Source organism: Fulvimarina uroteuthidis, from assembly GCF_034321785.1.
Classification (GTDB): domain Bacteria; phylum Pseudomonadota; class Alphaproteobacteria; order Rhizobiales; family Rhizobiaceae; genus Fulvimarina; species Fulvimarina uroteuthidis.
The window spans coordinates 907,588-1,022,157 of sequence record NZ_JAXLPB010000001.1; the positions used below are offsets into that span (position 1 = coordinate 907,588).

Here is a 114,570-nt window from a genome sequence, read left to right on the forward strand (position 1 = left end):
AATCATGAAGAACATGTCGAGAAGCGGCTGCAGGCGGTAGAGAATCGCGATTTCAGCGGCAGCGCCGCCCGGTGCCCAGTAGAGAAAATGATAGGTCATCACGAGCAGGGCTGCGAGCAGCCGCCAGCAATCGAAGATTCTGAAATACATTGGGACAGGCCCCCGCTTGAATCGTGAACAAGAGCAAAGAGAGCACAAGCACGGATTGATCCACGCCCCATCAAGCAACACGGCCCCGACCTTGCAAGCAGATCCTTGAAACGGCGTTAATTCGGCGCCGCACGCAACCGGGGGCCTTTCGCCGCGCCGGGCCCGCCTGTCGCCATCGGTTCCCATGCAACGCCCGCCTGTCGCCGGTCACCGGTCGCCGGCACGAAAAACGCGCCCGCGCGAACCAGGAAAGGTCCGTACGGGCGCGTCTGATCGATCGGGAGAATGGAGCGGATCGGGTATGGAGGGGCCCGAACGCGAGGCAGGCGCCGGATCCAGCCCCGCGATCAGCCCGGATATTCGGGAAGGCTGCTGATTTCGTTCTTCGTCAGGGCCGTGCGCAGGCGCCCCATGTCGAGCGAGAGCTGGTTCAGCATCAGGATGATGCGCTTTTCCCCGAGCCCGAGGAAGCCGCCCGCCTCCACCACGATCGCCTGGGGCTGGCCGTTCTGGTCACCGAGCACGTCGTCGACCTCGCCGATCACCTCGTCGTCGGCACCGATCACCGTCAGCTCCTCGACCTGGTCGACCATCAGGTTGAGCGGCGGCACGGGCGCGTCATCCCGATCGATGGGGACGAGAACCATCGCGTTGGCCCCGGCCGGCGGCTGTCCCGCCGGGGATTCGGGCGTTTCCGGCGGCGTTGCGGGCGCGGCGTCCGCGGCGGGGGGTGCCGGTGGTGGTGGTGTCGCCGGATCCTGCGCCAGGGCGGTCGTTGCGAAGAATGCGAAGGCTGCGGTGGTGGCGAAGCGGTTCATGGCGGGTCCCGTTGATCGATCTGTCAATCGTCATCAACGGCACGGAAGCGGTTTCGCTCCATCCGCCGTGCCGAAAAGCACCGCATCCGCGCCCTCAGCGGCCGAAAACCGACAGGATCGCCTCGCGAACGATCCGGATGCGGTTCGCGGTGCGGTTGGATTTCGTCAGCGATCGCGCGACCGATGCGACGGCGTCCTCCATTCCCGGCTTCAGGCCGAGAACGATGGTGCCGATCTCCGTCCGGTCCCGCCAGAAACGGTTCATCACGAAATGGTCGGGCACCGCGCAGCTATCGGCCCTGCGGATCGTGGGATCGGCCAGAAGGGCGCGCGTCGCCTCGGCCATGATCAGCTGGCCGGGAGCCGCCTTGGCGTATCGCTCTTCATAGGCGGTCTTCCAGGCATAGGCATCGCCACCGTCGACGAGCAGGACGATGCTGGCGATCGCCTCGCCGTCGAGGCGAAGCGTGAAGATCCGCGCCCGATCCTTCTCGGCCAGCGCGTTCAGGGCCTCGCGCGCGAAGGCGGCGCGATACCTGTCGCTCGTCAGCGCGCTGCGCGCATGGCCCTTCCAGCCGGATGCCTCGAGGATCAGGAAATCCTCCAGAGCCAGGCGAAAGGCGTTCGGCTCGCGGGCGATCTCGAGGCTGACCGCACCGAAGCTCGCAAGCCAGCGCCGGCCGCGCCGAAGTTCCCGCCGTCGCTTGCCGGACAGGCCGTCGAACAAGGAAAGCGAAGGGGGCCCGGCCTTGCGCAGGGCGGCGCGGGAATAGCGGTTGACGATCCGGATCGGCAGGCCGAGCTCCCGGGCGCATCGTTCGACGGCCTGGATCATGCCGCCATCGATCCGCACCTGGGGAATGATAAGCGTTTCGGGAAGATCGAGCGACCTGGCTTCGAGGGTGTGCACGAGGCTCTTCAGCGTGCCGACGGGATCGTCGCCATCCAGCGGAAGCGAGCCGAGGGGGCCGAAAGGATGGCTCCAGACACGCATGACCGACCGCTTTCGAAGGCCGCCCAGCCTCTCGAGCGAATAGGGCAGCAGCAACCGCAACCGGCTGCGGTCCTCGCGCTCGTCGCGCATCACCAGCAGGCGCACGCGCCGGTCCTCGAGGCGCGGCATGGCGGGCACGAGAAATCGCGGGTCGTAGAAGACGTTGCGCTCGATCGAACGCTCGGAGAGATGGATCAGCTCGTCGATGAGGCCGTAGGCATCCCGCGGCTCGTAGATCGAGAGAAGACGGTCCGGATAGGCAGGTCCCGCATCGACCTCGACGAGCGGTACCGGCCGCATCCTGGTCGGGCGTTCCGTGACACGCTCGACGGCGTGGTCTTCGATCGCGACCAAAGTGGCGGACATGGGCTTACGACCTTCGATCATGGTTGCGAGGCGGCGCGCCGGACGCGCGATCGCATCGAAACTGACATGAAGAATTTAAGATTTCCCATGCCCGGACCGCTTGGCGTAAGCCCTGCCACGTCAGCCGGTGAACCCGTCCTCCTCGAGAAAGGCCTGTTCCTCCGGCGAGGTCTCACGACCGAGGATCGCATTGCGGTGGGGAAAACGGCCGAACCTTGCGATGATATCCCGGTGATGCCGTGCGAACTTCACGTTCTCCTCGGTGCCGATGCGCTCCATCCAGGCGATGCAGGCGTCCTGGTCGGCGAGATCTTCCGAATGCATCAGCGGGACGGCCAGAAACTGGTTGATATCCTCGGAAACGGTTTCGTGATCCCCGCGCTCGAGCGCCATCTCGGCGATCGCCTTGGCCTTCTCGTCGGTCGCATAGACCTTCGGCGTGCCGCGGAACATGTTGCGCGGAAACTGATCGAGCAGGATGACGAGAGCAAGCGCGCCCGTCGGCTCGTCCATCCAGTCGTCGAGACCACCGGTCGCGGCCCGCTCGTAAAGGTCGAGGAACCGTGTGCGGATGGTCTCGTCGAACGCATCATCCTTGGCGAACCATTTCTCCAGGCCCGCACTCCACCAGAACTCGACGATCGTTTCCGGCAAAACCGCATACTCACTCATGGAAAGGCTCTCTCTGTTTGTCTCGCGCGACGGCCGCTCCTGATATAGATGGGGTACGGGACCTGGAAAAGACGATGGGACGGAAAGCAGGGCGATGCGTGACCTCGATCTGAGGGGGCTGAAATGCCCGCTGCCGACGCTGAAGGCCCGCAAGGCCTTGAACGGGGCGGCGCCGGGCACGCGCATCCGCGTCGTCGCCGACGACCCGATGGCCGCGATCGATCTTCCGCATTTTCTGGGCGGCTCGCCCCATCGTCTCGTCGACAGCGGACGGGAGGCGGACGGGACCGAGCTCTGGTTCGTGGTCGAGGCCGGCGCGGCGCCGTCGGATCGGATCGACCGGGACGGCCCGTCTAGCTGAAGCGCATGCCCGGCACGGCGAGCGGATTGTCCTCGATCGCCGTCCGGTCGGGCGCGTCCACGCCGGGCTTTCCCGTGAAGGCGGCGAAGAGGTCGCGCACGCGCGCCTCGTTCAGATTCTCGCCGATGATGACGAGGCGGGACTTTCGGCTCGCACCCGCGCGCCAGGTCGGAAGGCGCGCCGGCGGGTGCAGATAGCCGCGCACGCCATGCAGCACGAGCGGGCGTTCGCCCTGTTCGACCGTGTGGACGATGCCCTTCATGCGCAAAACGTTGCCACCCTCGAAGCGAGCGAGCATTTCCAGGAACGCGAAGATCGCTTGCTCGCCGATCGGCTGCTCGTGAACGAGGGCCATGGAGCGGACCGCACCATGACGATGGGGCGCATGGTCGTGAGCGTGAGTGTCAGTGTGAGCGTGAGCGTGAGAGTGAGCGTCACCATGCCCGGAATGGCCGGCATGGCGCCCATGGTCGCGCCCGTGCCGTTCGCCGAGCCATTCGGCCGGGTCGCCCAGCGTCCCGTCGATCTTCGACAGGCCGCAGTCGAGAATGCGCGGCGCGAGCGGCGCGGCCTTGCTCGCATCGATCAGGGCCGCGCCCTCGTTGACCGCCCGAACCGCATCGCGGAGCATATCGAAATCGGCCGGGGCCAGATCGCTCTTGGTCAGAACGATCCGGTCGGCGACACCCAGTTGCCGCACCGCCTCGACATGGTTTTCGAGGTTTGCCGCCCCGTTCAACGCGTCGATCACGCAGATGATCGCGTCGAGCGCATAGGCCTGGCTCAACACCGGATGGGTCATGATGGCGGCCAGGATCGGGGTGGGATCGGCGAGCCCCGTCGTCTCGACGATGACGCGGGCGAGCGGTCGGCCATCGCCGGACCTGCGGTCGATCAAACGCTCCAGCGTCTCCACGAGTTCGCCGCGCACCGAGCAGCAGAGACACCCGTCGGAAAGCTCGATCAGCCCGTCGCTGACCTCGGCTTCGACGAGAAGCTGGTCGATCCCGACCTCGCCGAACTCGTTGACGACGACGGCCGTGTCGACCACCGTGCGTTCGGACAGGAGCCGATTGAGGATCGTCGTCTTGCCGGCGCCGAGAAATCCGGTGAGGAGCGTCAGGCGGATCGGCGGGGGCGGCGCGGTGCGCATGGGGTCGAGTGCTTGCATGGCGAAGAAATGGTGCCGTGCGGGCGCGTGGGCAAGCAAGCATGTCCTTGCCATGATGCGGCGCCTCGTCGACGCGGGTCGTTTCAGACCTTCGGTCCGTCGACGCCGCTTTCGGCGTCAGCGCGGAGCGGCGGTCGGAACCGGCTTGTCCGGTGCCGGCGTGCCGTCGCTGCGGGCAGGCGATGCCGCAACCGCCGTTTCGACGGCTTCGCCCGTCTCGCCCGGCTCGGCCCTGTCGCCGGCCTCGACTTCGTTCCCCGGCTCGTCGACGCTCTCGCGCAAGACGGCCGCCGCGAGAAGATTCTGGGCATCCTGCGGCTGGACGGGACGGGGGCTCGGCAGCGGGATACCGTAATTCTCGATCAGGGCGATATCGGCGGGGAAGTTCTTGCCGGCGGCGGCGCCTCCGAGCGTCACCTTCACGCTCCGGGGCGCGCGGCCCATCTCCTTCAGAAGCGAAGAGCCGTAGACGACGCTCTTGTCGCGGCGATCCTCTACACGGTCGTTGGCGCGCGCCGTGCGCCCTTCCCCGGAGCAGATATAGCCGCTGACGTCGAGCGTTTTCGCCTCGTCACCGACGATCTCCAGATCACGCACGGTCTCGTAATCGGCCTTCGGATCGGCCTTCGGATCGGCCTTCGGATCGGCCTTGAAGCCGGCATCGAGAAGCTCGGCGGTCAATGTCTCGCGCTCGATCGTGCCGTTCGCGCCGAGGACCACGGCGACGAGCGTCCGCTCGCCGCGGGTCGCTGCGGAAACGAGATTGAACCCGCCCGCGCAGATATAGCCGGTCTTCATGCCCTCGGCGCCCTCGAAGCGGCCCAGCAGCTTGTTGCCGTTCTGCATGAGCCTGCCGTTGAAGACGATCGCCTCGGTGCCGAACCAGTCCTTGTATTCGGGAAATTCCTTGCGGATGGTGGTCCCGAGGATCGCCAGGTCCTTGGCGCTGGAATGCTGGCCGGGACCGGGAAGACCATGGGCGTTGATGAACCGGGTGTCTCGCATGCCGATGAGGCCCGCCGTGCGGTTCATCATGGCGACGAAGGTTTCGTTGGACCCGTTCCCCAGCGTCTGGCCGATGGCGGTGGCGACGTCGTTGGCCGATTTCACCAGAATCGCGCGGACCGCGTGATCCAGTCGCATGATGGACCCGGGCGGGATGCCGAGCTTGGAAGGCGCCTCGCCGGCGGCTTGCCGCGTCATGACGACCGGCGTGTCCCAGCCCATCGACCCGACCTTGACCGCCTTCATCGCCAGATAGGCGGTCATCAGCTTGGTGGTCGAGGCCGGATAGCGGCGCTCGGTCGCATTCGCCTGGGACAGGACCTTGCCGGTTTCCAGATCGACGACGATGGAGGCGAGCGCGTTCTTGTTGCCGTCGGGGGTCTTCGTGGAGACGTCCTGCGGGTCGGACGCGGATTCTTCGGCCCCCGTCTCCTCCCCTTCGGAATCGGCCTGCGCGAGAGCCGGCATGGACAAGGCCAGGCTGACGACGAGGGCGGACAGGATCGATCCGCAGTGACGCTTCAACTCCGCAAACAGCTTCATGTCGTTCACCTGGAAACCCCGTCGTCGATCATTCCGTCATGGCGCCGCAAGGGCCCCCATGGGGGGCACCCATGGGCACAGCTATCCGCGCGCGTCCTCGAGAACGGAAGGCAATAATTAAATCCTGTGACGCAAGAATGGCACATATGGGAAGACATTGCGAAATCGTTCACCTATTCGGGTTCGCACATCCTTAATTCGTCCACCAAACCATTCGAGTTCCCATGCCCGTCAACAATCGCATCGCAGACAGCGCCGAGGAACATTCCGGATGGCGCCGCCACCTCCACCGCCATCCCGAGCTTCTCTACGAGGTGCACGACACGGCGGCGTTCGTTGCGGACAAGCTGAGGGCCTTCGGCTGCGACCTCGTGGAGACGGGCATCGGGCGCACGGGGGTCGTCGCGCTGATCCACGGACGCGCCGGCGAAGGCGGGCCGATGATCGGACTGCGCGCCGACATGGACGCGCTGCCGATCGTCGAGGAGACGGGGGCCGAGCACCGCTCCACCCGGCCCGGCCTGATGCATGCCTGCGGCCATGACGGACACATGACCATGTTGCTGGCGGCCGCGCGCAGCCTCTGCGAGACGCGAGCCTTCGACGGCTCGGTCGCACTCATCTTCCAGCCCGCCGAAGAAGGCGGGGGCGGCGGCAAGGCGATGATCGAGGATGGCCTGTTCGACCGGTTTCCGGTCGCGCGCGTCTACGGCATGCACAATCTCCCCGGCCTGCCGGTCGGCCATTTCGCCATGTGCCCCGGCCCGATCATGGCGGCCGTCGATCTCTTCAGGATAACCGTGCGCGGCAAGGGCGGGCACGCGGCGCTGCCGCATGCCACGACCGACCCGATCGTGGCGGGAAGCGCCATCGTGCAAGGGCTTCAATCGATCGTCTCGCGCAATCTCGACCCGCTGCAGCGCATGGTCGTTTCGGTAACGGAGTTCCATGCCGGCTACGCCCACAACGTCATTCCCGACGAGGCGGTCCTGTCCGGCACGGTGCGCTGCCTGAGCCCGGCCTTGCGCGGCTTCGCCGAGGACCGCATCCGGACGCTTTCGGACGCGATCGCGGCCGGGTTCGGCGCGAGCGTCGAGATCGCCTGGCACAAGGGCTATCCGCCGACCGTGAACGATGCGGCCGAAGCCGCGTTCTGCGCGGATGTGGCAAGCGAGGTCTCGGGCGCGGAAAGGGTCGACCGGGCCGCCCAACCGCTGATGGCGGGCGAGGATTTCGCCTATATGCTTGAGGACGTCCCCGGCGCCTACGTCTTCGTCGGCAATGGCGACAGCGCCTCGCTCCACAATGCGCGCTATGACTTTTCCGACGAGGCGATCGCGTTCGGGGCGAGCTACTGGGTGCGCTTGTGCGAGACGGCCTTCGCAAGACTGTGATCGCAAGGCGCGTCTGGCGTGTCGAAACACCGGATGTCGGCCCCCGCTTTGGGCGTTAGCCCATGAACTGGCCGCCGTTCACCTCGATGATCTGGCCGGTGATATAGCCCGACAGGCGCGGCGTACCGAGGAACAGATAGGCCGGCGCGCAGTCCTCGGCCTGCCCGAGGCGCTGCAACGGAATGGATGCGGCGGTCTTGTCGAGCTTTTCCCGCGAGGAATAGCGACGGTGGAAATCCGTCATGATCGTTCCCGGCGACACGGCGTTGACGCGGATGAGATCGGGGGCGAGTTCCCGGGCGAGCGCCCGTGTCCAGGTGGAGATGAACGCCTTGGAGGCCGAATAGAGCGAGGATCCCGGCGAGCCGCCGACGGTGGCGGAGATCGAGGAGGTGTTGACGATCGATGCGCCCCGCGCCGCCTTCAGCGCCGGCAGGAGCGCCGTCGTCAGTTCCACCACCGAACGCACGTTGAGATCGACGATCCGGTCGAACTCGGCGCGGGTGACGCTGTGCGCCGGAAACCGGCCTTCCATCGTACCGGCATTGTTGACGAGACCATGGACGGGGCCGTCCGCCGCGCGAGCGATCCGCCCGGCGAGTTCCTCGCCGGCGCCGGGCTTCGCCAGATCCGCGGTGAAGAGCGACAGGCGGCTTCGCTCGTCCGCAGAAAGCCGTGTCAGAAGGTCGGTCTCGGCATGGGCGAGATCCCGCCCCGCATGGGCCACGATGCGGGCGCCGCAGGCAAGATATGCGGCTGTGACCGCCGCGCCGATCCCGCGCCCCGCCCCGGTGACGACGATGGTTTCGCCCGCAAAGAGCGTTTCGCTGAACGGGTTGGCCATGCCGTGGTCCTTCAGGTCAGTCGCGACTGGATCGGTCGTTGCGAGAGCTTGCGCGCGTGCCGGTCCCTGAGGGCGGCGAACGGTGCCTCGATCGCAAGGAGGAGCCAGGAGAGGATGATCAGACCGCCGCCCGCCGGCGCCGCGCCCTCGAACAGCCGCTCGCCCCAGGCGATGCGGGCGGCCAGATCACCGGCGAAGAGCACGACGCCCACGATCATCAGGAGTGCGGTGATTGCGAGGATGCGCGGACTGCGCTCCACCATGATCGAAAGGGCGAGAAGCGTCGGACCGTGGGTCAGGAGAATGGCCGCGGCAGGTGCCGCCAGCGCCTGATCGGCGGTGCCGTGGGAGGCGTAAGCCGCAAATCCGACACCGGACGCGCCGATGACGGACGCCGCGAACTGGATCGATGAACGCACGCCTTGCCTCACTTCTTCCCCAGATCGCTCCAGCGCTGCCTTGCCCCGCGCCTGTCGCGGCGCCAGGCCGGTTCGTCGGCCTTGCCCCGGAAGAACTCTTCCTGCGGTCGCCCGGCAGCCACCTCCTTGCCCGCCGACGGCTCGACCTCGGGCATTTCGTCGAGGACCGAACCCGGCCACAATTTGTATCCGACCGCGTAGGATGCCTTGCCGAGAAGATGGGCCGCGATCGGCGTGGTCAGGAGGAAGAAGACGATCGCGGCCAGCGCCCGCAGGGTTTCCGGCGTCGAGGACGAGTTGAAGGCAAGCGCCAAAAGCAGGAATCCGCTGCCCACCGCACCGGCCTTCGAGGCCGAGTGCATGCGGGTGTAAAGGTCCGGAAGGCGGATGATGCCGACGGCGGCCAGTGCGATGAAGAGCGATCCGCCGAGAATGAGGACGCCCTCGATGATGTAGAAGATCGCGGTCATGCCCCTTTCCTCCTGTCGGACCGGGCATGGGGGTCGCGGAACGGCAGGTCCTGGACCTGATCCGTATCACCGCTCTGTCCGCGTGCCAGGATGAAGCGCGAAAACGCCACGGTTGCCAGGAACCCGACGAGACCGAGCGCGATCGCGATGTCCACGTAGAGCGTGAAGCCGGTGTCGATGCCGATGAGCGCGATAAAGCCGATCGATACGCTGGTCAGCATGTCGAGCGCCAGCACCCGGTCCGGCAGGGTCGGCCCCAGGATGATGCGCACGGTCGTCAGGAAGAACGCGATCCCGAGCAGGATGAGGCCGAAATTGATCGCATAGTCGAAGAAGAGCTTGGCATAGTCCTCGATCGTCATCGGAAGGCCTCCAGGATCATACGTTCGAACCCTGTGGCGATGTCCCGGCGGTTGGCCTCCGGGTCTGAGCAGTCGAGCGCGTGGACGTAAAGGGTCGATCGATCCTCCGAGACGTCGACCGACAGCGTGCCCGGCGTCAGGGTAATCATGTTGGCGAGGAGCGCGATCTCGAAATCGCGGTCGGCCCTCAGATGATAGGCGAAGATGCCGGGCTTGATGTTCATGTTCGGCTTGAGGACGAGGATCGCGACCCGCCATGCCGACAGAAGCAGCTCCTTCAGGAAGAAGAGCACCAGCTTGGTGATTGACCAGCCGCGCTGCATGTAGCCCGCACCGCCGACCTGCTCGCGGATCAGGTAGAGCGCGCATGCGCCGAGCACGAAGCCGAACACGAGATTGAGAAGCGTGAAGCTGCCGCTGACGACGACCCAGACGAGCGCCAGGACCAGATTGATGAGGTAAAGCGTCATTCCAGGCCTCCGAAGACGGAAGAGATGTAGCTGCCCGGATCGATCACGCCCTGTGCGGCGAGATCGGTCAGATCGAGAAGCCACTGGGGCCAGACGCCGGCGGCGATGACGACGAGGATCAATGCCAGGAGCGGCACCGCAGACCAGGCCTTGTCGGGCCCGGCCGCCGTGAAGCGCTCGTAGATGATCTCCTGGCGGTCCGTGCGGCCGAAAGCGGGGGCGCTCGCCGCCGGAAGCGAGCGCCAGAAGCCGAGTGCGAAGACCCGTGCGCTCGCGATCGTCAGGAGGAAGCCCGAGAACAGAACCGTCGCGGCAAGCCATGGCATGTCGGCGGCGATCGAGGCCCGCACCAGGGCGACCTTCGGCCAGAACCCCGAAAAGGGCGGCAGGCCGGACACGGCGAAGAGAAGAATCAGCATCATCGCGGCAAACAGCGGATGGTTGCGCCACAACCCGCCCATCTCGTGCAGCGAGGAGGTGCCGGCCAGATGGGCCGCGACGCCGGCAGCCAGATAAAGGCCCGTCATCACGATGATCGAATGGAGCGCGTAGAAGATGGCGCCCGACAGGCCGACCGACAGGGCGCTGCCCGCGATCTCTCCGCCGGGGAGCGGCACCGGCATGGCGAGGGCGACGAAGATGGTGCCGATGCCGGCGATGACGACATAGTTGAGAAGACGGCGCAAATCCGTCTGGGCGAGCGCCCCGAGGCCGCCGACGAGCATGGTCAGCCCCGCGATCCAGGCGAAGACGAGGCTGAGATCCGCGCGCTCGGGCGGGAAGATCATGAGATTGATGCGGATGGCGGCGTAGACACCGACCTTGGTGAGAAGACCGGCGAACAGCGCGGACACCACGAAACGCGGCGTATGGTAGGAGGCGGGCAGCCAGGCGTTCAACGGGAAGGCCGCCGCCTTCATGGCGAAGGACACCAGATAGATCGAGGCCAGCGTGAACAGGGCGGCCGTGTCCTCCATCGCCGCCGCCTTGCGGGCGATGTCGGCCATGTTGAGCGTGCCGAAGATGCCGTAGAGATAGCCTGTTCCGATGAGGAAGAAGGTGGTGCCGACGAGATTGAGGAAGCAGTACTTCGTCGCGCCGTCGAGCTGCTCGCGTTCGGAGCCGAGGATCAGGAGGCCGAACGAGGCGATCAGGAACACCTCGAACCACACGTAGAGATTGAAGACGTCGCCCGTGACGAATGCGCCGGAGACGCCCGCCATCATGATGAAGAGAAGCGGGAAGAAGCCGTACCGGCGCTCCACCCTGGAAACGCTCGCCACCGAATAGATGCCGCAGCACAAGGCGACGAAGCCGGATGCGACGAGGAACAGGGCGCCCATCAGGTCGGCGGTGAAGGCGATGCCGAAGGGCGGAATCCAGCCGCCCATCATCATCGTGACGGTGCCGCCCGTCGCGACCCGGTAGAGCACGGCGAGATCGGCGAGGAAGAGAAGCGCCAGGCCGGACAGCGCGACGAGCGGATGCCAGGCGACGCTTTTGCGGATCATCAAAAGGCCCGCGCCGAAGACGAAGCAGATGACGACCGGCAGCACGACGGAATAGTCGAGCGCCGTGATCGGCACCTGGGTCATGGCCTGCTCTTTGAGAGCTTCGAGGGAGGTATCGGCCGCCATGTCGGTCAGTATCCGAGGGGCGGCAGCCCCTCGTCCTCGGGTTCGGCAACGCGCATTTCGTCGGTGTCATCCGTGTTGAGATCCTGGAACGCCCGGTAGGACAGGACCAGAAGGAAGGCGAAGAACGAGAAGGAGATCACGATCGCGGTGAGGATCAGGGCCTGCGGCAGCGGGTTGGACAATTGCTCGAGCGGCACCGATTGCCCCTCCGGGATGACCGGCGGCACGATCGACCCGATCCGTCCGTTGGTGAAGATCAGGAGATTGACCGAATTGCCCAGAAGCACGACGCCCAGGAGCATGCGGATGATGTGCTTCGACAAGATGAGGTAGATGGTCACCGCGAACAGTGCGGCGACCACGAAGCTGAGCGCGATGACCATCAGTCGCTCTCCCTTTCTTCGAGGGCAAGGGCGATCGTCGAGATGGCGCCGACGACGACGAGATAGACCCCGATATCGAAGAACAGCGGCGACGACAGGGCGACTTCCGTGCCCATGAAGGTGGGGAACGCCCAGAGACCGGTGAGGAATTCGGCGCCCACGAAGATCGAGGCGAGGCCGGAGAGAACGGCCAGCATCAGGCCCGCCGCCGCGATCGCCAACGGGTGGAAATGCATCGCCCGACGCACCGGCGCGACGCCGCAGGCAATGCCGTAGATCGCGAAGGCGGAGGCGGCGATGAGGCCGCCGATGAACCCGCCGCCCGGCTCGTTATGGCCGCGCAGGAGAACGAAGATCGAGAACAGCACCATCAGGCTCGTCAGATAGGGCGCCGTGAAGCGGAAGATGATCGTTCTCATGGTGCCCTCTCCAGCGGATCGACCGATTGTCTTCCGTGCCGCCCGACACGGATGCGGATGAGCGCGAGGACCGCGAGGCCCGTCGTCATCACGACGCCGATCTCGCCCATCGTGTCGATGCCGCGGAAGTCGACGAGGATGACGTTCACGATGTTCCGGCCGTGGGCGATCGCATAGCTGTAGCGTTCGAAGAAGTCCGACAAGGTGCGGTCGAACGGCGCCTGGACGACGGCGAGGAGGAACAGGCCGAACCCGATACCGGCAAGGACGGCGATCGTCGCATCGGGCAGCTTCTGGGCGAGCGGCCGGTGATCGGAGGGCTGCAGCTTCAGCCGGGTCATGACGAGGGCGAGAATGACGACCGAGAGCGTCTCCACCATGAACTGCGTGAAGGCGAGATCGGGCGCGCCCTGCAGCATGAAGATGAAGGCGACGGCATAGCCCTGGACGCCCAGCGCGACGATCGCCTGGAGCCGGTTCTTGGCGAGCACGACGGCGGCGATACCGAAGACGATGAGGCCGAGGATGATCCACTCATAGACCTCGAGCGCCGGGATTGTCGGCACCTGCGGAAAACCGCCCGACCACCACATGGAACCCCAGAGCGCGACGACCATGACGATCATGACCGTGGTCATGTAATAGTCGAGACGGCCGTTCTGGATGATCCGGGTAACGCCGGAGGCCAGCTTGATGAGCCCGCGCATCGCCTGATCGAAGCCGACATCCGGACCCCAGCCGATCGCGGCCAGGAGCGAGGCGAGGCCCTGGCGCAGCCGCGTCGAGGCGAGATAGATGATCACGCCGAGCACCAGCGTCGCACAGGACAGGGCGAAGGCGAGGTTGAGATGCGGGATCCAGCCTATGTCGATCTCCACCGCCTCGCCATAGGCCGCCGATGCCATCGGGGACGAGAAGAGCGCGTGATAGACGCCGTAATAGAGCGCGCCGACGAGCGACATGACGCCGAGGACCAGCGGCCCGAACCAGACCCGGAACCCGCTCTCGTGCGGATGGTCGATATGGGCGGGCTTGGTTCCGACGAACGGCTGCAGTGCCACGATGAAGGCGGCGGCGAACATCAGCGCGTTGCCGACGATGGCCGCGGCGAGGATGGCGAGATGGTAGGCGTCGGCATATTCGAGCGCGTGATAGATCTCTTCCTTCGCGAGGAAGCCGATGAACGGGGTGACGCCGCCCATGGAGAGCGCGCACAGCATCGCCGCGACGAAGGTCAGCGGCATGTGCCGGGCAAGACCGCCGAGCCGGTGGATCTCGCGGGTGTGGGCGCTGTGGTCGACCGAGCCGGCGACCATGAAGAGCCCGCCCTTGAAGAAGGAATGCGCGATGAGATAGAGCACCGCGCCGATGATCGCGGTCTTCGAGGACACGCCGATCAGCATGACGAGGAGGCCGAGCGAGGCGACCGTCGTATAGGCGAGCGTGATCTTGATGTCGCTCGCACGCACCGCGAGCAAGGCCCCGACGACGAGGGTGACGGCGCCGAAGGCCGGCAGAATGGTCATCCAGGCGGTGGTGTCGCCGAGCGCGGGGTGCATGCGCAGAAGCAGATACACGCCGGCCTTCACCATCGTGGCCGAGTGCAGGTAGGCCGACACCGGGGTCGGCGCCTCCATCGCGTTGGGCAGCCAGACATGGAACGGCATCTGCGCCGATTTCGTGAAGGCGCCGGCCAGAACGAGAAGCAGGATCGGCAGATAATAGGGGCTGTCGCGCAGGGTGTCGCCGGCCGCGAGGATCTCGCTCAGCGAGGTCAGGCCGGTCAGCTCGCGAATGGCGAGGAAGCCTGCGAGCAGCGCAAGACCGCCGCCGCCGGTGATGACCAGCGCCTGCACCGCGCCGCGCCGCGCCCGCTCGCGCGTATGGTCGAAGCCGATCAAAAGGAACGAGGTGATCGAGGTCAGCTCCCAGTAGACGAACAGGGTGACGAGATCGTCGGCGACGACGAGACCGAGCATCGAGCCCATGAACATCAGCATGAACGCGTAGAACCGGCCCTGGTCCTTGTGGCCCTTCATGTAGCCGCCGGCATAAAGGATGATCAGCGTGCCGATGCCGGTCACGAGAAGGGCGAAGACCAGCGACAGCCCGTCGAGCCGGAACGAGAACGCGACGTCGAACGAGGGTATCCATTCGAAGCCGAACCGATGGACCGTGCCCTCCGCGACCTCGCCGACGCCGGCGAAGAAGATCAGGAACGCACCCAGCGGCGCCAGCGCCAGGAGCCAGGTCGAATGGGATTTGAGGACGGAGGTCAGGAGAGGCGCGATCGCGGCAGCCAGAAACGGCAGGATCAGGGCCACATAGCCGAACTCGGTAACGAAACCGGTCAATTCGTCCATCAGCGCCTCGTCTCCCCGAATTGGCCATGGCGCCGGGTGTGATCCAAACGCCTCATAGGGTTCTTCATAGAAACCGTATCCGCCCCCGGCAAGGCATTGCAGCGCAAAAACTCCCCTCGCGCCCGGCCCGAGGCGCGGATTTCGGCCATCGGTTCGCGAAACGGGAAATTCTCGCCGATTTTGCGCGGCGGGGCCGATGACGCTATCTTGCCGACCGAAAAGACCGGCGGCGCATGGCCGTGCCGGGTTGCAGAACTCTGATCAGTGTGAGTGCGTCTGATGTCCGTCGATCGTCCCCGTCCCCCCTCGCCCGAACACAGACCCACCAGCGACACCCGCCATGGTATTGAACGGTCTGACGAATATGCCTGGTTGCGGGCTTCCAACTGGCAGGATGTCTTCAAGGATACGAGCGTCCTCGATCCCGAGATCCGCGCCCATCTGGAAGCCGAAAACGCCTATGCCGAAACGGTGATGGGCGACACGAAGGCGCTTCGCGAGACCTTGATCGCCGAGATGCGGGCGCGAATCAGGGAGGACGATTCGTCGGTGCCTTCGCCCGACGGCGACTATTCCTACGGCGTGGCCTACGAGACCGGTGCCGAATATCCGAAATTCGTGCGCTACCCCCGCGATCCGTCCGGCCACGCGCCGCTCGTCCTGCTCGACGGTCCGAAGGAAGCGGCGGACCGCTCCTATTTCTCGCTCGGCGGCATCAGCCACTCGCCGGACCACGAGAAGATCGCCTGGTCCTTCGACGACAAGGGTTCCGAATATTATCGTCTCGCCGTGCGGGACGCGGGCAGCCAGGACGACGACGACACCGTGATCGAGGACACGAGCGGCTCGGCGACCTGGGCGGCGCATTCGCGCGGCTTCTTCTATACGCGCCTCGATTCCAACCATCGGCCGAGCAAGGTGTTCTACCATTCGCTCGGCGAGGCGGCCGAGAACGACCAGCTGATCTACGAGGAGACCGACACCGGCTTCTTCATGGGGGTCGGCACAAGCCAGTCCGGGCGGCTGGTGCTGATCGACATCCACGATCACGAGACGTCCGAATGCTGGATGATCCCCGCGTCGAACCCTGCGGCCGAGCCACGCCTCATCGCCGAGCGCGAAACCGGCGTCGAGTACGATGTCGACGAGGGCGAGGACTGCCTCTACATCCGCACCAATGCGGACGGCGCGCGCGACTTCAAGATCGTCACGACGCCGATGGCGACGCCGGAGCGTTCGGCCTGGAAGGACGTCGTTCCGCACGAGGAAGGCCGGCTGATCCTCAGCCACATCGCGCTCAAGCACCATCTCGTCTGGCTGGAGCGGCGCGACGGCCTGCCGCGCATCGTCGTCAAGCACCTGAACGGCAACGGCATCGTCGGCGACGGCGAAGAGCATTCGATCGCCTTCACGGAAGAAGCCTACTCCCTGGGACTCGTCGGAACCTACGAGTACGACACGACCGTCATCCGGTTCTCCTATTCCTCGATGACGACGCCGGGCCAGACCTTCGACTACGATGTGGACACCCGCGAGCGCACGCTCCTGAAGACCCAGGAAGTTCCCTCCGGCCACGATCCGGACGACTATGTGTCGCGCCGCGTCTTCGCGCCCGCGAAGGACGGCGAACTCGTTCCCATCTCGCTGTTTCACCACAGGACGACGCCGATCGACGGAACCGCGCCTTGCCTGCTCTACGGCTACGGCTCCTACGGCATGTCGATCCCGGCTTCGTTCAACACCAACTGCCTGTCGCTCGTCGATCGCGGCTTCGTCTACGCCATCGCCCACATCCGCGGCGGCAAGGACAAGGGCTTTGCCTGGTACGAGGCCGGCCGTCGGCGCAACAAGGCGAACACCTTCACGGACTTCATCGCCTCGGCCGACTATCTGTGCGCCGCGAACTTCACGAGCAAGGGGCGGATCATCGCCCATGGCGGCTCGGCCGGCGGCATGCTGATGGGGGCCGTCGCCAACATGGCGCCCGCAACCTTCGGCGCGATCATCGCCGTGGTGCCCTTTGTCGACGTCCTCAACACCATGCTCGACGACACGCTGCCGCTCACCCCGCCCGAATGGCCCGAATGGGGCAATCCGATCCTGTCGGGCGAGGATTATCAGGTGATCGCCTCCTACAGCCCCTACGACAACGTGAAGAGCCAGGACTATCCGCCGATCCTGGCGCTCGCCGGCCTCACCGATCCGCGCGTGACCTATTGGGAGCCGGCCAAATGGGTGGCGCGCCTGCGGGCGCGAAAGACCGACGACAATCCCGTGATCCTGCGCACGAACCTCGATTCCGGCCATGGCGGGGCCTCGGGACGCTTCTCGAAGCTCGAAGAGGTCGCCTACATCTACGCCTTCGCGTTGAAGGTGGCGGGAAAGGCGGACTGAGGCGCCACCGCGATCGCGCGGCCCGTTCGTTCAGGGCGTTCGGCGTCAGCCGAACTTGCGGGCCGCGTCGAGACCGAGGCCGAGGCCGACGGAGCCGAACGCGTCCGACTGGGCCGCGCGGGCGTGCGGAAAGCGGGCAAGGGCGGCCGCGCGCACGGCCGGCACCTGCGCGCCGCCGCCCGTGAGGATCACGGTCTCGATCGCATCCGCGGCAACGCCTGCGGCACGCAGGGCCTCGCCGACGGCGCCGTCGATCTTCGTGACGAGGTCGCGCGTCGCGGTCTCGAAGGCCGAGCGCGTCGCCGGTGCCTGGAAGGCGAGACCGGGCTCCGTCAACGTCACCTGCGTCTCCGCCGCATCCGTCAGCGCGATCTTCGCCGTCTCGACGGCGCTGGCGAGCCGGTGGCCGGAGCGATGCTCCAGAAGATGGGCGTAGCGCACGAGCTTGCGCGGCTCGGCCGCTTCCTTCTCGAGCGCCGCGATGTCGCGCTTCACCTGCGCCGTATAGAGCGTGTTGATGCGGTGCCAGGTCGCCATGTCGTTGAAATACCACACCGGAATACGCCGCTTGCCGTCCGCCGTCTGCGATCCGAGCCCGAAATGCGGCATGACCTCGGCGATCGAGAGCAGCCGGTCGAAATCCGTGCCGCCGACATGAACGCCGGTCGAGCTCAGAATATCGGACAGGCGATCGGCGGCGCGCGCGCGCTCGGGCGACAGGCGCACGACGGTGAAATCGGAGGTGCCGCCGCCGATGTCGACGACGAGCGCCAGCTCTTCCGACGCGATCCCGCTCTCGTAGTAAAGCGCCGCGGCGACCGGCTCGAACTGGAACTCGATGTCGGAAAAGCCCTGCGCGCGGGCCGCTTCCTCCAGCTGGTCCTGGGCAGCCCGATCGGCCGCATCGTCTTCGTCGACGAACCGCACCGGGCGCCCCATCACGACCTGATCGAGAGAGATCGCCCCTTCGCCCGCCAGGGCGGCGCGCTTCGCCTCGGCTTCGAGCTTGTGCCTCATATGCTCGAGGAAGCGCCCGATGATGTCGACGAAGGAGAGCCGCTCGCGGCGCACCGGGGTCGTCTCCTCCATGAGGGACGAGCCGAGGATCGATTTCAGCGCCCGCATGAAGCGGCCTTCCGCACCATCGGTATATTCGAAGATCGCCTCGCGTCCGAAATAGGTCCGGCCGTCTTCCATGCTGAAGAACAAGGCCGAGGGCAGCGTCGGCGCGCCGCCCTCCAGCGCAAGCAGCCTCGGGCCGGCATTCGTGCCGGCCGCGCCGGCAAGGCCGAGAGTCGAATTCGTCGTTCCGAAATCGAGGCCGGGATAAAGTCGGGTCATGGCAGGGGCTCAATGGCGCGAAATCGATCGGTCCCTCGCCCTGCGCGCGGCACGGATCGGTCCGACGGATCTGATGTCCTTGGGAGAACGGGGACGAGAGCCCCGGAAGCGAGCGCCGTGTCTAGCCGAAGGGGACGGCGATGAGAACCCCGTTTCGGTGCATGGAAGCCAACGCGCCGTTGCGCTTGACGGCGCGGGTGGCTATCAGCCCACGATTGCGGACAGACCCGATCCCCTTTCAGACAGGCCCTTTCCTCATGCAACTCCTCGATGGCAATACGCAGATCCCCGCCGGCAAGATCGCGGCGATCGCGACGGTTCTCGAACGGCGGATGGACGCGCCCCTCCCCGAAGCCGGAATCGACGCGCGGGCCGGCTGGACGATCCGGCGGGTCGAAGCGCCGCGCCTCGACGATTATCTCGATCTCTACCGGCGTATCGGCGCCTCGCACCTGTGGTACGGACGGCTGACCCAGACGGAGGCGGAGGTCGCGGCCTATCTCGCGGCCGAAACGACGGCGATCTTCACGCTCGAGGTCGACGGCGCGGCCGAAGGCATCATGGACCTCGACTTTTCGGCGCCCGGCGTCTGCGAGCTCGTCTATTTCGGCGTGACACCGGGCCTGACCGGCTCGGGCGCCGCCCGGTTCATGATGGCCCACGTGCTGTCGTTCGTGGGACAGAGCGGAACGGACAAGCTCTGGCTCCACACCAACACGATCGATCACCCGCGCGCGATGGCGTTCTATCGTCGCTCCGGCTTCGTGCCGGTCAGCCAGCATCTGGAACTGGCCGACGATCCGCGCCGCACCGGGCTCTATCCGCGCGAGAGCGCGCCGCAGGTGCCGCTGTTCGCGACCTCGCGGCCGGATCGGGACCGCGATTGAGACCGCCCTGCCCTTGCGCATGAGCCGAAATCGGCGTCATGCATCTCCCGCAAGGCGAACGGAGACGATCGATGAGCCGACTGGCAGACGTGCGGACTGACGAACGGGCCGCGCTCGATCCCCGCCGCTGGATTACCCTTTCGGTGCTTCTGCTCGCCGGCTTCATGAACCTTGTCGACGTCACCATCGTCAACGTGGCGATTCCGAGCCTCATCGACGATCTGTCCGCCTCGAGTTCGCAGATCGAATGGGTGGTCGCCGCCTATATCCTCGCCTTCGCCCTGGGCCTGCTTCCCTTCGGGCGGCTCGGCGACGTGGTCGGGCGCAAGCGCATGTTCCTCCTCGGCGTATCGGGCTTCACGGTCGGATCGGCACTGTGCGGCCTTGCGCCCACCACCGGATTTCTCATCGCGGCCCGGCTGATGCAGGGCACGTGCGGGGCGATGATGATGCCGCAGGTGCTCGCCCTCGTTCAGGTGACGTTCCCGCGCGAGGAACGCGGCTTCGCCTTCTCTCTGTTCGGCGTCACGGCGGGGATGGCGGCGGTCACCGGGCCGCTGCTCGGCGGCGTTCTCATCGGCGCCGATCTCTACGGCCTCGTCTGGCGGCCGATCTTCCTGATCAACATCCCCGTGGGCATCTTCGCGCTGGTCATGGGGTGGCGGCTGATCCCGGCGACGAAGCGCAGCGCCTACCAGCCGATCGACGTCGTCGGCGTCGCGCTTGCGGCGCTCACCGTCTTCGCCATCGTCTTTCCGCTGGTGGAGGGACGCGAGTTCGGCTGGCCGCTCTGGTGCTTCGGGATGATGGCGGCGAGCCTGCCCCTCGCCGTTTCGTTCGTCAGCTGGGAAGCGCGCCGCGCGCGGCGGCACGAGACGCAGCTCGTGCCGGTCGGACTGCTCGCGAACCGGCATTTTCTGCTCGGCCTGTCCATGACAGCGACCCTGTTTGCCGGCATTCCCGGCTTCTTTTTCGTCATCGCGCTGTTTCTGCAGGTCGGCTTCGGCTTCACCGCGCTTCAGTCCGGCCTGACGACGGTGCCGTTCTCCGTCGGCGTCTTCGTCGCCTCGCTGGTCTCGGGCCGCTTCGGATCTTCCCATGCCAAGGCCCGGCTCGTCGCCGGGCCGCTGATCCTCGCCGCCGGCATGGCGTTCCTGCTCTTCGTCGCCTCGGGGGCGACGACCGCGATCGATCATTGGGTGTTCACGGGACCGCTGGTGATCGCCGGACTCGGCATGGGCATTACGGTCGCGCCGCTGTTCGCCACCATCCTGACCGTCGTGAAGGATCAGGATGCGGGATCGGGATCGGGTGCGCTGCAGACCTTCCAGCAGATCGGCGGCGCGCTCGGCGTTGCGGTGCTCGGGCAGATTTTCTTCGGCGCGCTCGCCGGCGGCACGACGCCTGACGACTACAGGGCGAGCTTCATGGCGACGCTCTACCTGCAGGTGGCGCTGTTCCTGCTTCTCGCCGTTCTCGCCTCGCGCCTGCCCGCGGACGATGCGCGGCTGAACTGACACGAGCCCCTGTGAACGAAAAAGGGCCCCGCCGGCAACGCCGGCAGGGCCCTCGAGAACGGCGCGATCGTCGAGACGACGGTTAGGCGGTCGCCTTGGCGTACATCTCCTCGACATACTCCCAGTTGATCAAATTATCGACGAAGGCCGACAGATATTTCGGGCGCGCGTTGCGGTAGTCGATATAGTAGGAATGCTCCCACACGTCGACGCCGAGGATCGGCGTCGCGCCGTGCACCAGCGGGTTCTCGCCGTTCGGCGTCTTCATGATCTCGAGCTTGCCGTTCTTGACCGCGACCCAGGCCCAGCCCGAACCGAACTGGCCGGCGCCCGCGGCCTCGAAATCGGCCTTGAACTTGTCGTAGCCGCCCAGATCGCTCTGGAACGCCTTTTCGAGCGAGCCCGGCAGGCTCTTGCCGCCGCCGTTCGGCTTCATCCAGTTCCAGAAGTGGACATGGTTGTAGTGCTGAGCCGCATTGTTGAAGAGCGGCTGGTTGGTCCCGTGCGAGGCCTTGACGACCTCCTCAACCGACTTGTCCGCCATGCCGGCGTCTTCGGCCAGCTCGTTGCCCTTCGTCACGTAGGCATTGTGATGCTTGTCGTGATGAAATTCGAGCGTTTCCTTGGACATGTAGGGTCCGAGCGCATCGTAGGCATAGGGAAGGTCTGGAAGCGTAAACGCCATGGGTCTCTCCATCATTTCGTTCGGTCGTCGGGATCGGCGGCCGAAAGCAGAACGTGGCCGCGAACCGTTGCTGTCAAATTTAGAGGGGCAGGCGCCGAATTCCACCGGGCGCCTGCGTGAAATCCCCATGACAATCCGGCGCCGTCGCGCGTCGCCTCAATGCGCCTCGCCCTTCGCATAGGACCAATAGAGATCCCGCGCCCGGCGATAGAAGCTGCCAGGCTGGAACGAGACGGTCTCGAAGCGCGTGATCGGGACGACCTTGGAATGGTTGCCGGTCGAAAACAGCTCGTCGGCCTCCAGGAAATCCTTCGGCCGAAGCGATCTCTCGATCACCTCGACGCCGTCGGCGCGCAGGCGCTCGATCACCCGGGCGCGGGTGATGCCGGACAGGAAGCAGCCATTGGCGATCGGCGTCATCACGACGCCGTCCTTGGCGAGGAACACGTTGGACGTGGCGGTCTCGGCGACATTGCCGAGCATGTCGCACATCAGCGCATTGTCGAACCCGCGCGCGCGGGCCTCGGTGATGGCGCGGCCGGAATTGGGGTAAAGGCAGCCGGCCTTGGCGTCGGTCATCGCGACCTCCGGGGTAGGACGGCGAAACGGCGACAAGGCGAGCGTGAAGCCGGTCGGCTCCAGCATCGGGGATTCGAAGAGGTAGAGGCTGAAGACCGTGGACCCTTCGTCGGGCGGCACGCCCATGAAGCCGCCCTGTTCCGCCCAGTACATCGGCTTGATGTAGATCGCGGTCTGTCCATCGAACCCCGCAATGCCCTCGTGCGCGAGTGCTTCGATCGCATCCGGCGTCATGGTCGGCGCCAGTCCCATCGCCTCGGCCGAACGGTTCACCCGCTGGCAGTGCAGGTCGAGATCGGGCGACAGGCCGTCGAACCATCGGGCTCCGTCGAACACCGAACTGCCGAGCCAGAGCCCGTGCGTGGCGGGGCTGACGCAGGCGAACGCCCCCTCGTGCCAGGCCCCGTCGAACCAGGTGCGCGAGCGTCGCGCCGGCTGCGTGTCTTGCTGTTGAGCCATCGTGGTCGCTTCAGCCTCTCTGCGTGGGATTGCGTTTCGGTTTGGTTAACGCGGCGCAGCCGCCGTTAGACAGGGGCCCCGCAGCCAAAGACAATGATCGTTCGTCATCAACTCGGCGTGACATCGGCGCGCCGCACGGGAACTGTCTGTATCAATCGGGGCTTATGCCACGAAAGAACAGGTGTAAGTGCCAAAAGAGCACGACATCGGCAAGGCTGGAGATTACCCATCATGACTTCGCACCCCTCGCGACGTGCCTTTCTCACGGGCCTCGGCCTGACCGCGGGCGCGGCGCTCGCCGGCTGCGCACCGTCCGGACCGCGCGCCCGGATTATCGGCATGTCCGCCTTCGACGGCCAGGGCGGCGCATCGGTCTACGACAGCAACCCGGCTTCGTCCTACGGCGCGCCGAGCGCGCGCTACCGCGAGATGTACGATGCGATGTTCGACGAGGGCTATCGCATTCCCGCGATCAATCTGTCCCGGGTCGACCCGATCTACTATCGCCGCGAGGTGGCCGACCCGACGGGCGAGGCCCCCGGGACGGTCGTCGTCGACACCGCCAACAAGTTCGCCTACGTGGTCCAGCCCGGTGGCCGCGCCATGCGCTACGGCGTGGGCGTTGGACGGGCCGGCATGGAATGGTCGGGCCGTGCCAAGATCCAGTGGAAGAAGAAGTGGCCGACCTGGACGCCGCCCGCCGAGATGATCGCCCGCAAGCCCGAGCTCGCCGAATATTCCGCCGCGAACGGCGGCATGGAGCCGGGCATCGGCAATCCGCTCGGCGCACGGGCGCTGTACCTGTTCCAGAACGGCAAGGACACGCTCTACCGCCTGCACGGCTCGCCCGAATACTGGACGATCGGCACCAACGATTCGTCGGGCTGCATCCGCTTCATGAACCAGGACATCATCGATCTCTACGACCGCGTGCCGTCGGGCTCGCAGGTTCTGGTGCGTCAGGGCGGAATCGTCTGATCGAGGCGGGCTCGGCGGTTCGGGGCCCTTTCGAACATCAGGTCGTTTCACGGACGGGTCGCGCCATGCGGCCCGTTTCTCGTTCCGCGCCCTTTCCGCGCAGCCGGCCCCGCTTCGGGCGCGCCGCCGGAACGGGGCGGGCGCTTTCCCGTTTGACCTGTCAAGGCACGACGCGCGGTGAGCGGCGTCTTCTTTCTTCGAAACCGAAAGGTACGAGCGATGCAGCATGATGTTCTGGGCTTCGACGAACTTGGCGAGACCGAGCTGAAGGAGGTCGAGGTCGGCGAGATCAAGCTGCTTCTGGCCAGGGACGGCGACCGGGTGTTTGCGACCGGCGCGAAATGCACCCACAAGGGCGCGCCGTTGAAGAACGGCACCCGGGTCGGCAACAGGGTCGTTTGCCCCTGGCACCACGCCGTGTTCGATCTGGAGACCGGCGATCACGCCGAGCCTCCTGGACAGGGTTGCCTGGCGCGCTTCGCCGTCTCCGTCGAGAACGGACGGATCCTGGTGGAGGTCCCGGACAAGGCAGGGATGACGAGGCCGGAGGTTCCGGCCGACGCGCGCAAGACCGGCGGCGAGCGCGTGTTCGCCATCGTCGGCACGGGCGCTGCGGGCCTTGCCTGCGCCCAGGAACTCGTGCGCCAGGGGTTCGACGGCCGGATCGTGATGATCGGCCCGGAAAACACGCCCCCCTACGACCGGACCGATCTTTCCAAGGCTTATCTCAAGGGGTCGTCGAGCCCGGAGAAGGTGGTGCTTGCAAGCGTCGACGAACTTCAGGCACTGAAGATCGAACGGATCGTGGCGAACGTCACGCGGATCGATGCCGGGGATCGCCGTCTCGTTCTCGAGGGAAGGGGCGCGCCGACCGAACTCACCTATGATGCGTGTTTCGCAGCGCCGGGCAGCGGCGTGGCCAAACTCCCCCTCGACAATGCCGACATGCCAAACGTCTTCTCGCTGCGCAGCCTCGCGGATGCGGAGGCGCTGGAAAGCGCGGCCGATGTCGAGACCGAGATCGTCGTCGTCGGCTCCGGCTTCATCGGCATGGAGGCGGCCGCGGCGCTGGCCGGCAAGGGCCGGACGATCACGGTCGTCACGCCGCAGACCTTGCCGTTCGCCTCCAAATGGGGTGATGCCGTCGCGCGGCAGATCGCCGGGCAGCACAGGGCCAAGGGCGTGACGCTGAAGCTCGGCGCGAAGGTTACGGCGATCAAGGCCCTCGACGGCATGGCGACGGGCGTTTCCACCGACGACGGGGAGACGATCGACGCCGGCATGATCATCCTGGCGATCGGGGCGAAACCGAACCTCGACGCGTTCGGCGAACTTGCGAAAGACGGCAAGGTCGCGGTCGACGCCACCTTGAAGGCGGCGGACGATCTGTGGGTCGGTGGCGACGTGGCGAGCTTCCCGCTCTACAAGCGCGGCTATTCCACCCGGATCGAGCACTGGCGCGTCGCCGAACAGCATGGCCGGCACGCCGCGCGCGCGATGCTCGGCGACGATCGCCCGTTTTCCGGGGTCCCGTTCTTCTGGTCGGCGCAATACGGCCCGATCCATTATGTCGGCCACGCGGAAAGCTATGACGACATCCATATCGAAGGCGACGTCGCCGAGGGCAGCTACACCGCGTACTATATCAAGGACGAAAAGGTGATCGCGGCGATCGGACGGGGCGACGACGACGTGACCGCCGATCTGCATGGCGTGATGCTGTCCGATCCCTGCCCGAGCGTGACATCGCTGAAGGCCGTGGAATGGAAACCGAAGGCGCTGATCGGCTGACCGGCCAACCGGCACATTCTGGAAACGGAAACGACAGGGCGCGCGATCGATCCTCGACGCGGGCCCTGTTTCGGTTCGAACCTCCGGTTCTAGCGAAGACGACCGCGCCGATCGTCGAGATCCGTCAGCCGGGATTCCAGATTCTGCTCGCGCACCATGCCCGGTATGAGGAACAGATCGATGATCTGGCCGATGAAGAGGAAGCCGAACGTCAGGAGCCAGATCAGCCCCGAGATCGGACGCCCGTTATAGAAGCGGTGAATGCCGCAGACGCCGAAGAAGCACGACCCCCACAAGAGGTAGGAGACGAGTTGCGACTTGCGTTCGGGGACCGGTCGATCGATCGCCATCAACGAACCCGATCGTTCTCGTAGCCGGATATGCGCCGCGCCATGTTCTGCTCGCGCACCATGCCGGGAATGAGGAACAGGTCGATGAGCTGGCCGATGCCGAGAAGGCCTCCGGTCAGGAGCCAGAGCAGCCCCGTCCACGGCCGCCCGAGATAGAAGCGGTGCAGCCCGCACACGATGAACAGGCAGCAGAACCACAGGAGGTACGAGGTGGCCTGAGACTTTTCGTTCATCTGGTTCGCTCCATCAGGGTGAGGCCCGCACGCGATTGCCGCCGGCTCGCTCGGAATGTGGTGCGGCACGGCCGCCAGTCAAAGAGCCACGGCGTCAGTTTTCAGGCCTTTTCCGTGGGAAGGGGCACGAGAGCCGCCTTCAGCGGCCTTTCTTGAAGCTTCCGAGAATGCCGCGGACGATCGCCGTCGTCACCGTCGAGGCGACCGTGCGCCCGACCTGCTTCATGATCGTCTCCGTCACCGTCTGGCGCTGATATCCGGAGGAGGAGCGGGCGCGCCCGCGCGGCGCGGGACGGCGCGGCGCGGACGGCTCCCCGTCGTCGTAATCCTGCCTGTCGTCGCGCCCGCCCCAGCCGAGATCGGGCAATTGGAAGCCGGTGCGCGTGCGCTCCGGCGCCTCGTTCGACGCCGCCTCTTCCGCCCGGCGGCGGGCAGCGTCGGCACGCTTCTCGTTTTCGTCGCGGCGCCGCCTCTCCGCCGCCGCCTCCTCGCGCGCCCTCGCCTCCGCCTCGGCCTTCAGATCGGCTTCGGCGCGGCCGATCAGCATTTCGTAGGCCGATTCACGATCGACCGGAACATCGTAGCGACCCGCGACATGGCTCCTGGCGACGAGATCGGCGCGCTGTTCGTCGGAGATCGGCCCCAGACTGGCGGCGGGCGGGCGCATGAGGGTGCGCTCGACCATGGAGGGAACGCCCCTCGCCCCGAGGGTCGAGACCAGCGCTTCGCCGACGCCCAGATTGGTGATCGCCTCGAAGGCGTCGAATTCCGGGTTCGCACGGAAGGTGTCGGCGGCGGTCTTCACCGCCTTCTGCTCGCGCGGGGTATAGGCCCTGAGCGCATGCTGGATCCGGTTGCCGAGCTGGGCGAGCACGCTGTCGGGCACGTCGAGCGGGTTCTGGGTGACGAAATAGATGCCGACGCCCTTGGAGCGGATCAGCTTGACCAGTTGCTCGACGCGCTCGAGCAGGATCCGGGGCGCGCCGTCGAACAGGAGATGGGCCTCGTCGAAGAAGAAGACGAGCCTGGGCTTTTCCGGATCGCCCACCTCGGGCAGCTCCTCGAACAGTTCCGACAGGAGCCAGAGGAGGAACGTCGCGTAGAGCCTCGGGCTCATCATCAGCCTGTCGGCGGCCAGGACATTGACGATTCCGCGACCGTCCCGGTCATGCGCCATGAGATCGGCGATCTTCAGCGCCGGCTCGCCGAAGAACCGATCCGCGCCCTGCTGCTCCAGAACCAGAAGCGAGCGCTGGATCGCGCCCACCGAGGCCTTGGCGACATTGCCGTACAAGGCGGACACCTCGGAGGCGTTCTCGGCCAGATGGGCGAGCATCGCCTGAAGGTCCTTCAGGTCGAGAAGCAGCAATCCCTCGTCGTCGGCGATCTTGAAGGCGATGTTGAGAACGCCTTCCTGAGCGTCCGACAGCTCCATGAGCCGGGCCAGAAGCAGCGGCCCCATCTCGGACACCGTGGTGCGGACCGGATGGCCCTTCTCGCCGAAGATGTCCCACAGGGCGACGGGGTAATAGTCGCGATAATAGGGATCGAGACCGATCTCGCCCGCTCGCCTGGTGAGGAAATCCTTCTCCTCCCCGCGCACCGCGATGCCGGACAGGTCGCCCTTGATATCGGCGCAGAACACCGGCACGCCGGCTTCGGAAAAACCCTCGGCGAGTACCTGCAGCGTCACGGTCTTGCCGGTTCCGGTGGCGCCGGTGACGAGGCCGTGCCGGTTGGCGAGCTTCAGGTCGAGATATTCGCCCTTCTTGTTGGCACCGGACGGGTCCCGGCTTGTCCCGAGAAAGATCTTTCCGTGTTCGAGCATGGTCGGCCTCCCGGGTTCGTCGGACCCGTTCGGTGTAGCCCCAAGCCGCCCTGGCGAACAAGCGCCCGGCCGCTTCCTGCGCGATCCATCGGAACGGGCCGGCGTCAAGGCCATGAGGGCGAGTTGTAATATGACAACACACCCTTTACGCATCGAGGAAACCCCGCTGCGTGCGAGTTTCCTTGCCGCCGGCAAGGCGTAGGTCTGCCGGGGCGTTCGAACGGAAAGCCTGTCCGACGATCCGAAGTTTGCCGGTGCCGGCTTTTTAAGGTCTCAATTTGTCTCGACAATTACGGATAGGCAGGACAGGCAGGCGCGCAATCCGCTCCTTGCCCGGCATCCTGCTTCATAGGGGACGTGGAAGGTCCGCGGGGATCGACGCCGATCGTTTCGGCACAGTGGCAAGGCATATGACGTTATGAGCCTCGGCAACAACGCCGGCCCATCGAAGCGGTTCCTGCAGTGGAGCCGCCTGTCCTTCCCGTGGGCGCGTCTGCGTCCGGGCCGGTTCACGCACGCCATGTTGCGGCCCTCCCTGCTCGTTCACCTGACGACGCTGACGCTGATCGTGCTTGCGCCCGCACTGCTCTTCAGCGCCTTTCTCATCTTCCGGTTCTCCGAACAGCAGGAGGAACTCGCGCGCTCGCAGGTCTACGACATGGCCGAGATCGTCTCGAACGCATTCGACCGCGAAGTCGTCGCGCTTCTGGCGACGGCGCGGGTGCTCGCGACCTCCGGCGCCATCGAGGAGGAGAATTTTCCGTCCTTCCGCAACCGCTCCGTGCGAGCGCTGAAGGATAGCGGGATCGTCGCCGATCTCGTCGACGACGAGGGCATGGTCGTGATCTCGACGGCACCAACGCAGACCGACGAGCCGGCGATCCAGCAGCACGAGCGCGACGTCGTCTCGGCCGCGCGCGAATCGGGCAATGCCGGCGTATCCGGCGTCGCCTACGATCCGCGAATCAAGCGCGCCGTGTTCCTCGTCGCCGTGCCGACGTCGGACGCGCCGGGCTCGCGCTTCGTCGTCGTCCTGACCAAGCCGCTCGAGAGCCTCGAACGGGTCATCGAGAAAGGCAGCCTTCCCGGGGCATGGTCGGTCGTCGTCGAGGACCGGGCCGGGAAGAAGATCTTTTCCGCAGGGGCGGCCGACGGGCAGATGTTCGGTCCGCGCGTCTTCGCCGCCGAAAGTCTCGATGCACCCCCCCATGCCGGTGGCGGGGCGGAAGAGCAGATCGTCGCCGCCAACACGTCGTACCTGACGGGATGGCGCTCGACCGTCTCGGTTTCGACCGAGATCATCGAGCGGCCGATCATGCGGTCCTGGTACGCGCTCATCGCCGTCGGCCTCATCCTGACCGGTTTCAGCATCGTCCTCGGCATCCTGACGGGCCGGCGCGTGGCAAGGCCGATCCTCGAGCTTTCCCGCCAGGCGCGGGCGATCGGGCGCGGCGAGCCGGCCGTGACGGTCACCACCAATATTGCGGAAATCGGCGACGTGTCGAAAGTCCTCAACCGCGCCTCGCGCGAGCGGATCGAGGCGGAGGAACAGACCAGGCTCCTGATGCGCGAGATGACGCACCGCGCCAAGAACCAGTATGCCCTCGTGGCCGCGATCGCCCGGCGGGCCGCGCGCGAAAGCGCCGACACGGGGCAGTTTCTCGACACCCTGTCGGACGCCCTCGCCTCGCTCGCGCGTTCGGCCGATCTCCTGTCGAGCCAGAACTGGGAAAGCGTCGAGCTTTCGGCCCTCATCGACAACCAGTTGTCCGCGTTCGGCGTCCAGACCCGGCGAATCCGCTATTCGGGGCCGAAGCTCAGGGTGAATGCCTCCGTCGCCCAGACCATCGGCCTGGCGCTGCACGAGCTTGCGACCAATGCGGCCAAATACGGGGCGCTGTCCGTCGACGACGGTGTCGTAACGATCGACTGGTCCTACGACGACGTTTTCAGGATGGAATGGCGCGAGACCGGCGGACCACCGGTGAAGCCGCCGACGCGCTCCGGCTTCGGCACCTTGGTGACCCAGAAGATGACCTCGCGCGGTCTCGGCGGCAAGGTGAGCATGTCGTTCGCCGAAACCGGCGTCGTCTGGAGCCTCGAAGCCCCGACGGAAAGCGCCGAGCCGGTCACCGGCAAACATGGGGACTGAACGGCTCGCAAGGTTACCACCGCATCCGGACGCTGATATGGAACGGGCCCGGATCACGACGTGACCGCGCTGCCCTGACCGGTGCCGCGGCGCTTTTCAGCCTGGAGACGAGATTTGAGATGATCCACGCATACGTGCCGGACGGCGCGCGAATGGCGCGACGATCGATCGAGGTCACGAACGAATCCGTGCCCGAAGACGCTGTCTGGATCGATCTTTCAGACCCGACGGGCGAGGAAATCGCCAGGGTCGAGACACTCGTCGACGCCGTCATTCCCTCGCGCGCGGAAATGATGGAAATCGAAATCTCGAGCCGGCTGTACAGCGACGATGGGGCGGTGGTCCTCAACATCCCGGTGCTTCACGGTCTGAACAGCGAACGGCCGTCATTTTCGCCCATCACCTTCCTTCTGGCGGCAGGGCGGCTCGTGACGATCCGCTACCACGATCCGGCTAGCTTCAGGATCTTCGCCGCGCGTCTGTGCCACGATCCCTCGATCATCGGCCTCGACAAGGACGACAAGCCCCTTCCGGGCAGCGCGTCCTCGGTGATGCTTGCGCGGGACGGTGATCGCCAGGGCGACCAGATCCTCGTCGGTCTTCTCGAAACCATCGTCGACCGCATCGCCGATCTTCTGGAGATCGTATCCGGAGACCTCGACCAGATCGCGGCCGACATCTTCTCGTCGTCGACGAACAAGCGGCCGACGGGAACACCGGAGTTCAAGAAGATCCTGCAGCGCATCGGCGCCGCCGGCGACCTTGCCTCCCGGGTTCGCGAGGCGCTGGCCACCTTCGATCGCCTGAGCCCGTTCCTGCAGCTTGCCTTCGAGGGGCGCGACGACACCCTTCAGGGCCTGAGGCGGCGCCTGAAGATCATGTCGCGCGACGTGCATTCGCTCAACGATTTCTGCTCGTTCCTGTCGAACAAGACGACCTTTCTCCTGGACACGACCGTCGGCATGATTTCGATCGAGCAGAACGGCATCATCAAGGTGTTCTCCATCGCTTCCGTCGCGTTCCTTCCGCCGACGCTGATCGCCTCGATCTACGGCATGAACTTCCGGCTGATGCCCGAGCTCGACTGGTCCTTCGGCTACCCGATGGCGATCGTCTTGATGGTCATGTCGGGGCTCCTGCCGACGCTCTACTTCCGCATGAAGGGCTGGTTCTGAACGCGACCGGCATCGCCGGTGCCGGCTCCATCCATATCGGGTCCGATCATCGGATCGATGCTTCAGCGGCAGAAGGTCTTCTCGCGCTCGCGGGCGTCGAGATGGAAGTGATTGCGGTGGAGATAGTCGTAGCCGGGGCCGAGAACCGTGCCGAACCAGCGGCAGGCCGAACGCCTGACCTTGGTCTGGAAGGCCTGTTCGCGCGGTGAGAAGATGCCCTTCTTCTCGACGTCGATCGCCTCGCCGTTCGCCATGACGAAGGCGGCGACATCGAGCGCGTTGCCGGTGGCGTGCTGGGACAGCCCGCCGGACCCCGCAACGCGCGAGCACCGGTAGGAGGACGAATTCCTGAGCGCGACGAGGTGCGAGCCGAGCGCGGAGCGGGCCGCCGGCTTCACCTCCTGGTCGACCCAGCGGGAAATCCGGAACACCGCGTCGCAGTTGAGGGTCGCGGCGGGCGACATCGCGACGCCCTTGGCGATCCGCGTGACCTTGATCGGGTTCGGGATGCCGCAGCTCTTGCTGGCGCGGATCGGCGACGGCTCGGTGAACTCGACGCCGAGCTGCACGAGAGCGGCGCGGCAGAGCGCCTCCTTCTTCGACAGGTTGCGCCAGCCGGAGGGCGTTCCGGTGACCGGTGGAGCCGTGCGCCGGACGGGCTCCTCGAGGCGCGGCGCGGGCGCGCGCTCGAGAGAGGCATAGGCCGCTTCCACGCGCACGGGTGTGCGGCGCTCGAGGCGGCGGCGATCGGCCTCGGTGACGGCTCCCGGCGTCACGGCCTTCATGGCGGCCCACGGGTCCCGGCGCGGCGGCTCGGGCTCCGTCGTTCCCCCGAACAGGGTATCGGCGTCGCGCATCGGCACGGGAACCGGCGGCGCTGCGGGCGGCTGGGTCTCACGCAGCATCTGCGGCGGGGCAAGGGTCGGCGCCTCCTGCGAGACCGGCAGAAGCGCACTTGGCTGCGGCGTCGGCACGCTGAGCCCGACCAGATCGTTGGCGAGCGAATCGGCGGCGGCGGCCTCCGGGACGATCTCCGGGACGGGGTTTGCCTGCGGGATGATCTGCGGCGCGGGCGCCAGCTGCAGCGGCGCCACGTTCGTGTCGATCATGTCGACGGCGGACGGGCTCGGCCGATAGGCTTCGCCGGGCGCCGGCATGGCCCCGCCCCAGACGAGCGTTCCCTGTTGCTGGGAAAGGGCCGGCGTCACCGCAAGGCCAAGCGCCGCTACCGTCGCAACGCGGGCCGCAATCGCGCCCACGCAAATCCGCAAAACCATGCCCCGGGGTCCTTATGATGCTGTCGAGCTTCTGGACCGAGGGTTTAAATCAACGCGGTTAGCGAAGACTGAAGACGCACCGGAATTTTCCGTGTTCGCAGCCGGGATTAGGCTGGGCGATCACGGGGATAGGGTGCGAACGCGCATGCGCTTCCCATCCCTGCGGAACCGGACGGGGAACGCGGCGCGCCACGGCGGCGGCGGGTTCAGTCCGACGCGCGATCCGTCACGGTGTTCGCGTCGTTGAGGTCCCAGTCGTAGCGATAGCCGACGATCTCGGCATCGGGCGAGGCGAGCCATTCGGCCCGCTCGCCTTCGGCATAGGATCTCATATAGGCCAGAATGTTGTCCGGCCCGCCGAAATCGCCGGCGTACCAGTCGAAGATCTTCGAAGCGAGGAGGTTTCCCGAACTCGACTGGCGAAGACCGCGATCGGAATTGACGTAGCCGCGCGCCGCCGCGTCGAGATCGGCATCGAGGGTCTTGGCGGTGAAGGGCGCAGCCTGCAGGTCGGGACATCCGATCGACGCGCAGTTGACCGCGTAATGGACCCTCGCATCGCCCATCGGGCGCAGGATCGAATGCTCGATATCGTCGAGCGACAGCTCCGATCCCTTGATCGTGACGAGATCTGCCGACCAGGGACCGATATCGAACGCCGAGGAGAGCGAGGCGAACAGGCCCTTCTCCCCGCCGGTCTCGATCTTGATGTCGCGGATCGTCTCGACCGGATAGCGATCGAGAACAACGTCGAGCGTCAGGGCATTGTAGAGATTGGTGTAGAAGGCGAACTTCTGGGGCGCCGTGAGGGCGTCGACGTCGAGCGCCGTCCAGCCGGCGATCATGTCCTTCAGCGCCTGATGGTCCGTATCCGTGACATCGCCGTAGCGGACGCGGTTGAGCCCGTCCGGATCGTCGACGACGTACCGGCCGAGAAATTCGGCATAGGGCTGCCAGTCGAGTTCCACCGTCTCGCGCGTCGCATGGCCGGCAAATGTCTCGGCGATCGCCCGGTCCGCCCGATCGTTCAGCCCCGCCGCATCGAACGGCACGGCTTCGAACGCCGATGCCTTTCCGGGGAGCGCGAGAAGGGAGACGGCGAGCAGGAGCACGGCGCATACGCGCGTTTTCGGGACGGAACCCAAGATCGGGCCTCGCAGATAAGGTTGGTCGCGCAAAGATCCGTCTCCTCGATCGTCCGAAATCGAACCTCCGGCGGTCGCCGGGTCATGGGATTGTTCGTCCTGAACGCGGAAACGTTACCTCCCGGCCTTGCGGGGATTTCGATCCGTCCAGGAAGGCGGGACGGATGAGAGGACCGGAACGCGTCACTCGGCTGCCGTCGGAACCGTCTCGCGCAGGGTCTCGCGACCCTGGATCGATCCGGCGATGACGCCGCCGCCGAGAACTTCTGCGCCGGCTCCCTCCTCGGCGTAGAAGACGCAGGCCTGGCCCCGCGCCACGCCATATTCGGCGGCGAGAAGCTCGACCAGGAAGCCGCCCTCCCCGTCGGAAACGATCTTCGCCGGGCTCGGCGGGCGCGTCGAGCGCAGCTTGACGTAGATCTCGCGGCCTTCGCACGCATAGGCAAGCGGGGTTTCGAGGCCCAGCCAATTCACGTTCCGAAGGCGCACGGCATGGGTGGCGAGCGCCTCGCGCGGGCCCACGACCACACGACGCGATTGGGCGTCGAGCCTGACGACGTAGAGCGGCTGGCCTGCGGCGACGCCCAGCCCCCGGCGCTGACCGATGGTGTAGTTGATGATGCCCTCGTGGCGCCCCAGAACCGTGCCGTCCACATGGACGATGTCGCCCGGATCGCCGGCCTCGGGGCGAAGCTTGCGGATCAGATCGGAATATTTGCCGGCAGGCACGAAGCAAATATCCTGGCTGTCGGGCTTGGAGGCGATGGCAAGCCCGTGCCGTGCCGCGATCTCGCGGGTCTCGTCCTTGGTGAGCGAGGCGAGCGGAAAGCGCAGCACGTCGACCTGCGCCTGGGTCGTGCCGTAGAGAAAATAGCTCTGGTCGCGGTCGAGATCGAACGGGCGATGCAGGCTGCGATGCTCGCCGCGCCTGCGGCTTTCGATGTAGTGGCCGGTCGCCAGCGCGTCCGCGCCCAGATCCATCGCGGTCTTCAACAGGTCGCGAAACTTGACGGTCTGGTTGCATGCCACGCAGGGGATCGGCGTCTCGCCCGCCACATAGGCATCGGCGAAGGGATCGATCACGGCCTCGCGGAAGTTCTCCTCGTAATCCAGGACGTAATGGGGAACCCCGAGCAGGTCGCAGACGCGGCGCGCATCGCGAATGTCCTGACCGGCGCAGCAGGCGCCAGCCTTCGCCGGCGTGTCGCCCGCATCGTAGAGCTGAAGGGTGATGCCGACGACGTCGTACCCCTCTTCCTTCAGCATCGCGGCGGCGACGGACGAGTCCACGCCGCCGGACATGGCGACGATGACGCGCGTGTCCCGGGGGTCCTTGGCGATGTCGAGGCTGTTCAAAGGCGTGGACATGTCGGTCATGGTCATGGGTTTGCTGGCGCTCCGCCGGCCGGTCGTTGCGATGAGACGTGAGAGACACTTAAGCATTTTGTCCGGCCCGCGCAAAAGGGCGGGGGCAGGCGTTAACGCATCGAGGCCGCAAGGCCTGCATTCGACGCTTCACCGTTAACACCTGGGACGGCGGGATGGCGAAAAGAAGGAGTTCGTTTACCAAACGCAAGCTCTGAACGAAAGCTTACCCGTGGCTTGACGGATTCTTAGGAAGCCCCGGCTACCTTCAGGCTCGATTGGGTCGCTGTGTAGAGTAGAGAGTCCGATGGCCGATCAGGTTAGATCAAGAATTAAATATGTCATCGGCCCCGATGGGTCGCCGTTGACGCTGGCGGATCTTCCGCCATGCAACACGAGGCGCTGGGTGATTCGAAGAAAGGCGGAAGTGGTGGCTGCCGTTCGAGGCGGTTTGCTGAGCTTGGACGAGGCCTGCAGCAAGTATACGCTGACGGTCGAAGAGTTCCTGTCATGGCAGCTGTCGATCGACCAGCACGGCCTTGCAGGACTGCGCACGACGCAGATCCAGGAATATCGCGGCAAAGGCGATCTTCATTGATCTAGACGCGAAAACGAAACGTTTCGCTTCAAAAAGCCGGCCTCAGCGCCGGCTTTTTTCGTGTCCGAACGCGGCTTGGCGAGCGCGAGACCCAATGCCCCGCAAGGCCCGCACATTGCCGGCGCCACCGCCTCGTGGGCCCTGTTTCAGCGCGCGTTTGACTCAACTCGCCCCACCGGGAATACTCGGCCATCACACGTCTGGAGGGACACGATGCGCCTGCCCGTTGTCGCCTTGCTCGCAGCCTTGTCGGCGTCCCCTGCGCTCGCCCAGGAGCCCGCGACGGCAAGCCCGGCTTCCGCGGAATTGCCCGGCCTTGCGGAGATGAAGGCCGCGATGCCGCGGCCGGTGCTCGCACCGGGCACGCCGGCCGGTGCGCGGGCGATCCGGGCCGCTCTCATCCCCTACGTCACCGCCGAGGCGTTCGAGAGCGGCATCGTCGCCATCACGCCGGTTTCGGACGGCTACAGGATCGACCTGTCCTTCCAGGATGTTCTCGACAGCCTGGCCGACACGACCGGGATCGCGATGACGGTGAGCGACTACGCTCTCCTCATCAGCGAACAGCCGGACGGGCAATGGTATGTGTCGATCTCCGGCCCGCTGGCGATCGCGATGAAGATGAGCGTCCCGCAGCCGGGAACGACCGGCGCGCGCATGGTCGATCGGTCCCTGCGCATGTCGGTCGAGGACACCGCGTTCGAAGGCTATTTCGATCCGAACCTGTTCGGCTATACTAGGAGCTACTGGGTCATCGGCACGGTTCGTCAGACAGAGACGACCGGCGAGTTCGTATCGACGAGCGAAACCGGACCCTCGACGATGGTCGCCGAAAGCCGCGAGGGCGGCAACGGAACGGTCGACATGGACGCGATCCAGACCATCGGCGCGACCCGACAGGCATTCGATCTTTCGGTCGATCCGGCGAACCCCGACCGGACCATCCCGGTTCTCATCACGTCGCAGGAGGCACGATCCGAGGTGACCGGCGAGGGCTTCGAGAGCCAGGATCTGGGGCGGCTTCTCCCCCTTCTCGTCGAACTGTCGCAAGAGCCGGAGAGGCCGGGGCTTCTTAAGGCGTTGCAGGCAGGCTTGACGGCGGCGCTCCCCGTCTTCGAACAATTCGCGATCGCCGCGACGATCGCCGGCGCGAAGGTCGATCTCGGCCCATTCGGCTCGGGCGAGATCGCGGCTATCGAGATGGACGTGGACATGGACGGCGCCGAAACGTCGGGCGCCTATTCCCTCGCCTACGACCTGACCGGTGTGTCCGTCGCTTCGCCCTTCATTCCCGCATGGGCAAGCCCCCTCGTGCCCGAGCGCCTGCGCATCGAACTGACGGCGTCCGACATCGATCTCGCCAATCCGGCGCGGACCGCCATCGAGAACCTTCGGCTCGACGCCGATGCGCCCCTCATCCCCTCCGCGTTCGAAACGATGGCGCAGCAGTTCGAAGCATCCGGACCGAGCTTCGGCATCAGCGATTCGCTTCTGTCCGGCAAGGATTACACCATCGATTATTCCGCCGCCTTCAAGGACGGCGCGACGACGATCGCGGTGGAGACGGACGGGCTCGACAGGATCATCGCCCATCTCCAGGCGGCCGGGGCGGACGTTCCCGAAGCCATGCAGGGCGTCAGCTTTCTGCAGGTCGCAAAAGGGTTCGCCAAGCCCTTCGACGACGGGCGGCACGAATGGATCGTCCATCTCGGCGCCGATGGTTCGGTGACCGTCAACGGTGCCATGCTGAAGGCGCCAGCCCCCGAACCGCTGCCGGGTTCCGGCAATTTGCCGCCGGCCATCGATCGTCTTTAAGCGGCGTCTGTCGGGAAAGCGCCGGACGCGAGCGTGCCGGTGCCGAGCCCCCGCCGTGTCGGGGAGAAGGGGACAGCGCATTCCCGGGTGGCGGGTCTGGCCGCCATTTGCGCCCGCGCGGGGCCGGTCTTCTCGAAAGCCTCGCGGGTTCGCCGCCCGGGGCCGGCGGCAAGATCCCCCTCGCCCGTAAGGAAGCCGATCTGCGGAGCGCCGGACGAGAAAGGCCGGACATTTTCCGCCCGGCCCCTCGTCATGATCTGGCGTCCCCGCCGATGGTTCCGTCCGGTCTCAGCCGACCTGAGACTGGACGAAGTTCTTCACGATCGACACGATGCCCTTGGACAGGAGATCGTCGAGCGCGTCGCAGAACGTGTCGACATGGCTTTCGTCGCAGATCAGCGGCGGCTGCAGCCGGATGACGTTCCGGTTGTATTCGGTGAAGGCGACCAGCACGTCGTAATCGCGCAGGAGCGCGGAGCCGATGAAGCCCGAGAGCGAACCCTTCAGCTTGTCGTCGAGAAGCGCCACCATCGGCCGGAGCGCCAGCGGCAGGGCCTGCGAGAAGTCCTGGAACTCGAGGCCGACCATGAGGCCCTGGCCGCGCACCTCCTTGATCAGCTTGGGGTACTTCAGGCGGATCGCCTCCAGGCGGTCCTTCAGATATCGGCCGGTTTCGGCCGAATTGCCGATGAGGTCCTCGTCGTAAAGGACGTTGAGGCCCTCGATGGCGGTGACGCAGGCCTCGCCGATGCCGCCGAAGGTCGCCTGGGCGTGGATCATCGCGGTCTTCGGCGTGCCGTAGGCCTTCATGTAGACGTCGCGTGTGGCGATCATCGCCCCGACCGGCGCCTTGCCGGCGCCGAGCGATTTGGCGAGCGCCGTAACGTCCGGCACCACGCCGTGATGCTCGAAGGCGTAGAACTTGCCGGTGCGCCCATAGCCGCACTGCACCTCGTCGGCGACCCAGATCACATTGTGCTTGTCGCACAGCGCACGCACGCCCTGCCAGTACTCGGTCGGCGCGGTGATGATGCCGCCGCCGCCCTGCACGGTCTCGAGCACCACGACGCCGATGTCGCTGTCGTTCTCGATGGCGCGCTTCAGGGCCGGCAGGTCGCCGAACGGCACCTTGTAGGTGTTGCCGACGAGCTTGAAATCACCCTGGTACAGCGGCGAATCGGTCAGCGAAAGAACGCCCTTCGACTTGCCGTGGAAGGAGTTCTCGGCATGGACGATCTTGCAGTTCTTGCGGCCCGAGGCACGCTCGGCGACCTTGACGGCCGCCTCCATCGCTTCCGATCCGGTCGAGCCGAGAAACACCATGTCGAGATCGCCCGGCGAGCAGGCCGCGATGTTCTTCGCGAGCGCCGAGGCGTACTGGGACAGGAACGCGATCGCGATCTCGTGGCGGTTCTCGTCCTGGAAGGAGCGGCGCGCCGCGATCACCCTTGGATGGTTGTGACCATGGGCGAGCGAGCCGAAGCCGCCGAAGAAGTCGAGAATCTTCCGGCCGTTCTGGTCGATGAAGTACATGCCCTCGGCACGCTCGACCTTCACCTTGTGAAATCCGAGCAGCTTCATGAAATGAAACTGGCCGGGATTGATGTGATCCTTGAACAGATCGGCCATCGTCTTGACGTCGAGGGCTTTCGCATCCTCGACGCTCAGAAGGTCCGGCTTTTTCGGTCCGGTCCGGTTCATGTCGAGGCTCGGGGCCTCGACCGTTGCACGATCGAGCATGATGCCTCTCCTTATTCGGCGGGTTGCATGACGGATGCGCGCTTGCCGGACGTGCCGGCGAGCTTGGCGCGATATTCGCTGTAGGCGGCGATGAGCATGTCCTCGTCGCGATATTGCGGAACCCAGCCGAGCTGTTCGCGCCCCTTGGTGACGTCGAGAACGCATTCCTCGTCGGCGATCAGGTATTGCTCGGGGTCCATCAGCGGCCGGTTGAGCCAGTCGAGCGCGTCGAGCGTCTTCTTCACGGCCCAGGCCGGCGTCGGGATCAGGATCGACTTCGATCCGGCATGGGCGATGAGATCGCCGAGAAGCTTTTTCACCGGCGGCGGGTTCAGAGAACCGAGATTGTAGGCCTCGTTCGGAACGCCCGCCTTCCACGCGAGGCGCGCGGCCTCCGCGCAATCGAACACCGAGATGAACTGGTACGGGTTGCGGCCCGATCCGATCATGGGAACGGGAAGATTGTTGTCGATCAGCTTGAACAGCTTCTCCAGGATGCCGAGACGGCCGGGACCGATGATCAGGCGGGGGCGGAACAGGGAGATGTTCATGCCTTTCTCGCGCCAGTCATGGGCGAGATATTCGGTGTCGAGCTTGGACTGACCGTACTCGCCCAGCGGCGCGACGGGGTGCTCCTCGGTCATCGGATAGGTCTTGGTGTGACCGTAGATCATGTCCGTCGTGAAATGGACGAGGTTCGAGGCCCCCGCCTTGTCCATCGCCTCGATGATGTTCTTCGTGCCGTCGTAGTTCACCGGATAGAAGAAGGCGTGACGCTTGGCGCGCACCTGGAGCGGCGACAGCATCTTGGCCGACAGGTTGTAGACCATGTCGTCGGGCCGGATCCCGAGCCGTGCGATCGCCGCCGGGTCGGTCACGTCACAACGGATGTGGGCGACGGTCGCATAGTGGGGGAAATCGCCCTTGGCGATATCGACGACGATGGCTTCCTCGCCGTCTTCGTTGAGCTTGCGGGCAAGATGACGGCCGACGAAGCCGTCTCCTCCGAACAGGATATGTCTCATTGCGAAACCTCGTGGGCAGCGGATTTGGTGAGTTCGGCGACGGTCCCGGCCTCCTCGTGGACGGCCGAGCCGCCCTGGGCGATGAAGTACGTTCCGACGCAGATGAGGGCGATGCCGCCGACCCGGTACGCGTTCAGGTCTTCGTGGAAGACGAAATACGCGATCACCGCGACCGCGACATAGGCGAGCGACAGGAAGGGATAGGCATAGGACAGCTCCACCTTCGACAGGACGTAGAGGTGCGAGGCCATGGAGACGACGAAGGTCAGGAGCCCGAGAAAGACGAAGGGGCTGAAGACGATCGACAGGATCTTGAAGATCGGATTGACGCCGGCAAAGCTCAGATTGCCGAGTTGCATCATGCCGTACTTCAACAGGATCTGTGCCGCCGCGTTGGTGAACACGGTAAACAGAATAAAGGGAAGATATTTTGACATTCCAGAATGTCTCCGTTCGAAACGACGTGTCTCTGCTGCCCGTTATACGGAGTGCGATGCGACTGATTCGTTAAAAGGCCGGCGTTCCGACCGGTGCCGGCCGGGCATCGTCTCGCAGGGTAAACGTATCGTTCGACGGCGCTTCGGCCTGGTTCGACGAAACCGGCCGTTCTGCGGCGTTGCCCACCGTCCGCAACCAGAAATCGGACACCATCGCCCGATCGCGCAGGGCGTCGAGGTCTTGGAAGCGGGGAAAGCTCGTCGCGAAGGTCGCCGAACTCATGCGGTGGTGCTTGTAGGGGTTGACGGCGCCGCCCGCCTCGATGGTGATCCGGTCGAGCTCTTCCAGCAGCGCCAGCGTTCGGGCACCGCGGTTGGGAAAATCCAGGGTGAGCGTGTAGCCGGGCCGCGCGAAGGCGGTGATGCCGGGACTCGCGATCGCGCCGAACCGCTTGAGGACGGTCAGGAAGGATCCCTGCCCGTGCGTATGGGCGCATTCGATTAGCGCCCGCACGCCCGCCGGACCGTGTTCGTCCGGGATCACGCCCTGATGCTGGCAGAGCCCGCGCGGCCCGTAGAGGCGGTTCCAGCGGCCCACGCGGTCGAGCGGAAAGAAGAAGCCGTCGAAGGGCACGGTGCGCGCGTGGGTTCCGGGCTTGGCCTTGCGATAATAGACTTCGTTGAACGCCTTCAGGGCCGGGCCCATCAGCGGGCTGACCGGTGGGGTCAGCGGCACGCTCGCGATCGGCGGTCGGCCGACGCCGTCGCGCCTGCCGGATGCCGCATGGTCGCCGCAGATCAGATGGCCGCGGCCGAACCGTTTGCCCGTCGCCAGGGAATCGATCCAGGCGACGGCGTATTCATGGCGTTCGTCGGCCGCTTCGGCACGCTCGAAATAGTCCTCCAGCCGGTCGAAGCGCGTCGTCGTCTCGCAGATTTCGGTCGAGCCGACGCGCATCAGCCGGATGGTCGCCTCTTCGATCAGCCCGGTCAGCCCCATGCCGGAAATGGTGGCGGCGAAGAGATCGGCATGTTCGGTGCGCGAGCAGGTGAGCCGTCCCTGATCCGAGCGCATGAGCACCAGATTGTCCACATGGACGCCGAACGTGCCCCGGCGATGGTGGTTCTTGCCGTGAATATCGTTGGCGATCGCACCGCCCAGCGTCACGAACTGGGTTCCGGGCAAAACCTGCGGAAACCAGCCCCTGGGGCCGGCAAATGCGATGATCTCCGACAGGAGGATGCCGGCCTCGGCTTCCAGAAGGCCGGTCTCTTCGTCGAAGCTCAAGATCCTTGCGTTGCGGCGCGCCTCGATCATGCCGCCGCCCGACAGAAGGCAACTGTCGCCGTAGGAGCGGCCATTGCCGTAGGGCAGGCAGCGAACGCCCGGCTGCCGGGACGCCCTGTCGAAATCGGCGGGAGAAACCGCATGCGCGCCGCTCGCGACCGATCCGCCCCAGCTCGAAAACCGCACCCGGTCCCCGTGATCAGACATAGGCCGCACCGAGGAACATGGCTGCGCCCAGACCGATCATCATCTGCGAGCGCCAGTCCTGCAGGATGAAGACCACCGGGTCCTCGTGCATCTGGTCGCGGCGGGCCAGAATCCAGATCCGCGAGATGATGTAGAGGAGGATCGGACAGAGCGGCCAGACGAGATAGGGAATGTCGTAGTTCTGCGCGACCTCGGGGCTGTTGATGTAGAGCGCCAGGACCAGCACCGAGGCGAAGCCCGAGGACATGCCCATCTGGCCGATCGTCTCGATGTCGGCATCCACATAGCCGCGCCCCGTGGTTGCACGCCCGGCACCGACGCCGAAATCCTGCAGTTCGGTGAAGCGCTTCACGAGGGCCAGCGACAGGAAGAAGAAGATCGAGAAGGCGAGCAGCCAGAAGGAGGTGTTGACGCCCGTGGCCTCCGCGCCCGCGATGATGCGCGTGGTGTAGAGGAAGGCCAGCGTCATCACGTCGATCAGCAGCATCCGCTTCAGGGCGAAGGAATAGGCCGTCGTCGCGACCATGTAGCCGGCGAGCACCAGGGCGTAGCCGATCGGCAGGAAGAGTGCGGCGAAGACGGAGACGGCGAGAAGCACGGTCGCCATCTTCAGCCCTGTCGGGATGCCGAGACGCCCGCTCGCGAACGGTCGGCGACGCTTGGTCTTGTGCCGGCGATCGGCTTCGAGATCGAGGAGATCGTTGACGATATAGACCGCGGATGCCGCCGCCGAAAAGCTGACGAACGCCAGGAGGGCGGCGAACAGCATGCCGAAGTTCATGAATTCGTGGGAGAGCGCCACCGGCACGAAGACGAGAACGTTCTTCGTCCACTGATGCGGGCGCATCGCCTTGACGGCGGATTTCAGGCGGCCTTTCTCATGATCGATGAGCGTCGATCCGGTGCGCCTCTGCCAGCGCCGCGCCGTCCGGTCCGGCGCGACGACGGTCGCCTCGGCCGCCGCTTCCAGAAGACAGATATCCTCGTGGGAATTGCCGTAATATTCGAAGCCGTCCGCGCCGGTCTCCGCCTCGATGCGCTGCAGCTTGCGGGTCGCGGTCAGGTTCACCCCGTCGCAGGACGCCATGACCGCGTCGAACAGGCCGAGATGGTCCGCGACCGCATGGGCGAGACGCTCGTTGGAGCCGGTCGCGAGCACGATACGGCGGCCGGCCTGCTTCAGCGCCTTCAGCTCGTCCACGATTTCCGTGCGGTAGGGCAGCGACGCGGCGTCGAACCTGACGCGGCGTGCCAGCTCCGCCTTCAGGCAGGCCTTGCCGCGGAACGCCCAGACCGGCACCTTGACCAGAAGCTTCGGGTCCTGGCGCGCGGCCAGGAACAGCGTCTCCCAGAGAAGATCGCTATGGATCAGGGTTCCGTCGAGATCGACGTAGACCGTGCGCTCTGCCTGTGTAACACGTGCGTCCAATGATCGGGCCTCCGCCTCGGCTGTCGCAGCCGGTTCGCCTGGCCCTGTTGTAAGCAGATGCGATTTTCAAACATTGAACGGACGGAGCGTAAGGCTTCGCTTTTATTGTCTGCGGTTAACGAAATACGACCGCCGCGGGACGATCCGCGACGGCCGCAAGGCGTCATGAATTGCCGCTTGTCCCGATCAATCGACGAAGGCGCGCTCGACGACGAAGGTTCCCGGCGCGTTGTTCGCGCCCTCCTCGAAGCCGCGCGCCAGAAGCAGCTTCTCGGTGTCCTTCAGCATGGCCATGGAACCGCAGATCATTGCCCGGTCGGTCTCGGGATTGAGCGGCTCGATGCCGAGATCCGAGCACAGCTTGCCGTTCTCGATCAGGGTGGTGATGCGCTCGCCCCGCGTCTCGCCCTCGCGGGTCGCGCTGGCGTGGAAGAACAGATCCTTCCCCCCGACGATCTCCTGCATCATCTCGTCGGTCTTCATGTGATCGACGAGCTGGCGCCCATAGTCGAGCTCCGCCGTTTCGCGGCAGGTCTGGGTGAGGATGACCTGGTCGAACTTCTCGTAGGTTTCCGGATCGCGCAGCACCGAAGCGAAGGGCGCGATGCCGGTGCCGGTGGAGAACATGAACAGCCGCTTGCCCGGGATCAGCGCGTCGTGGACGAGCGTCCCCGTGGGCTTCTTGCGCATCAGCACCGTGTCGCCGGTCTTGATCTTCTGCAGATGCTCCGTGAGCGGACCGCCGGGCACCTTGATCGAGAAGAATTCCAGCTCCTCGTCCCACGAGGGCGAGGCGATCGAATAGGCGCGGTAGACCGGCTTTTCGGCGTTCGGCAGGCCGATCATGACGAACTCGCCCGAACGGAAGCGGAAACTCTGCGGCCGCGTCATGCGGAAGGCGAACAGCCGATCGGTGTAGTGGGTGACCGAGGTGACGGTTTCGGCGAACACATTGGCGGGAATGGCGAAACCACCGGTCTCAGGCATCGATTCGGCAGTCGTTTCAGCAACGGAACTCATGCAGCGTCCTTCATGGCATGGCCGGAAACCGAGACCAGTCCGGGCGCCTTTCGGCAAGCGCCACCAGTCTCGGCCATTCCCGACGTCTGAATGTCTTTCGCCGACGCTCGAACGAGACCGGCGGTGCGTTGCGTCCCAACATAGGGGAGGCCCGGCGCTTTCGCAGCACCGGGATGTCCTTTAGTTGCGCCGCTCTTCGAACAAATTTTGCGTTCGGGCCCGCAACGGCGGACGGATCCGCCCCTTCGGTCAGAAGAACCCGCTCGTCGAGACCCAATAGGCGACGGCGGCGAGAGACGCGATCGGCAGCACCATCTGCAAAGGACGCAGCTTTGCGAAATAGAGCGGCGCGCGGCCTTTTCGCGCGCTGATCGGATCGAGGATGGCGAGCGCCAGATACCCGGCGATCTCCAGACCGATGCCGAGAAGCGGATAGGCCCACACCACCGCGACGGTCGCGCCGAACCCCGTCAGGAACAGGAACAGCATCATGGCGAGCTGGGTGGCTTTCGGTCCGCCGGGCTGGCGAAAGCTGACGCCGCGCCGCACGCCGGCAAGAAAGGTCAGGATCGCCGCGCCCCAGAACAACGTCAGGTTGAGGGTGAGAAACGCCCAATTGTCCGGCAGTACGAACAGGCCGATCGCGCCGGCCACCAGGGGCAGCATGGCGAGATAGCCGAAGAACAGTCCATCTCCCGGAATCTCGGCGGGCTCCTCGGCCCGGATCGTACGGCTTTCGGTCCTGTCGCTGCTCATCCTGCTTGCCCTTTCCCTGCACGGCCGCCTCGTCGGGCCGCGACGGATCAACGTTCGGACAGGCCTTCGGGTTCGCGGCCGCCGGCGCACGTGTCGAAACGCCCCATCGTTCGGGGCGCGCGAGGCGTGGCCCTCGGAGGCAAAAAACCGGTTTCCTCTTTGTCGCCCGGCGCTTTATGAACGATGCCATGTCCGGTCCTTGTTCCCGTCTCCCCCGCCTGCTCCGCTACGGCCTCGTCTCGGCCGGTCTCGGCGCATGTCTGCCGGCCGTCTCGGCGGCCGAAACGATCGTCGGCGTTGCCGCGCCGCTGTCGGGATCGAGCAGCCTTCTCGGCGAGCAGGTCGTTCGCGGGGCACGCTCCGCGGCACAGGGCGACACCACCGTCACGACGGCGGACACCCGATGCAGCGCCGATGGCGGGCGCGACGCCGCGGAACGCTTCGTCGCGTCGGGCGCACGCGTGGTCGTCGGCTTTCTGTGCACCGAGGCGCTGCAGGCCGCGCTTCCCGTCCTGACGCAGGCCGATATTCCGGTGCTTGCCGTTGGCGTGCGCACGAGCCGCATCACCGAGGCGCGGGAGAAGACCGGATACAAGGTCTGGCGGATCGCCCCACGCTCGGATGCGGAGGCGCGCGCCATCGCCGATACGATGATCGCGCGCTGGCGTGCCGAGCCCTTCGGCCTCGTCGAGGACGGCTCGATCGCCAATCGCGGCCTGACCGACACGGTGCGCCGGCTCCTTGCCGACGAAGGGCTGGAGCCTGCGGCCACCGACAATTATCGGCCGGCGGAAGAAAAGCAGTTCGGCCTCGCCAGACGCCTGATGCGCACCGGCGTGACGCGGTTCTTCATGGCCGGCGACCGATCCGATATCGCCGTGATCGCGCGGGACGCGGCCGAACTCGGTCTCGGCCTCGAGATCATCGGCGGCGAAAGCCTCGTCGACGAGGCGAGCCCGGACCAGCCGCTGGCCGAAGGCGTCACCGCTGTCGCTCCGCCGCTCCGCCACGCGGCACCGGCGGCGGACGGGTCCGCCGCGCAGGATCTTCGCGGCTATGCCGGCCCGGCCCATGCGGCGATGCAGATCGCGCAGGCGGCCGTCTCGACGCTCGCCGGCTCGACCATCGAGGAGCGCAGTCTGGCCGACATCTTGAACGAGGCCACGTTCGAGACGCTTCTCGGGCCCGTCGATTTCGACGCGAACGGCGACAGCGACGCGGTTCGCTATCGTGCCCTGCGCTGGAACGGCGAGGCCTTCGTGCCCGAGGCGGGCGAGGACGCGGCGCCGCAGGAACCGCCCGAATGAGCGAAAACACGCCCCTCTGGCGCGCGGGCGCGCGCAACGACATCACCGACGTCGAGGGCCTCGCGGTCGGCAATGCGCAGGACCGCGAACTGGCAAGCGGCACGACGGTCGTCCTGTTCGACGCACCCGCCACCGCCTCGGTCTCGATCCTCGGCGGCGCGCCGGGCACGCGCGAGACCGATCTTCTCGGTCCGGAAAATCTCGTCGGCGGCGTCGATGCGCTGGTCCTGTCCGGCGGCTCGGCGTTCGGGCTCGATGCGCCGGGCGGCGTCCAGGCCCACCTTCGCGAGGAAGGGCGCGGCTTTGCCGTGGGCACGGCCCGCGTGCCCATCGTTCCCGGCGCGATCCTCTTCGATCTCCTCAATGGCGGCGACAAGGGCTGGGGCCGTTATCCACCCTACCGGGAGCTCGGCTACGCCGCCGCGACGGGCGCTTCGAAAGATCCGGTGGTCTGCGGGCGATCGGGTTCGGGCTACGGCGCGATGACCGCACGCATGCGCGGCGGACTCGGCACCGCCTCCTGCGTCCTTGCCTCCGGCGTCACCATCGCGGCCCTCGTCGCCGTCAACGCCGCCGGCTCCGCCACGATCGGCTCCGGGCCCCATTTCTGGGCCGCGCCCTTCGAGATCGACGGCGAGTTCGGCGGGCGGGGCCTGCCCTGCCCACTGCCGCGGGACGCCGCCTCTCCGTTCTCGAAACTGCACGTTTCAGCGGGCGGCAACACGACCATCGGCATTCTTGCGACCGATGCGACCCTCGACAAGCCGGCCCTGAAACGCCTCGCCGTCGCGGGCCAGGACGGCTACGCGAAAGCGATCTGGCCCTCCCATACCGATTTCGACGGCGATCTCGTCTTCGCCGCCGCAACGGCGCGGCGCGCGGTCCCCGCCGACGCCGTCTCGCGGATCGAACTCATGGCGGCGGGCGCGGCCGTCATGGCCCGGGCCGTCGCGCGCGGCGTGTTCGAAGCGAACCGCGATCATCCATGACGCACGAAGCGATCTTGCCGGCGGGCGCAAACCGGGCGAAGCTCGCCGCCCCGGCGACCCGTCCCTGCCGGCAGAGGAGTAACCTTTCGATGCGATCCCTGTCGTCCTGCCTTGCCGCAGCGTGCCTGGCTTTCATGGTGCCGTCCGCCGCGAAAGCGAACGCCGAGGCGCCGCCCTTCGTCGGCACATGGGATTGCGGCGTCGCCGTCTTCACCTTCACGGATAACGTCTACGACAATGGGAGCGAGGATCTGCCGATCCGCCATGTCGAGACCGGCGCGGACGGAGCCTACACCCTCGTCTTCGACGAGGATTACCGCATCACGCTTTCGGGCTTTACCGGGAAAGAGATGGGCTGGTACTCTCACGCGAGCGGCGACGATTTCGACTGCACGCGCATCACGGCCCGCTGATCGAGGGACACCCGAAGACATGGCGCAAGGGCAGACGTCGGCAGGCGGAAGAGGAGCGTTCGGGACCCGAATGGTCTTGGGCCTTCTGCTCGCCGCGTTCGGTTTCGGCAGCTCGGCCGCCGCCGGCGACATCGCCACCCTCGAGCCGATCGGCTTTTCGCAGGACGGCGATCTCTTCGCCTATCAGGAATCCGGCATCCAGGACGGCTCCGGCTTTCCCTATGCGCATATCTTCGTGCTCGACCTGAACGCGGACCGTTTCGTCGATCCCTCGCCGGTCCGGGTGCTGCTGAAGGACGAGGCGGCGAGCGTCGCGGACGCGATGAGCGAAGCGCGCGCAATGGTCGCCATGCTGTTGGCCGAACGTCTCGCCGATCCCCGCAAGGGAGAGGTGGTCGTCGAAAACCTGCCGACCGACCTGTCGGCCGATCCGAAGACCGCCCGCTTCGTGCCCCGGGCGATTTTGCCCCCGATCGACGATCCGATCGAACTGCGCCTCTCCACCTTCGCGCTTCAGGGGCCGGAGTTCTGCGAGGCCGAGACGCGCGGCTTCCGGCTGGCCCGGATCGCGCTGGTCGCCGGCGCGGCGACGTCCGTCCTCCACGAGGATACCGGTATTCCGGTCTCGCGGTCATGCCCGCTCGACTACGGCATTCGCCAGGTGCGCATCTACGAGAAGCCCTCCGGCGGATTTGCGGGCGTCGCGCTGCTCACCGTGACGAGCCGCGGCTTCGAAGGTCCCGACATCCGCCATATCGCCCTGCCGGTGCCGCTGGACTGAGAGGGCGCCTTGCGGGCCAGGACAGCCGGCGATAGGCCCTCGGCAAGGATCGGCCGGACGCCCGGACGGGGTTTCGATTGAGCCTTGGCAAGCGGTCTGTTAGATCGCAGGGCGAACCGTTCCGCCACACGCCGTCGAAAGTCCACGCCATGATCCCCCGTTACGCCCGGCCCGAGATGGTCGCCGTCTGGTCGCCCGAAACCAAGTTCCGCATCTGGTTCGAGATCGAGGCCCACGCCTGCGACGCGCTGGCCGAGCTCGGCGTCATCCCCAAGGATGCGGCCCGGACGATCTGGGAAAAGGGCAATGCCGCGACCTTCGACATCGACCGGATCGACGCGATCGAGCGCGAGACCAGGCACGACGTCATCGCCTTCCTGACGCATCTCGCCGAGATCGTCGGGCCGGATGCGCGCTTCGTCCATCAGGGCATGACGTCCTCGGACGTGCTCGACACCTGCCTCAGCGTGCAGCTCGTCAAGGCGACCGATCTTCTTCTGGCCGACATGGACAGGCTGCTCGCGGCGCTGAAGACGCGCGCGTTGGAGCACAAGGACACGATCACGATCGGGCGCTCCCACGGCATCCACGCCGAGCCGACCACGTTCGGCGTCAAGCTCGCCCAGGCCTATGTCGAGTTCGAGCGCTGCCGGGCCCGCCTCGTCGCCGCGCGCGAGGAGATCGCGACCTGCGCGATTTCGGGCGCCGTCGGCACGTTCGCCAACATCGATCCACGCGTCGAAGAGCATGTGGCGAAGGCCATGGGGCTGACCGCCGAGCCGGTCTCGACGCAGGTCATCCCCCGTGACCGTCACGCCATGTACTTCGCCGTCCTCGCCGTCATCGCCTCGTCGATCGAGCGCCTCGCCACCGAGATCCGCCACCTCCAGCGCACCGAGGTCCTGGAAGCCGAGGAGTTCTTCTCCAAGGGCCAGAAGGGTTCGTCGGCGATGCCGCACAAGCGCAATCCGGTGCTGACCGAGAACCTCACCGGCCTTGCCCGCATGGTCCGCTCCTACGCCCTGCCCGCGATGGAGAACGTCGCGCTGTGGCACGAACGCGATATCTCGCACTCCTCCGTCGAACGCTACATCGCGCCGGATGCGACGATCACCCTCGATTTCGCGCTCGCCCGCCTCACCAACGTGATCGAGAACCTTCTCGTCTATCCCGAGCGCATGCGCGGCAACATGGACCGGCTGGGCGGCCTCGTTCATTCCCAGCGCATCCTCCTTGCCCTCACGCAGGCCGGCACTTCGCGCGAGGACGCCTATCGCCTCGTCCAGCGCAACGCCATGAAAGTCTGGGAAAGCTATCACGTGGCCGGCGTTGCGACCGTCGACTTCCTCGAAGAGCTGCTGGCCGATCAGGAGGTGCGCGCGGCCCTGTCCGAAGAGGAGATCCGCTCGCGTTTCGATCTGGGCTACCACACCAAGCATGCCGACACGATCTTCCGGCGGGTGTTCGGCTGACGGCAAGGCCCGGCGGTTGGCCGCCGGGCCGCTCGCGCTAGCTATCTCCGTCGGTTCAATCAGCGCGGAGACTGATCCATGGCACCCAGAATGGGACCGAGTTTCGAGAAGGGCCGCAGCCGTGCGATCCTGTGGCCGGTCGTGGTCGTCCTGGCCGCGATCGGCATCTACTTCTTCTTCGTGAGCAATCCCGAGGACGCGACGCCGACCGACGATCCGACGGAACCTGCGACCGCGAGCGATCTTGCCGAGCCCGAAACCGTGACGACGCCCGGCGCCGAATAGGACCGAAGCCGGTTCGGTCCGCCCGGGCCGCAGCTCTCTGTCGTTTTCCGCGGAGGCCCTCGGATCAGACGTCCATCACCAGCATCTGGTGGTCGGAATAGGGCTGATCGACGATGGTGACGCAGGCGCTGCTCCTCAGATCCTCGGAGATGAGGCAGGTGTCGAGGGCCGCGCGCCAGGGGCCGAAGCGGAATGTCGGCTCCATGCCCCGGTTGGCGTGAAACAGGTGGCCGGAAGCCAGCAGCGGCTTCAGTTCGCGCTCGCCGCGGAACACGTTGAAATCGCCGACGACGATCGTCGAGGCATCCTCCTCCGCGACCCAGCCGGCGAGCTCCTCGATCTGGCGCGCTCTCTCCGTGACGACGAGCGACAGATGGACGACGAGGATGCGCAGGTTCGTCGTCGGCCCGGTCATCCGGATATCGTAGACGAGCTTCTTCTTGCCGTCGGTCAGATAGCGGTCGGCCGCCTCGACCGGCGCCTTTGCGAGGAACGCGTTCGACTTGCCGTAGGAGAAGTGGAGCGGCGACAGGATGCGTTCCGTCCCGTACTTGCCGTGCGCGACCGAAACCGGGAACAGCTTGCCGCCGATCGTCGGCAACTGGTCGAAGAAGCGGTTGGTGATCGAGCCGCGATCGAGTTCGACGAGACAGCAAAGGTCTGGAGACAGTTCCTCGACCACAGCCGTCAGTTGCGAGATGCTGGTCGTCTGCGCCTTGATCGGCGTGTAGACGTGACGCCAGAAGCGACCGACATGCTGGCGGAACGAGCCATCGATCCCGCGCAGATAGCCGAGATTGGCGTAGACGATGCGGGTCAAGGGATACAGCGCTTCTTCAGAGGGTCCACGGGCATGTGGGTTTGCAAGGCACGGCGGATATGTCTGGCCAGATAGATCGCCGGGCGCGGGATGCAAACGGTCGGCCGCGAAGTTTTGCGCGCAAGGCCGGCGGCGACCGCGTTCCGATGCGGCGGGCTTCCCGTTCGCCTCCTGTGCCTTAGACTTGATCTCCCGTTCGGCGTGCTGGAAAAGCGCGATGGCGACGCGTCCGTCGCGGCGCAGACGATTTCAAGGACGAAACCAGTTTTGGACATGACCGCCATCGGTGTTTTGACGATGCTCCTGCAGATCGCGGGCTGGACGATCCTGTTCGGCGCCCTCGTCTACATTCCGTTCCGCAGGTCGCCCGCCGCATCGCAGGCCTGGCTTCTGCTCTTCTTCTTCCTGCCCTGGGTCGCCCTGCCGCTCTACCTCGTTCTCGGCAACGCCCTGCATCCCAAATGGCGCCGCGTGCGGCTGGCGCAGTTGCCGGCGGTCCTGGAGCCGATCATCCAGCGGATCGGCGGGGGCGCGGCGACCGACAAGGGCGCGCTTCGGTCCCCTCACCGCATCACAGCCCAACTCGTCGAGAAGATCGGCCGCCTGCCGCCGGTCAGCGGCAACGAGGTGGAGTTCGACGCCGATTACGACCGGGTGGTGGAACGCATCGCGGCCGATATCGACGGGGCCAGGCATCATGCCCATCTCTGCTTCTACATCCTCGAAGCGGACGAGGCCGGCAACCGGGTCATCAGCGCGCTGGAGCGTGCCGCCAAGCGCGGCGTCCACTGCCGGCTTCTCGTCGATGCGGTCGGGTCGTCCTCCGACTACAAGAGCATTTCGAAGCGGCTTCAGGGCTCTGGCGTCGAGATGCACACCATCCTGCCGCTGCGTTTCTGGAACGAGGCGACCCGCCTCGATCTTCGCAATCACCGCAAGATCGTCGTTGTCGACGGACAGATCGGCTGGGTCGGCTCCCAGAACATGCACCGGATCGAATACGAGCCGAACACGTTCTACCGCGAGCTGATGGCCCGGGTGACCGGTCCTGTCGTGCTCGAACTCCAGACCATCTTCGTGGCCGACTGGTATCTGGAGACCGAGGAGGATATCGGGACCGGAGAGTTCGTGCCGCCGGAAAACCTCGAGCGCAGCGGCGCAGCGATCTGCCAGGTCATGCCGACGGGGCCCGACTTTCCGGAAGCCGGCGTGGATGTCCTGTTCACGGACATCATCCACAATGCGCGCGACAGGGTGGCGCTGACCACTCCCTATTTCGTGCCGAACGACGAACTCCTGAACGCGATCTCGACGGCCGTGCAGAAGGGTGTCAAGGTCGAGCTGTTCATCACCGCGACGACCAACAGCTTCCTCATCGACACCGCGCAGGCCTCCTACTTCGAGGATCTCCTCATCGCCGGCGTCGAGGTCTATCTCTACAGCGAGCGATTCCTGCACGCCAAGCACCTGTCGATCGACGGGGACATCGCGATCATCGGTTCGTCCAACATGGATCTCAGATCCTTCGAGCTGAACTCCGAAGTCACGCTCATCGCCTATGACGAGACCGCGAACGCGGAGCTTCAGCGCATCGAGGCGGACTATCGCTCGAAATCCAAGCGGCTGGAACTGGAGGAATGGCGCAAGCGCGGCTTCTTCAAGCAGCTCGCCGAAAACCTCACCCGGCTGATCAGCCCGCTCCTTTGAGGCCCATCGCCTGCGAACGGCCGGCAAGCGTCGTGGAAAGGGCGGTCGTCAGCGATCCGACGCGTCGCCGAGCGCGGCAAAGCGCGGCCGTGTCCACAGATCGTCCGGTCGCCCGTGTCCGCCCTTGAAGACCCGCGAGCCGAGGGTCCGGCCCGCGCCGCGTGCCGCATGGGCGAATTTCGCCGCCGCACCCGTCGATGCACGATCGTCCCATGCCGCCTCGCGGCGCTTGCGGATCACCATGCCGATGTCGCGATAGACGCCGAGCGCCGTCGCGACCGCCCAGGCGGCCCTCGGCGGCAGGGCGGCAAGGCCGTGCGACGCCGACGCGTAATAGGGCTCGGCAAGATCGATCAGGCGAAAGGCGAGCTCGGCGGCGGCCTTCCGGTTGCGCGCAAGGTGAAGATCGCGCCGATCGAGGCCCAGATCCCGAAGCCATTCGGCGGGGACATAGACCCGGCCCGCCTCCGCGTCCTCGACGATGTCGCGCGCGATATTGGTGAGCTGGAAACCCATGCCGAGGTCGCAGGCGCGATCGAGCGTCCGCGTCACCGCTTCGCCGCCAAAGCCTCCGGGCCGCACGCCCATGACCCGCGCCATCATCACGCCGACCACGCCGGCCACGCAGTAGCAATAGTCGAGCGTATCCTCGATGGTCTCGTAGACGCGTCCGTCCACGTCCATGCGGAAACCCTCGAGATGCGCGATGACCAGGGCGTCGGGCAGATCATGGCGCAGCGCCACGTCGCCGATCGCATCGAACGCGGCCTCGCCGGTGCGCGAGCCGTTGATCGCGGCGAGCGTCTTGGTTTCCAATTCCCGCAAGCGCTCCTCGGCCGAAAGGTCCGAGATCCGACCCTTCTGCCGGAAGCCGAGAATCTGGTCGTCGACGACGTCGTCGCAGTGGCGGCACCAGGCATAGAGCATCATCGCGCTCGCCCGCGTGTCGCGGTCGAACAGGCGCGCGGCGGCCGCGAAGCTCTTGGACCCCTTGGCGATCGTCGCCTGCGCCTCGGCGGCGATCTTCGCGCGCTCGCATGTCCCGAACGGCAGGCTGCCGACAATCTTGGCATCGAGACTTTCGCTGAGGCTCACGCGCGCACCATGCTTGCGCGCGCATCCTCGATCATCAGGCCGGCGGTCGCCTTGGCGGAGCCGACGACGCCGGGAACGCCCGCCCCCGGATGGGTGCCGGCCCCGACAATGTAGAGGTTCGGGATCTGGTCGTCGCGATTGTGCGGACGGAACCAGGCCGACTGCGTCAGCACCGGGTCGAGCGAGAAGGCCGAGCCCAGATGGGCGTTCAGCTCGTCCCTGAAATCGTCCGGCGTGAAGATGCGGCTGGTGACGAGATCGGCCTTGAGGCCCGGAATGTAACGCGCTTCCAGATAGTCGAGGATCCTGTCGCGATATTTCGGGCCCTCGACGGCCCAGTCGATCGGCGCATTGCCGAGATGGGGCACCGGAGAGAGCACGTAGAACGAGCCCATGCCCTCGGGGGCGAGCGAGGGATCGGTGACACAGGGATTGTGGAGATAGAGCGAGAAATCGCCGGCCAGTTCCTGCCCCTTGAAGATCTCGTCGATCAACGGCCGATAGCGCGGCCCGAAGCACACCGTATGGTGGGCGATGTCCGGGCGATGGGTCTTCAGGCCGAAATAGATGACGAAGAGCGACATGGAGAAGCGCTTCTTCTGCAGCGCCTTGCCGTGCTTGCGGCCGCGCTCGGAGGTCTTCATCAGGGAGGCGTAGGTGTGGACGACATCGGCGTTGGAGGCAACGAGATCGGCCTTGAAGACGGCGCCGCCCCGCGTGCGGACGGCGCTCGCCCGGCCGTTCTCGATCGTGATCTCCGCGACCTCGGCATCGACCTCGATGCGCCCGCCAATATCGGTGAAGAGCTTGACCATGCCGCGCACCAGGGCACCGGTGCCGCCGCGCGGGAAGAACACGCCCCATTTGCGCTCCAGCGCATGGATCAGCGCATAGATCGAGGAGGTCGCGAACGGATTTCCGCCGACGAGCAGGGAATGGAACGAGAAGGCCTGGCGCAGCTGGTCGTCCTTGATGAACTGGGAGACCTTGGAATAGACGCTGCGATAGGCCTCCAGCTTCACGAGCTGGGGGGCTGCGCGCATCATGTCCCTGAAATTCAGGAAGGGAACGGTCCCGAGCTTTTCGTAGCCCTCGTGGAAGACCTCTTTCGAATAGGCCAGGAACCGTCGATAGCCGGCCACGTCCTCAGGGCTTTTCGCACCGATCTGGCGGTCGAGATCCTCCTGGTCGTCGGCATAGTCGAAGACGAAGCCGTCTTCCCAGGCAAGCCGGTAGAACGGCGCGACGGGCAGAAGCTCGACATAGTCGGAGAGCTTCGCGCCGGCGACCTCGAACAGCTCTTCCAGGGCGGTGGGATCGGTGATGACCGTCGGCCCGGCATCGAAGGTGAAGCCCTGATCCTCGTAGACATAGGCGCGGCCGCCCGGCTTGTCGCGCTTTTCCAAAAGCACCGTCTGGATGCCCGCCGCCTGCAGCCGGATGGCGAGCGCGAGCCCGCCGAAGCCTGCGCCGATGACGACGGCGGTCTTGGTGCCTGCGGAAAAATCGTTCTGCGGGATCTGGTTCATGCGGCCGCCCCCTCGACGGAACTGGGCGAAAGCACCTTCAAGGCCCCGATCACGCTGACGGGCGGCTTGCCCGTCAGGATGCGGACCTTGTCGGCACGGGTCAGATCGCCGGCGTAGAAACGCGAGACGAGCGGTTCGGGGAGCCGGTAGAAATGCTGCAGGATGACATAGCGTTTCAAGGGATCGCCCGCGAGATACAAAAGCCTGTTCAGCATACGGAAGAAACCGCGCTTCTTCCATGTCTCGACCGAGTGGCGACGTGTCGCATCGAACAGCGCGGCCGCCGAATGTTCGGGAAGCCCCGCGATGCGGTCGGCCAGATGCACCGCGTCCGGCAGGGAATAGCCGGTGGTCGGATGAAACAGCGCGGCGTTGAGGCCGCTCGCGGCGACCTCGCCCTTCTGCGCCCAGAACGCGTCGATGTCCCCGGCGAGCGCGATCGGAAGGACGCCGTCCTCCTCGCGCACCACCCTGCCCGCGGGCCAGCCCTTGTCGCGGCGGTAGGCGTCGATGTTCGCCCGGATCACGTCCCGGTCGAGCGCTTCGCCGTCCGCGTAATAGGTGTCCTCAACGAGAAGCCGGGTCGCCGACATGGGCAGGAGATAGACGAAGCGGTACCCGTCCGCCTGGGGGACGGTTGCGTCCATGATCACGGGACGGACAACCCCGTGCGGTGCCTCGAACTCGATTTCCTGGCCGAGAAACTTCTGGAAGCCGAGATTGAGATGCGGGCTTGCCCGGTAGCCGCGCCCGTCGATGACCGCGCCCGCCGCGACCGTCTCTCCGCCCTCCAGGGTCACCTGCGTCGGCGTCACGCCTTCCACCGTCCGCCCCGTGCGGATCGCGCCTGCCAGTCGCCCGGTCAGCTGGTCGCGGAACAGATCGGAGGACGCGCTGAGATAGCCCGTCGAGAGCTGGCGATAGCGATCGGGAAACTGCACCTCGTTGGTGGACCAGCGATGCACGATGAACGGCGCCATCCAGCGGTGCTCCGCGTGCGTGAGATCGTGCTCGTGGAACGACCAGGTGTGATTGCCGCCCGGTGCGTCCCCCGCCTCGAAGACGACGACCTTCAGGTCGGGCCGCAACTCCGCGAGCCGCCAGGCGATCAGGCCGTTGGCAAGCCCGCCGCCGATGAGCGCGATGTCGATCTGATTGTATCCCGATGCCTGCACGCCTGCTCCGTCCCGTGGATCACAAAGCGTGATCGTTTCGCCGTTCGTCCAATCAAGACCGTCACGATTCGTGCCGCATGGGCACGCCGCCTCACCTGCCAAGCTAATCGATCGGCGGGCTGCCTCAAGTCTTACGCAGTTTCTTGTGTCAAGGCGAATGGACGCGGGTCGTCCGGCGGCAACACCCGGGCCGAAAACGTGAAATCGGGGCCCATACACGCCATGCGATCGGTCGAAGGCTGATTGCGACGGCTCCGGCAAGGCGATAAGGCGACAGGTTTTCAAGGACCCATCGACGATCGGTCAGCATTCAGGAAGAACCAGCGTGGCCCATCTACCGACCGATCCGATCCCCGACGATCTCGGGTCCAAGCCCGGCGCGGGTCCGGCGCGGACGCCCGACGAGGACCGGTTCGCCGCGTTCCGGAACGACCGGTTCCTGCGCTACTGGCTCGCCCGGTTCCTTGCCGCCTTCGCCATCCAGATCGTCGTCGTGGCGGTTGGCTGGCAGATCTACGATCTCACCCGCGATCCGTTCGATCTCGGGCTCGTCGGGCTTTGCCAGTTCCTGCCGGCGCTGCTTCTCGTGCTGGTCACCGGGGCCGTGGCGGACCGCTATTCGAGGCGATGGATCATGGGGCTCATGGTGCTCGTCGAAGGCTGCGGGGCGCTCGCGCTGATGGTGTTCACCTGGGAGGGCCTCACCTCGCCGCTGCCGGTCTTCGTCATTCTCGTCGTCTTCGGGATCGCGCGGGCCTTCTTCGGGCCGGCGTCCCAGTCGCTGGTCGTCAATCTCGTCACCCGCGACGAGCTGGCCAACGCGATCGCGTGGAACTCCTCGTCCTGGCAGATCGCCTCGATCACCGGGCCGGTCGCCGGCGGCCTGCTCTACGGCGTCTCTCCCCTCGGCGCCTACGGCACGGGCGCCGTCCTGTTCTTCCTTTCGGCAATCCTCGTCCTGTCGATCCGAGCGCCGGCCCAGCGCCTTGCGAACGAGCCGGCGAGCCTCGAAACCGTGATCGCGGGTTTCCGCTTCATCTGGCACGAAAAGGTGGTGCTCGGCGCGATCTCGCTCGACCTCTTCGCGGTCCTTCTGGGCGGCGCGGTGGCGCTCCTGCCCGTCTATGCGCGCGATGTCCTCGAGGTCGGGCCATGGGGTCTCGGCCTGTTGCGGGCCGCCCCCGGCGTCGGCGCGGTCGCCGTCGCGATCTGGCTCGCGGCCCACCCGATCAAGAACAATGCGGGTGCGATCATGTTCGCCTTCGTCGCGGCCTTCGGCGCGTTCACCGTGATCTTCGGCCTGTCGACCGCACCCTGGCTGTCGATCGTCGCGCTGGCGCTGATGGGCGCATCGGACATGATCTCGGTCTATGTGCGCGAAACGTTGATGCAGCTGTGGACGCCGGACGAGGTGCGCGGGCGCGTCAACGCGGTCAACATGGTGTTCATCGGGGCATCGAACGAACTCGGCGAGTTCCGGGCGGGCACGATGGCCGCCTTCATCGGGGCGGTTCCCGCCGTCGTCCTCGGCGGATTTGCCACCGTCGGCGTCGCCGGGCTCTGGGCCTACATGTTCCCGGAGCTGCGCAAGGCCAAGCATCTGGCCGCGCGGGAATAGGCGCGCTGACGGGGCGGATGTCAGTCGGGGGAAACCGTGTCGCCGAAGATCTTCGTCAGGAACGTGTCGAGCCATTGGCGCACGGGTTCGTCGTGCACGCGGCGCCCGTGAAAATGGTCGCGGCGCGGCTGCGCGCCCGGCAGCTTCAGGCGCTCGTGGCCCTTCGTCGTCCAGCGATAGACCATCGCCATGGTCAGTTCGGCGTGGAACTGCACCGCGAAGGCCCGCCTGCCGTAACGGAACGCCTGGTTCGGATACCAGTCGCCCTCGGCCAGAAGCTCGGCGCCCGCCGGCAGCTCGAACCCGTCGGTGTGCCACTGGTAGACCATGTCCGGCCAATGGGAGATGAAGCTCCGGCCCGCCTCGGTCGCCCGCAAGGGATAATAGCCGATTTCGGAGAGGCCCTCGGCGTGGCTTCCGACCTTCGCGCCAAGATGCCTGGCGAGCATCTGCGCCCCGAGGCAAATGCCGAGGAACGGCTTTTCCTCGCGCAAGGGGACGGCCAGCCAGTCGGTCTCGCGGTCGAGATAGGGCAAGCCGTCGTTGACGCTCGGCGGCCCGCCGAACACGATCGCGCCGTGATGGTTCTCGAGCGTCTCCGGCAAGGGATCGCCGAGCACCGGCCTGCGGATGTCGAGCCGGACGCCGTGGCGCTGGAGAACCTGGCCGACGCGGCCCGTGGTCGAGCTCTCCTGGTGGAGGATCACGAGCAGCGGCCTGAGGTCGCGGCCATCGAGCCGGTAGCGCTCCACGCCGTCCGGCGTCCGCCCGTCCTTGCCCGGGCTATCGTAAGGAAAATGGTGCTTCATCGGGTCAGGGTCGCGCGCGATCGGCGAATTCCTTCTTCATGATCATCCGGTCGCGGGAGGAGACGCCGAGAAGCTCGGACACGCGCCAGACCACATTGTCCTCCAGCTCGTGAACCGCGCCGTCGGCGAAAGTGACCTCCCACAGATGGCGCACGACATCGGCGCGCTCCTCGGCCTCCAGCCGGTTCTTCAGGACCGAGGTGAAACGGTAGAGATCGACGGCCTCCTCGTTTGCGCGCTCGCCGGCCGCGGCCACTTCCAGCGCCTGCTCGTGCGACAGGCCGTAATCCTCGCGCAGCACCGCATCGAGGCTTTCGCGCTCCTCCTCGGTGACGATGCCGTCGGCACTGACCACGTGGAAGAGCAGCGCCGCGATGGCGACGACCAACTCGTCCTGGCCACCGGCCTCGCGCGGAGCGGCATCTGGGGAAATCTGGTTGAGCAGGTCGCGAAAACCTGAAAAGAGCGACCGTGCCATGGTCTGATGTCCTCGTCTTCGAAACTGGGCCCGCATCCGGTCGGGTCACCGCCGCGATAACCCCAGATGGTCACGGCGCCGCCGCCTTGCAAATGCGCATGCTGGGCTCACCTAGTGCGATCGAAGCCAAAGGCGCGCGATCGTCGGGAATTCGTGACGGTGGCCGTCCCGAAGAGCACGTCGGCGCGCCTTGCCTTCGAACGCGCCTCGCGGCGCGGTGGCCGCACGCGCGGCGCTTCATCCCCGCTCGGCATAGGGCACGCGCTGGTCGAGCAGGAAGCGTGCGAACAGGGGAAGGCTGGCAGCGCCCAGCGAGCGGGCGCTCGGGCCGACGCTTCCCGCCCGCAACTCGATCGGCGACAGGCCCTTCTGGACGAGCGCGGCGTGCTTCGTCCCGGTCGCATCGATCAGGCGCTGCAGCACGGGACGTGGCAGGGCCCCGTCGATGATGGCGCATTCGAAATCGTAGACCGCGCTCGACGCCAGGACCGCATAGGCCAGCCCGTAGGACGCGTCGTCGATCCAGCGATCGAGAATGTCGCCGAGACCGTCCCAGACGGTCTCGTCCTCGAAGATCGACGCCGGATCGCCCCCGGCATCGCGGATGAGATTTTCCAGAACGTTGATCGAGGCGAACTCGATCAGTTGCCCGGCCCCGCCCGAACGGCGCGGGATCGGCAGCGAACCCAAAGCGCCGGCATTGCCGAGACGGCCGAGGATGAGATCGCCGTTGATGATGATGCCGCCACCGGCGAAGGCTCCGACGAAGAAGTAGACGAAATCGGCCGAGTCGCCGCGGCCGAACACGTTCTCCGCGGCGCAGGCCCCGGTCGCATCGTTCGCCATGTAGACCGATACGCCCGTCAGCCTGGCGAGTTCGGCCTCGACGTGGAAATCGCGCCAGGGCGCCATCCCCTCCTCCGGCGCGCCGATCTCGGCCGCCCACGACCAGAGATCGAAGGGCATCGCGACGCCGAGGCCGGCGATGCGGCCGCGCAGCGAGGGATCGAGCTCCGCCGTCAGTTCGCCATGGGCGGCCTTGACGAAGTCGCAGGTTTCGGACACGCGCGGATAGCTGTAGCGCATCACCCGGCGCGCCCGGATCCGGCCGACGAAATCCATCAGGACGAGCTCGATCGAACGCCGGCCGATCTTCAGGCCGAAGGACAGGGCCCCATCGGGATTGAGCCGCATGGGCACGGATGGCTGGCCGACCCGGCCGCGCCGCGGCTCTTCGCGAATGACCAGCTCTTCGCGTTCCAGCGCCCGCATGATGACCGAGGCGGTCTGCGCCGAAAGTCCGGTCCTGCGCGCGATGTCGGCCTTCGCCATTTCGCCGTGGCGGCGGATCAGCGACAGCACCGCGCGCTCGTTGTGGGCCCTGAGGCCCGACTGGTTGGATCCGCGCGCCCGTCCGTCGACCGCTGGCGCCTCCGGGTTCGTCCCGTTCGTCATGTCGTCCTCCCTGCGGCGCGGTCGTCGTCCTGCAACGAACCGCTTGTCTCGCGGTGTGGCCCGGCGCATGATCTCCATCCCAGACATGTGCGCGTTCCGGCCTGTATAATGCCCGGAAAAAACCGCTTGTCCAATAAATAACTTTCTGTGATTTATATATTGACAGCCGGTCGTGTTCGGTGTTTCCTGCTATCAGTGCCCGCACCAGGGAGGTCGGGCGGACAGGTCGGAAAGCCCTTGTCTAACGGGTCCGGCCAGACTGTTTCACGGGAGGAACATTCAGGTGAGATTTCGCACGCTTCTCGGCACGACCGCACTCGTCGCAGCCACCACATTCGCTCTGCCTGCCGCCGCGCAGGACGCCGACACCAAGGCCTGCCTCATCACCAAGACGGACACCAATCCGTTCTTCGTGAAGATGAAGGAGGGCGCGACCGCCAAGGCCGCCGAAGTCGGCGTCGACCTGTCCACCTATGCCGGCAAGATCGACGGCGACCACGAGACCCAGGTCCAGGCGATCGAGAGCTGCATCGCGGCCGGCGCCAAGGGCATCCTGATCACCGCCTCCGACACCAAGGCGATCACCGACGTCGTCCAGCAGGCGCGCGACCAGGGCGTGCTCGTCATCGCCCTCGACACGCCGCTCGAGCCGATCGATGCCGCCGACGCCACTTTCGCCACCGACAATTACAAGGCCGGCCAGCTCATCGGCCAGTGGGCCGCCGCAACGCTCGGCGACGAGGCTGCCAACGCCAAGATCGCCCTTCTCGATCTCTCGCCGTCGGCCCCGTCCGTCGACGTCCAGCGCGACCAGGGCTTCCTCGAAGGCTTCGGCATCGACGTGAAGGACAAGAACACGATCGGCGACGAGGACGATCCGCGGATCGTCGGCCACGACGTGACCTCGGGCAACGAAGAAGGCGGGCGCACAGCGATGGAGAGCCTTCTCCAGCAGGATCCCGACATCAACGTCGTCTACACCATCAACGAGCCGTCGGCCGCCGGTGCCTACGAGGCGCTGCGCTCCTTCGGCAAGGAAGAGGGCGTCCTCATCGTCTCCGTCGACGGGGGCTGCCCTGGTGTCAAGAATGTCGAAGAGGGCGTCATCGGCGCGACCTCGCAGCAATATCCCCTCGAGATGGCGAGCCTCGGCATCGAGGCGATCGCCCAATACGCCAAGGACGGCACGGTTCCGCAGCCCAGCGAAGGCCTCGACTTCTTCAACACGGGCGTCAATCTCGTCACCGACGCGCCGGTCGAGGGGGTCGAATCGATCGATGTTGCGGAAGGCCTCGATCGCTGCTGGGGCTGATGCCCGAACGCCGCTGATTGCGGGCGCCGCGCCAGCGGCGCTCGCCGGAAGCGACGGTCCCGCGCATGCGGACGCGCGGACCTTCGATCAGGGTTCGTCGATCGTCGTTCGTCACGCGTCCGTCATCCGTTCGGCGCCCATGCCACGGAGGCGGAGCGGGCCGGCATAGTCTCGTCTCCGATACGAAATGGGTCCGTCCGAATATCCGGGTGGATGTCTTCTCCTCATGATGGAGCAACCACGCCATGAGCCAAACCGGCGGCAAGGGGACGGAGTACGAATCGTCCCTCAAAGATAGCGACAAGGCGGTCGCACGGTTCGAACACAAGTCGCGGGGGCTGCTGGGCAACACCCAGCATTTTCTCCACGGCAATCCGACGATGGTCCCGGTCATCGTTCTGACGATGTCGGTGGTCGCCTTCGGCCTCGTCTCGCCGAACTTCTTCTCCGCCTTCAACCTGTCGCTGATCATGCAGCAGGTGGCGATCGTCGGCATTCTTGCGGCCGCCCAGAGTCTCGTCATTCTGACCGCGGGCATCGACCTGTCGGTTGCCGCCGTCATGATGATGATCTCGGTCATCATGGGCCGGCTCTCGGTCGAATTCGGTCTTCCGGTTCCCCTCGCCATTCTCGTCGGCATGGTCTGCGGCGCGGGCACGGGCCTGCTCAACGGCGTCCTGGTCACCAAGGTCAAGCTGCCGCCCTTCATCACCACGCTCGGCACCTGGAACATCTTCCTCGCGCTGAACTATTATTTCTCCAATCGCGAGACGATCCGCTCGCAGACGCTGGACGCGGAGGCTCCGCTCCTCAAGCTGTTCGGCGAGCGGTTCAACCTGGGCGGCGCGGTGCTCACCTGGGGCGTCGTCCTGATGGTCGTGATCTTCGCGCTCCTCTGGTACATCCTCAACCGGACCGCCTTCGGCCGCCACATCTACGCGATCGGCGACGACAAGGAAGCGGCAGACCTGTCCGGCATCCGCACGGACCGCACCCTGATCGGCGTCTACATGCTGTCCGGCGTGATCTGCGCCATCGCCGCCTGGGCCTCGATCGGCCGCGTGGGATCGGTGTCGCCGACCTCGTTCTTCGAAGCCAATCTGGAATCGATCACCGCCGTCGTCATCGGCGGAATCTCGCTGTTCGGCGGGCGCGGATCGATCCTCGGCCCGCTCATCGGCGCGATCATCGTGGGCGTCTTCAATTCGGGCCTTCGCCTTGCCGGCGTCGACGTCCTCTGGCAGCTTTTCGCGACGGGCTGGCTGATCATCGTCGCGGTCGCGATCGACCAATGGATCCGGAGGATCTCGTCATGACGAAGCCGACACCGACCCTGCAGGGCCGCAACATCGTCAAGCGCTACGGCCGCGTCACCGCCATCGACCATGCCGATTTCGACCTTTATCCCGGCGAGATCCTTGCCGTGATCGGCGACAATGGCGCGGGCAAGTCCTCGCTGATCAAGGCCGTGTCCGGCGCCGTGGTGCCGGACGAAGGCGAGATCCGCCTGCACGGCGAACCGGTGCGGTTCGCCTCGCCCATCGAGGCGAAGGATGCCGGCATCGAGACCGTCTATCAGCAGCTCGCTCTGTCGCCGGCACTCTCCATCGCCGACAACATGTTTCTCGGGCGCGAAATCCGCAAGAAGGGGTTTGCCGGCAAGTATCTGCGCATGCTCGATCGCCCCGCGATGGAGAAGATCGCCCGCGACAAGCTATCCGAGCTCGGCCTGATGACGATCCAGAATATCAACCAGGCGGTCGAGACCTTGTCGGGCGGCCAGCGCCAGGGCGTCGCCGTCGCGCGGGCCGCCGCGTTCGGCTCGAAGGTGATCATTCTCGACGAGCCGACGGCAGCGCTCGGCGTGAAGGAAAGCCGCAAGGTTCTGGAACTGATCCAGGACGTGCGCTCGCGCGGCATTCCGATCGTCCTCATCTCGCACAACATGCCGCACGTCTTCGAGATCGCCGATCGCATCCATGTGCACCGGCTCGGCAAGCGGCTTTGCGTCATCGATCCGAAGCAGGCGACGATGAACGACGCAGTCGCGCTGATGACCGGCGCGAAGGCACCGGAAAAATCGATGGAGGCGGCCTGATCCCGGATCCGCGAAGGTTTGACGCGTGCGCGACAAGGCTTATGAGAGAAAGCCCTGCCCTCGAAGGCAGGGCTTTTTCGTTTCATCTGCGGACGGTCGAACTCGATGACGCTTGAAAACCCCGTTCTCCTTGGAATCATTGGAGGTGCGCACGGCATTCGCGGCGAATGCCGGGTGAAATCCTACACCGACATTCCCACCGATCTCGGCGCCTACGGCCCCCTGCAGGATGCCGACGGCAACCGCTACACCGTGAAATCGGCGCGCAAGCAGAAGAACGTCGTCGTCGTCACGTTCGCGGAGGTCACCGACCGCAACCATGCCGAACGGATCAACGGCCGCGAACTCTTCGTCGAGCGGGCGCTCCTGCCGGAACCCGAGGATGACGACGAGTTCTATCTCGACGATCTGGAAGGCCTGACGGTCGAGACGCTGGCGGGCGAGGCGGTGGGGACCGTCATCGCCGTCCACAATTTCGGCGCTGGCGATCTCCTCGAGGTCGCGCCCGACGAGGGCATGACGATCATGATCCCCTTCTCCGAGGCCGCCATTCCCGAACTCGACATCGAGACGGGCATCCTGCGGGTCGATCCCGGCCCGGCAGGCCTTCTGAAGGATGGGGGTGCGCAAGAGGACGAAGACGCAGGATATGACGAGGAGACGGGCGACGGCGGCGAAGATGGGGACATGGACCGCTCGAACGGCTGAAGCACCCGCGCAGAGCTCCCGGCGCGAGGGGATGCGCCGCCTGCGTCCTCAACGCCCGTCGCCGGCATCCTGCTGGACGTCCTCGAGCCGGGCCGCGGTGACCGTCGCGCCAAGGCAGAGAACGGCGAACGCGGCGAGCACGCAGGGCGTGCCGAGCCTGTCGGCGAGAAGGCCGAACGCGCCCATGGCCAGAAGCACCGCGCCGATGATTGTGTTCGAGACCGCCGTATAGACGGCCCGGTCCTCGGGCCTTGCCATGTCGGTAAGATGGATCGACCGGCCCTGCCGGACACCCTGATAGGCGAGCATCAGACAGAACAGCGCGAAGGGGGCTGCGATCGGCCAGAGCGCCCGTGTCGCTTCCGCCAGCGCCAGCCCCGAGGAGACGGCGAGCACGACGAACCCCGCCATCGCCGAACAGATCAGAACCGCGCGGCTGGAGCGGTCCGACAGCCAGCCCCAGACCGAGGATCCGACAATCGCCGCAAGCGAGGAGGCAAGAACGAAGCTGCCCAGGGTTCCAAGCGCCTCGCCGCCATTTTCGCCAGCCGAAAGAAGCAGATAGGGCGGCGCGACCGCCGTTGCGGTGAGAAGCGCCCGGGTGGTGACGAACAGGCGGAACTGTCGGTCGGCCCATGCGCGGCGTCCATTGTCGAGGATCGCTTTCAGCCCGCTTTCGCCGCCCTCGTTGGCGCCGGCCTCTTCCGCCAGCATCGTGAAGCTGAAGGCGGCGGCCGCGAACAGCGCGCCGCCGATGCCAAGGCCGACGAGAAGAACCGTCCTGTCGAGCGGCAGAACGTCGAGGGCGAGCGCCGCGCCGTAGACGAGCACCAGCGCTGCCGCGATGGAACCCGCCATGCCGGTGATCGCGCCGCGCCGTGTCTTGGAGATCGTCTTGCCGAGAACGTCCTTGTAGGACACGGACGCCAGCGAACGGCCGAGCGCGAACAGGGCGAGAAAGGCCGCCACCGACCAGCCGGCGACCGCGCCCTCGAACGCGACGAGACATGCGGCCATCGCGAAGATCGCTGCCGCTTCGATGGCCGAGCCGAGACTCCAGATCCATTTGCGGCGCGGCATCGCGCGGACATGGTGGGCCGTGAATATCTGCGGAAGCAGCGCCAGCGATTCGCGGATCGGCACCAGGAGCCCGATCGCCGCACCCGGCGCGCCGACCGACTGCAGAAGCCAGGGCAGTATGAGCTTGGGATCGAGAAGCCCGTCGCCGGCCTTCGTGGCGGTCAGGCTGATCAGGTGAATGCCGGCATTTTGCGGCTGGTCCCGGCAGGCACTGGCCGGAATATCCCTGCAGACCCGGTTTTCCTCGTCCTCGAAGAACAGGTCGCCGAGATTGCGAACAAGGCTCATCCTGCCCACTCCAGTCCTTCAGGCCGCGTGATCCATCCAGTTTGGAACGATTCCAGAAAGGATCAAGGGCGAACGCATGGAATGGCGCCGCAGCATGGACTGTGGCATCGCACCTCCGGCGTGCGAGGCGGCTCGAAACCGCGCGCGTCGAGCGTTACGACGCGCGCGGATGGATCGGATCAGGTCGCGCGGATCAATCGCCGCCGACGCGCTTGCTCTGGCCCTGCAGCTTGTCGATCATGATCGAGGCATCGGCCTTGTCGAGTGTCTCGTCGAACGGCGTGCCGGTCTCTTCGCACAAGGTTTTCAGGTAAGAGGCCTGGGCACCGGTCATCGGCTCGTTTCCGGTCGTCCAGTCGGCAGGGTCCTTCTCGGTGTTCGACGAGCTATCGGTCTTGGGTGTCGCATCGGACATGGAATGTCTCTTCGGTTCGATCTCAACTGTTCCTGAAATGTTCCGGCCATCCGAAGGTTCCGCGGTTCAAGATGTCGCAGTCCCGGCTTCATCCGGCATTAGCCACGTGACGAGAAACATTCGCGCAGGCCTCTGTCGCCTGGCTCCGGACAGCTGGCCGAAAGCCGACCTTAACATCTTCGGTAGCAGATTTTGCCGGGATGACCCTCGAGCGCACCCCCTTCCCCGGAAGCGAAGCGACGGCCGTGGAGATCTTCCGTCTCGCGGAAGAATATCGCATCGCGGCCAACGCCCTTTCTGCGCTCGGCCGGTCCGGCGACCATTTGTCCCGCGCGCCCTTCCGGCTGACGGCGACCCATGCGGTCGAACTCTATCTCAACGCATGGATGCTGCTGGACGGGGTCAGTCCGGCGGCCATCCGTGCGCTTCACCATGACCTTGGGAAGCGCGCCGATCATGCCCTGGCGTCCGGTCTCGGCCTTCGCGGCAGGACGGCCGCCCATCTCGTCGCCATGTCCGACCGGCGTGAATATCTCGTCAGCCGATACGCGCCCCGGCAGTTCGGCACGCTGTCACAGATCAATCGGCTCACCGCCACGATGGACGAGATCGCGGCCAAGGTGAAGCAGCGCATCGATCGCCAGGCGGCGACAGGCGCTCCCGACGTTTGCGGGCGGGACAATATGTGCAGGTCGCAGAAGGTGGCCGAATCGGCGCCGCGACCGAGATAGCCGGGAGTAACCCGGTCCGGTCGCGATGCGACCCCCTTCCATCGAGGATTTGTCCATGCGCCTTCCGCTACTCGCCGCAACCGCCGCCCTTGCCTTCGCGGCACCGGCATTCGCCCAATCGTCGGCTGACGACATCCGCTCGGCCCTCGTCGGCAACACGTTCCAGGGCGGCATGGGGGGCGCTGCCTATACGAGCTATTTCGGCGAGGACGGCACCTATGCTGACGCCACGACCACCGGCCGATACGAGATCACCGACGAGGGCGTGTGCTATCCGGACACCGAATATGGCTGCTATCAGGCGACCATAGAAGGCGACCGGCTCGAATGGTCGAAGGACGGCGAGAGCCAGGGCACCGGCACCATCGTCGAGGGCAACCCGCTCGGCTTCGGCGAAGACGCCGCGCAGTAAGGTGCGCGACCTCCGCCGCTCGCCCGGCGGATCGGGCGGCGGCGGCTGGATGCGTGGGGGCGGTCTAGCCGCCCATCGCTTCGGCCGGATCGAGACCGCCCAGTTCGCAGACGAGCCGGAACTCGGCCTCCTCGACGGGCTGCACCGACAGGCGCGAATTGTTGACGAGGATCATGTCCTTCAGCCGCTCGTCGTTCTTCACCTGATCGAGCGTGACGGGCCTCGGCACGTCCATCACCGCCTTGACGTCGACGCACTCCCACCGGTCGCCGTCGGCCGTGGAGTCCCGATGGGCTTCCGCGATCACCTCGACGATCCCGACGACCGCCTTGCCCTCGTTGGAATGGTAGAAGAAGCCGCGATCGCCGACCTTCATCTCGCGCATGAAATTGCGGGCCTGATAATTGCGCACGCCATCCCATTCCTGGCCGGCATCGCCCTTCGCCTTCTGCATGTCGAAGGACCATTTGAAGGGTTCGGACTTGAACAACCAGTAACGCAATGCGTGTCTCCTCAGGCGTCCGCCGGCTTCTTGATCGCCCAGACCCAGGGACGCACGGTGACGGTTTCGAACAGCCCGGCACGGGCATAAGGGTCGCGGCCGGCAATCTCCTGGGCTTCGGCCTTGTCCCTGGCTTCGACGACGACGAGGCTGCCGCAGGGGGCTTCCTCGTCGTTCAGGAAGGGACCTGCGAACGACAGCGTCTCGCCGAGCCCGTTCAGGAAGTCGACATGCTCCGGGCGCGTCGCCTTGCGCAATTCGAGACTGTTCGGCTTGTCCTCGCAGATGATGGCAAACAACATGGGTGATCTCCTCCTCGCAAACTGATGGTTCGCAGCGTTAGACGCTCTCGGCTTCCCGGCGCAAGGGGCGGGCGAGAAGGGTCCGCATCGCCTCGTCGACCGAAATCTCGCCGGCGAGAATGTGCGAGACCACCTCGAGGATCGGCGCCTCGATGGCCCGCTCGCGGGCAAGCCTTGCCGCGATCCCGGCGGAATAGACGCCCTCGGCAAGCTTCAGGTCCGTGCGGTCGACGCCGCGGCCAAGGGCGACGCCATAGGCGAAATTGCGCGACTGTTCGCTGGAACAGGTGAGGATCAGATCGCCGAGGCCCGACAGGCCCATCAGGGTTTCGGGCTGCGCCCCGAACGCGTCGCCGAGCCGGCGCAGTTCGGCAAATCCACGCGTGACGATGGCGGCCTTGGCCGATTCGCCGAGCCCGCGCCCGATCGCCATGCCGGCGGCCAGCGCGAGAACGTTCTTCAGCGCGCCGCCCGCCTCGACGCCTGCGATATCGTCGCTGGCATAGCAGCGGAACGCCTCGGTCGAAAGCTGCTCGCTCGCCGCTTCCGCAAGCGCGATCGTGGGCGCCGCCACCGTCACGGCCGTCGGCAGGCCCCTTGCGACATCGCGGGCAAAGCTCGGGCCGGACAGGACGCAGAACGGATTGTCGGCAAGGCGCTCCCGAACGATCTGCGAGGCGAACCGTCCGCTCTTCCGGTCGATCCCCTTGGCGCAGAGGACCAGGAGGGCCGTCTTCGGCACGAAGCGCGCCAAAGCCTCGCTCGCCCCGTCGAGCGCCTGCGCCGGCAGAACGAACAGCACGGTCTCGGCGTGCTCCAGGGCAATCCGGGGATCGCTCGTCGCGCGCAGCGCGGCCGGCAGCTCGATATCCGGCAGATAGGCGGCGTTGCGGTGCTCGGCGGCGATGGCGGCCATCGCCGCCGCGTCGCGCCCGTAAAGCACGACATCGTTGCCGGCCCTTGCGTAAAGGCTGGCGAGCGCGGTGCCCCAGGCCCCCGCCCCGATCACGGTGATCTGTTTCATGCCTTGGCTCCCCTGCGTCCAGACCCGACTAGCGGTGCGGCGGTCTCGTCCAGCGGCCAGCGCGAGCGCACGGGCGTATCGAGCCGGTCGACGAGGCCCGCCTCGAAGCGCTCGAGGCCGGCATAGGCGATCATCGCACCATTGTCGGTGCAAAGCCTGAGCGGCGGCGCGACGAGCGTGAAGCCCGCTTTTCTCGCCGCTTCGTCCAGCCGTTGCCGGATGGTTTCATTGGCCGCCACGCCGCCGGCGACCGCCACCGTCGGAACCGCGATATCGGAATATTCGGCGCGAAATCTCGCGAATGCACGCATCATCCGATCGGCGATCACGTCCGCGCAAGCCATCTGGAAGCTCGCGCAGAGGTCGCCGACGTCGACCGCGCTCAAGGGAGCGGCCTTCAGGGCCGCCTGCCGCACGGCCGTCTTCAGGCCGGAAAAGGAGAAATCGAGGCGCGTTTCGCCGCGCGTGGGGCGGGGCAGCGCAAAGCGTTTCGGATCGCCGCCGCGCGCCGCCGCTTCCACCTTCGGGCCGCCGGGAGAGCCGAGTTCGAGCAGCTTGGCCGTCTTGTCGAACGCCTCGCCGAGCGCGTCGTCGATCGTCGTCCCCCAGCGCTCGTAAGCGCCGAGACCGCGTACCAGAACGATCTGCGTGTGCCCGCCGGACACGAGCAGCATGAGATAGGGATAGGCGAGCGCGTCGGTGAGGCGCGGCGTCAGCGCGTGACCTTCCAGATGGTTGACCGCGATGAAGGGCAGTCCGCGCCCATGGGCGATCGCGCGGGCGGTGACCGACCCCACGATCAGGCCGCCGATAAGGCCCGGACCGGACGTCGCCGCAACGCAAGAGACGGCGGACAGATCGATGCCGGCCGCATCGAGCGCGGCGGACACGATGCCGTCCAGCGCTTCGGCGTGGGCGCGCGCCGCGATTTCCGGCACGACGCCGCCGAAGGCGGCATGGTCGTCGATCTGGCTGTAGATGATGTTCGAGCGGATGACCGGCATGCCCGAGGCATCGCGCGTGACGATGGCGGCCGCCGTCTCGTCGCAACTCGTCTCGATGCCGAGAATGACGGGCGTGCCGAAGCCTCGGTCCGCCACCAGGAAATCTGCGCTGTTCATGCCGAACGCCGTCCTCATGTCCGATGCGGCGTTCTCGCAGGTCCGGGCGCGGGATGGAAGTGCGGGAAGGCTTCGCGCCGATCCAGTGTCCGGTCCCGCGAACCCTGCACGCCTGCCGTTTTGCGTGAAAAGCCGGGGCCATCCGTTGCCACGGGCCGCCCCGCCTGCCTATTGATGACAAACGAACGTGACCACGCGAGACTGACAACGGGCGGACGACGACATGGCCGAGACTGACAGGATCTTCAAGATCGGAACCCGTGGCAGCCCGCTCGCGCTTGCCCAGGCGAGCGAAGTCCGCGCCCGTCTCATCGCCGCCCACGGGCTGTCGGAGGCCGACTTCGCGATCGAGGTGATCTCGACAGCCGGCGACCGCATTCTCGACCGGCCGCTGTCCGAGGTCGGCGGCAAGGGCCTGTTCACCAAGGAGATCGAGGCCGCGCTTCTCGACGGGCGGATCGATCTGGCGGTTCATTCCTCCAAGGACATGGCGACGGCGATCCCCGACGGGCTTCATATTTCGGCGTTCCTCGAGCGCGAGGACGTACGCGACGCCTTCATCGGGCGCGACGCCCGGACCATTGCAGACCTTCCCGAGGGTGCGACCGTCGGCTCGGCCTCGCTGCGCCGTCAGGCGCTTTTGAAGCGCATGCGTCCCGATCTCAGGACGATCATGTTCCGCGGCAACGTCCAGACCCGGCTGCGCAAGCTTGCCGAAGGGCATGCGGACGCGACGCTTCTGGCCATTGCCGGCCTCAACCGCATGGAGATGGCCCATCACGCCACTGACATCCTGTCGCCGGAGGAGTTTCCGCCGGCGCCGGGCCAGGGCGCGATCTGCATCGAGAGCCGGGACGCGGACACCCGCGTCGACGAACTGGTGGCGGCCATCGCGCATCGGGAGACCACGCACACGCTCCATGCCGAGCGCGCGTTCCTGAAGGTTCTCGACGGCTCCTGCCGCACCCCGATCGCCGCGCGCGCCGTTCTGGCCCATGACGGCCGGATGAGCTTTCACGGCATGATCCTTCGGCCCGACGGAACGGAGGTCCACGAGATCCACGAGGCGGGCGACGCCGATGCCGCAACCGAGATCGGCGAACGTGCCGGTCGCGCCGTCCTCGCAAAGGCAGGCCCCCGTTTCTTCGACGGGTGGGGCGAGCCGCAGCCTTGAGGGCGAGCGCCTCCATGACGCGCGTTCTCGTCGTCCGCGAGGAGGCGGCCGCCCGCGACACCGCGCGGCAGCTGTCGGCCCTCGGCCGCGATCCGGTCAGCTGCCCGCTGGAGGAGGTGGTCCGGCTGAGGACGCCCGTGCCGCAGACGACGTTCGACGGCTTCGTCGTGACCAGCGCGCAGGCTGCCGAAGCGCTCGCCGACGCCTTTCCGAACGACAACCGCATCTGCTTTGCCGTCGGCGAGGCGACGGCGAATGCGGTGCGGGCATGCGGCTTCGAAAATGTCGCCGCCGGCGACGGGCGGGCGGAAACCCTGCCGCGTCTCGTCGAATCCGCGTTCGGACATGCCCTGCCGGGTGCCACGCTGCTGTATGCGGCAGGTCGAAACCGGACCGGCGCCCTCGAAGCTGCCGTGACCGGAACCTCGATCGCGCTGCGGGCCTGGGAGGTCTACGACATCGTCCGGCGCACGCCTCCGGATCGGGAGATCGACGCGCTTTTCCAAGGCGATGCCATCGGCGCGGTGCTTCTTCTGTCAAAGGCGCAGGCGATGGCGTTCGCGGATATCCTCCTGCCGCGGTTCGAGGCGCTCCAGCCGCCCCCGCGCCTCCTGTGCCTGTCGGCGCGAATCGCCGAGGCATTCCCGGCCCGTGCGCGCGAATTGATCAAAATTTCCGACGCGCCGAGCCTCGTCTCGCTTTTCGAACGGCTTTGATCGCCTAGTTTCACCGAAACGGAAGCGTGAAACTTGCGCTCGATCTTCGAATGGGTGACGAATTGGCGGTAACGTACTTCGCTGGCAACCAGAAGCGGCTCGACGTTTCGCTTGAGATGATGGAGCTGTCCCGATGACGAACCGCCCGCGTCGTTCGCGAGCCAACCGTTCGCGAAACGTGACGATCGATGGAGACGCGAAGAAGGTCGATGCGCCGGTCGAAGCTGGCGACGGCACGCGATCCACGCCGGACGAGACATTCACCGAAACTGACGAAACCCATGCGCAGTCGGAAGTATTGAGCGAGCCTATGGCTGAAAACGATTCAAAACTCGAAAAACCCGTTCATGACGACCCGGCGCAGGATGCGGCGATGGGCGAACGCGCGGACATGGACGATCACGACAAGTCGTTGCCGGCACCGGCCGAGCAGCCGGCGACCGCTGCGGCGCCGCCCAGGCCCGCCGACGACGAGCCCGTGGCGGGCGCGCAGACCAGCGGCAAAGGAGCCGAGGGCGACAGCCGGTCCGGCAGGAATTCCGACTGGTCGAAGACCGGCGGCTATCAGGGCCAGGCAGCGGTGACGCGCACGCCCGATCCGGTGCGCTCGACGGGCGCGGCAGGGAACGCAGGGCCGGACGATCGCACCGGACGCGCCGCAATCCCGGCGACCGCCTCCGCCGGCACGACGTCGCCCTCCGATGCGACCGGACGGTCGGGTGTCGGCTTCGGCGGCGCCCTGTTCGCGGGTCTGATCGGTGCCGCCTCGGCCCTCGCCGTGGCTGCCTATCTCTTTCAGACCGGCTATTTCGATCCGCGCCCCGAGGAGGTCGCCGCCGCCGATACGACGACTTCGCAGATCGAGCGTCTCGAGCAGGAACTCGCCGCCCTTCGTACGCAGGTCGATGAGAGCACGGCGGCGGCGGGCGCCCAGGACGAAAGCGTTCCGGGTCTCACGCCCGAGGAGGTGAATGCGTTGAACAGTCGTCTCCAGGCGCTGGAGACGAGCGCTTCGGACGCGGCATCCGGCCAGGCCGGCGCGGCGGAAGCGGCCGAGGACATTGCCGAACTGCGCCAGACCCTCAGCGAGACGCAGGAGACGGCCAGCGCCGCCCAGGACACCGCAACGGGTGCGCAGACCGCGGCCGAGGAGGCCGCGCAGTCCGCGTCCTCGGCACAATCCTCGGTCGAGGCGCTGCAATCCTCCCTCGAGGAGACCCGCCAGACGTTCGAAACGCGCCTTGCGTCCATCGAGCAGCGGCAGGCCGACGCTTCGACGGCGCTGGCCGCGGCCGGATTGAAGAGCGCGATCGACAGCGGCGGGGCGTTCGAGACCGAACTTCAGAATTTTGCTGATGCGGGCGGCGCGCAGGAAGCCACGGAGACGCTGCGGCCCTACGCCGGAAGCGGGGTGCCGACAGCCGGAATGCTCGCGGAACGCTGGAACGATGTCGAAGGCGCGGTCTCTGCAGCCCTCACCGGTCCGGGCACGGACGCGCCCATCGGCGATCAGGTGATGGCAGGTTTCAGGTCGCTGGTGGAAACCCGCCCGAGCGGCGAGATCCCGGCCGACGCGACCTCGCCGGATGCGGTGATCGCGAAGCTCGACCGCGCCATTTCCGCTGGTGATCTTCAGGGCTTTGTCCAGGAATGGCAGACCCTGCCGGACGACGCCAAGCAGGCCGGCAGCGCGTTCTTCGCCGACGTCGAGGCCCGTCTGGCTGCAAACAAGGCGTTGTCGGATGCCATCTCCGCGACGCAATCGAACGGCTCGAGCGTGGATGCGCCCGGCCAGAACAACCAGGGATAACGGGAGCCACTGCCAAACATGTGGGGCATACTGACATTCTTCATCCTGATCCTTGCACTCTACCTCGGCTTCGGCTGGCTGGCGGATAATCCTGGGTCTGCGACATTCGCGTGGCAGGGACAGACCGTCGAAGTCTCGATGATCATCTTCCTTGCCATCGCGGTCGCCGTCATCGTCGCCTCGATCCTTCTGGTCTGGGTCCTCGTCAAGCTCTTCAGGGCTCCGGCGACGGCGTCGACGTGGAACCGGCGGCGGCGCAACAGCAAGGGCCACGATTACCTGACGCGTGGCGTTCTGGCTGCCGGCGCCGGGAACGCGACCTTGGCGCGCCAGATGATCAAGAAGAGCGAAGGCCGGATCGGCAGCGACGACAGGGCCATTCTCGGCTTCCTGGATGCCCAGACCGCCCTCATCGAAGGCGATCACGAGCGCGCGGTGTCGATCTTCCGCGGCATGGAAGACGATCCGAACACGAAGCTTCTGGCCCTGCGCGGTCTGTTCCTCGAGGCCAAGCGTGTCGGCGATCTGTCCGCACAGGAATATTACGCCGAGCGTGCGTTGCGCATCGCGCCGAACCTTCCATGGGCGGCGGAGGCGGTTCTCGAGCGCAAATCGTCGAGCCGCGACTGGGACGGCGCCCTGCGGGTTCTCGAAGCCCAACGTTCGATCGACATGGTCGCCGACAAGGAAGCCAAGCGCCTGCGCGCCATTCTGCTGACGGCGAAGGCGAAGGATCAGGCCGACGCCGATCCGAAGTCCGCACGCGCGACGGCGCGCAGTGCCCAGAAGCTCGCACCGGACTTCGTGCCTGCCGCCCTCGTCGCCGCGCAGGCCGCTCTCCGCCTCAACGATTCGCGCAGGGCGACCCGGTATCTGGAGACGACTTGGGTGAATGCGCCGCACCCGGACATTGCGGAGGCCTATGTGCATGCGCGGGCCGGCGACAGCGCCAAGGACCGGCTTCGCCGGGCCGAGAAGCTGAAGGGCCTCTACGAGAATCATCCCGATTCCGACATCGCAGTCGCCCGCGCGGCCCTGGATGCCGGGGATTACGATCTGGCCCGCGCGTCCGCGCTCGATGCGGCCGACAAGCGTCCGACCGAAAGCGTCTATCTGCTGCTTGCCGATATCGAGGAAGAGCAGAGCGGCGAGGTCGGCCGTATTCGCGAATGGCTGGCGAAGGCGATCGGCGCGCCGCGCGATTGCGTGTGGATGGCCGACGGCGTCATTCTGGAGGACTGGCAGCCCATCTCGCCGGTCACGCACAAGCTCGGTGCGGTCGAGTGGAAGTCGCCGGTCGAACATGACGGGACGAGCGGCAGGCCCGTGCTCGAGGCGCGGGCGCGCGATCACGGTGAAAGCGCCCGGGTCATCGGATCGCGCCAGAGCGAGATGAATGGATCGAACGGTACGCAGGACGGCCCGTCGTCCGCATCCGATGCGGCGCCTACAAAGCCGAAGACGGAAGCGAACGCACCCGTTCAGAGCGTCCAGCCGAAATATTCCGTCGCGAAGAACGGCGCGAATTCGAACGCGGTGACGTATCCGAGCGCGCTTCTCGCCATCAAGGCCGATACGAACGCACCCGGAGCGGCCGGCCAGCGCTGACGGATCGCACGGGGGACGGCCGGTTCGCGCCGTCACCCGCCGTCCCTCGTCAGGGGTCGGCCTATTGCGATGAGGAAGTTCCTTCGGGGCATCGGATCGTCGGATCCGGTGCCCCGAATTCGTTGTCAGGGTTGCAGCATGCGATCAGGAAACCGCGTTCCGATCGCCTGTCGCACGCCGGTTACTGATCGGCGGCAACCGGACGGCGGAACCGAACGGTCGCGACGAGCCCACCCGGGCGCCAGTCGTAATCGATCTGGCCGCCGGCCGCCTGCAACATGCGGCGGATGAGCTTCAGGCCGAACCCCTCGGTCACGGGCGCGGAGGATATTTCCGGACCGCCCTCTTCCGACCAGATCGCCGCCACGCCCTCCTCGGTTTCCATCCATTCGACATGCACGGTGCCGCCGGCCTTCGACAGGGCGCCGTACTTGACTGCGTTCGTCGCAAGCTCGTGGATGAGAAGCGCCAGCGTCGTCAGGTCGAACTCGATCTGGATCGCATGCCCCGACGAGACCGTGACGCGGGTTTCGTAAGGCATCAGCACGAGCTTGGATGTCTCGATCGGATCGAACATCTTCTTGGCCGTCGTGCCGTCGCGATCGAGCGCGGCAAGGCCGGCCTGGCTTGCCCGCGCGAGCGCAGAGACGCGCTCGCCCAGAAGAACGATCGCCTTTTCCGGATGGCCGTTCGTGTCGGCCTCGCGCTTGGACAGGGAGATGAGGGAGTTGACCACCGTGAAGAGGTTCTTGACCCGGTGGCGCATCTCGCCGCCCAGCAGCCGCTCTCGCTCCAGCGCTTCGTTCAGTTCCCGCCGCCGCGCGGCGCGCTCGATGACCACGGACAGGACATTCGCGATCCCCTGCAGGAAGGTGATGTCGGCCTGCGTGAACTTGTAGCTGTTGCGCGAATCGGCCTCCAGCACGCCATGCGGCGTGCCACCGTCGCGCACGGGAACGTTGAGCGCGCGGCGCACCCCGTGATCCACCAGCAGCTTCGGCGTGCGGAACCGTGTTTCGGTGTCCAGATGGTTCGACAGGACGGGCTGGCCGGTCTGGAAGGCATAGCCTGCGGGGCTCGCCATGTCGGTGGCCAGCGAGACGACGCCGATCGTCCCCTCTTCCCAACCGACCCCGGCCCGCACCAGAAGGTCCGCCTCGACCGGGCGATAGTGAAGGAACTTGCACAGTTCGACATTCAGCCCCTGCGCGCCGATCAGCGTCGCCTGATGCATGATCTCGTCGAGCGAGGTGCAGCGCAGCGCGAAGAGGCCGAATTCGGACACGAGCTTTTGCTGCTGCAATCTGTAGGCGAGCTCTTCCTTGGCAGACGCGGTAAAGTCCGGTTGGTCGGGTTCACCGCCGATCTGTTCCCCGCCCAGTCTATCCATCTCACTCATGACTTACCGCTTTTGCAAGAATGCCCTTCTGCGTATGATCGTATGACCGTTAGAGGATGCAAGCGCCGATGACCACGTCCTCAGGGCCACATATGATCTCATTTTTGGTGGTTTGTTCGGCCCCTGTCGCAAAACCCGTTCGCCGGGGATCGGCCGGTGCCGGCGGAGGATCGATTTCGGCGCTCCGGCAGATGGACTCTCCGCGTCCTGCAAGCTACCTCTGACGACCATGAAAAAGGGCGATCATCTCTTCCTCGTCGACGGCTCGGCATATATTTTCAGGGCCTATCACGCGCTGCCGCCACTCACCCGCAAGTCGGACGGGTTGCCGGTCGGGGCGGTGTCGGGCTTCTGCAACATGCTGTGGAAGCTGGTCGAAGAATCGCGCGACACCTCCGTGGGCGTGGTGCCGACCCATTTTGCGGTCATCTTCGACTATTCGTCCACGACGTTCCGCAACACGCTCTACTCCGAATACAAGGCGAATCGCGAGGCGCCGCCCGAAGATCTGAAGCCCCAGTTCGGACTGATCCGCGAGGCCGTGCGCGCCTTCGACCTGCCCTGCATCGAGAAGGAAGGCTTCGAGGCGGACGATCTCATCGCGACCTATACCCGGCTTGCGGTCGAGGCCGGCGGCGACGTCACCATCGTGTCCTCCGACAAGGACCTGATGCAACTCGTCGGCCCGAACGTCATCCTCTACGACCAGATGAAGGACAAGCGCCTCGGCGCGCAGGAGGTGAAGGAGAAGTTCGGCGTCTATCCCGAGAAGATGATCGATCTCCAGGCGCTGTGCGGCGACACCTCGGACAACGTGCCGGGCGTCCCCGGCATCGGCCCGAAGACGGCCGCGCAGCTTCTCGAGGAGTACGGAACGCTCGAGGAGCTTCTGGAGCGCGCGCCGGAGATCAAGCAGACCAAGCGGCGCGAGAACCTCATCGCCTTCGCCGACCAGGCGCGCCTGTCGAAGCGTCTCGTCACGCTCGACGCCGACACGCCGCTGGGCGACGGCGAACAGCTCGACGACCTGTTCATCCACGAGCCCGACGGCGAAAAGCTCGTCGCCTACCTGAAGGCGATGGAGTTCACCACCCTGACCCGCCGCGTGGCCGCGGCGCTCGATACCGATGCGAGCGACGTCGAAAGCGCCGATCTGAAGATCGAAGGCGTGCCGCGCGGCCCCGATCTCGATCCGTTCGAAGTCCCGGATGCGCCCGGAGATACGGTGTTCACCGCGACCCCGGCCCGGCTCGCCGCCAGGCTGAAGGACGGCGCGACCGGCCAGGCGATCGATCGATCGCGCTATGTCACGATCCGCGATGCGCAGACGCTCCGTTCCTGGATGGACAGGGCCCGCGACAAGGGCAGCATGGCTTTCGATACCGAAACGAGCCAGTTGTCGGCGATGAACGGCGATCTTGTCGGCGTCTCCTTCGCGATCTCGCCGGGGGAAGCGGCCTACGTGCCCATCGCCCACGTCGCGGCCGACGCCGATCTTCTCAGCGGGCCGAAGGACGCAACGAGCCTCGGCGGGCAGATCCCGCTCGGCGAGGCGCTCGATATCCTGAAGCCCGTCCTGGAAGACGCCTCGGTCCTCAAGATCGGCCAGAACATCAAGTACGATCTCCTCGTCATGCTGCAGCACGGCATCGCCATGACGCCGATCGACGACACCATGCTGATCTCCTATGCCCTCGATGCCTCGAGCGGCCTCGAAGGCCACGGCATGGACGAATTGTCCGAGCGCTGGCTCGGCCACAAGCCGATCAGCTACAAGGAGCTCTGCGGCTCCGGGCGGACCGCGCGGCCCATCGCGGCAGTGGAGATCGACAAGGTCACCGAATATGCCGCGGAAGACGCGGACGTGACGCTGCGGCTGTGGCAGGTCCTGAAGCCGCGCCTTGCCGCCGAACGACTCGCCCATGTCTACGAGCGGCTCGAACGGCCGCTCGCGCCGGTGCTTGCCCGCATGGAGCAGCGCGGCATCATGGTCGACCGGCAGATCCTGTCGCGGCTGTCCGGCCGGTTCAGCCAGAAACAGGCCGGCATCGAGGCCGACATCGCCCAGATGGCCGGCGAAGAGTTCAATCCGGGCTCGCCCAAGCAGCTCGGCGAGATCCTGTTCGGCAAGCTGGGCCTGCCCGGCGGCAAGAAGACCAAGTCCGGCCAATGGTCGACGGATGCCCGGGTGCTGGAGGATCTGGCGGCGGAAGGCCACGATCTGCCGCGGCGCATCGTCGACTGGCGCCAGCTTACCAAGCTGAAGGGCACCTATACCGATGCCCTGCCCTCGCACATGGACGAGAACGGCCGCATCCACACCTCGTTCTCCATGGCCTCGACCACGACGGGCCGGCTCTCCTCGTCGGAGCCGAACCTGCAGAACATTCCGGTGCGCACCGAGGAAGGCCGGGCGATCCGCACCGCCTTCGTCGCCCCGAAGGGCAAGAAGCTCGTTTCGGCAGACTACAGCCAGATCGAGCTGCGCATTCTCGCCCACATCGCCGACATCCCGCAGTTGAAGGACGCCTTCCGGAACGGCATCGACATCCATGCGATGACCGCCTCGGAAATGTTCGGCGTTCCCGTCGAGGGCATGGATCCGATGGTGCGGCGGCGGGCGAAGGCCATCAATTTCGGCATCATCTACGGCATTTCCGCCTTCGGCCTCGCCAACCAGCTGTCGATCCCGCGGGAGGAGGCGGGCCTCTACATCAAGCGCTATTTCGAGCGCTTTCCCGGCATTCGCGACTATATGGACCAGACGAAGGCCTACGCGAAGAAGCACGGCTATGTCGAAACCCTGTTCGGGCGGCGGGCGCACTATCCCGACATCACCTCCAAGAACCCGCAGGTCCGCGCCTTCAACGAGCGCGCGGCGATCAACGCGCCGATCCAGGGGACGGCCGCCGACGTGATCCGCCGGGCGATGGTGCGCATGGAAAGCGCGCTCGAGACGGCCGGGCTCTCGGCACAGATGCTGCTGCAGGTCCACGACGAACTCATCTTCGAGGTCGACGACAGCGAGATCGACGAGACGATCGCGGTCGTCAGGCGCGTCATGGAAGCGGCGCCCGGCCCAAGCGTCAGCCTGTCGGTGCCGCTCGAAGTGGACGCCAAGGCCGCCACGAACTGGGACGAAGCCCATTAGGCCGCAGGGCGAAACCGACCCGATCCCGGCTTACCGGCAAGCCGTCCGTCACACCAACGAAGAAGCATGGCCATGAACGAGAGCGAATTCAGACCCGGGCAGGCCGTGGCGACACGCGACAGGCTGATCGTCGGCCTCGACGTCGCCACGCCCAGCGAGGCCATGCGCCTCGTCGAATGGCTGGGCGATGACGTCTCGACCTACAAGATCGGCTATCAGCTCGCCTATTCCGGCGGCCTGCCGCTGGTCACCGAGCTTTCGAAGGCCGGCAAGTCGGTGTTTCTGGACTTGAAGCTCCTCGACATTCCGAACACCGTCGCCAAGGGCGTGGAAAGCGCCCTGTCCCTCGGCGCGGCCATGCTGACCGTTCATGCCTACCCCCACGCCATGCGCGCGGCGATGGATGCCGCCAGGGGTTCGGATCTCCTGGTTCTCGGCGTGACCGTCCTCACCGCGCTCGACGATGCGGACCTTCTCGAGGCCGGCTACGCCACGACCGTCGCCGATCTGGTGGCCAAGCGCGCGCGCCAGGCAGGCGAGATCGGCATGGGCGGGCTGGTGGCGTCCGCCGCCGAAGCCGCCTTCATCCGCGCGATCATCGGTGCGGATTTGGCGCTGGTCACGCCCGGCATCCGGCCGAAGGGCGCGGCGGCCGGCGACCAGAAGCGGATCGTGACACCGGCGGACGCCTTGCGCGCCGGCGCGTCGCATCTCGTCGTCGCCCGCCCGATCGTCGCCGCGGACGATCCCCGGCTTGCGGCGCGCAGCATCCTTGCCGAAATGGCAGCTGCCCCATAGGTACCATGCCATCAGGAACCCGAGCGAGGACGTCGGACATGCCCAAAGGATACTGGATCGCCCGCGTCGATGTTCGCGATCCCGATCGCTACAAGGACTATGTCGAAACGGCGAAGCCCGCCTTTTCCGAGTTCGGCGGCCGGTTCCTCGTGCGCGGTGGCGCGGTGACCGAGCTCGAGGGCAGCGCCCGTCCGCGCAACGTGGTCATCGAATTCGACAGCGTGGAGAAGGCGCAGGCCTGCTACGACAGCCCGGCCTACCGGAAGGCCGCCGCGATCCGGCAGGCGATCGCCGAGGCCGACGTCTTCATCGTCGAGGGGCATGACGGATAGACCCATGCCACCGAAGGGCGGACGCAAGGCATTCAAGGGCATGGCGCCGAAGGGCTACGCGATCCACATGATGGAGCCGGGCGAGGTTCCGACGCTGCTGGCATTGCACGAAAGCGCGCGGGAAATCGAGCCCCCGGCCGTCGCAACCTCCGGTGATCCGGCCTTCGCGCTGAACGAATTCACCCGCTTCCTGCTTGCGCACGAGGTTTTCGTCGCGCGTGAGAAGAAGACCGGGGAGCGGCTCGGCTTCGCGGCGGCGGCGGCCGAGCACGACCTTTACTGGATCGCCCGCCTTGCCGTGCGCCCCGATGTTGCGGGCATCGGTCTCGATGGGGCGCTGCTCAGGGCCGTTGCAGAGCGCGCACACTGGTTCTTCTATCGTGCGCTGGGCGTCCCGGTCGCTGGCGCCGCGTCGCGAAGCGCGTCATTCTATCAGAACCACGGATTTATCCGCATTCCCCAAACGGACCTGCCGGCGTGGCTCGACACGAAGCGACGCAGGGTAGCGGACGGTGACGACCCGGACGACCGGATCGTCATGCTCAAATGGTTGTGACGCTTACATGACAGACAGGCCTTCCGGCTGAGCGAAATTTGTGCAGCGCAGCATAGTCTGGTAGGATCGGCGTAAATCAGGACGGAAACAGGGCCTATGTTGTATTACCTCTACGAATGGAACCACGCGATGCTGGCGCCGATGCGCGCGGCCGCGGACGTGACCCGTATCGCATACCAGAACCCGCTGAACCCGATCTCGCGCACGACGGTCGGCCGATCGATCGCAGCCGCGGCCGAACTGTTCGAGCGCACAACGCGCGTCTACGCCAAGCCGTCCTTCGACATCACCGAGACCGTGGTCGGCCACACCCGCGTCGACGTGAAAGAGACCGTGGTTCTCGACTTGCCGTTCTGCCAGCTCCTGCACTTCGAGCGGCAATTGCCGAAGGATCGCAAGTCCGATCCCCGCTTCCTCGTCGTCGCGCCGCTGTCCGGCCATCATGCGACGCTCCTGCGGGGCACGGTCGAGGCGCTGCTTCCCTATGCGGACGTCTACATCACGGACTGGAAGGATGCACGCACGGTCCCGATCGAGGACGGCAAGTTCGATCTGAGCGATTACACCCAGTACGTCATCGACTTCCTGCGCCATCTCGGCCCAGACACCCACGTGCTGGGCGTCTGCCAGCCGGCCGTACCGGTGCTGATGGCGGTCGCGCACATGGAAATGCACGGCGACGACTGCTATCCGGCGACGATGACGCTGATGGGCGGCCCGCTCGACACCCGCATCAACCCGACCGCCGTGAACCGGCTCGCCCAGGAGAAGGGCATCGACTGGTTCCGCGACAATGTCATCATGCAGGTCCCCTTCCCCCAGCCCGGCTTCCGGCGCCTTGTCTATCCCGGCTTCCTGCAGCTCACCGGCTTCATGTCGATGAACCTTGACCGCCACATGGCGGCGCACAAGGACTTCTACTGGCATCTCGTCAAGGATGACGGGGACTCGGCGGAAAAGCACCGCACCTTCTACGACGAATACAATGCCGTGATGGACATGACGGCGGAGTTCTACCTGGAGACCGTCGAAGAGGTCTTCATCAAGCATTCGCTCCCGAAGGGCACGATCCGGTTCAACGACGAGACGATCGATCTCACCGCCATCAAGCGCGTCGCGCTCCTCACCGTCGAGGGCGAGAACGACGATATCTCCGGCGTCGGCCAGACGGAAGCGGCGCACGACATGTGCCCGAACATCCCGGAGGACATGCGCGTCCATTACGTGCAGCCCAAGGTCGGCCATTACGGCGTGTTCAACGGCTCCCGCTTTAAGGCGGAAATCGTGCCCCGCATCATCGATTTCGCGCTGACCCATGGAACGACCCACGGGACGGCGGACCTGCCGAAGAAGACCGAGGTCACCAAGCGGGAGGGTCGCAATTTCGGCGCCCACGCCGAGCGCCGCGCCAAGGCGGGCGAGCTCGGCCAGCGGCTCGGCGCTGGCGGCGAAACCGGAATCGCCGATCCGCTGATGTTCGAGAACAACATGTTCGCCGTCGGCGAGCGCTTCATGCGCGCGTTCGCGGAACCGGCGGGGGATGCGTTCGCGCAGGTGCTTCGCTCGAAAGAGCGCGGCACGAAATCGGTCGAATCCGCCAAGGTCGAAATCCCGGCCAAGACGGGCGCGAGCGCCGCGCCGGCCAAGCCCGCCGACACGTCGAAGGCCGAGCCCGCGCCGGCCAAGCCGGCCAGGGCGAAAGTCGAGGCCGAAGCGAAGACGGCCAAGGCGTCTCACCCGGCAGCGAAGACCGGCACGGCCAGGAGCGAGACCCAGAAGGCCGACACGAAGACAGCCGAGACGGACAAGACGAGCGCGGGCAAGACGAGCGCGGGCAAGACGAGCGCGGGCAAGAGCAACGCACAACCGGCGAAGACGGCTTCGGAGGCGGCGGACAAGCCGTCCGCCGGCGAGCCCTCGCCCGCCGACGCCAAGCCTTCGAAAGCCGAAGGAGCCAAGGCCGAGCCGGTCAAGGCCGAAACCGCAAAGTCGGCCGTGAAGACGGAGGCTTCTTCGAAGCCGGACGCGAAGGCGGACAGCACCAAGGCAGACGCGAAGGCTGAAAGCGCGAAGGCGGACGCCTCGAAGCCGGCGGCGACGGCGGAGACGTCGAAAGACGGCAAGCCTACCGGGACCAAGCCGGTCGACGCAAAGGCCGAGCCCGCCCCAAAGCCGACCCCAAAGCCGACCGAGGCAAAGCGCGAAGATCAGGGCAAGGCCGCCGATGCGCCGGCCCAGATCGCGACCGACGAAGCAAGGCCCGGGACCGAGAGTGGCGGGTCGACAGCAACACCGGACGAGGCGAAGCCGGTCGCGAAAGCCGCGGCGCCGAAGCCGGACGAGACCGCCGGCAACGCAGGGACCGCGCCTTCGAAAGCCGATGCGCCGAAGAACGCGACCGCGTCCAATCCCGACGCCGCCGCAAGGCCGGAGACGGAGACGAAGACGAACCCGGCACCAGCAGCCGCCGCTGCGGCCGCCGCCAAGGAGCCGGCCAGACGCGAGACGGTGTCGCCATCGCCCGCAAGACGGCCGTCCCCGCCCGCGCCCAAGCCCGGCGGCAACCGCCGCGCGCGCCGCTCGGCGGCCCGCAAGAAATAAGCCGGCGGCCGGCCTCCTATGTACCGGCCTCCTATGTATAAGGCCCGGCGCTCCTCAACGGAGTGCCGGGCCTTTATCGTTTCAGCCCGTTTGTCTCACGCGCGCGGCGACGCGATCGCCACGACGCGCCGCGTCAGAAATCCAGATCCGCATAATGCTGCACCGCCGGCACGCCGCGCACCTTTTCGCTGAGGAGCGGCCGGAACGAGGGACGCGACTTGATGCGGCTGTACCATTCCTTTGCCGCCGGCTCGTTCTCCCACGGGATTTCGCCGAGATAGTCGAGAACCGATAGAGCGGCCGCGGCGGCGAGGTCGGCCTGGGTCATACGCGAGCCCGCGAGCCAGTTCCGGTTTTCCGCAAGCCATCCGATGTAGCGCAGATGATGCTTGGAATTGGCGCGGGCGGCGCGGATGGCGCCGGCATCGGGCGAACCGCCGCCGTCCTCCTTCGACATTTCCAGCTTGAAGACGCGCTCGCGGACCAGATAGCGCGTCACCTCCTGATCGAACTTGTCGATGAACCATTCGGTGAGACGGCGCACCTCGGCGCGCTCGGCCGGCTTTTCCGGCATCAGGCGCTTGTCGCGGGCGAACACGCCGTGGGTCTCGTCGAGATATTCCCCGACGATCACCCCGCCCACCACCGCCGGCCCATCGTCCTCGACCAGCACGGGCAAGGTCGCGGCCGGGTTCATCGCCAGGAACTCCCGCCGACGCTCCCAGGGACGCTCTTCGACGAGTTCGAGCTTCTCGCCATATTCGCCGGCCAGAAGCCGGATGTAGCGGGAGGCGGCGGACATGGGATGGTGGAAGAGTTTTAGCATCTGTCCTGTATCGATCGCATTCACGTAAGGTTCTGCAGCTATGGAGGGCAAAACGGTTGGGTTTTCACCCGTTTAGACCAAATCACCGCGAAAGAAACATCCCGGCAGTGTTTGCAGAAATCCGTCAACGGGTGGTGAACGGTTCGCTCGCCGGATAAAGCCACGGCGCAATGCGTCATCACCACACCAAACGATATCGAGAGACCCGTGGCCGTCTGCGGGCATAGGGGACAGTAGGTATGGACAACGGCTCGATCATCAATGCCGTCATATTGGGGATCACGGAAGGGCTGACCGAGTTTCTGCCGGTGTCGTCGACCGGCCACATCCTGTTGCTCGGCCATTTTCTCGGCTTCGAATCGACCGGCTTCGTGTTCGAGATCGTCATCCAGCTCGGCGCGATCCTGGCGATCCTCCTGGTCTATTTCGCCAGGCTCTGGAAGCTGTTCGTCACCCTGCCGTCCAGCGCGCGCAGCCGGCGCTTCGTCGCCGGCATCCTGCTCGCCTTCCTGCCGGCGGCCTTCATCGGCGTGCTCGCCCACGGCTTCATCAAGACCGTTCTGTTCGACACGCCCCTCGTCATCTGCGCGGCGCTGATCGTCGGCGGCATCCTGTTGCTGGTCATCGACAAGATGCCCCTGAAGGTCCGCTACACCGATATCATGGACTATCCGCTTTCGCTCTGCCTGAAGATCGGGATCTTCCAGTGCCTCGCCATGATTCCCGGCACGTCCCGCTCCGGCGCGACCATTGCGGGCTCGCTCCTGATGGGCACCGACAAGCGCTCGGCGGCCGAATTTTCGTTCTTTCTCGCCATGCCGACCATGTTCGGCGCCGTCGTCTACGATCTCTACAAGAACCGCGACTATCTCTCCTCGGACGATCTCGGCCTGATGGCGGTGGGGTTCGTCTGCGCCTTCGTCGCCGCGCTGATCGTCGTGCGCTCGCTTCTCGACTTCGTCACCCGCCACGGATTTGCACCCTTCGCCTGGTGGCGGATCGGTGTCGGTGTTCTCGGGATCGGTCTGATCTTCGCGCTGTCGCCGGAGGGCGCGATGACCGAGCAGCCGCGCGCCTCGATGAGCGGCGCCGTGACCGGCAGCGCGTCGAGCGCGTCTGCGGCCCCCGTCACCACCGGGAAGACCGATCGCCCGCACCCCTGACGAGACCCGTGACGGGCAACGCCCTCTCCTTGCGTGCAGGATGGGCTCGGACAGGCGATCGGCGTTGCTTCTGGTCGACGGGGGATCAACCGATCAGGCCGGCCAGTCCTCGCCGCACCAGCTCGAAGGCGAGGACGATCAGCATGATGTTCAGCGCCTTGCGAAACAGGCGCTCGTCGAGACGTCCGAGCACGCTCGTGCCGGCCAGCGTGCCCAGAAAGCCGGTCACGGTCATCGCGGCCGCAAGCACCGCATAGGGCCCGAGCACGACGCCGGCGACGAGGAAGGCCGCGACCTTCAGCGCGTGCTGGCTGGCGTTCACGGCCGCCATGGTCGCCACCACCTGCTTGCGCTCCGAGAAGGCCCGCGTGAACAGCACGGCATTGAGCGGCCCGCTCGCCCCGACGAACATGGACAGAAACGTCGTGACGGCGCCCGCCAGCGCGTACTGCCAGTCCTTCAGGCGGCCGAGGGCGGGAAGCTTCAGGACGATCGTCATCATGATGAAGCTGCCGAGAAGGAGCCGCAGCACCGCCTCGGGAAGCGTCACCACCGTCAGCGCGCCGATCGCCGCGCCGATCAGCCCTCCCAGGATGAACGGCATCGCCTTGTCCCAGCGCACCGCACGGCGCTGGACGCCGAGCCTGCCGGCATTGGAGGCGAACTGCACGACCCCGTGCAGCGGGATCAGCACCGCGACCGGCAGGGCGAAGCTCATCAAAGCGAGCAGCGTCACCCCGCCGCCGAGCCCGAAGGCCGCCGTCAGCGCGGAGGTGAAGAAGCTTGCCGCTACGAGGCCGAGCCCGACCCACAGCGGCATGCCGGGCGCAATCCATTCGGCAAGGGTCACGGTCGATGAGAAGCCTTCGCGCTTGCCTTCGGGCATCGGCCCGAAGATCGGAATCGATCTTCGGAAAGACCGATGCGTGAAACCAGGAAGATGGGCTAGACGAGGCCGTCCTGGTTTTCCGCATCGAGCCCGCCCGCATGGCGCTGCGGCTTGGTGAACTGCCCCTGCGGGCGGAAGCGCACCAGATAGGTCGGCAGGATCGTGTCCAGGGTGCGCGGCCGGATACCGAACGCCTCGAGCGTACGGCCCTCGGCGATCGCGGCGTCGGACACCACATTGTCGTTCTGCAGCTGCTTGACCTGGTCGACCGTCATCGGGGCGCCCGGCAGATATTCCATGTACTTCGCCATTGTGGCCGCGAGCGGGAACGGGATGGTGACGAAGCGACGCTTGCGGGCGATGATCCGCAGCATCTCCTCCATCAACTGACGGAAGGTCAGGACCTCCGGTCCGCCGAGTTCGTAGATCGTGCCGCCGGCGACCTTGCCGTCCACCGTGTCGGCGACCGCCTGGGCGACGTCGACGACGTAGATCGGCTGAAACTTCGTCCTGCCGCCGCCCAGAAGCGGCAGCACCGGGGAAAACTTCGTCATCTCGGCAAAGCGGTTGAAGAACTCGTCCTCCGGACCGAACACGATCGAGGGGCGCAGAATATAGGCGTCGGGACAGGCCGCGAAGACGGCGGCCTCGCCGGCCGCCTTCGTGCGGGCGTAACGCGAATTGGCCTCTGCGTCGGCGCCGATCGCCGAGATCTGCGTCATCTTCGCGCCCTCGGCCCTTGCGGCGTCCGCGACGAGCTTCGCGCCCTTGGACTGGAGCGCGTCGAAGGACTGCTTGCCGCTTTCGGCCAGGATGCCGACGAGATTGATCACATGGTCGGCGCCCTTCACCGCGCGCTCGACCGACCAGGGATAGCGCAGATTGGCCTGGATCGGCTGGACCTGACCCAAAATGCCCGCCGTCTGGAGATGATAGGCGAGATCCGGCCTGCGGCAGGCGATCCGCACGCGATGTCCGCGTTTCGTCAGCGCCTGGGTCACGTAGCGGCCGAGAAAGCCCGACCCACCAAACACCACAACCGTCTTGCCCGTATCGACCGTCATCGCCTGTCGCTCCTTGCCGTCGCACCCGTTTTCGAGGGGGACGTTTCCAGCCCGCATCGATCGGGCCCGTTCGCATGTCCCCCGTGTCCTATAACGAACACATGGGTTTCGCCAGAGCCCATGGCAGGCGGGCACGTCGCTTGGCCGCAGCCGCACGGGCCGCCCCGGCCCCTTGAGTGCCGCCGCCCGCACCTGCCGACGCCTTGCGCCAGCCGACCCCTCCGCACGTCATTTCACGAAGCCGAAACAAACCGCGTTGACACGCCGCCTGCCAGCTTCTAAAGGCTTGCCCCGAGCCCAGGTGGCGGAATTGGTAGACGCGCACGGTTCAGGTCCGTGTGCCGCAAGGCGTGGAGGTTCGAGTCCTCTCCTGGGCACCAAATTCCTGTCTTGAACGGTCGGATCCGGTTCAGGCAGACACGTCAAACAATCCCCGATGCATGATTGCCGGACAGGCCCCCGAAAGGGGCCCGAGGTCGGTCCGGGTGCTGGTCGGGATCCCGTGATTTTACCACCGGCTCCCCTCCCCATCATCGCGTCCCGTTCCGCTTATCGGCCGAAAGCGTCGGCTTGCGCCGTTTGCGACTTGCTCCTTAAGATTGCGGGCCGGTGCGGCGAAGCGAATCGAGAGGGAACGAGCGATGGACCAGAGCGACGAAATGCCGAGCGGGGACCTCACGGTTCGCATTCCGGCCATGCCCGGTGACGCCAATGCCAACGGCGATATCTTCGGGGGCTGGGTCGTGGCGCACATGGACATGGCCGCAGGCATTCGGGCGGCGGAGCGGGCTCGGGGCCGGGTCGCGACGGTCGCGATCAACACGCTGACCTTCAAGAAGCCCGTGAAGATCGGCGATACGCTCTGCGTCTACACGTCGATCGAAAAGGTCGGGCGGACATCGATGACCATCCTCATCGAGGCCTGGACGCAGCGGCGCACCTCGCGCGTCGAGACCAAGGTGACGGAAGGCACGTTCGTGATGGTCTCCATCGACGATGACGGTCGGGCGACCCCCCTGCCGCCGGACGTCGCCTGACGGTCAAGCCCCTCGCCGCCCCTCGCCGCCCCTCGCCGCCCGCAGCGCGGATCGGCGGGCCCGGAGAAGGGGACCGCCCCTCTCCTCTCATCCGGCGCCTATCGACGCAATCGCGGCCTTCAAGGCCGATGCTCACCGCGGGCCGGACGGCGGGCTCTCTCCGGTGGACCGGAGCGCGGCCGGGCGCGGCCCAGGTCTCAGGCAACGCCGATCCGCAGGAGATCGTGCAGGTGGACGAGCCCCACCGGCCGTGCGTCCGCGACCACCATCAGCGAGGTGATGTTGGACGTGTTGATGGTCTCGAGGGCCGACATGGCCAGCATGTCGGGATGGGCGGTCTTCGGATTGACGCTCATCACCTCGTCCACGGTCTTGGCCAGGAGATCGGAGGAGATGTGCCGGCGCAGGTCACCATCGGTGATGATGCCGGCAAGCGCGCCCTTCGGCGTCGTGACAGCGACGCAGCCGAAGCTCTTGCGGGACATTTCGATGATCGCTTCCGACATGGCGGACCCGCTCGCCACCAGCGGCAATTCGGCGCCCGAATGCATGATGTCGCCCACCCTGACGAGGCTGGCGCCCAGTTTGCCGCCCGGATGATAGGTGCGGAAATCCTGCGGGGTGAAGCTGCGATGTTCCAGCAGCGCGACGGCCAGCGCGTCGCCCATGGCGATCTGGAGCGTCGTCGAGGTGGTCGGAGCAAGGCCGTGCGGGCAGGCCTCGGTCACGCGCTTCGGCAAAAGCAGCGTCGCGTCGGCGGCCCGGCCGAGCGCCGAATTCTCGCGCGAGGTCAGGGCGATCAGCGTGATGCCAAAGCGCCGGGAATAGTCGAGGATCCCCTTCAGTTCGACCGTCTCGCCCGACCAGGAGATCGCCAGGATGATGTCATCGGTGCCGATCATGCCGAGATCGCCGTGATTGGCCTCGGCCGCGTGAACGAAGAAGGCCGGGGTTCCGGTGGAAGCGAAGGTCGCCGCGATCTTGGCGCCGATATGGCCGCTCTTGCCGACGCCCGTCACGACGAGCCGGCCCTTCATCCGCGCGATCGTCTGCAGCGCGCGCTCGAAGGCCTCTGCCCGCGCGCCCTCGAGATCCTGCGCAAGCGCGTTCAGACCCTCGACCTCCGTCGCGATCGTGCGAAGGGCGGAGGAAATTGCCGGTGTCCGGTCAGGTGTTCCATCGAAATCGGCAAGGGCTGGCGCGTTCTGGTCGGACAAGTTCGGCTCGTGGATCGTTGCAGGGGGACGGCCTTGGCCTTCGACAGGCGGCCGCAACGATTCCTTAACCATAATTCTTCATGGTTTGGCAAAGGCTGCGGCATGTCCGCGGTCCGTCATCGTCACCCGACAGCGATCGAGATCCGCGCAGCTCATGGCCGCCAACCGCTTTTCTCCCAGCCGCCGTGATCTTGCAGCATGGCTGGCAGGCACGGCGCTGTGCGGCCTGTGTCTCGGCGTGCTGCCGGCCTCGTCCCAGGAAACCACCCGGCGCGCGGTGGTGGACCGGATGGAAGACCGCCGCATCGAGTTGCGGAACGAGGAGACGGACGCGCTGCCCGACCGCGATCGCAGACCGCTCGGCGAAAGCCCCTCGATCTTTCTCAAGACGACGGACCAGATGACGACGGCCGAGCGCGAGCTCATGCGCGAACTCTACCGGGAAGGCTCCAGCGTCGACCGGCTCGACGACGACGAGTTCGGCCGAGACGGTCCGGACGATACTGAGGACGCTGCGCAAGCGCGCAGCTTCGATATCTTCGCGGGACCCGAGGAGACGCCCGGCCCCCCGGCCGCCGCCGGCATCAACCGACGCGCGGCGGCGGCCCGGCCCGAAAGCCGCGCCGGCGAGAGCGCGAATGCGAGCGCGAGCGCCGTCGACGGCTCGGATGCGGGCCTGCAATCGCCGTTTTCGACCCAGTCTCCCGACATGCCGGACGGCTCCGCAGTCCGGACGAACCCGGCCGACCGCAAGATCGGCGTGGCGGCAAGCGACGCCGGATTCGCCAACGCACCCTTGAGCGCAGGCGTTGCGGGAGAGGTCCTGTCCTCCGACTCGCTCCTCCGGTCGAACGATCCGGCCCGCGCGATCGAGCGCATCGCGCGCCCTCCCAGCGCCGACGATCCATTTGCAGCCGTGGGCCTGAGGGCCGGCAGCGTGACGATCTATCCCGAACTCTATCAGGGGGCGGGCGCATCCTCCAATATCGACGAGCGGGCGGGCGGGGAAGGCGGCGCGTTCTCGCGAACCGAGCTCAATGTCAAGGCCGTCACCGACTGGTCGCGGCACGGCGCCGAGTTGAACGGTCGCCTGACCTATCGCCGGAACTTCGGCGGCGATGACCGGACCGAACCCGAGGCCGCTCTCGACGGCCGGCTGCAACTCGATCTCGGCGCCCTGACGACCGCCACCCTGCGCGGCGCCATGACCTATCGGCGCGACGACGAGGTCAGCCTCGGGCCGGAGCTTGCAGGCAGCGAACCGGAAATTCTCGCCGGTTCCGTGAGCGCGCAGGTCGCGCGCGAATTCGGGCGCAGCACCGTGACCGGCGGCCTGACGCTTGCCCGCGAGCACTATCTGTCGAGACCGGCGGGACTGCCCGACCTCGGCTATAGCACGGCGACGGCGAACCTGCGCGCCGCCTACGGCCTGTCGCCCGCCTTCGCCCCCTTCGTCGAAGCCAGCATCGGCCGGCGCTTCTTCGACGAGCCCCTGGGGGGCGGCGATCATGCGACCATTCCATCGCTTCGGGCAGGTCTCGCGATCGACCTTGCGGAAAAGCTCCGGGGCGAAGTCGCGCTCGGCTATGCCATGAGCATGCCGGACGAGGGCGAGGCCAGCAGCGCGCCGACCCTCGACGCGAACCTTGTCTGGTCCCTCCAGCGCGGAACGGACCTGGTGCTGGAGACCCGAACCACCTTCGATCCCGATGGCGCGGGCGGATCGAGCGCCACCTATAACGGCTCGCTCGGCTTTCTGCATACGCTCAACAATCGTCTCGACCTCAACGGCGCCCTGCGCGCCGAACTGGAAACCGACGACGCGCTCGCGCGCGATCCGCTCGCGCTCGCGGCGGAGATCGGTTTCACCTACTGGCTCAACCGATCCCTCTCCTTCACCGGGCTCTACGAGTACGAAACGAGCTTCGAGACGGACCCGGCGGACGACTGGTCCGCCAACACCGTCAGCCTCGGCGTCCGGCTTCGCCGCTAGGCGTCGGCTCCGCGGCATGGGGCGGGGCGATCTGCTCGCCCGCGCGGCGGCCGGCCCGCGCCGAACGGCCGATGGTTATCCGTGCGGCCGGACCGTTTCCATCAGCCGCCTGATATCGTCGATCACCTTTTCGCGGATGTCCGGACGCCAGAGGGCGAAGGCGACGTTCGCTTCGATGAAGCCTTCCGGCGAGCCGCAGTCGAAGGTGCGCCCCTCGAACGGATAGGCCGAGAATGGCTGGTCCTTGAACAGGGTCTGCATGCCGTCCGTCAGCTGGATCTCGTTGCCCGCGCCGCGCTCGGTCTTTTCGAGGATCTTGAAGATTTCCGGCTGCAGGATGTAGCGGCCCGACAGGTAGAAGTTCGACGGCGCGTCCTTCGGATCGGGCTTCTCGACCATGCCGGTGATCTTGAACCCGTCGCCGACCGCCTCGCCCTTGCCGACGATGCCGTATTTGTCGGTCTCGTTCGGCGCGCACTCCTCCACGGAGAGAACATTGCCGCCGTTCGTGTTGTAGAGGTCCATCATCGAGGCGAGACATCCCTTCTTCGCCTGCATGATCATGTCCGGCAGAAGCAGGGCGAAGGGCTCGTCGCCGACGAGTTCGCGCGCGCACCACACCGCGTGGCCGAGGCCCAGCGGCGCCTGCTGGCGCGTGAAGCTGGTCGTGCCGGGCGCCGGCTGCAGATCGTCGAGGATCTTCAGCCGGTCGGTCTTGCCCTTCTCCGCAAGGCTGGTCGCCAGTTCCATCTGGATGTCGAAATAGTCCTCGATCACCTCCTTGGAGCGGCCGGTCACGAAGATCATGTGCTCGATGCCGGCCTCGCGGGCTTCGTCGACGACATATTGGATGATCGGACGATCGACGACGGTCAGCATTTCCTTCGGAATCGATTTCGTCGCCGGCAGGAAACGGGTGCCAAGGCCCGCGACGGGGAATACAGCTTTGCGCACACGCTTCATGGGTCGAATCTCCAGATGTCTTCTAATCCGTGCAGAGGGAAGAATAGGTTCTCGGCGAAAAAAGCAACGCCGTCCATCTTTCGCCGAAAACGGCGGGCATAAGCTTTTTTGCGGAAAGCGAGAGTTTTCCGGATCCGGCGCGCAAGGTGAACGAAACGTTAACGCTGTTGGTGCATCGTGTGATCTCACCATGGGGCTATCAAGGGAACCGCTTGAGATTATGAAGTATTTTGACGCTTTGTCCGCGCGCGCCAAGACGCTCGGTGCGGCGCTCGCGATCGGGGTCGGCACCGCGATGCTGCCCGCAACGGCGCTCGCCGATGCCGGCTTCCAACGCTGGATCCAGTCCTTCGAAAACACCGCCGCCGAGAACGGCGTTCGCCGCGACGTCTATCGCGCGGCCTTCGCCGGCGTCACCGAGCCCGATCCCGACGTTCTGGAAAAGGCGCGCTACCAGCCCGAGTTCAACGCCAAGGTCTGGGACTATGTCGACAACCGGGTGAACGAACTGTCGGTGCAGCAGGGACAGGCCTATCGGAGCCAGTTGTCGGGCTGGCTCGACCGGATCGAGGGGCGGTTCGGCGTCGATCGCGACATCCTGCTCGCCATCTGGTCGATGGAGACCAATTACGGGGAAATCCTGAAACGCGACGACGTGATGAAGAGCCTGCCGCGCTCCCTGGCCACGCTCGGCTATCTCGACCAGCGCCGGGCGAAATTCGCCCGCCAGCAGCTCATCGCGGCGCTGAAGATCGTCCAGGACGGCCACGTCGCGGCCCGCGACCTGACGAGTTCCTGGGCCGGCGCCATGGGGCACACCCAGTTCATTCCGACGAGCTACCGCGCCTATGCGGCTGACATGGACGGGGACGGCCACGCCAATATCTGGTCGTCGGTTCCCGACGCGCTTGCGACGGCGGCCAATCTCCTGCGCAAGAACGGCTGGCAGAGCGGCAAGACATGGGGCTACGAAGTGCGCGTTCCCGCGCAATATCGCGGCGGCAAGCTCGAGCGCGACAACCGCACCATCAGCCAGTGGGCCGGGCTCGGCTTCACCCGGGCCGACGGACGCCCTCTGCCCAACATCGGCGACCGCGCCAATCTCGTCCGGCTGGCCGGCGACGCCGGGCCTGCCTTCCTGATGATGAAGAACTTCTTCGTCCTGAAAAACTACAACAATGCCGACAAGTACGCGCTTGCCGTCGGCATGCTGGGCGACCGGATCGGCGGCTATGGCGGGCTCGTCAACGACTGGCCGCGGGGCTACACGCCGCTCTCCATGGATGAGCGGTTCGAGCTGCAGAAGCGTCTGGCGTCGAGGGGGCTGTATGACGGCAAGATCGATGGTAAGATCGGCTCCGGATCGAAGGGCGCGATCGTCGCGATCCAGGGCCGCGCCGGCCTGCCGCAGGACGGCAACCCTTCCAAGGCGGTCCTGAACTACCTCCGGCAGAACTGATCCTGCCGACGGGCCGGATGGGAGCCTTTCTCGAAGCGCTCCCGCCCGGCCTCAACAAGGATGAGACGCATGACGGCACGCGCATCGCGACGCAACAGGCGGGATTTGAACCGGACGGTGCGGCTTCTCGCCCTGCTCGTGGCGCTGGTCGTGGCGCTGACGTCGGTCCTGCCTGTGACGCGGGCCGAGGCGCAGCAGCGGCCGAAGACCGTGGTCGAGATGCTGTTCGGGTCCGGCACCCGTGCCGAGCCGCCGCGGCGGGTCATCAAGAAGCGCGTCATCCGCAAGAAACGGGATGTTCGCGCGCAACGCGCGACGCCGCGCAAGAAGCGCACGGCAACCCGGCAGAACCGGTCGAACCCGACCAGGGCCAGCGCCGCCAAGCCGGCCCGCAGCGCACCGGCCGCGGCGGCAGCCGCCGCCGACACCTCGACGGCCGCCCCGGCAAAGAGCGAGAACGCCCGCACGATCCTGGTGGTCGGCGACTTCATGGCAGCTTCGCTTGCCGACGGCCTGATGGAATCCTTTGCCGACGACGAGCTGGTTTTCGTGACGTCCAAGGCGAACGGATCGTCCGGCCTCGTCCGCGAGGATTTCTACGATTGGCCGAACGAACTCGGACCGATCATCGACGCGGTCGAGCCGGACATTCTGGCGGTCATGATCGGCGCGAACGACCGCCAGCCGATGCGGGTGTCCGGCAACATTCTTGCGGTCCGCTCGGACGGCTGGACGGCCGAATACGAAAAACGCGCCACCGATCTTGCCAGGATCGCCGAAGCCAGGAAGGTCCCGCTCATCTGGGTCGGCATGCCCTCGTTCAAGTACGATGCGATGAGCGAGGACATGGTCTTCTTCAACGACATCTACAAACGCGCCGCCGAGCGTGTGTCGGGCGAATTCGTCAGCATCTGGGACGGTTTCGTCGATGAGAAGGGCAGCTTCATCTATTCGGGTCCCGACGTGAACGGGCAGACCGCGCGCCTTCGCGGCAGCGATGGCCTGAGCCTGACGGACGACGGCGAGGACAAGCTCGCCTTCTTCACGAGAAAGGCCGTCGATCGCGCGCTCGGCGAGAGCCCGGCCCAGGTGGCGCTCGACGACGAGGCCCTGCCGAGCCTGCAGCTTCAGCCGCTTTCGAACGCGGCCAACGCCACCGTATCCGCGCCCATCGCGCTGAACGATCCGAGCTTCGACGGCAGCGACGCGCTGCTCGGAACGGCTTCGCAGCAGAACGCCTTCTCGCTGGAAATGTCGCCGCGCGATCGCCTCGTCCTGAACGGCGACCCGGTGAATGCACGCGAGGGCCGCGCGGACAATTTCGCCTGGAACGCGAAATCGGACGCCATCCGAAGCACGCCGCCCGTCATCTATCGCGGTTCGATCGACGTGAAGACGCTCAAGGAAAATTCGGGCCTGACACCGCCCAAGGAAATGCCGACGATCCTAGACGCCATCATCGAGGACTGGGAAAACAGCGGCGCGGACGGCGCGCAGAGCTCCGGCGGCTGACGGGGGCGGCACGCGTCCGCCCCTTTACGCTCTTTGCTTCGCGTGGCGGAGGCCGGCGGCGCCGGCGTGCCGCCGAAGACTTACCTTGGCAGCACTTACCTTGGCAGCACTTACCTTGGCAGCGTCGTCCTGCCCATCAGTGCCTTGTCGATCGCATGGGCCGCCTGGCGACCCTCGCGGATCGCCCAGACCACCAGGGACTGGCCGCGGCGCACGTCGCCGGCCGTATAGAGCCGGTCGACCGACGTCAGGTAGACCTTGTCGTCGGCATCGACCGAGACATTGCCGCGGCGATCCGTCTTGGTCTTCAGGCGATCGCCCAGTTCGGCGAGGACGCCGGTCTCCATCGGACCGGAGAAGCCGATCGCGATGAAGGCGAGATCGGCCTTGATGACGAATTCCGTGCCTTCGATCGGTTCGCGCTTCTCGTTCACCTCGGCGCATTTGACGCCGGTCAGCACACCGTCCTCGCCGACGAAATCGAGCGTGGCGATCTGGAAGTCGCGGACGGCGCCCTCGGCCTGGCTCGACGAGGTCCGCATCTTGGTCGCCCAGTACGGCCAGACCGTCAGCTTGTTCTCGCGCACCGGCGGCTGCGGGCGGATGTCGAGCTGGGTGACCTTCACCGCGCCCTGGCGGAACGCCGTCCCGACGCAGTCGGAGGCGGTATCGCCGCCGCCGACCACGACGACGTGCTTGCCGCCGGCCCAGATCTCTTCCTGCGGCCAGCCGATGGACTCGATCTCCTCCCGGCCGACGCGCCGGTTCTGCTGCACCAGATAGGGCATGGCGTCGTAGACGCCGGACAGGCCGTGATCGGGAATGCCGGAATCGCGCGGCTTTTCGGCCCCGCCGGTGTAGAGCACCGCGTCATATTCGCCGAGCAGTTCCTCGACCGTCTTGTCGACGCCGATATTGACGCCGCAGAAGAAGCGAACGCCTTCCGCTTCCATCTGCTCGACCCGGCGATCGATATAGTGCTTTTCCATCTTGAAGTCGGGGATGCCGTAGCGCATCAGGCCACCCGGGCGCGTCTCGCGCTCGTAGAGGTGGACGTCGTGACCGGCGCGGCCGAGCTGCTGGGCGGCCGCCATGCCGGCAGGACCCGAACCGATGATCGCGACGCTCTTGCCGGAGCGCTCCTGCGCCGGCTGCGGCTTGATCATGCCGAGCTCGTAGGCCTTGTCCGCGAGCGCCTGCTCGATCGTCTTGATAGCGACGGGCGCGTCCTCGAGGTTCAGCGTGCACGCTTCCTCGCACGGCGCCGGGCAGATGCGGCCGGTGAATTCGGGGAAATTGTTGGTGGAATGCAGGTTGCGAACCGCAGCTTCCCAGTCGCCCTGGTAGACGAGGTCGTTCCAGTCCGGGATCTGGTTGTGGATCGGGCAGCCCGTCGGCCCATGGCAATAGGGGATGCCGCAATCCATGCACCGGGCCGCCTGCTTGGCGACCTCGGGTTCGGACATGGGAAGCGTGAATTCCTTGAAGTGTCGAATGCGGTCAGAGGCCGGCTGATATTTCGGCGTTTGACGGTCTATCTCGAGAAAACCGGTGACCTTACCCATTCGAACCCCTTTTCAACGTGTGGCGCTTGCGGCATCGCTGCGAAACGGGCGAAACCACCGGCCCGGCAGCGCGTCCTCGCGCAGATAAACCATGCGTTCATGAACCTGCAACGCGGACGAAAACTTCGAGTCTGTCTGTCACTAAAAGGCCATGGTGCGCAAGGGAGTGCACTGCGAACGCACGCCGCTTTCGGGCGCTGGCCGCGCCGCGTTGCGAACCCGCCGCGGCCCGTGTCGCAAGGCACGCCTCGCGCCTCGAGCGACCCGCCGGTGCGGTGCTCCGGCTCCCCCCGGAACCGGCGCGCCGGACCTGCGACCGGCTGCCGCGCGCAGAGCGTGCGGGATACGGGCCGTCAAGGGCGCCGCGCGCCGCTCAGGAGCACGGCATGCCCCGCGCTGGCGACGTCAGGCACATGCCCGGAGCATGTGCCTGATCGCTCGACGTGCCGAAGCACGGTCGAGGCAGGGCGGGTTCAGGACGGATCGGTCGCCTTGAAGCTCTCGCGCGCGGAAATCAGCGCCCACCAGTCGGCCACGCCTTCCAGCGCCATGAACTCGTCCTTGTGCGGCGTCATCGCGATGTAGGCGAGGAGCGGCGCGAGATAGAGATCGGCGATCGAGATCTGCTCGCCGGCCAGATACTGGTCGTGGCCCTTGATCTTCATCAGCTCGGAGATGGCCTTCTTGGCGTCTTCGATCCCGGCCTTGTGCGCTTCTTCGTCCTTGCCGCCGACGAAGTCGGGGAAGAGGTGATAGGCGACGACGCCGGCGATCACCGGACCATAGGTGTAGGAGTCGACGATGGCGGTCGCCATGTCCATGCGCGCGCGCCCCTTGGGGTCTGACGGCACCAGCGCGATGCCGGGCAGGACCGTATCGAGATACTGGCAGATCGCCGAGGTCTCGATGATGCGCATGTCCTTGTGGTCGAGGACCGGGATCTTGCCGAAGGGATGGCGCGCCAGATGCTCTTCGCTTTTCGGCTCGCCTTCGAGAACATTGACCGGAACCTGGTCGTAGGCCCCGCCATGCTTTTCGGCGAACAGCATCTTGACCGTGCGCACATAGGTGGAACCGTCGAAACCGTAGAGGGTGTAGTCGGCCATATGTCTTCTTGTCCTTCTTTCGTTATCGCCAAGCCGTGCGCGAACGCGCAGACTTCCGGCAGTTACTTAGGCGCGGGGAGCGCTTGTGCGATGGCGGGCCGGTGGATGGTCGGTTCACCGCCGCGCGAAACATCAAACGCCCCGTCCGCGTCATGACCGCGTACGGGGCGCTTTTGTCGAGCCGGCTGCGGGACTTATTCGGCGGCGACACCCATTTTCATCCGCTCCATTTCCTGCAGCGCCCGGCGATATTCGACCGGCATCACCTTCACGAATTTCGGGCGATAGTGCTCCCAATCGTCCAGCATCATCCTGGCGCGGGCCGAACCCGTATAATGCAGATGGTTCGAGATCAGCTGGAACAGGCGTTCGTCGTCGTGGCGCGTCATGTCCGAGGAGACGTCGACGCGGCCCTTGTGCTGGAGATCGCCGCCATGGTGGTGCAGCTTCTCCAGGAGATCGTCCTCCTCGGGCACCGGCTCCAGATCGACCATCGCCATGTTGCAGCGTTCGGAGAAGTCGCCGATCTCGTCGAACACGTAGGCAACGCCGCCCGACATGCCGGCCGCGAAGTTGCGCCCCGTCTTGCCGAGAATGACGACGACGCCGCCGGTCATGTATTCGCAGCCGTGATCGCCCGCGCCTTCCACGACCGCGACCGCGCCGGAATTGCGAACCGCGAACCGCTCGCCCGCAACGCCCCGGAAATAGCACTCGCCGGAGATCGCGCCGTAGAGAACCGTGTTGCCGACGATGATCGACTCTTCCGGTACGATCCTGGATTCGGCAGCCGGCTTGACGATGATCCGCCCGCCGGAAATGCCCTTGCCGACATAGTCGTTGGCTTCGCCCGACAGTTCGAACGTGACGCCCCGGGCGAGGAACGCGCCGAAGCTCTGGCCTGCCGTGCCGGAAAGCTTCACGTGGATCGTGTCGTCGCGAAGCCCCTTCAGGCCGTAGCGCCTGCACACCTCGCCCGACAGCATGGCCCCCGCCGACCGATCGACGTTCGAGATCTTCGTCTCGATCTCCACCTTCTGGCGCGCCTCGAGCGCAGCCTCGGCCTTCGCGATCAGCGTGCGGTCGAGAACGTCGTCGATCGGATGCTTCTGGAGCTTGGTCCAGCGCAGTTCCTCGTTCGTCGCCTCGGGCTTGTAGAAGACATTCTTGAAATCGAGCCCCCTCGCCTTCCAGTGGTCGATGACGTCCTTCTTGTCGAGCCAGTCGGACTGGCCGATCAGTTCGGCGATCGACCTGACGCCCATGTCGGCCAGGATCGTGCGGACCTCTTCGGCGACGTAGAAGAAGAAGTTGACCACGTGCTCGGGCGTGCCCTTGAAGCGCTGGCGCAGGACGGGGTCCTGCGTCGCAACGCCGACCGGACAGGTGTTCAGGTGGCACTTGCGCATCATGATGCAGCCCGCCGCGATCAGCGGGGCCGTCGAGAAGCCGAACTCGTCGGCGCCCAGAAGCGCGCCGACGATGACGTCGCGGCCGGTGCGCAGCCCGCCATCGACCTGAAGACAGATGCGCGAGCGAAGCCCGTTGAGAACCAGGGTCTGCTGGGTCTCGGCCAGACCCATCTCCCAGGGCGAGCCCGCATGCTTGATGGAGGTGAGCGGCGAGGCGCCGGTGCCGCCGTCATAGCCCGAGATCGTGATGTGGTCGGCGCGTGCCTTCGCAACGCCCGCAGCCACCGTGCCGCAGCCGACTTCCGAGACGAGCTTGACCGAAATGTCGGCCGCCGGGTTCACGTTCTTCAGATCGTAGATCAGCTGCGCCAGATCCTCGATCGAATAGATGTCGTGATGGGGCGGCGGCGAGATGAGGCCGACGCCCGGCGTCGAGAAGCGGACCTTGGCGATGGTCGCATCGACCTTGTGGCCGGGCAACTGCCCGCCCTCGCCCGGCTTTGCACCCTGCGCCACCTTGATCTGCAGCATGTCGCCATTGACGAGATATTCGGTCGTCACGCCGAACCGGCCGGAGGCGATCTGCTTGATCGCCGAACGCTCCGGATTGGCCAAGCCGTCGCGGCCCGGCAGGAACCGGTCCGGCTCCTCGCCGCCCTCGCCCGTGTTCGACTTGCCGCCGATGCGGTTCATCGCGCGTGCGAGCGTCGTGTGGGCCTCGCGGCTGATCGAGCCGAACGACATCGCACCGGTCACGAAGCGGCGCACGATGTCCTTGGCCGGCTCCACCTCGTCGATCGGGATCGACCGGCGGCCCTTTTCCTCGGCCGACTTGATGCGGAACAGGCCGCGGATCGTCTGCTGCTCGGTCGCCGCCTCGTTCACCTGGCGTGCATAGTCCTGGTAGCGCTCCCAGCTGTCGGTGCGCACCGCGTGCTGGAGCGTTGCGACATTGTCCGGCGTCCACATGTGCTTCTCGCCGCGCATCCGGTAGGCGTATTCGCCGCCGACCGCGAGCGACCGGGCAAGGACCGGATCGTCGGAGAAGGCGGCGGCGTGGCGCTGTTCGCTCTCCTTGGCGACCTCGTCGAGGCCGATGCCCTCGATGGTCGTGGCGGTGCCGGTGAAGTACTTCTTCACGAAGCTCGTATTGAGGCCGACAATATCGAAGATCTGCGCGCCGCAATAGGACTGGTAGGTCGAGATGCCCATCTTGGACATGACCTTGAGGATGCCCTTGCCGATCGCCTTGATGTAGCGGGTGACGACCTCCGCGGCGTCGACCTCAGGCGGGAAGTCGCCGCGCTGGTGCATGGCAAGGAGCGAATCGAAGGCGAGGTAGGGATTGATCGCCTCGGCGCCGTAGCCCGCCAGACAGGCGAAGTGATGGACCTCGCGCGGCTCGCCGGATTCGATGACGAGACCCACGGCGGTGCGCAGGCCCTTGCGGATGAGATGGTGATGGACCGCCGCGCAGGACAGGAGCGCCGGGATCGGCAACCGGTCCGGCCCGACCTGACGGTCCGACAGGATGATGATGTTGTAGCCGCCGATGACCGCCGCCTCGGCCCGCTCGCACAAACGGTCGAGCGCGCCCTCCATGCCGCCGGCGCCCTGGGACGCCGGATAGGTCATGTCGATCGTCTTGGTGTCGAACCGGTCTTCGGTGTGGCCGATATTGCGGATCTTCTCCAGATCGCCGTTCGTCAGGATCGGCTGGCGCACCTCGAGGCGCTTCTTGCGCGACAGGCCTTCGAGATCGAAGATGTTGGGACGCGGACCGATGAACGAGACGAGGCTCATCACCAGCTCTTCGCGGATCGGATCGATCGGCGGATTGGTGACCTGCGCGAAGTTCTGCTTGAAATAGGTGTAGAGAAGCTTGGCTTCGGACGACATCGCCGAGATCGGCGTGTCGGTGCCCATCGAGCCGATGCCCTCCTGGCCGGTCGTGGCCATCGGCGCCATCAGGCCGCGCGTATCCTCGATCGTGTAGCCGAACGCCTGCTGGCGATCGAGCAGGGACACGTCGGACCGCGAGGCACGGGGAGCGACGGGCTTCAGCTCTTCCAGGATGATCTGGGTGTTCTTGACCCAGTCATGGAAGGGATGGGCCTCGGCGATCTCCTTCTTGACCTCCTCGTCGGAGACGATGCGGCCCTTCTCCAGGTCGATCAGCAGCATGCGGCCCGGTTGCAGACGCCACTTCTTGACGATCCGCGATTCGTCGATCGCCAGCGTGCCGGCTTCCGAGGCCATGATGACGAGATCGTCGTCGGTCACGACATAGCGGGCCGGGCGAAGACCGTTGCGGTCGAGCGTCGCGCCGATCTGGCGACCGTCGGTGAAGGCGACCGCGGCCGGGCCGTCCCACGGCTCCATCAGCGCGGCGTGATATTCGTAGAACGCCTTGGTGGCGGGCGCCATCTGCTTGTTGCCGGCCCAGGCTTCCGGGATCAGCATCATCATGGCATGGGCGAGCGGATAGCCGCCCTCGACCAGGAATTCGAGCGCATTGTCGAAGCAGGCCGTGTCGGACTGGCCCTCGTAGGAGATCGGCCAGAGCTTCGAGATATCGTTGCCCAGGAGCTCGGAATCGACCGAAGCCTGGCGCGCGGCCATCCAGTTGACGTTGCCGCGCAGCGTGTTGATCTCGCCATTGTGGGCGACCATCCGGTAGGGATGGGACAGCTTCCAGGACGGGAAGGTGTTGGTCGAGAAACGCTGGTGGACGAGCGCCAGGGCCGAGGTGAAACGCTCGTCCTTCAGGTCGCTGTAATAGGCGCCGAGCTGATAGGCGAGGAACATGCCCTTGTAGACGATGGTGCGGCAGGACAAAGAGACGGGATAGAAGCCCTGGTCGCGGCCGTCCTCTTCCGCCTGCACCCGGTTCGAGATGACCTTGCGCAGGATGTAGAGGCGGCGCTCGAACTCGTCATCGCTTTCGATGCTCGGCGAGCGACCGATGAAGAGTTGGCGATGCACGGGTTCGGTGGCGACGATCTCGGGCGCCTTCGACAGGCTCTCGTTGGACACCGGCACTTCGCGCCAACCCAGAAGCGTCTGCCCCTCGGAGCGCACCACCTCTTCGACGATGTCCTTGATGCGGAACCGCATCGCATCGTCCTGCGGCATGAAGATGTGGCCGACGCCGTAATGGCCGGGCTCGGGCAGATCGACGCCCTGCTCGGCCATCACCGCCTTGAAGAAATCATGCGGGATCTGGACGAGCATGCCCGCCCCGTCGCCCATCAGCGGGTCCGCGCCCACCGCGCCGCGATGGGTCAGGTTCTCCAGAATTTCGAGCCCCTTCTCCACGATCGAGTGGGACTTGTGGTTCTTCATGTGTGCGATGAAGCCGACGCCGCAGGCATCGTGCTCGTTTCTCGGATCGTAGAGGCCGGCGCGCGACGGGCGCGCGCGATCGAACGGCGCCTCGCCGGAAGGGGTCTTCGAAAGCGCGCTCGCAGCGCCGAGTTCGAGGGATGGCGTTATCGTCGTCATCGCGTCGTCGTCCTCTCCCGCGCCGAGAACCCGACGCGTCTGTCGTCAAAAATCTGTGATGGGTGCCGTGTCGTCGTGCGTTTCCCGCACACAGACCACGTATCTCTCCATCCGCCACAGGACCGTACCGGCGTCGATCGCATCGCGCCAGCCGCCCCGACGTCAGGTCCACCGGGCAGGCGCCCCGCCCTCCAACCTGTGGCCGCGAAAGCATGGCCGCGAAATTCCGGCCCGGAAATATGGCAGCATTGCTGTCCTATTACCGGCAATATGACAGATGCGCAAGATGTCAGCAAGCGGGCGGAACGCCGCGCAAGCGAGCCTTTGACCGGGACGGGCCGAAGGCGCGCGAGGCTTGCGCTCGACCGGATGACGGGATACCGGCTCCCCATGATTTTTGCATCCGACAACTGGTCCGGCGCTCATCCCGCCATCAACGAAGCGATCACGCGAGAGAGCGCCGGCATGGCGGCCGCCTACGGCGAAAGCCTGCTCGACAAGGCGGTCGAGAAGCGCTTCAACGAGATCTTCGAGCGCGACGTTGCCGTCTTCTTCGTAGGCACCGGGACGGCCGCCAACGCGCTCGCCTTCGCCGCCGTCAACCGGCCGGGCGGCGTGGTGCTCTGTCACCGGGAAGCGCACGTCATCGAGGACGAGTGCGGCGCGCCGGAATTCTTCACCCATGGCGCCCGCATGGCGCCCGTCGACGGGCCGGACGGCAAGATCGATCCGCACAATCTCGAACGCGAGCTCGCGCGTTTCAAGCCCGATTTCGTCCATGCCGGCCAGCCGATGGCGGTGACGCTCAGCCAGCCGGGCGAGGCCGGAACGCTGTACAGCGCCAGCGAGATCGAGGCGATCGCCGCGATCACCCACGCGCGCGGGCTGACGCTGCACATGGACGGCGCCCGCTTTGCCAACGGACTGTGCGCCACCAACCAGTCGCCCGCCGACATGACGTGGAAGAAGGGTGTCGACATTCTCTCGTTCGGCGCGACCAAGAACGGCTGCTGGTGCGCCGAAGCCGTGGTCTTCTTCGATCCGAAGCGCGCCGAGCAGTTCCGCTACATCCGCAAGCGCGGCGCGCAGCTGTTTTCCAAGACCCGCTTCGTCGCGGCCCAGTTCTCCGCCTATCTTGAAGACGGGCTCTGGCTGAAGCTTGCCGCACACGCCAACCGCATGGCCGACCGCCTGCGCGACGGGCTCGACGGATCGAGCCACGCGCGCCAGGCATGGGCGACGAGGTCCAACGAAGTGTTCGCGGTGCTCGAACACGCGACGGCCGAGAGATTGAGGGCGGAAGGCGCGCAGTTCTACGAATGGAACGCGCCCCATTCGATGCACGATCTGACGGGCCCCGGCGAGATGCTGGCGCGGCTGGTCACGTCCTGGTCGACGCAGGAGAGCGATGTCGACCGGTTCGTGTCCCTCCTGAAGTAACGCCCGAAGTCCCATCAGACGAAAACGGCGCCCCTTTCGGGACGCCGTCCATCATCTCAAATCGATGCAGGGATGCGATCGGATCAGGCCGCTTCCGTCTCGATCGCCTTGGCGTTCGAATTTCCGGCCGTCGCGATCTCGATCTTGCGGGGCTTCATCGCCTCGGGGATGACGCGCTGAAGCTCGACGTACAGAAGCCCGTTCTTCAGGCTGGCACCGCGCACCTCGACATGATCGGCGAGCTGGAAGCGACGCTCGAACGAGCGACCCGCAATGCCGCGATGGAGATATTCGACCGATGTCTCGGTTTCGGAATCGGCCTTCTCGCCCTTCACGGTCAGCACGTTCTCGCGCGATTCGATGAAGAGTTCGGCCTCGCCGAAGCCTGCGACCGCCATGGTGATGCGATAGTCGTTCTCGCCGGTGCGCTCGATATTGTAGGGCGGATAGGTCTGCCCATTCTCCGGCGCGGACACGTTATCGAGCATTGAGAAGAGGCGATCGAAACCGACGGTCGAACGGTACAGGGGTGCAAAATCAACGTGACGCATGGATGTTCTCCTTGTGAAGCAACGGTGTGCGTATGGGTGTGAACCGGTTCGGAACGCCCCCGATCGGGCAGCGTCCCCGGCTCGTGACCCCTTGTCGGCGGCCACGTGCAGGAGATAATTTCGCACGATTTTCCGTTCAAGAGCCCGCCAATCCCTTCGAGAAAAAAATTGGCGTTCGACTTCGGCGTCCGGGACCGGATCGGCCACCGTTCGATCCGCTCGCGCGCGCCATCGATCAACAGACTGAATCACCTGCACAATTTTCCAAGCGGATCGAAACCCCGACGCAGGATCCACACAAAACGGATCATGCCGTTCATCGTCTGGTGAGCAATTTCTCCGCAAAACCCGCCGATGCGCTTCATCGCGCCGTTGGCTTTGTGGTATGCAAGGCTTAATATTTGACGGCGTTCCAATTTCGGTCCATTTGCCTCGCGTCCCCGGACCGATCCGAAACGGTCGCAGCGTCCCGTCCCTTCCGCTGTGGCCGCCAGGGCCGGGAGATCCCTTCGCCGGGACTCCCGGTCCGCCTTCGGGACCCGCCCCGACAATCGGCCTCCTCGACCAGCACACGGCTTTGACCGTTCAGCGAAGAGCGCGATATAAGCCGCGCGGTGCTCGTGGTGCTCCGCTTGCGGCGATCGCGATCGGGGCACGCCTTTCTCTTCGGACTGCTCGGAACGCCCATGTCGGACCACCCAACGCCTGACGCTTTCGTCGAGATCGCCGGCAATCCACCGCCGCCCAACCTCGTCGCCAAGCTCGTCACCACGCCGGACGGGGTCGAACTTCGTTGCGCCGTCTCCGCGCCCGACGGCCCGGTTCGCGGGACGATCCTGATGCTGCAGGGACGCAACGAGACGATCGAGAAATATTTCGAGACGATAGGCGACCTCAATGCGCGCGGCTACATGGTCGCGACGTTCGACTGGCGTGGTCAGGGGGCCTCCGCGGCCCGCAGCCCGAAAAAGCGCGAGAAGCACCGCCCTGCGCCCGCAACGGGCCGCCGGCTCGGCCATGTTCGCGGCATGAGGGCCTATCGCACGGATCTCGAATGCGTCGTCAAGACGCTCCTCCTGCCGGACTGCCGCCCTCCCTTCGCGGTCCTTGCGCATTCCATGGGCGGGCTCGTCGCCCTTGCGGCGGCAGCGGAGCTTTCGAGCCGGGTCGAGCGCATGGTGCTCTCGGCCCCGCTCGTCGCGCTGCCCGAAAGCCGGGTGCCGGCAAGCCTTGTCCGGTTCGTCGCCTGGGGTGCGCGGCTTGTCGGCCTCGGCCGCGTGCCGGTGCGGCGCGGCGCGCTGCCGGGCGCGCTCGGCACGCCGGCCGACAATCCGCTGACCAGCGATCCGAGGCGCTTCGAGCGCAACCAGCGTCTGGCGACACGCTATCCGGGCCTGTTCCAGTCGGCCCCCACATTCGGCTGGCTCGCCAGCATGACGAGCGCGATGAAACGGTTCGAGCGCTCCACCGTCATCGCGCGCCATTCGATCCCGACCCTGTTCATCTGCGCGGGGGGCGACCGTGTGGTCTCGACGCGCGCCGCCGAACGGCTCGCCTGGCGCATGCGCTCGGGCTCGAGCCTGACCCTGCCCGACGCGCGGCACGAACTTTTGCAGGAAAAGGACCGCTACCGCGAACCGTTCCTGGACGCGCTGGAGACCTTCTTCGGACCCGCCATGGGCGAGGTCACCGCCGAAACCGGGATCGACCAGGCCCCGAAGGCGCCGACGCAGGATGGCATCGCGCCGGGCATGATCGCGCCGGCCGGCCTTCCGACCGCCACGTTCGGCGCCGACAAGGCCCGGCAGCCGGTCGATCGCCGCGACGTCGGGTCGGAGACGGGGACCGTGCGAACGGAATGAAGGCTTGGGGTTCCCCTCGCCCCGTGCACGTCCGGGAAAGGCCCGCCGGCTCCTTCGTCCGGCGCATCAGTTGCTCATCGTGTCCATGATGTTGAACACGGCCGGTGCGAGAATGACGACGATCAGCACGGGAAGGAAGAAGACGATCATCGGAACGGTGAGCTTGGGCGGAAGCGCGGCAGCTTTCTTTTCGGCATCGTTCATCCGCAGATCGCGGTTTTCCTGGGCCATCACGCGCAGGGCCGATCCGACCGGCGTTCCGTAGCGCTCGGCCTGGGTGAGCGCGGTCATGGTCGCCTTGACGCCGTCGAGTTCGGTCCGCGCACTGAGATTCTCGTAGGCGCCCCGGCGCTCGGGCAGGTAGGAGAGTTCGGCGCAGGTCAGCATCAGCTCTTCGGCGAGCGGGATCGACTGGATGCCGATCTCCTCGGCGACCTTGCGGAAGGAGGCTTCGATGGACCGTCCGGACTCCACGCAGATCAGGAGGAGGTCCAGCGCATCGGGCCAAGCGCGCTGGATGGATTTCTGGCGCTTTTCCGCAGCGCTTCGCACGTAGAAGACGGGCAGCACGAAGCCGGCATAGGCGAACCCGACAATGGCGACCGACTGCACGGCGAACGGCTTGGCCGCCAGGAATCCCAGGACGAAGATCGCCATCATCGCGATCCCCAGGAAGCCGAGGGCAAGCGCGATGCGGGCAAACAGGAACAGGGTGAGCTGACGCTGGCTGCGGAAGCCGGCGACCCGCAACTTGGCGATCGTCGCCTCGTCGACCAGTCCCTTCTTGAGGTTGAGCATGGCAACCACCTTGGCGGCCACGCCCTGTTCCTCGCTCTGGCGCAGACCGCGCCTGGACTGTCCGTTCAGGCTCGTCATGCGGGCGCGCTCGCGCGCCCGCAACTCCTCGCGTTCGATCGCAACGGACTTCATGCGGCTCTGCAGCTTGCTGCGCGAGATCTGCGGCAGCAGCACGGCGAGGAGGCTGGCGAAGACGGCGAGCGTCAGGACGACGCTGAAGAAGACCTGCGGCTGGATGCCGATCAGGGAAAAGACATTCTGCATGTCGGAAGGCTCCTTCGAACAGCGTATGGAAACCGGCCCGACCGGTCCGGTTCATCGACGCGCGGGATGCGCGGCCCTGTCAGACGTCGAAATTGATCATCTTCTTCATGATCAGGATGCCGATCAGCATCCAGATCCCCGCGCCGATCAGGACGAGGTTTCCGCGCGGGTCCTGGACCAGAACGGCCATGTAGTCGGGGGACGTGACGTAGATCATGCCGGCGACGAAGAACGGGATGACGCCGATGATGCCGGCCGAGACCTTCGCCTCCATCGACACGGCCTCGACCTTCTGGCGCATCTTCTTGCGCTCTCGCAGGACCCGCGACAGGTTGCCGAGCGCTTCCGACAGGTTGCCGCCCGCCTGGGACTGGATGGCGATCACGATCGAGAAGAAGTTCGTCTCCGGAAGCGGAACGTGGCGATGCAGCCGTTCGCAGGCCTCGCCGATCGGAATGCCGAGCTGCTGCGTCTCGATGATGCGCTGGAACTCCCCGGCGACGGGTTCGGGCACGTCGCTGACGACGTTCCGCAAGGTGTCGTTGAGCGGCAGGCCGGCCTTCACGCCGCGCACGATCAGATCGATGGCGGTGGGGAAATGGTTGGAGAAATCCTTGAGCCGCTTCTTCCTGCGGTTGGCGAGGAACAGGCGCGGCAGGCCGAAGGCCCCGACGATGCCGAGACCCGCACAGACAAGAAGTGGAAGTCCGAACATCAGGCAGACAAACGCGACGAAGATGCCGCCGCCGCCCGAGAACAGGTGGAACGTCGTCGGCGTGATCTTCAGGCCGCACTGCTTGAGGGCATGTTCGAGGGACGGTTTCGCGCCATGATCCCCCCGCGCCTTGGTGCGGCTTTCCAGATCCTTCAGGTTGCTTTGCAAAACGCGCCGGCGCTTGGCCTGCTCCTGCATCCGATCCTTCATCTGACCGACGCGCGCGCGCGCCGCCTCGTCCCGTGAATAGGCCGTCTTGCGTGCCTTCACGCGCTTGGAATTGGCCATTTTCGGTTGCATGAACGCATAGGCGACGGCGCCGGCCGCGACCGTAGACAGCAACACGAAGAGAAGGATGCCGAGCGAACTCATCTTAGAAGCTCCCCTCCGGAGCTTCCTCGTTGCTCGCGTCGAGCGCTGCGGCAAGCCTCTTCTCTTCGCCGTAATAGCGCGCCTTGTCCCAGAACTTCGGACGGCCGATGCCGGTCGAGCGATGCTTGCCGATCAGCCGGCCGTTCGCATCCTCGCCCTTGATGTCGTAGACGAAGAGATCCTGGGTGATGATCACGTCGCCTTCCATGCCGACCACTTCGGTGATGTGCGTGATCCGCCGCGAGCCGTCGCGCAGGCGCGCGGCCTGCACGATGATGTCGATCGAGCCGCAGACGATTTCCTTCACGGTCTTCGAAGGCAGGGCGAACCCGCCCATCGCAATCATCGATTCGATACGGTTCAGGCATTCGCGAGGGCTGTTGGCGTGGATCGTGCCCATCGAGCCGTCATGGCCGGTGTTCATTGCCTGGAGAAGGTCGAACACCTCCGGCCCGCGGACCTCGCCGACCACGATGCGCTCGGGACGCATGCGCAGGCAGTTCTTCACCAGATCGCGCATGGTGATCGCGCCCTCGCCCTCGATGTTCGGCGGCCGCGTCTCCAGCCGCACCACATGGGGCTGCTGGAGCTGCAGCTCGGCCGAATCCTCGCAGGTGACGATGCGCTCGTCGCTGTCGATATAATGGGTCATGCAGTTGAGAAGCGTCGTCTTGCCCGAACCCGTGCCCCCGGAAATGACGATATTGCAGCGCACCCGTCCGATGATCTGGAGAATGGCCGCGCCTTCCGGCGAGATCGAGCCGAACTGGACGAGCTGATCGAGGGTCAGCTTGTCCTTCTTGAACTTGCGGATCGTCAGGGCCGCGCCGTCGAGCGCGAGCGGGGGCGCGATGACGTTGACGCGGCTGCCGTCCGGAAGGCGCGCGTCGCAGATCGGCGAGGTCTCGTCGACGCGGCGCCCGACCTGGCTGACGATGCGCTGGCAGATGTTGAGAAGCTGCTGGTTGTCGCGGAACTGGACATTGGTCTCGATGACCTTGCCGTTGACTTCGATGAAGGTCTTCTTGGCGCCGTTCACCATGATGTCGGCAATGTCGTCGCGCATCAGCAGGGGCTCAAGCGGGCCGTATCCCAGGACGTCGTTGCAGATGTCGGCGAGCAGGTCCTCCTGCTCGGCGATGGTCATCGCATAGTTCTTGATCTGGATGATGTCGTTGACGATGTCGCGAATTTCCTCGCGCGCGCTTTCGACATCCATGGCGGCGAGCTGCGACAGATCGATCGTGTCGATCAGGGCCGCGAACACCTGGCTCTTGCGCTCGTAGAACGCGTCGTCGCGCCGGCCGGTATTGCGCTGCGTCTCGCCGGCAGGCCTTGCCGCGGGCGGCATCGGCGCCGAGCCGCGCCCGACCTTGGTCTCGATCTCGGCAAGCATCGCCCGGGGCGCGCTCGCGACGGGCCTTGCCGGCGCCTCGGGCTTCGCCTCCACCGGGCGCTCCCGGACGGAAGCACCTGCGTCGGACGGCCCCTGATGCGTGCGTTTACCAAACATGGTCCGTCTCCAAGCGCTTCTTCTGCCGTATCATTATTGCGATCGGACCGACGTGCCGAACGCAGGAAAGCCGAGCGAGGCCGGCCGCGCTCACGCGGCCGACTTGCGAAGTCCGAGACGGTCGAGAAGGTTCGGCTTCTTCTTGACCTTCGCAATCCCGCGCCCGGTCAGGCTATGGGCAAGATCGTCGAACAGATCGGCGACAGGGCTCTTGGGCGCGCTCTGCCGGATCATCAGACCGCCATTGGCCGCCTCCCCGAACAGTTCCGGATCGAATCCGATCTGGATCGTCGGTGAAAGGTTCAGCGGTTCGCAGAACTCGGCCACGCTGATTTCGGGGCGCTTGGGCACGCCGACCTGATTGAGGATCAGAAACGGCTGCGGATCGTTCGGCCTGAGCTTCGCCAGGGTCTCGATGAGATTCTTTGCGTTGCGCAGATTGGCAAGGTCCGGCGTCGCCGTGATGACGATCCGGTCGACGTCCGACAGCACCGCCCGCGTCCAGTCGGTCCAGACATGCGGCAAGTCGAGAACGACGATCGGCGCGCTGCGCTGGGCGGTTTCGATCAGGATGCGGTAGGCTTCGACGTCGAACTCGTAGTTCCGGTCGAGGACGCTGGGTGCGGCCAGAAGCGACAGATGATCGCCGCAATTGGACAGGAGGCGGTCGAGCAGGGTCTCGTCCATGTCCTCGAAGGAGGACAGCGCCTCGAACACGCCCTGGGACGGGTCCCGATCGAAATCGATATTGGCGGTTCCGAACGGCAGGTCGCAGTCGATCAGGATCGATTCCGTTTCGAACAGCTGCGAGATCGTCCACACGATATTGTGCGCGATCGTCGAGGATCCGACGCCGCCGCGTGCGCCCAGGAACGCGATCGACCGGCCGATCGGCTTTTCGTCGCCGCTGGTGAAGATCTCCGAAATGGCGCCCAGAATGTCGGCCATGGAGATCGGCGCGACGAGATATTCCGAAATGCCGCAGCGCATCAGTTCCCGGTAGAGGTGGACGTCGTTGTAGTGTCCGATGACGACCACCTTCGATCCCGGATCGCACACGTCGGCGAGCCGTTCGAGCGCCGCCATCAGTTCGACGGGTTCGAGCCGGGTTTCCAGGATCACCAGATTGGGGGTCGGAGACGACGAGAAATGCTCGAGCGCGGCCTTGAACCCGCCCATGTTCACCCGGAAGTTCGCCTTGGCCACGCGGCGGTCCCGCGCGGCGTTGTGCAGCGGTGCCGACACGCCCTCGCTGTCGCAGAAGGCCTGGATCGAGACCCGGGGGATCGGCCGGACATTGTCGACGATTTCAGGCTCGGCATAGGCGGCGCCCGTGACACCGTTGGTCTTGTCTACCATTGGTATTCGCTTTCCATCTCAGGCCGTTGCGACGTGAAGGTCTGGCCCTTGCGATATTTCTCGATCACCTGATCGCGCCGCTCGCCATCGACGGGCCCCAGGCCGCGCGGCGACAGGAGATCGCGCGGATCGGCGATCTGGGCCGCAAGGTTCTGCTGGGTCGCGCAGCCGAAGTTCTGGTAGTTCTTGTTCTCGCTGGTCGAGCCGAGATCTTCTGGCCAGCGGCCGCAAGGGGCGGTCTGCGCGGTCAGCGTCGAGAAGGTCAGCCGGATCGGGGTCGGGCGCAGCGCGTCGTGGGCCGCATAGCTTTCGACGAACACCCGCTCGCGCGGGACCCCGGAGCGCGTGAGGACGGCGATCGCCTCGTGGGAGATGCTTGCGGCGGACGCGGCATTGGGCGATCCGTAGGGAACCATCACCCGCATCGTCTCGGCACCGGAATGCCGGAAGCGCTTGGCGAAGTCCTCGATGCGTCCCGAATCCGGCATGGCCAGCTGGCGCTCGCCGGAAAGGATCGGAATGTCGAGGGCCTGCTCGGCCTCCCCCACGACGATCGGATGGCGGGTGCGGTAGTCGTCGGGCACCGATCCGACATCGATATGG

99 protein-coding genes, 1 tRNA gene and 1 pseudogene (2 of these 101 cut by a window edge) are annotated in these 114,570 nt (G+C 66.0%); 42 read left to right on the top strand and 59 right to left on the bottom strand.

The features are described from left to right. The 4 genes from U0C82_RS04205 to U0C82_RS04220 form a co-directional block, all read right to left on the bottom strand. Positions 1–150 carry the 5' portion of an acyltransferase family protein gene (locus tag U0C82_RS04205; RefSeq protein WP_322185800.1) on the bottom strand. Its footprint begins 936 nt before the window's first position, so 150 of the gene's 1,086 nt are visible here — the first part of the coding sequence; it begins with the start codon at positions 148–150; its stop codon lies off the left edge, out of view. Between the two features lie 347 nt (positions 151–497). After that, complete coding sequence (locus U0C82_RS04210; RefSeq protein WP_322185801.1) at positions 498–968, bottom strand: PRC-barrel domain-containing protein; 471 nt, start codon at positions 966–968, stop codon at positions 498–500. A 94-nt stretch (positions 969–1,062) separates the two neighbouring features. Next, positions 1,063–2,328: a GNAT family N-acetyltransferase gene (locus tag U0C82_RS04215; protein WP_322185802.1), complete on the bottom strand. Its 1,266-nt coding sequence runs from the start codon at positions 2,326–2,328 to the stop codon at positions 1,063–1,065. Positions 2,329–2,448: 120 nt separating this feature from the next. Continuing rightward, positions 2,449–3,000, bottom strand: a complete 552-nt coding sequence (locus tag U0C82_RS04220) for a DUF924 family protein (RefSeq protein ID WP_322185803.1) — start codon at positions 2,998–3,000, stop codon at positions 2,449–2,451. Positions 3,001–3,094: 94 nt separating this feature from the next. Here U0C82_RS04220 and U0C82_RS04225 point away from each other — a divergent pair, with 94 nt between their 5' ends. After that, positions 3,095–3,361 carry a sulfurtransferase TusA family protein gene (locus tag U0C82_RS04225; RefSeq protein ID WP_322185804.1) on the top strand — a complete coding sequence of 89 codons (267 nt, stop codon included), beginning with the start codon at positions 3,095–3,097 and terminating at the stop codon, positions 3,359–3,361. Here U0C82_RS04225 and U0C82_RS04230 read toward each other — a convergent pair. Then, positions 3,354–4,514: a CobW family GTP-binding protein gene (locus U0C82_RS04230; RefSeq protein ID WP_416186620.1), complete on the bottom strand. Its 1,161-nt coding sequence runs from the start codon at positions 4,512–4,514 to the stop codon at positions 3,354–3,356. The genes U0C82_RS04225 and U0C82_RS04230 overlap by 8 nt on opposite strands. Positions 4,515–4,649: 135 nt before the next feature. Next, positions 4,650–6,080 carry a D-alanyl-D-alanine carboxypeptidase family protein gene (locus U0C82_RS04235; RefSeq protein ID WP_322185806.1) on the bottom strand — a complete coding sequence of 477 codons (1,431 nt, stop codon included), beginning with the start codon at positions 6,078–6,080 and terminating at the stop codon, positions 4,650–4,652. A gap of 224 nt (positions 6,081–6,304) precedes the next feature. On the opposite strand from U0C82_RS04235, the gene U0C82_RS04240 reads away from it, so the two are divergent. Next, positions 6,305–7,474, top strand: coding sequence for a M20 aminoacylase family protein (locus tag U0C82_RS04240; protein ID WP_322185807.1), 1,170 nt, complete (start codon positions 6,305–6,307; stop codon positions 7,472–7,474). Between the two features lie 55 nt (positions 7,475–7,529). Here U0C82_RS04240 and U0C82_RS04245 read toward each other — a convergent pair whose 3' ends face one another. From U0C82_RS04245 to U0C82_RS04285, 9 genes are read right to left on the bottom strand one after another with little or no spacing between them, the layout of a single operon-like run. Then, a complete protein-coding gene (locus U0C82_RS04245) occupies positions 7,530–8,318 on the bottom strand; it encodes an SDR family NAD(P)-dependent oxidoreductase (RefSeq protein ID WP_322185808.1) in 789 nt (262 codons plus the stop codon). 11 nt (positions 8,319–8,329) lie between these two features. Further along, entirely contained in the window at positions 8,330–8,737 is a 408-nt protein-coding gene (locus U0C82_RS04250; protein WP_322185809.1) for a DUF423 domain-containing protein, read from the bottom strand. Between the two features lie 8 nt (positions 8,738–8,745). Then, positions 8,746–9,207 carry a monovalent cation/H(+) antiporter subunit G gene (gene mnhG, locus U0C82_RS04255; RefSeq protein WP_322185810.1) on the bottom strand — a complete coding sequence of 154 codons (462 nt, stop codon included), beginning with the start codon at positions 9,205–9,207 and terminating at the stop codon, positions 8,746–8,748. Beyond that, positions 9,204–9,569, bottom strand: coding sequence for a cation:proton antiporter (locus U0C82_RS04260; protein ID WP_322185811.1), 366 nt, complete (start codon positions 9,567–9,569; stop codon positions 9,204–9,206). The genes mnhG and U0C82_RS04260 overlap by 4 nt, the downstream gene beginning before the upstream one ends. Continuing rightward, positions 9,566–10,039, bottom strand: coding sequence for a Na+/H+ antiporter subunit E (locus U0C82_RS04265; protein ID WP_322185812.1), 474 nt, complete (start codon positions 10,037–10,039; stop codon positions 9,566–9,568). The genes U0C82_RS04260 and U0C82_RS04265 overlap by 4 nt, the downstream gene beginning before the upstream one ends. Beyond that, on the bottom strand, positions 10,036–11,676 hold the full coding sequence (locus U0C82_RS04270; RefSeq protein WP_322185813.1) for a Na+/H+ antiporter subunit D: 1,641 nt from the start codon (positions 11,674–11,676) through the stop codon (positions 10,036–10,038). Before U0C82_RS04270 ends, U0C82_RS04265 begins: the two co-directional genes overlap by 4 nt. Positions 11,677–11,681: 5 nt before the next feature. Beyond that, positions 11,682–12,059, bottom strand: a complete 378-nt coding sequence (locus U0C82_RS04275; protein ID WP_322185814.1) for a Na+/H+ antiporter subunit C — start codon at positions 12,057–12,059, stop codon at positions 11,682–11,684. Next, positions 12,059–12,478 carry a Na+/H+ antiporter subunit B gene (locus U0C82_RS04280; RefSeq protein ID WP_322185815.1) on the bottom strand — a complete coding sequence of 140 codons (420 nt, stop codon included), beginning with the start codon at positions 12,476–12,478 and terminating at the stop codon, positions 12,059–12,061. The genes U0C82_RS04275 and U0C82_RS04280 overlap by 1 nt, the downstream gene beginning before the upstream one ends. Beyond that, entirely contained in the window at positions 12,475–14,841 is a 2,367-nt protein-coding gene (locus tag U0C82_RS04285; RefSeq protein WP_322185816.1) for a putative monovalent cation/H+ antiporter subunit A, read from the bottom strand. The genes U0C82_RS04280 and U0C82_RS04285 overlap by 4 nt, the downstream gene beginning before the upstream one ends. A gap of 279 nt (positions 14,842–15,120) precedes the next feature. On the opposite strand from U0C82_RS04285, the gene U0C82_RS04290 reads away from it, so the two are divergent. Further along, positions 15,121–17,235 (top strand): S9 family peptidase, encoded by a 2,115-nt coding sequence (locus U0C82_RS04290; RefSeq protein WP_322185817.1) that lies wholly within the window; start codon positions 15,121–15,123, stop codon positions 17,233–17,235. 45 nt (positions 17,236–17,280) lie between these two features. Here the strand turns inward: U0C82_RS04290 and U0C82_RS04295 are convergent, their stop codons facing one another. Continuing rightward, on the bottom strand, positions 17,281–18,576 hold the full coding sequence (locus U0C82_RS04295) for an Hsp70 family protein (protein ID WP_322185818.1): 1,296 nt from the start codon (positions 18,574–18,576) through the stop codon (positions 17,281–17,283). A gap of 257 nt (positions 18,577–18,833) precedes the next feature. On the opposite strand from U0C82_RS04295, the gene U0C82_RS04300 reads away from it, so the two are divergent. Both U0C82_RS04300 and U0C82_RS04305 read left to right on the top strand, forming a co-directional pair. Next, positions 18,834–19,463, top strand: a complete 630-nt coding sequence (locus tag U0C82_RS04300; RefSeq protein ID WP_322185819.1) for a GNAT family N-acetyltransferase — start codon at positions 18,834–18,836, stop codon at positions 19,461–19,463. A gap of 71 nt (positions 19,464–19,534) precedes the next feature. Further along, positions 19,535–20,980: an MFS transporter gene (locus U0C82_RS04305; protein ID WP_322185820.1), complete on the top strand. Its 1,446-nt coding sequence runs from the start codon at positions 19,535–19,537 to the stop codon at positions 20,978–20,980. 82 nt (positions 20,981–21,062) lie between these two features. On the opposite strand, the gene U0C82_RS04310 is transcribed toward U0C82_RS04305, so the two are convergent. Beyond that, a complete protein-coding gene (locus U0C82_RS04310; protein WP_322185821.1) occupies positions 21,063–21,665 on the bottom strand; it encodes a superoxide dismutase in 603 nt (200 codons plus the stop codon). A 156-nt stretch (positions 21,666–21,821) separates the two neighbouring features. Next, positions 21,822–22,703, bottom strand: a complete 882-nt coding sequence (locus tag U0C82_RS04315) for a branched-chain amino acid aminotransferase (protein ID WP_322185822.1) — start codon at positions 22,701–22,703, stop codon at positions 21,822–21,824. Between the two features lie 231 nt (positions 22,704–22,934). Between U0C82_RS04315 and U0C82_RS04320 the strand changes: the two genes are divergently transcribed. Together U0C82_RS04320 and U0C82_RS04325 are read left to right on the top strand one after the other, a co-directional pair. Further along, complete coding sequence (locus U0C82_RS04320) at positions 22,935–23,681, top strand: L,D-transpeptidase (RefSeq protein WP_322185823.1); 747 nt, start codon at positions 22,935–22,937, stop codon at positions 23,679–23,681. A 219-nt stretch (positions 23,682–23,900) separates the two neighbouring features. Then, complete coding sequence (locus tag U0C82_RS04325) at positions 23,901–25,472, top strand: FAD-dependent oxidoreductase (protein ID WP_322185824.1); 1,572 nt, start codon at positions 23,901–23,903, stop codon at positions 25,470–25,472. Positions 25,473–25,561: 89 nt separating this feature from the next. On the opposite strand, the gene U0C82_RS04330 is transcribed toward U0C82_RS04325, so the two are convergent. From U0C82_RS04330 to U0C82_RS04340, 3 genes are all read right to left on the bottom strand, one after another. Beyond that, a complete protein-coding gene (locus U0C82_RS04330) occupies positions 25,562–25,822 on the bottom strand; it encodes a TM2 domain-containing protein (RefSeq protein WP_322185825.1) in 261 nt (86 codons plus the stop codon). Next, positions 25,822–26,055: a TM2 domain-containing protein gene (locus U0C82_RS04335; protein WP_322185826.1), complete on the bottom strand. Its 234-nt coding sequence runs from the start codon at positions 26,053–26,055 to the stop codon at positions 25,822–25,824. The genes U0C82_RS04330 and U0C82_RS04335 overlap by 1 nt, the downstream gene beginning before the upstream one ends. 139 nt (positions 26,056–26,194) lie before the next feature. Next, the gene (locus tag U0C82_RS04340; RefSeq protein ID WP_322185827.1) at positions 26,195–27,883 is read right to left on the bottom strand and encodes a helicase HerA-like domain-containing protein; all 1,689 of its coding nucleotides are present in this window, start codon (positions 27,881–27,883) and stop codon (positions 26,195–26,197) included. A gap of 418 nt (positions 27,884–28,301) precedes the next feature. On the opposite strand from U0C82_RS04340, the gene U0C82_RS04345 reads away from it, so the two are divergent. Together U0C82_RS04345 and U0C82_RS04350 are read left to right on the top strand one after the other, a co-directional pair. Further along, the gene (locus U0C82_RS04345) at positions 28,302–30,035 is read left to right on the top strand and encodes a sensor histidine kinase (RefSeq protein ID WP_322185828.1); all 1,734 of its coding nucleotides are present in this window, start codon (positions 28,302–28,304) and stop codon (positions 30,033–30,035) included. A 119-nt stretch (positions 30,036–30,154) separates the two neighbouring features. Further along, positions 30,155–31,210: a magnesium transporter CorA family protein gene (locus U0C82_RS04350; RefSeq protein ID WP_322185829.1), complete on the top strand. Its 1,056-nt coding sequence runs from the start codon at positions 30,155–30,157 to the stop codon at positions 31,208–31,210. A 62-nt stretch (positions 31,211–31,272) separates the two neighbouring features. Here the strand turns inward: U0C82_RS04350 and U0C82_RS04355 are convergent, their stop codons facing one another. The 3 genes from U0C82_RS04355 to mnmA form a co-directional block, all read right to left on the bottom strand. Continuing rightward, the gene (locus U0C82_RS04355; RefSeq protein WP_322185830.1) at positions 31,273–32,487 is read right to left on the bottom strand and encodes an extensin-like domain-containing protein; all 1,215 of its coding nucleotides are present in this window, start codon (positions 32,485–32,487) and stop codon (positions 31,273–31,275) included. Between the two features lie 206 nt (positions 32,488–32,693). Beyond that, a complete protein-coding gene (locus U0C82_RS04360) occupies positions 32,694–33,599 on the bottom strand; it encodes a DUF547 domain-containing protein (RefSeq protein ID WP_322185831.1) in 906 nt (301 codons plus the stop codon). Positions 33,600–33,815: 216 nt separating this feature from the next. Then, the gene (mnmA, locus tag U0C82_RS04365) at positions 33,816–35,000 is read right to left on the bottom strand and encodes a tRNA 2-thiouridine(34) synthase MnmA (RefSeq protein WP_322185976.1); all 1,185 of its coding nucleotides are present in this window, start codon (positions 34,998–35,000) and stop codon (positions 33,816–33,818) included. Between the two features lie 304 nt (positions 35,001–35,304). On the opposite strand from mnmA, the gene sciP reads away from it, so the two are divergent. Together sciP and U0C82_RS04375 are read left to right on the top strand one after the other, a co-directional pair. Continuing rightward, positions 35,305–35,595 (top strand): CtrA inhibitor SciP, encoded by a 291-nt coding sequence (gene sciP, locus U0C82_RS04370; protein ID WP_322185832.1) that lies wholly within the window; start codon positions 35,305–35,307, stop codon positions 35,593–35,595. Positions 35,596–35,808: 213 nt separating this feature from the next. After that, positions 35,809–37,410, top strand: coding sequence for a hypothetical protein (locus tag U0C82_RS04375; RefSeq protein ID WP_322185833.1), 1,602 nt, complete (start codon positions 35,809–35,811; stop codon positions 37,408–37,410). Between the two features lie 288 nt (positions 37,411–37,698). Here the strand turns inward: U0C82_RS04375 and U0C82_RS04380 are convergent, their stop codons facing one another. From U0C82_RS04380 to U0C82_RS04410, 7 genes are all read right to left on the bottom strand, one after another. Continuing rightward, entirely contained in the window at positions 37,699–39,150 is a 1,452-nt protein-coding gene (locus tag U0C82_RS04380) for an aspartate aminotransferase family protein (RefSeq protein WP_322185834.1), read from the bottom strand. 11 nt (positions 39,151–39,161) lie between these two features. Next, complete coding sequence (locus tag U0C82_RS04385; RefSeq protein ID WP_322185835.1) at positions 39,162–40,175, bottom strand: NAD-dependent epimerase/dehydratase family protein; 1,014 nt, start codon at positions 40,173–40,175, stop codon at positions 39,162–39,164. After that, positions 40,172–40,612, bottom strand: coding sequence for an EamA family transporter (locus tag U0C82_RS04390; RefSeq protein WP_322185836.1), 441 nt, complete (start codon positions 40,610–40,612; stop codon positions 40,172–40,174). The genes U0C82_RS04385 and U0C82_RS04390 overlap by 4 nt, the downstream gene beginning before the upstream one ends. Positions 40,613–40,682: 70 nt before the next feature. Beyond that, positions 40,683–42,107 (bottom strand): FAD-binding oxidoreductase, encoded by a 1,425-nt coding sequence (locus tag U0C82_RS04395; RefSeq protein ID WP_322185837.1) that lies wholly within the window; start codon positions 42,105–42,107, stop codon positions 40,683–40,685. Beyond that, the gene (locus U0C82_RS04400; protein ID WP_322185838.1) at positions 42,100–43,536 is read right to left on the bottom strand and encodes a UbiA family prenyltransferase; all 1,437 of its coding nucleotides are present in this window, start codon (positions 43,534–43,536) and stop codon (positions 42,100–42,102) included. The genes U0C82_RS04395 and U0C82_RS04400 overlap by 8 nt, the downstream gene beginning before the upstream one ends. A gap of 186 nt (positions 43,537–43,722) precedes the next feature. Beyond that, the gene (locus U0C82_RS04405) at positions 43,723–44,556 is read right to left on the bottom strand and encodes a ferredoxin--NADP reductase (protein WP_322185839.1); all 834 of its coding nucleotides are present in this window, start codon (positions 44,554–44,556) and stop codon (positions 43,723–43,725) included. A 249-nt stretch (positions 44,557–44,805) separates the two neighbouring features. Continuing rightward, positions 44,806–45,312 (bottom strand): DUF3429 domain-containing protein, encoded by a 507-nt coding sequence (locus U0C82_RS04410; protein ID WP_322185840.1) that lies wholly within the window; start codon positions 45,310–45,312, stop codon positions 44,806–44,808. 188 nt (positions 45,313–45,500) lie between these two features. Between U0C82_RS04410 and U0C82_RS04415 the strand changes: the two genes are divergently transcribed. The 6 genes from U0C82_RS04415 to U0C82_RS04440 all read left to right on the top strand — a co-directional run bounded on the left by U0C82_RS04415 (position 45,501) and on the right by U0C82_RS04440 (position 50,559). Further along, on the top strand, positions 45,501–46,619 hold the full coding sequence (locus U0C82_RS04415) for a branched-chain amino acid ABC transporter substrate-binding protein (protein WP_322185841.1): 1,119 nt from the start codon (positions 45,501–45,503) through the stop codon (positions 46,617–46,619). Beyond that, on the top strand, positions 46,616–47,608 hold the full coding sequence (locus U0C82_RS04420; RefSeq protein ID WP_322185842.1) for a P1 family peptidase: 993 nt from the start codon (positions 46,616–46,618) through the stop codon (positions 47,606–47,608). The genes U0C82_RS04415 and U0C82_RS04420 overlap by 4 nt, the downstream gene beginning before the upstream one ends. An 89-nt stretch (positions 47,609–47,697) precedes the next feature. Further along, positions 47,698–48,021: a hypothetical protein gene (locus U0C82_RS04425; protein ID WP_322185843.1), complete on the top strand. Its 324-nt coding sequence runs from the start codon at positions 47,698–47,700 to the stop codon at positions 48,019–48,021. 70 nt (positions 48,022–48,091) lie between these two features. Continuing rightward, positions 48,092–48,802 (top strand): DUF2259 domain-containing protein, encoded by a 711-nt coding sequence (locus U0C82_RS04430; RefSeq protein WP_322185844.1) that lies wholly within the window; start codon positions 48,092–48,094, stop codon positions 48,800–48,802. 149 nt (positions 48,803–48,951) lie between these two features. Then, positions 48,952–50,274 (top strand): adenylosuccinate lyase, encoded by a 1,323-nt coding sequence (purB, locus tag U0C82_RS04435; RefSeq protein ID WP_322185845.1) that lies wholly within the window; start codon positions 48,952–48,954, stop codon positions 50,272–50,274. 78 nt (positions 50,275–50,352) lie between these two features. Further along, entirely contained in the window at positions 50,353–50,559 is a 207-nt protein-coding gene (locus U0C82_RS04440; RefSeq protein WP_322185846.1) for a hypothetical protein, read from the top strand. Positions 50,560–50,623: 64 nt separating this feature from the next. Here the strand turns inward: U0C82_RS04440 and U0C82_RS04445 are convergent, their stop codons facing one another. Then, a complete protein-coding gene (locus tag U0C82_RS04445) occupies positions 50,624–51,379 on the bottom strand; it encodes an endonuclease/exonuclease/phosphatase family protein (RefSeq protein ID WP_322185847.1) in 756 nt (251 codons plus the stop codon). Between the two features lie 273 nt (positions 51,380–51,652). Between U0C82_RS04445 and cls the strand changes: the two genes are divergently transcribed. Next, entirely contained in the window at positions 51,653–53,086 is a 1,434-nt protein-coding gene (gene cls, locus U0C82_RS04450) for a cardiolipin synthase (protein WP_322185848.1), read from the top strand. 48 nt (positions 53,087–53,134) lie between these two features. On the opposite strand, the gene U0C82_RS04455 is transcribed toward cls, so the two are convergent. From U0C82_RS04455 to crtY, 3 genes are read right to left on the bottom strand one after another with little or no spacing between them, the layout of a single operon-like run. After that, positions 53,135–54,181, bottom strand: a complete 1,047-nt coding sequence (locus tag U0C82_RS04455; RefSeq protein WP_322185849.1) for a phytoene/squalene synthase family protein — start codon at positions 54,179–54,181, stop codon at positions 53,135–53,137. Then, positions 54,178–55,710: a phytoene desaturase gene (locus tag U0C82_RS04460; protein ID WP_322185850.1), complete on the bottom strand. Its 1,533-nt coding sequence runs from the start codon at positions 55,708–55,710 to the stop codon at positions 54,178–54,180. The genes U0C82_RS04455 and U0C82_RS04460 overlap by 4 nt, the downstream gene beginning before the upstream one ends. Continuing rightward, positions 55,707–56,885 carry a lycopene beta-cyclase CrtY gene (gene crtY, locus U0C82_RS04465; protein ID WP_322185851.1) on the bottom strand — a complete coding sequence of 393 codons (1,179 nt, stop codon included), beginning with the start codon at positions 56,883–56,885 and terminating at the stop codon, positions 55,707–55,709. Before crtY ends, U0C82_RS04460 begins: the two co-directional genes overlap by 4 nt. Before the next feature lie 349 nt (positions 56,886–57,234). On the opposite strand from crtY, the gene U0C82_RS04470 reads away from it, so the two are divergent. Further along, positions 57,235–58,503 (top strand): MFS transporter, encoded by a 1,269-nt coding sequence (locus U0C82_RS04470; RefSeq protein ID WP_322185977.1) that lies wholly within the window; start codon positions 57,235–57,237, stop codon positions 58,501–58,503. 20 nt (positions 58,504–58,523) lie between these two features. Here the strand turns inward: U0C82_RS04470 and U0C82_RS04475 are convergent, their stop codons facing one another. The 3 genes from U0C82_RS04475 to U0C82_RS04485 all read right to left on the bottom strand — a co-directional run bounded on the left by U0C82_RS04475 (position 58,524) and on the right by U0C82_RS04485 (position 61,245). After that, positions 58,524–59,312: a glutamine amidotransferase gene (locus tag U0C82_RS04475; RefSeq protein WP_322185852.1), complete on the bottom strand. Its 789-nt coding sequence runs from the start codon at positions 59,310–59,312 to the stop codon at positions 58,524–58,526. A gap of 4 nt (positions 59,313–59,316) precedes the next feature. Next, positions 59,317–59,790, bottom strand: coding sequence for a tellurite resistance TerB family protein (locus U0C82_RS04480; RefSeq protein ID WP_322185853.1), 474 nt, complete (start codon positions 59,788–59,790; stop codon positions 59,317–59,319). A gap of 237 nt (positions 59,791–60,027) precedes the next feature. Continuing rightward, positions 60,028–61,245: an ROK family transcriptional regulator gene (locus U0C82_RS04485; RefSeq protein WP_322185854.1), complete on the bottom strand. Its 1,218-nt coding sequence runs from the start codon at positions 61,243–61,245 to the stop codon at positions 60,028–60,030. Positions 61,246–61,528: 283 nt separating this feature from the next. Between U0C82_RS04485 and U0C82_RS04490 the strand changes: the two genes are divergently transcribed. From U0C82_RS04490 to rimM, 4 genes are all read left to right on the top strand, one after another. Further along, positions 61,529–62,557, top strand: a complete 1,029-nt coding sequence (locus tag U0C82_RS04490; protein ID WP_322185855.1) for a sugar ABC transporter substrate-binding protein — start codon at positions 61,529–61,531, stop codon at positions 62,555–62,557. 245 nt (positions 62,558–62,802) lie between these two features. Next, positions 62,803–63,873 carry an ABC transporter permease gene (locus U0C82_RS04495; RefSeq protein ID WP_322185856.1) on the top strand — a complete coding sequence of 357 codons (1,071 nt, stop codon included), beginning with the start codon at positions 62,803–62,805 and terminating at the stop codon, positions 63,871–63,873. Beyond that, entirely contained in the window at positions 63,870–64,655 is a 786-nt protein-coding gene (locus U0C82_RS04500; protein ID WP_322185857.1) for an ATP-binding cassette domain-containing protein, read from the top strand. Before U0C82_RS04495 ends, U0C82_RS04500 begins: the two co-directional genes overlap by 4 nt. Positions 64,656–64,760: 105 nt before the next feature. Beyond that, the gene (rimM, locus tag U0C82_RS04505) at positions 64,761–65,363 is read left to right on the top strand and encodes a ribosome maturation factor RimM (protein ID WP_322185858.1); all 603 of its coding nucleotides are present in this window, start codon (positions 64,761–64,763) and stop codon (positions 65,361–65,363) included. A gap of 48 nt (positions 65,364–65,411) precedes the next feature. Here the strand turns inward: rimM and U0C82_RS04510 are convergent, their stop codons facing one another. Further along, entirely contained in the window at positions 65,412–66,731 is a 1,320-nt protein-coding gene (locus U0C82_RS04510; protein WP_322185859.1) for an MFS transporter permease, read from the bottom strand. A 193-nt stretch (positions 66,732–66,924) separates the two neighbouring features. Continuing rightward, positions 66,925–67,146: a DUF3072 domain-containing protein gene (locus U0C82_RS04515; RefSeq protein WP_322185860.1), complete on the bottom strand. Its 222-nt coding sequence runs from the start codon at positions 67,144–67,146 to the stop codon at positions 66,925–66,927. A 200-nt stretch (positions 67,147–67,346) separates the two neighbouring features. Here U0C82_RS04515 and U0C82_RS04520 point away from each other — a divergent pair, with 200 nt between their 5' ends. Together U0C82_RS04520 and U0C82_RS04525 are read left to right on the top strand one after the other, a co-directional pair. After that, entirely contained in the window at positions 67,347–67,877 is a 531-nt protein-coding gene (locus U0C82_RS04520) for a hypothetical protein (protein WP_322185861.1), read from the top strand. Between the two features lie 55 nt (positions 67,878–67,932). Then, a complete protein-coding gene (locus U0C82_RS04525; RefSeq protein WP_322185862.1) occupies positions 67,933–68,289 on the top strand; it encodes a hypothetical protein in 357 nt (118 codons plus the stop codon). A 64-nt stretch (positions 68,290–68,353) separates the two neighbouring features. On the opposite strand, the gene U0C82_RS04530 is transcribed toward U0C82_RS04525, so the two are convergent. The 4 genes from U0C82_RS04530 to tsaD are packed head-to-tail and all read right to left on the bottom strand — an operon-like array spanning position 68,354 to position 71,238. After that, entirely contained in the window at positions 68,354–68,791 is a 438-nt protein-coding gene (locus U0C82_RS04530) for an EVE domain-containing protein (RefSeq protein ID WP_322185863.1), read from the bottom strand. An 11-nt stretch (positions 68,792–68,802) separates the two neighbouring features. Further along, positions 68,803–69,093 (bottom strand): YciI-like protein, encoded by a 291-nt coding sequence (locus U0C82_RS04535; protein ID WP_322185864.1) that lies wholly within the window; start codon positions 69,091–69,093, stop codon positions 68,803–68,805. Between the two features lie 37 nt (positions 69,094–69,130). Then, positions 69,131–70,117 carry an NAD(P)H-dependent glycerol-3-phosphate dehydrogenase gene (locus U0C82_RS04540; RefSeq protein ID WP_322185865.1) on the bottom strand — a complete coding sequence of 329 codons (987 nt, stop codon included), beginning with the start codon at positions 70,115–70,117 and terminating at the stop codon, positions 69,131–69,133. Further along, on the bottom strand, positions 70,114–71,238 hold the full coding sequence (gene tsaD / locus U0C82_RS04545; protein WP_322185866.1) for a tRNA (adenosine(37)-N6)-threonylcarbamoyltransferase complex transferase subunit TsaD: 1,125 nt from the start codon (positions 71,236–71,238) through the stop codon (positions 70,114–70,116). The genes U0C82_RS04540 and tsaD overlap by 4 nt, the downstream gene beginning before the upstream one ends. Before the next feature lie 223 nt (positions 71,239–71,461). On the opposite strand from tsaD, the gene hemC reads away from it, so the two are divergent. From hemC to U0C82_RS04565, 4 genes are all read left to right on the top strand, one after another. Then, on the top strand, positions 71,462–72,412 hold the full coding sequence (gene hemC, locus U0C82_RS04550; protein ID WP_322185867.1) for a hydroxymethylbilane synthase: 951 nt from the start codon (positions 71,462–71,464) through the stop codon (positions 72,410–72,412). 14 nt (positions 72,413–72,426) lie between these two features. Next, positions 72,427–73,128, top strand: a complete 702-nt coding sequence (locus tag U0C82_RS04555; RefSeq protein ID WP_322185868.1) for a uroporphyrinogen-III synthase — start codon at positions 72,427–72,429, stop codon at positions 73,126–73,128. 178 nt (positions 73,129–73,306) lie between these two features. Then, entirely contained in the window at positions 73,307–74,938 is a 1,632-nt protein-coding gene (locus U0C82_RS04560; protein WP_322185869.1) for a hypothetical protein, read from the top strand. 18 nt (positions 74,939–74,956) lie between these two features. After that, on the top strand, positions 74,957–76,546 hold the full coding sequence (locus tag U0C82_RS04565) for a heme biosynthesis protein HemY (protein WP_322185870.1): 1,590 nt from the start codon (positions 74,957–74,959) through the stop codon (positions 76,544–76,546). Positions 76,547–76,727: 181 nt separating this feature from the next. Here U0C82_RS04565 and U0C82_RS04570 read toward each other — a convergent pair whose 3' ends face one another. Beyond that, complete coding sequence (locus U0C82_RS04570) at positions 76,728–77,945, bottom strand: sensor histidine kinase (RefSeq protein ID WP_322185871.1); 1,218 nt, start codon at positions 77,943–77,945, stop codon at positions 76,728–76,730. 229 nt (positions 77,946–78,174) lie between these two features. Between U0C82_RS04570 and polA the strand changes: the two genes are divergently transcribed. The 5 genes from polA to U0C82_RS04595 all read left to right on the top strand — a co-directional run bounded on the left by polA (position 78,175) and on the right by U0C82_RS04595 (position 85,383). Beyond that, the gene (gene polA, locus U0C82_RS04575) at positions 78,175–81,096 is read left to right on the top strand and encodes a DNA polymerase I (RefSeq protein ID WP_322185872.1); all 2,922 of its coding nucleotides are present in this window, start codon (positions 78,175–78,177) and stop codon (positions 81,094–81,096) included. A gap of 72 nt (positions 81,097–81,168) precedes the next feature. Continuing rightward, complete coding sequence (pyrF, locus tag U0C82_RS04580) at positions 81,169–81,894, top strand: orotidine-5'-phosphate decarboxylase (RefSeq protein WP_322185873.1); 726 nt, start codon at positions 81,169–81,171, stop codon at positions 81,892–81,894. Between the two features lie 38 nt (positions 81,895–81,932). After that, entirely contained in the window at positions 81,933–82,226 is a 294-nt protein-coding gene (locus tag U0C82_RS04585; protein ID WP_322185874.1) for a DUF1330 domain-containing protein, read from the top strand. Between the two features lie 40 nt (positions 82,227–82,266). Then, on the top strand, positions 82,267–82,782 hold the full coding sequence (locus tag U0C82_RS04590) for a GNAT family N-acetyltransferase (RefSeq protein WP_322185875.1): 516 nt from the start codon (positions 82,267–82,269) through the stop codon (positions 82,780–82,782). A gap of 96 nt (positions 82,783–82,878) precedes the next feature. Beyond that, positions 82,879–85,383 carry a polyhydroxyalkanoate depolymerase gene (locus U0C82_RS04595; protein ID WP_322185876.1) on the top strand — a complete coding sequence of 835 codons (2,505 nt, stop codon included), beginning with the start codon at positions 82,879–82,881 and terminating at the stop codon, positions 85,381–85,383. Between the two features lie 133 nt (positions 85,384–85,516). Here the strand turns inward: U0C82_RS04595 and U0C82_RS04600 are convergent, their stop codons facing one another. Then, positions 85,517–86,209 (bottom strand): glutathione S-transferase family protein, encoded by a 693-nt coding sequence (locus U0C82_RS04600; protein ID WP_322185877.1) that lies wholly within the window; start codon positions 86,207–86,209, stop codon positions 85,517–85,519. A 239-nt stretch (positions 86,210–86,448) separates the two neighbouring features. Between U0C82_RS04600 and U0C82_RS04605 the strand changes: the two genes are divergently transcribed. Beyond that, the gene (locus tag U0C82_RS04605; protein WP_322185878.1) at positions 86,449–87,372 is read left to right on the top strand and encodes an undecaprenyl-diphosphate phosphatase; all 924 of its coding nucleotides are present in this window, start codon (positions 86,449–86,451) and stop codon (positions 87,370–87,372) included. A gap of 85 nt (positions 87,373–87,457) precedes the next feature. On the opposite strand, the gene U0C82_RS04610 is transcribed toward U0C82_RS04605, so the two are convergent. Continuing rightward, a complete protein-coding gene (locus tag U0C82_RS04610; RefSeq protein WP_322185879.1) occupies positions 87,458–88,258 on the bottom strand; it encodes a sulfite exporter TauE/SafE family protein in 801 nt (266 codons plus the stop codon). 59 nt (positions 88,259–88,317) lie between these two features. Further along, a complete protein-coding gene (locus U0C82_RS04615) occupies positions 88,318–89,325 on the bottom strand; it encodes a complex I NDUFA9 subunit family protein (protein WP_322185880.1) in 1,008 nt (335 codons plus the stop codon). 295 nt (positions 89,326–89,620) lie between these two features. Between U0C82_RS04615 and U0C82_RS04620 the strand changes: the two genes are divergently transcribed. Both U0C82_RS04620 and U0C82_RS04625 read left to right on the top strand, forming a co-directional pair. Beyond that, positions 89,621–89,705 (top strand) — tRNA-Leu (locus U0C82_RS04620). 261 nt (positions 89,706–89,966) lie between these two features. Next, positions 89,967–90,362 carry an acyl-CoA thioesterase gene (locus tag U0C82_RS04625; protein ID WP_322185881.1) on the top strand — a complete coding sequence of 132 codons (396 nt, stop codon included), beginning with the start codon at positions 89,967–89,969 and terminating at the stop codon, positions 90,360–90,362. A gap of 197 nt (positions 90,363–90,559) precedes the next feature. Here the strand turns inward: U0C82_RS04625 and U0C82_RS04630 are convergent, their stop codons facing one another. Further along, on the bottom strand, positions 90,560–91,579 hold the full coding sequence (locus tag U0C82_RS04630; protein ID WP_322185882.1) for a KpsF/GutQ family sugar-phosphate isomerase: 1,020 nt from the start codon (positions 91,577–91,579) through the stop codon (positions 90,560–90,562). Positions 91,580–91,733: 154 nt separating this feature from the next. Here U0C82_RS04630 and U0C82_RS04635 point away from each other — a divergent pair, with 154 nt between their 5' ends. Continuing rightward, positions 91,734–93,572, top strand: coding sequence for an outer membrane beta-barrel protein (locus U0C82_RS04635; protein WP_322185883.1), 1,839 nt, complete (start codon positions 91,734–91,736; stop codon positions 93,570–93,572). A gap of 75 nt (positions 93,573–93,647) precedes the next feature. On the opposite strand, the gene galU is transcribed toward U0C82_RS04635, so the two are convergent. Then, entirely contained in the window at positions 93,648–94,544 is an 897-nt protein-coding gene (gene galU, locus U0C82_RS04640) for a UTP--glucose-1-phosphate uridylyltransferase GalU (RefSeq protein WP_322185978.1), read from the bottom strand. Between the two features lie 211 nt (positions 94,545–94,755). On the opposite strand from galU, the gene U0C82_RS04645 reads away from it, so the two are divergent. Next, complete coding sequence (locus U0C82_RS04645) at positions 94,756–95,994, top strand: lytic murein transglycosylase (RefSeq protein WP_322185884.1); 1,239 nt, start codon at positions 94,756–94,758, stop codon at positions 95,992–95,994. Between the two features lie 69 nt (positions 95,995–96,063). Then, complete coding sequence (locus U0C82_RS04650; protein ID WP_322185885.1) at positions 96,064–97,506, top strand: SGNH/GDSL hydrolase family protein; 1,443 nt, start codon at positions 96,064–96,066, stop codon at positions 97,504–97,506. A gap of 110 nt (positions 97,507–97,616) precedes the next feature. Here the strand turns inward: U0C82_RS04650 and U0C82_RS04655 are convergent, their stop codons facing one another. The 3 genes and pseudogenes from U0C82_RS04655 to gltB form a co-directional block, all read right to left on the bottom strand. Further along, entirely contained in the window at positions 97,617–99,071 is a 1,455-nt protein-coding gene (locus U0C82_RS04655) for a glutamate synthase subunit beta (RefSeq protein ID WP_322185886.1), read from the bottom strand. A 473-nt stretch (positions 99,072–99,544) separates the two neighbouring features. Next, positions 99,545–100,177: a glutathione S-transferase family protein gene (locus U0C82_RS04660; protein ID WP_322185887.1), complete on the bottom strand. Its 633-nt coding sequence runs from the start codon at positions 100,175–100,177 to the stop codon at positions 99,545–99,547. A 194-nt stretch (positions 100,178–100,371) separates the two neighbouring features. After that, positions 100,372–104,997: pseudogene (gltB, locus tag U0C82_RS04665) on the bottom strand (glutamate synthase large subunit); the annotation flags it as partial. A 486-nt stretch (positions 104,998–105,483) separates the two neighbouring features. Here gltB and U0C82_RS04670 point away from each other — a divergent pair. Continuing rightward, positions 105,484–106,533 carry a threonine aldolase family protein gene (locus U0C82_RS04670; RefSeq protein ID WP_322185888.1) on the top strand — a complete coding sequence of 350 codons (1,050 nt, stop codon included), beginning with the start codon at positions 105,484–105,486 and terminating at the stop codon, positions 106,531–106,533. Positions 106,534–106,616: 83 nt separating this feature from the next. Here the strand turns inward: U0C82_RS04670 and U0C82_RS04675 are convergent, their stop codons facing one another. Beyond that, the gene (locus tag U0C82_RS04675) at positions 106,617–107,084 is read right to left on the bottom strand and encodes an Hsp20 family protein (RefSeq protein ID WP_322185889.1); all 468 of its coding nucleotides are present in this window, start codon (positions 107,082–107,084) and stop codon (positions 106,617–106,619) included. 686 nt (positions 107,085–107,770) lie between these two features. Here U0C82_RS04675 and U0C82_RS04680 point away from each other — a divergent pair. Further along, a complete protein-coding gene (locus U0C82_RS04680; RefSeq protein ID WP_322185890.1) occupies positions 107,771–108,946 on the top strand; it encodes an alpha/beta hydrolase in 1,176 nt (391 codons plus the stop codon). A 66-nt stretch (positions 108,947–109,012) separates the two neighbouring features. On the opposite strand, the gene U0C82_RS04685 is transcribed toward U0C82_RS04680, so the two are convergent. The 5 genes from U0C82_RS04685 to U0C82_RS04705 form a co-directional block, all read right to left on the bottom strand. Then, positions 109,013–110,008 (bottom strand): type II secretion system F family protein, encoded by a 996-nt coding sequence (locus U0C82_RS04685; protein ID WP_322185891.1) that lies wholly within the window; start codon positions 110,006–110,008, stop codon positions 109,013–109,015. 79 nt (positions 110,009–110,087) lie between these two features. Continuing rightward, the gene (locus U0C82_RS04690; protein WP_322185892.1) at positions 110,088–111,095 is read right to left on the bottom strand and encodes a type II secretion system F family protein; all 1,008 of its coding nucleotides are present in this window, start codon (positions 111,093–111,095) and stop codon (positions 110,088–110,090) included. Position 111,096: 1 nt separating this feature from the next. Next, on the bottom strand, positions 111,097–112,608 hold the full coding sequence (locus U0C82_RS04695) for a TadA family conjugal transfer-associated ATPase (protein ID WP_322185893.1): 1,512 nt from the start codon (positions 112,606–112,608) through the stop codon (positions 111,097–111,099). A 90-nt stretch (positions 112,609–112,698) separates the two neighbouring features. Next, complete coding sequence (locus U0C82_RS04700; protein ID WP_322185894.1) at positions 112,699–113,967, bottom strand: CpaE/TadZ family protein; 1,269 nt, start codon at positions 113,965–113,967, stop codon at positions 112,699–112,701. Then, positions 113,961–114,570, bottom strand: partial view of a CpaD family pilus assembly protein gene (locus U0C82_RS04705; RefSeq protein ID WP_322185895.1) — the 3' portion only. It continues 83 nt past the right edge of the window; 610 of the gene's 693 nt are visible here — the last part of the coding sequence; its start codon lies beyond the right edge, outside the window; it ends in the stop codon at positions 113,961–113,963. The genes U0C82_RS04700 and U0C82_RS04705 overlap by 7 nt, the downstream gene beginning before the upstream one ends.

Excerpts from the sequence above, each read along its gene's own strand:
- U0C82_RS04210 (WP_322185801.1), bottom strand. The coding sequence starts at position 968 with ATGAACCGCTTCGCCACCACCGCAGCCTTCGCATTCTTCGCAACGACC.
- U0C82_RS04215 (WP_322185802.1), bottom strand. The coding sequence starts at position 2,328 with ATGTCCGCCACTTTGGTCGCGATCGAAGACCACGCCGTCGAGCGTGTC.
- U0C82_RS04220 (WP_322185803.1), bottom strand. The coding sequence starts at position 3,000 with ATGAGTGAGTATGCGGTTTTGCCGGAAACGATCGTCGAGTTCTGGTGG.
- U0C82_RS04225 (WP_322185804.1), top strand. The coding sequence starts at position 3,095 with ATGCGTGACCTCGATCTGAGGGGGCTGAAATGCCCGCTGCCGACGCTG.
- U0C82_RS04230 (WP_416186620.1), bottom strand. The coding sequence starts at position 4,514 with ATGCGCACCGCGCCGCCCCCGCCGATCCGCCTGACGCTCCTCACCGGA.
- U0C82_RS04235 (WP_322185806.1), bottom strand. The coding sequence starts at position 6,080 with ATGAAGCTGTTTGCGGAGTTGAAGCGTCACTGCGGATCGATCCTGTCC.
- U0C82_RS04240 (WP_322185807.1), top strand. The coding sequence starts at position 6,305 with ATGCCCGTCAACAATCGCATCGCAGACAGCGCCGAGGAACATTCCGGA.
- U0C82_RS04245 (WP_322185808.1), bottom strand. The coding sequence starts at position 8,318 with ATGGCCAACCCGTTCAGCGAAACGCTCTTTGCGGGCGAAACCATCGTC.
- mnhG (WP_322185810.1), bottom strand. The coding sequence starts at position 9,207 with ATGACCGCGATCTTCTACATCATCGAGGGCGTCCTCATTCTCGGCGGA.
- U0C82_RS04260 (WP_322185811.1), bottom strand. The coding sequence starts at position 9,569 with ATGACGATCGAGGACTATGCCAAGCTCTTCTTCGACTATGCGATCAAT.
- U0C82_RS04265 (WP_322185812.1), bottom strand. The coding sequence starts at position 10,039 with ATGACGCTTTACCTCATCAATCTGGTCCTGGCGCTCGTCTGGGTCGTC.
- U0C82_RS04270 (WP_322185813.1), bottom strand. The coding sequence starts at position 11,676 with ATGGCGGCCGATACCTCCCTCGAAGCTCTCAAAGAGCAGGCCATGACC.
- U0C82_RS04275 (WP_322185814.1), bottom strand. The coding sequence starts at position 12,059 with ATGGTCATCGCGCTCAGCTTCGTGGTCGCCGCACTGTTCGCGGTGACC.
- U0C82_RS04280 (WP_322185815.1), bottom strand. The coding sequence starts at position 12,478 with ATGAGAACGATCATCTTCCGCTTCACGGCGCCCTATCTGACGAGCCTG.
- U0C82_RS04285 (WP_322185816.1), bottom strand. The coding sequence starts at position 14,841 with ATGGACGAATTGACCGGTTTCGTTACCGAGTTCGGCTATGTGGCCCTG.
- U0C82_RS04290 (WP_322185817.1), top strand. The coding sequence starts at position 15,121 with ATGTCCGTCGATCGTCCCCGTCCCCCCTCGCCCGAACACAGACCCACC.
- U0C82_RS04295 (WP_322185818.1), bottom strand. The coding sequence starts at position 18,576 with ATGACCCGACTTTATCCCGGCCTCGATTTCGGAACGACGAATTCGACT.
- U0C82_RS04300 (WP_322185819.1), top strand. The coding sequence starts at position 18,834 with ATGCAACTCCTCGATGGCAATACGCAGATCCCCGCCGGCAAGATCGCG.
- U0C82_RS04305 (WP_322185820.1), top strand. The coding sequence starts at position 19,535 with ATGAGCCGACTGGCAGACGTGCGGACTGACGAACGGGCCGCGCTCGAT.
- U0C82_RS04310 (WP_322185821.1), bottom strand. The coding sequence starts at position 21,665 with ATGGCGTTTACGCTTCCAGACCTTCCCTATGCCTACGATGCGCTCGGA.
- U0C82_RS04315 (WP_322185822.1), bottom strand. The coding sequence starts at position 22,703 with ATGGCTCAACAGCAAGACACGCAGCCGGCGCGACGCTCGCGCACCTGG.
- U0C82_RS04320 (WP_322185823.1), top strand. The coding sequence starts at position 22,935 with ATGACTTCGCACCCCTCGCGACGTGCCTTTCTCACGGGCCTCGGCCTG.
- U0C82_RS04325 (WP_322185824.1), top strand. The coding sequence starts at position 23,901 with ATGCAGCATGATGTTCTGGGCTTCGACGAACTTGGCGAGACCGAGCTG.
- U0C82_RS04330 (WP_322185825.1), bottom strand. The coding sequence starts at position 25,822 with ATGGCGATCGATCGACCGGTCCCCGAACGCAAGTCGCAACTCGTCTCC.
- U0C82_RS04335 (WP_322185826.1), bottom strand. The coding sequence starts at position 26,055 with ATGAACGAAAAGTCTCAGGCCACCTCGTACCTCCTGTGGTTCTGCTGC.
- U0C82_RS04340 (WP_322185827.1), bottom strand. The coding sequence starts at position 27,883 with ATGCTCGAACACGGAAAGATCTTTCTCGGGACAAGCCGGGACCCGTCC.
- U0C82_RS04345 (WP_322185828.1), top strand. The coding sequence starts at position 28,302 with ATGAGCCTCGGCAACAACGCCGGCCCATCGAAGCGGTTCCTGCAGTGG.
- U0C82_RS04350 (WP_322185829.1), top strand. The coding sequence starts at position 30,155 with ATGATCCACGCATACGTGCCGGACGGCGCGCGAATGGCGCGACGATCG.
- U0C82_RS04355 (WP_322185830.1), bottom strand. The coding sequence starts at position 32,487 with ATGGTTTTGCGGATTTGCGTGGGCGCGATTGCGGCCCGCGTTGCGACG.
- mnmA (WP_322185976.1), bottom strand. The coding sequence starts at position 35,000 with ATGTCCACGCCTTTGAACAGCCTCGACATCGCCAAGGACCCCCGGGAC.
- sciP (WP_322185832.1), top strand. The coding sequence starts at position 35,305 with ATGGCCGATCAGGTTAGATCAAGAATTAAATATGTCATCGGCCCCGAT.
- U0C82_RS04375 (WP_322185833.1), top strand. The coding sequence starts at position 35,809 with ATGCGCCTGCCCGTTGTCGCCTTGCTCGCAGCCTTGTCGGCGTCCCCT.
- U0C82_RS04380 (WP_322185834.1), bottom strand. The coding sequence starts at position 39,150 with ATGCTCGATCGTGCAACGGTCGAGGCCCCGAGCCTCGACATGAACCGG.
- U0C82_RS04385 (WP_322185835.1), bottom strand. The coding sequence starts at position 40,175 with ATGAGACATATCCTGTTCGGAGGAGACGGCTTCGTCGGCCGTCATCTT.
- U0C82_RS04390 (WP_322185836.1), bottom strand. The coding sequence starts at position 40,612 with ATGTCAAAATATCTTCCCTTTATTCTGTTTACCGTGTTCACCAACGCG.
- U0C82_RS04395 (WP_322185837.1), bottom strand. The coding sequence starts at position 42,107 with ATGTCTGATCACGGGGACCGGGTGCGGTTTTCGAGCTGGGGCGGATCG.
- U0C82_RS04405 (WP_322185839.1), bottom strand. The coding sequence starts at position 44,556 with ATGAGTTCCGTTGCTGAAACGACTGCCGAATCGATGCCTGAGACCGGT.
- U0C82_RS04410 (WP_322185840.1), bottom strand. The coding sequence starts at position 45,312 with ATGAGCAGCGACAGGACCGAAAGCCGTACGATCCGGGCCGAGGAGCCC.
- U0C82_RS04415 (WP_322185841.1), top strand. The coding sequence starts at position 45,501 with ATGTCCGGTCCTTGTTCCCGTCTCCCCCGCCTGCTCCGCTACGGCCTC.
- U0C82_RS04420 (WP_322185842.1), top strand. The coding sequence starts at position 46,616 with ATGAGCGAAAACACGCCCCTCTGGCGCGCGGGCGCGCGCAACGACATC.
- U0C82_RS04425 (WP_322185843.1), top strand. The coding sequence starts at position 47,698 with ATGCGATCCCTGTCGTCCTGCCTTGCCGCAGCGTGCCTGGCTTTCATG.
- U0C82_RS04430 (WP_322185844.1), top strand. The coding sequence starts at position 48,092 with ATGGTCTTGGGCCTTCTGCTCGCCGCGTTCGGTTTCGGCAGCTCGGCC.
- purB (WP_322185845.1), top strand. The coding sequence starts at position 48,952 with ATGATCCCCCGTTACGCCCGGCCCGAGATGGTCGCCGTCTGGTCGCCC.
- U0C82_RS04440 (WP_322185846.1), top strand. The coding sequence starts at position 50,353 with ATGGCACCCAGAATGGGACCGAGTTTCGAGAAGGGCCGCAGCCGTGCG.
- cls (WP_322185848.1), top strand. The coding sequence starts at position 51,653 with ATGACCGCCATCGGTGTTTTGACGATGCTCCTGCAGATCGCGGGCTGG.
- U0C82_RS04460 (WP_322185850.1), bottom strand. The coding sequence starts at position 55,710 with ATGAACCAGATCCCGCAGAACGATTTTTCCGCAGGCACCAAGACCGCC.
- U0C82_RS04475 (WP_322185852.1), bottom strand. The coding sequence starts at position 59,312 with ATGAAGCACCATTTTCCTTACGATAGCCCGGGCAAGGACGGGCGGACG.
- U0C82_RS04480 (WP_322185853.1), bottom strand. The coding sequence starts at position 59,790 with ATGGCACGGTCGCTCTTTTCAGGTTTTCGCGACCTGCTCAACCAGATT.
- U0C82_RS04485 (WP_322185854.1), bottom strand. The coding sequence starts at position 61,245 with ATGACGAACGGGACGAACCCGGAGGCGCCAGCGGTCGACGGACGGGCG.
- U0C82_RS04495 (WP_322185856.1), top strand. The coding sequence starts at position 62,803 with ATGAGCCAAACCGGCGGCAAGGGGACGGAGTACGAATCGTCCCTCAAA.
- U0C82_RS04500 (WP_322185857.1), top strand. The coding sequence starts at position 63,870 with ATGACGAAGCCGACACCGACCCTGCAGGGCCGCAACATCGTCAAGCGC.
- rimM (WP_322185858.1), top strand. The coding sequence starts at position 64,761 with ATGACGCTTGAAAACCCCGTTCTCCTTGGAATCATTGGAGGTGCGCAC.
- U0C82_RS04510 (WP_322185859.1), bottom strand. The coding sequence starts at position 66,731 with ATGAGCCTTGTTCGCAATCTCGGCGACCTGTTCTTCGAGGACGAGGAA.
- U0C82_RS04515 (WP_322185860.1), bottom strand. The coding sequence starts at position 67,146 with ATGTCCGATGCGACACCCAAGACCGATAGCTCGTCGAACACCGAGAAG.
- U0C82_RS04520 (WP_322185861.1), top strand. The coding sequence starts at position 67,347 with ATGACCCTCGAGCGCACCCCCTTCCCCGGAAGCGAAGCGACGGCCGTG.
- U0C82_RS04525 (WP_322185862.1), top strand. The coding sequence starts at position 67,933 with ATGCGCCTTCCGCTACTCGCCGCAACCGCCGCCCTTGCCTTCGCGGCA.
- U0C82_RS04535 (WP_322185864.1), bottom strand. The coding sequence starts at position 69,093 with ATGTTGTTTGCCATCATCTGCGAGGACAAGCCGAACAGTCTCGAATTG.
- U0C82_RS04540 (WP_322185865.1), bottom strand. The coding sequence starts at position 70,117 with ATGAAACAGATCACCGTGATCGGGGCGGGGGCCTGGGGCACCGCGCTC.
- tsaD (WP_322185866.1), bottom strand. The coding sequence starts at position 71,238 with ATGAACAGCGCAGATTTCCTGGTGGCGGACCGAGGCTTCGGCACGCCC.
- hemC (WP_322185867.1), top strand. The coding sequence starts at position 71,462 with ATGGCCGAGACTGACAGGATCTTCAAGATCGGAACCCGTGGCAGCCCG.
- U0C82_RS04555 (WP_322185868.1), top strand. The coding sequence starts at position 72,427 with ATGACGCGCGTTCTCGTCGTCCGCGAGGAGGCGGCCGCCCGCGACACC.
- U0C82_RS04565 (WP_322185870.1), top strand. The coding sequence starts at position 74,957 with ATGTGGGGCATACTGACATTCTTCATCCTGATCCTTGCACTCTACCTC.
- U0C82_RS04570 (WP_322185871.1), bottom strand. The coding sequence starts at position 77,945 with ATGAGTGAGATGGATAGACTGGGCGGGGAACAGATCGGCGGTGAACCC.
- polA (WP_322185872.1), top strand. The coding sequence starts at position 78,175 with ATGAAAAAGGGCGATCATCTCTTCCTCGTCGACGGCTCGGCATATATT.
- pyrF (WP_322185873.1), top strand. The coding sequence starts at position 81,169 with ATGAACGAGAGCGAATTCAGACCCGGGCAGGCCGTGGCGACACGCGAC.
- U0C82_RS04585 (WP_322185874.1), top strand. The coding sequence starts at position 81,933 with ATGCCCAAAGGATACTGGATCGCCCGCGTCGATGTTCGCGATCCCGAT.
- U0C82_RS04590 (WP_322185875.1), top strand. The coding sequence starts at position 82,267 with ATGGCGCCGAAGGGCTACGCGATCCACATGATGGAGCCGGGCGAGGTT.
- U0C82_RS04595 (WP_322185876.1), top strand. The coding sequence starts at position 82,879 with ATGTTGTATTACCTCTACGAATGGAACCACGCGATGCTGGCGCCGATG.
- U0C82_RS04600 (WP_322185877.1), bottom strand. The coding sequence starts at position 86,209 with ATGCTAAAACTCTTCCACCATCCCATGTCCGCCGCCTCCCGCTACATC.
- U0C82_RS04605 (WP_322185878.1), top strand. The coding sequence starts at position 86,449 with ATGGACAACGGCTCGATCATCAATGCCGTCATATTGGGGATCACGGAA.
- U0C82_RS04610 (WP_322185879.1), bottom strand. The coding sequence starts at position 88,258 with ATGCCCGAAGGCAAGCGCGAAGGCTTCTCATCGACCGTGACCCTTGCC.
- U0C82_RS04615 (WP_322185880.1), bottom strand. The coding sequence starts at position 89,325 with ATGACGGTCGATACGGGCAAGACGGTTGTGGTGTTTGGTGGGTCGGGC.
- U0C82_RS04625 (WP_322185881.1), top strand. The coding sequence starts at position 89,967 with ATGGACCAGAGCGACGAAATGCCGAGCGGGGACCTCACGGTTCGCATT.
- U0C82_RS04635 (WP_322185883.1), top strand. The coding sequence starts at position 91,734 with ATGGCCGCCAACCGCTTTTCTCCCAGCCGCCGTGATCTTGCAGCATGG.
- U0C82_RS04645 (WP_322185884.1), top strand. The coding sequence starts at position 94,756 with ATGAAGTATTTTGACGCTTTGTCCGCGCGCGCCAAGACGCTCGGTGCG.
- U0C82_RS04650 (WP_322185885.1), top strand. The coding sequence starts at position 96,064 with ATGACGGCACGCGCATCGCGACGCAACAGGCGGGATTTGAACCGGACG.
- U0C82_RS04655 (WP_322185886.1), bottom strand. The coding sequence starts at position 99,071 with ATGGGTAAGGTCACCGGTTTTCTCGAGATAGACCGTCAAACGCCGAAA.
- U0C82_RS04660 (WP_322185887.1), bottom strand. The coding sequence starts at position 100,177 with ATGGCCGACTACACCCTCTACGGTTTCGACGGTTCCACCTATGTGCGC.
- U0C82_RS04670 (WP_322185888.1), top strand. The coding sequence starts at position 105,484 with ATGATTTTTGCATCCGACAACTGGTCCGGCGCTCATCCCGCCATCAAC.
- U0C82_RS04675 (WP_322185889.1), bottom strand. The coding sequence starts at position 107,084 with ATGCGTCACGTTGATTTTGCACCCCTGTACCGTTCGACCGTCGGTTTC.
- U0C82_RS04680 (WP_322185890.1), top strand. The coding sequence starts at position 107,771 with ATGTCGGACCACCCAACGCCTGACGCTTTCGTCGAGATCGCCGGCAAT.
- U0C82_RS04685 (WP_322185891.1), bottom strand. The coding sequence starts at position 110,008 with ATGCAGAATGTCTTTTCCCTGATCGGCATCCAGCCGCAGGTCTTCTTC.
- U0C82_RS04690 (WP_322185892.1), bottom strand. The coding sequence starts at position 111,095 with ATGAGTTCGCTCGGCATCCTTCTCTTCGTGTTGCTGTCTACGGTCGCG.
- U0C82_RS04695 (WP_322185893.1), bottom strand. The coding sequence starts at position 112,608 with ATGTTTGGTAAACGCACGCATCAGGGGCCGTCCGACGCAGGTGCTTCC.
- U0C82_RS04700 (WP_322185894.1), bottom strand. The coding sequence starts at position 113,967 with ATGGTAGACAAGACCAACGGTGTCACGGGCGCCGCCTATGCCGAGCCT.